At 61.3% G+C, this 103,438-nt stretch carries 95 protein-coding genes, 2 tRNA genes and 1 pseudogene; 53 read left to right on the top strand and 45 right to left on the bottom strand.

Features of this window, described 5'->3' with window-relative positions; all coding sequences use genetic code 11:
* From BT179_RS22905 to yjiA, 3 genes are all read left to right on the top strand, one after another.
* A partial coding sequence (locus tag BT179_RS22905) for a carbon starvation CstA family protein (protein WP_072431146.1) occupies positions 1-1,965 on the top strand: 1,965 nt, incomplete at its 5' end.
* A 16-nt stretch (positions 1,966-1,981) separates the two neighbouring features.
* Complete coding sequence (locus tag BT179_RS22910) at positions 1,982-2,179, top strand: YbdD/YjiX family protein (protein WP_072390895.1); 198 nt, start codon at positions 1,982-1,984, stop codon at positions 2,177-2,179.
* A gap of 269 nt (positions 2,180-2,448) precedes the next feature.
* A complete protein-coding gene (gene yjiA / locus BT179_RS22915; protein WP_072432007.1) occupies positions 2,449-3,417 on the top strand; it encodes a GTPase in 969 nt (322 codons plus the stop codon).
* Positions 3,418-3,571: 154 nt separating this feature from the next.
* Here yjiA and BT179_RS22920 read toward each other — a convergent pair whose 3' ends face one another.
* From BT179_RS22920 to BT179_RS22930, 3 genes are all read right to left on the bottom strand, one after another.
* Positions 3,572-4,117 (bottom strand): hypothetical protein, encoded by a 546-nt coding sequence (locus BT179_RS22920; RefSeq protein WP_072432006.1) that lies wholly within the window; start codon positions 4,115-4,117, stop codon positions 3,572-3,574.
* 228 nt (positions 4,118-4,345) lie between these two features.
* A complete protein-coding gene (gene glyA, locus BT179_RS22925; RefSeq protein ID WP_053153674.1) occupies positions 4,346-5,599 on the bottom strand; it encodes a serine hydroxymethyltransferase in 1,254 nt (417 codons plus the stop codon).
* Positions 5,600-5,829: 230 nt separating this feature from the next.
* The gene (locus tag BT179_RS22930; RefSeq protein ID WP_072432005.1) at positions 5,830-9,678 is read right to left on the bottom strand and encodes a bifunctional diguanylate cyclase/phosphodiesterase; all 3,849 of its coding nucleotides are present in this window, start codon (positions 9,676-9,678) and stop codon (positions 5,830-5,832) included.
* A 334-nt stretch (positions 9,679-10,012) separates the two neighbouring features.
* Here BT179_RS22930 and ettA point away from each other — a divergent pair, with 334 nt between their 5' ends.
* Positions 10,013-11,677 (top strand): energy-dependent translational throttle protein EttA, encoded by a 1,665-nt coding sequence (gene ettA / locus BT179_RS22935; protein WP_072398583.1) that lies wholly within the window; start codon positions 10,013-10,015, stop codon positions 11,675-11,677.
* A 160-nt stretch (positions 11,678-11,837) separates the two neighbouring features.
* Here ettA and BT179_RS22940 read toward each other — a convergent pair whose 3' ends face one another.
* The 4 genes from BT179_RS22940 to BT179_RS22955 all read right to left on the bottom strand — a co-directional run bounded on the left by BT179_RS22940 (position 11,838) and on the right by BT179_RS22955 (position 15,303).
* On the bottom strand, positions 11,838-12,329 hold the full coding sequence (locus BT179_RS22940; RefSeq protein ID WP_072398584.1) for a GreA/GreB family elongation factor: 492 nt from the start codon (positions 12,327-12,329) through the stop codon (positions 11,838-11,840).
* 71 nt (positions 12,330-12,400) lie between these two features.
* Complete coding sequence (locus BT179_RS22945) at positions 12,401-12,757, bottom strand: hypothetical protein (RefSeq protein ID WP_072432004.1); 357 nt, start codon at positions 12,755-12,757, stop codon at positions 12,401-12,403.
* A 110-nt stretch (positions 12,758-12,867) separates the two neighbouring features.
* Positions 12,868-14,721 carry an Lnb N-terminal periplasmic domain-containing protein gene (locus BT179_RS22950; RefSeq protein ID WP_072432003.1) on the bottom strand — a complete coding sequence of 618 codons (1,854 nt, stop codon included), beginning with the start codon at positions 14,719-14,721 and terminating at the stop codon, positions 12,868-12,870.
* A 93-nt stretch (positions 14,722-14,814) separates the two neighbouring features.
* Positions 14,815-15,303, bottom strand: coding sequence for a DUF3015 domain-containing protein (locus tag BT179_RS22955; protein ID WP_024780764.1), 489 nt, complete (start codon positions 15,301-15,303; stop codon positions 14,815-14,817).
* 281 nt (positions 15,304-15,584) lie between these two features.
* Between BT179_RS22955 and BT179_RS22960 the strand changes: the two genes are divergently transcribed.
* From BT179_RS22960 to BT179_RS22975, 4 genes are all read left to right on the top strand, one after another.
* A complete protein-coding gene (locus BT179_RS22960; RefSeq protein ID WP_072398587.1) occupies positions 15,585-18,023 on the top strand; it encodes a Lon protease family protein in 2,439 nt (812 codons plus the stop codon).
* A gap of 306 nt (positions 18,024-18,329) precedes the next feature.
* On the top strand, positions 18,330-18,668 hold the full coding sequence (locus BT179_RS22965; RefSeq protein WP_072398660.1) for a PA4575 family protein: 339 nt from the start codon (positions 18,330-18,332) through the stop codon (positions 18,666-18,668).
* Between the two features lie 131 nt (positions 18,669-18,799).
* On the top strand, positions 18,800-19,288 hold the full coding sequence (locus BT179_RS22970; protein ID WP_042731944.1) for a TIGR00645 family protein: 489 nt from the start codon (positions 18,800-18,802) through the stop codon (positions 19,286-19,288).
* A gap of 206 nt (positions 19,289-19,494) precedes the next feature.
* Positions 19,495-20,112 (top strand): BamJ family beta-barrel-assembly machinery protein, encoded by a 618-nt coding sequence (locus BT179_RS22975; protein WP_072398588.1) that lies wholly within the window; start codon positions 19,495-19,497, stop codon positions 20,110-20,112.
* A 148-nt stretch (positions 20,113-20,260) separates the two neighbouring features.
* Here BT179_RS22975 and BT179_RS22980 read toward each other — a convergent pair whose 3' ends face one another.
* The 3 genes from BT179_RS22980 to BT179_RS22990 all read right to left on the bottom strand — a co-directional run bounded on the left by BT179_RS22980 (position 20,261) and on the right by BT179_RS22990 (position 22,269).
* Complete coding sequence (locus BT179_RS22980; RefSeq protein WP_072398589.1) at positions 20,261-20,518, bottom strand: PA4570 family protein; 258 nt, start codon at positions 20,516-20,518, stop codon at positions 20,261-20,263.
* 202 nt (positions 20,519-20,720) lie between these two features.
* Positions 20,721-21,062: a zinc ribbon domain-containing protein YjdM gene (locus BT179_RS22985; protein ID WP_072398590.1), complete on the bottom strand. Its 342-nt coding sequence runs from the start codon at positions 21,060-21,062 to the stop codon at positions 20,721-20,723.
* Positions 21,063-21,300: 238 nt separating this feature from the next.
* Positions 21,301-22,269: a polyprenyl synthetase family protein gene (locus BT179_RS22990; RefSeq protein WP_072432002.1), complete on the bottom strand. Its 969-nt coding sequence runs from the start codon at positions 22,267-22,269 to the stop codon at positions 21,301-21,303.
* A gap of 253 nt (positions 22,270-22,522) precedes the next feature.
* Between BT179_RS22990 and rplU the strand changes: the two genes are divergently transcribed.
* The 5 genes from rplU to BT179_RS23015 all read left to right on the top strand — a co-directional run bounded on the left by rplU (position 22,523) and on the right by BT179_RS23015 (position 26,347).
* Complete coding sequence (gene rplU, locus BT179_RS22995) at positions 22,523-22,837, top strand: 50S ribosomal protein L21 (RefSeq protein ID WP_007950961.1); 315 nt, start codon at positions 22,523-22,525, stop codon at positions 22,835-22,837.
* Positions 22,838-22,872: 35 nt separating this feature from the next.
* The gene (gene rpmA, locus BT179_RS23000) at positions 22,873-23,130 is read left to right on the top strand and encodes a 50S ribosomal protein L27 (protein ID WP_053153633.1); all 258 of its coding nucleotides are present in this window, start codon (positions 22,873-22,875) and stop codon (positions 23,128-23,130) included.
* A 189-nt stretch (positions 23,131-23,319) separates the two neighbouring features.
* Complete coding sequence (gene cgtA, locus BT179_RS23005; protein ID WP_072432001.1) at positions 23,320-24,543, top strand: Obg family GTPase CgtA; 1,224 nt, start codon at positions 23,320-23,322, stop codon at positions 24,541-24,543.
* Between the two features lie 211 nt (positions 24,544-24,754).
* Positions 24,755-25,873: a glutamate 5-kinase gene (proB, locus tag BT179_RS23010; RefSeq protein ID WP_072398593.1), complete on the top strand. Its 1,119-nt coding sequence runs from the start codon at positions 24,755-24,757 to the stop codon at positions 25,871-25,873.
* 9 nt (positions 25,874-25,882) lie between these two features.
* Positions 25,883-26,347, top strand: a complete 465-nt coding sequence (locus tag BT179_RS23015) for a CreA family protein (RefSeq protein ID WP_072398594.1) — start codon at positions 25,883-25,885, stop codon at positions 26,345-26,347.
* Positions 26,348-26,464: 117 nt separating this feature from the next.
* Here BT179_RS23015 and rpsT read toward each other — a convergent pair whose 3' ends face one another.
* Entirely contained in the window at positions 26,465-26,743 is a 279-nt protein-coding gene (gene rpsT, locus BT179_RS23020; protein WP_020798646.1) for a 30S ribosomal protein S20, read from the bottom strand.
* A 253-nt stretch (positions 26,744-26,996) separates the two neighbouring features.
* Here rpsT and murJ point away from each other — a divergent pair, with 253 nt between their 5' ends.
* From murJ to ispH, 6 genes are all read left to right on the top strand, one after another.
* On the top strand, positions 26,997-28,535 hold the full coding sequence (gene murJ, locus BT179_RS23025) for a murein biosynthesis integral membrane protein MurJ (protein WP_072432000.1): 1,539 nt from the start codon (positions 26,997-26,999) through the stop codon (positions 28,533-28,535).
* A gap of 108 nt (positions 28,536-28,643) precedes the next feature.
* Positions 28,644-29,582 (top strand): bifunctional riboflavin kinase/FAD synthetase, encoded by a 939-nt coding sequence (gene ribF / locus BT179_RS23030; RefSeq protein WP_072398596.1) that lies wholly within the window; start codon positions 28,644-28,646, stop codon positions 29,580-29,582.
* A gap of 13 nt (positions 29,583-29,595) precedes the next feature.
* Positions 29,596-32,427, top strand: coding sequence for an isoleucine--tRNA ligase (ileS, locus tag BT179_RS23035; RefSeq protein WP_072398597.1), 2,832 nt, complete (start codon positions 29,596-29,598; stop codon positions 32,425-32,427).
* Positions 32,420-32,944: a signal peptidase II gene (gene lspA, locus BT179_RS23040; RefSeq protein ID WP_072398598.1), complete on the top strand. Its 525-nt coding sequence runs from the start codon at positions 32,420-32,422 to the stop codon at positions 32,942-32,944. Before ileS ends, lspA begins: the two co-directional genes overlap by 8 nt.
* On the top strand, positions 32,937-33,374 hold the full coding sequence (fkpB, locus tag BT179_RS23045; RefSeq protein ID WP_072398599.1) for an FKBP-type peptidyl-prolyl cis-trans isomerase: 438 nt from the start codon (positions 32,937-32,939) through the stop codon (positions 33,372-33,374). Before lspA ends, fkpB begins: the two co-directional genes overlap by 8 nt.
* A 144-nt stretch (positions 33,375-33,518) precedes the next feature.
* Positions 33,519-34,466 carry a 4-hydroxy-3-methylbut-2-enyl diphosphate reductase gene (gene ispH, locus BT179_RS23050; RefSeq protein WP_072398600.1) on the top strand — a complete coding sequence of 316 codons (948 nt, stop codon included), beginning with the start codon at positions 33,519-33,521 and terminating at the stop codon, positions 34,464-34,466.
* Here the strand turns inward: ispH and BT179_RS23055 are convergent.
* The gene (locus BT179_RS23055; RefSeq protein WP_072398601.1) at positions 34,443-34,958 is read right to left on the bottom strand and encodes a GspH/FimT family pseudopilin; all 516 of its coding nucleotides are present in this window, start codon (positions 34,956-34,958) and stop codon (positions 34,443-34,445) included. The two genes, ispH and BT179_RS23055, sit on opposite strands and share 24 nt — an antisense overlap.
* Positions 34,959-35,112: 154 nt before the next feature.
* Here BT179_RS23055 and BT179_RS23060 point away from each other — a divergent pair, with 154 nt between their 5' ends.
* From BT179_RS23060 to BT179_RS23095, 8 genes are all read left to right on the top strand, one after another.
* The gene (locus BT179_RS23060; protein WP_072398602.1) at positions 35,113-35,586 is read left to right on the top strand and encodes a GspH/FimT family pseudopilin; all 474 of its coding nucleotides are present in this window, start codon (positions 35,113-35,115) and stop codon (positions 35,584-35,586) included.
* The gene (gene pilV, locus BT179_RS23065) at positions 35,583-36,041 is read left to right on the top strand and encodes a type IV pilus modification protein PilV (RefSeq protein WP_072398603.1); all 459 of its coding nucleotides are present in this window, start codon (positions 35,583-35,585) and stop codon (positions 36,039-36,041) included. The genes BT179_RS23060 and pilV overlap by 4 nt, the downstream gene beginning before the upstream one ends.
* Positions 36,038-36,751, top strand: coding sequence for a PilW family protein (locus tag BT179_RS23070; RefSeq protein WP_072398604.1), 714 nt, complete (start codon positions 36,038-36,040; stop codon positions 36,749-36,751). Before pilV ends, BT179_RS23070 begins: the two co-directional genes overlap by 4 nt.
* An 11-nt stretch (positions 36,752-36,762) precedes the next feature.
* The gene (locus tag BT179_RS23075; protein ID WP_072398605.1) at positions 36,763-37,242 is read left to right on the top strand and encodes a pilus assembly PilX family protein; all 480 of its coding nucleotides are present in this window, start codon (positions 36,763-36,765) and stop codon (positions 37,240-37,242) included.
* Positions 37,229-40,333: a pilus assembly protein gene (locus tag BT179_RS23080; protein ID WP_072431999.1), complete on the top strand. Its 3,105-nt coding sequence runs from the start codon at positions 37,229-37,231 to the stop codon at positions 40,331-40,333. The genes BT179_RS23075 and BT179_RS23080 overlap by 14 nt, the downstream gene beginning before the upstream one ends.
* Before the next feature lie 9 nt (positions 40,334-40,342).
* Complete coding sequence (locus BT179_RS23085; protein WP_072398607.1) at positions 40,343-40,744, top strand: type IV pilin protein; 402 nt, start codon at positions 40,343-40,345, stop codon at positions 40,742-40,744.
* A gap of 53 nt (positions 40,745-40,797) precedes the next feature.
* Positions 40,798-41,898 (top strand): glycine oxidase ThiO, encoded by a 1,101-nt coding sequence (gene thiO / locus BT179_RS23090; protein WP_072431998.1) that lies wholly within the window; start codon positions 40,798-40,800, stop codon positions 41,896-41,898.
* A gap of 770 nt (positions 41,899-42,668) precedes the next feature.
* Entirely contained in the window at positions 42,669-43,034 is a 366-nt protein-coding gene (locus tag BT179_RS23095) for a DUF6124 family protein (protein WP_072431997.1), read from the top strand.
* 98 nt (positions 43,035-43,132) lie between these two features.
* On the opposite strand, the gene BT179_RS23100 is transcribed toward BT179_RS23095, so the two are convergent.
* The 4 genes from BT179_RS23100 to BT179_RS23115 all read right to left on the bottom strand — a co-directional run bounded on the left by BT179_RS23100 (position 43,133) and on the right by BT179_RS23115 (position 47,431).
* Positions 43,133-44,479 carry a sigma-54-dependent transcriptional regulator gene (locus BT179_RS23100; RefSeq protein WP_072431996.1) on the bottom strand — a complete coding sequence of 449 codons (1,347 nt, stop codon included), beginning with the start codon at positions 44,477-44,479 and terminating at the stop codon, positions 43,133-43,135.
* Positions 44,476-46,065 carry a sensor histidine kinase gene (locus BT179_RS23105; protein WP_072431995.1) on the bottom strand — a complete coding sequence of 530 codons (1,590 nt, stop codon included), beginning with the start codon at positions 46,063-46,065 and terminating at the stop codon, positions 44,476-44,478. Before BT179_RS23105 ends, BT179_RS23100 begins: the two co-directional genes overlap by 4 nt.
* Positions 46,055-46,288 carry a PP0621 family protein gene (locus BT179_RS23110; RefSeq protein ID WP_072431994.1) on the bottom strand — a complete coding sequence of 78 codons (234 nt, stop codon included), beginning with the start codon at positions 46,286-46,288 and terminating at the stop codon, positions 46,055-46,057. The genes BT179_RS23105 and BT179_RS23110 overlap by 11 nt, the downstream gene beginning before the upstream one ends.
* A gap of 126 nt (positions 46,289-46,414) precedes the next feature.
* Entirely contained in the window at positions 46,415-47,431 is a 1,017-nt protein-coding gene (locus BT179_RS23115; RefSeq protein ID WP_072398613.1) for an outer membrane protein assembly factor BamD, read from the bottom strand.
* 150 nt (positions 47,432-47,581) lie between these two features.
* Here BT179_RS23115 and rluD point away from each other — a divergent pair, with 150 nt between their 5' ends.
* From rluD to BT179_RS27330, 7 genes and pseudogenes are all read left to right on the top strand, one after another.
* Positions 47,582-48,544, top strand: a complete 963-nt coding sequence (rluD, locus tag BT179_RS23120; RefSeq protein WP_072398614.1) for a 23S rRNA pseudouridine(1911/1915/1917) synthase RluD — start codon at positions 47,582-47,584, stop codon at positions 48,542-48,544.
* Entirely contained in the window at positions 48,541-49,266 is a 726-nt protein-coding gene (gene pgeF / locus BT179_RS23125; protein ID WP_072431993.1) for a peptidoglycan editing factor PgeF, read from the top strand. The genes rluD and pgeF overlap by 4 nt, the downstream gene beginning before the upstream one ends.
* 130 nt (positions 49,267-49,396) lie before the next feature.
* The gene (gene clpB, locus BT179_RS23130; RefSeq protein WP_072398616.1) at positions 49,397-51,961 is read left to right on the top strand and encodes an ATP-dependent chaperone ClpB; all 2,565 of its coding nucleotides are present in this window, start codon (positions 49,397-49,399) and stop codon (positions 51,959-51,961) included.
* Positions 51,962-52,269: 308 nt separating this feature from the next.
* Positions 52,270-52,345: transfer RNA gene (locus BT179_RS23135), tRNA-Asn, on the top strand.
* Positions 52,346-52,352: 7 nt separating this feature from the next.
* Positions 52,353-52,429 (top strand) — tRNA-Pro (locus tag BT179_RS23140).
* Positions 52,430-52,584: 155 nt separating this feature from the next.
* Positions 52,585-53,355, top strand: a pseudogene (locus BT179_RS27325) (MCP four helix bundle domain-containing protein); the annotation flags it as partial.
* On the top strand, positions 53,347-54,210 hold the full coding sequence (locus BT179_RS27330) for a methyl-accepting chemotaxis protein (RefSeq protein WP_371264420.1): 864 nt from the start codon (positions 53,347-53,349) through the stop codon (positions 54,208-54,210). The pseudogene BT179_RS27325 and the gene BT179_RS27330, both read left to right, overlap by 9 nt.
* A gap of 125 nt (positions 54,211-54,335) precedes the next feature.
* Here BT179_RS27330 and BT179_RS23150 read toward each other — a convergent pair whose 3' ends face one another.
* The 3 genes from BT179_RS23150 to BT179_RS23160 all read right to left on the bottom strand — a co-directional run bounded on the left by BT179_RS23150 (position 54,336) and on the right by BT179_RS23160 (position 56,645).
* Positions 54,336-55,634: an NAD(P)/FAD-dependent oxidoreductase gene (locus tag BT179_RS23150; protein ID WP_072431991.1), complete on the bottom strand. Its 1,299-nt coding sequence runs from the start codon at positions 55,632-55,634 to the stop codon at positions 54,336-54,338.
* 81 nt (positions 55,635-55,715) lie between these two features.
* The gene (locus tag BT179_RS23155) at positions 55,716-55,889 is read right to left on the bottom strand and encodes a DUF3094 domain-containing protein (protein ID WP_003205686.1); all 174 of its coding nucleotides are present in this window, start codon (positions 55,887-55,889) and stop codon (positions 55,716-55,718) included.
* Positions 55,890-56,018: 129 nt separating this feature from the next.
* Positions 56,019-56,645, bottom strand: coding sequence for a DUF1780 domain-containing protein (locus BT179_RS23160; protein ID WP_047229866.1), 627 nt, complete (start codon positions 56,643-56,645; stop codon positions 56,019-56,021).
* Between the two features lie 142 nt (positions 56,646-56,787).
* Here BT179_RS23160 and BT179_RS23165 point away from each other — a divergent pair, with 142 nt between their 5' ends.
* Together BT179_RS23165 and BT179_RS23170 are read left to right on the top strand one after the other, a co-directional pair.
* Positions 56,788-57,474: an energy-coupling factor ABC transporter permease gene (locus BT179_RS23165; RefSeq protein ID WP_072398619.1), complete on the top strand. Its 687-nt coding sequence runs from the start codon at positions 56,788-56,790 to the stop codon at positions 57,472-57,474.
* A gap of 63 nt (positions 57,475-57,537) precedes the next feature.
* A complete protein-coding gene (locus BT179_RS23170) occupies positions 57,538-57,753 on the top strand; it encodes a hypothetical protein (protein ID WP_072398620.1) in 216 nt (71 codons plus the stop codon).
* Here BT179_RS23170 and yacG read toward each other — a convergent pair.
* From yacG to pilB, 5 genes are read right to left on the bottom strand one after another with little or no spacing between them, the layout of a single operon-like run.
* Entirely contained in the window at positions 57,750-57,956 is a 207-nt protein-coding gene (yacG, locus tag BT179_RS23175; protein ID WP_072398621.1) for a DNA gyrase inhibitor YacG, read from the bottom strand. The two genes, BT179_RS23170 and yacG, sit on opposite strands and share 4 nt — an antisense overlap.
* Entirely contained in the window at positions 57,953-58,576 is a 624-nt protein-coding gene (gene coaE / locus BT179_RS23180) for a dephospho-CoA kinase (protein WP_072398622.1), read from the bottom strand. Before coaE ends, yacG begins: the two co-directional genes overlap by 4 nt.
* Positions 58,576-59,445, bottom strand: a complete 870-nt coding sequence (locus tag BT179_RS23185) for a prepilin peptidase (protein WP_072398623.1) — start codon at positions 59,443-59,445, stop codon at positions 58,576-58,578. Before BT179_RS23185 ends, coaE begins: the two co-directional genes overlap by 1 nt.
* Position 59,446: 1 nt before the next feature.
* Positions 59,447-60,664 (bottom strand): type II secretion system F family protein, encoded by a 1,218-nt coding sequence (locus tag BT179_RS23190; protein WP_072398624.1) that lies wholly within the window; start codon positions 60,662-60,664, stop codon positions 59,447-59,449.
* Between the two features lie 2 nt (positions 60,665-60,666).
* On the bottom strand, positions 60,667-62,367 hold the full coding sequence (gene pilB / locus BT179_RS23195) for a type IV-A pilus assembly ATPase PilB (protein WP_072398625.1): 1,701 nt from the start codon (positions 62,365-62,367) through the stop codon (positions 60,667-60,669).
* A gap of 222 nt (positions 62,368-62,589) precedes the next feature.
* Here pilB and BT179_RS23200 point away from each other — a divergent pair, with 222 nt between their 5' ends.
* Complete coding sequence (locus BT179_RS23200) at positions 62,590-63,015, top strand: pilin (protein WP_072398626.1); 426 nt, start codon at positions 62,590-62,592, stop codon at positions 63,013-63,015.
* Between the two features lie 288 nt (positions 63,016-63,303).
* Positions 63,304-63,657 carry a BON domain-containing protein gene (locus BT179_RS23205; RefSeq protein ID WP_072398627.1) on the top strand — a complete coding sequence of 118 codons (354 nt, stop codon included), beginning with the start codon at positions 63,304-63,306 and terminating at the stop codon, positions 63,655-63,657.
* A gap of 171 nt (positions 63,658-63,828) precedes the next feature.
* Here the strand turns inward: BT179_RS23205 and BT179_RS23210 are convergent, their stop codons facing one another.
* The 15 genes from BT179_RS23210 to dksA all read right to left on the bottom strand — a co-directional run bounded on the left by BT179_RS23210 (position 63,829) and on the right by dksA (position 83,810).
* Positions 63,829-64,125 carry a DUF2845 domain-containing protein gene (locus BT179_RS23210; protein WP_072398628.1) on the bottom strand — a complete coding sequence of 99 codons (297 nt, stop codon included), beginning with the start codon at positions 64,123-64,125 and terminating at the stop codon, positions 63,829-63,831.
* 1 nt (position 64,126) lies between these two features.
* Positions 64,127-67,060, bottom strand: coding sequence for a DUF748 domain-containing protein (locus tag BT179_RS23215; RefSeq protein ID WP_072431990.1), 2,934 nt, complete (start codon positions 67,058-67,060; stop codon positions 64,127-64,129).
* A 118-nt stretch (positions 67,061-67,178) separates the two neighbouring features.
* Positions 67,179-68,195 (bottom strand): class I SAM-dependent rRNA methyltransferase, encoded by a 1,017-nt coding sequence (locus tag BT179_RS23220; RefSeq protein WP_072398630.1) that lies wholly within the window; start codon positions 68,193-68,195, stop codon positions 67,179-67,181.
* 198 nt (positions 68,196-68,393) lie between these two features.
* Positions 68,394-70,331, bottom strand: coding sequence for an acetate--CoA ligase (acs, locus tag BT179_RS23225; RefSeq protein ID WP_072431989.1), 1,938 nt, complete (start codon positions 70,329-70,331; stop codon positions 68,394-68,396).
* A 188-nt stretch (positions 70,332-70,519) separates the two neighbouring features.
* The gene (pgi, locus tag BT179_RS23230) at positions 70,520-72,184 is read right to left on the bottom strand and encodes a glucose-6-phosphate isomerase (protein WP_072398632.1); all 1,665 of its coding nucleotides are present in this window, start codon (positions 72,182-72,184) and stop codon (positions 70,520-70,522) included.
* Positions 72,185-72,484: 300 nt separating this feature from the next.
* A complete protein-coding gene (gene panD, locus BT179_RS23235) occupies positions 72,485-72,865 on the bottom strand; it encodes an aspartate 1-decarboxylase (RefSeq protein ID WP_072398633.1) in 381 nt (126 codons plus the stop codon).
* 176 nt (positions 72,866-73,041) lie between these two features.
* A complete protein-coding gene (gene panC / locus BT179_RS23240; RefSeq protein ID WP_072431988.1) occupies positions 73,042-73,902 on the bottom strand; it encodes a pantoate--beta-alanine ligase in 861 nt (286 codons plus the stop codon).
* The gene (panB, locus tag BT179_RS23245; protein WP_072398635.1) at positions 73,899-74,699 is read right to left on the bottom strand and encodes a 3-methyl-2-oxobutanoate hydroxymethyltransferase; all 801 of its coding nucleotides are present in this window, start codon (positions 74,697-74,699) and stop codon (positions 73,899-73,901) included. Before panB ends, panC begins: the two co-directional genes overlap by 4 nt.
* A gap of 267 nt (positions 74,700-74,966) precedes the next feature.
* The gene (gene folK / locus BT179_RS23250) at positions 74,967-75,452 is read right to left on the bottom strand and encodes a 2-amino-4-hydroxy-6-hydroxymethyldihydropteridine diphosphokinase (RefSeq protein ID WP_072398636.1); all 486 of its coding nucleotides are present in this window, start codon (positions 75,450-75,452) and stop codon (positions 74,967-74,969) included.
* 3 nt (positions 75,453-75,455) lie between these two features.
* Complete coding sequence (locus BT179_RS23255; protein ID WP_072431987.1) at positions 75,456-76,853, bottom strand: polynucleotide adenylyltransferase PcnB; 1,398 nt, start codon at positions 76,851-76,853, stop codon at positions 75,456-75,458.
* Positions 76,854-77,580: 727 nt separating this feature from the next.
* Positions 77,581-79,017 (bottom strand): sigma-54-dependent transcriptional regulator, encoded by a 1,437-nt coding sequence (locus tag BT179_RS23260; RefSeq protein WP_072398638.1) that lies wholly within the window; start codon positions 79,015-79,017, stop codon positions 77,581-77,583.
* Positions 79,018-79,039: 22 nt separating this feature from the next.
* Entirely contained in the window at positions 79,040-81,994 is a 2,955-nt protein-coding gene (locus tag BT179_RS23265; protein WP_165887275.1) for a sensor histidine kinase, read from the bottom strand.
* Positions 81,978-82,154: a hypothetical protein gene (locus tag BT179_RS26625; protein WP_003176118.1), complete on the bottom strand. Its 177-nt coding sequence runs from the start codon at positions 82,152-82,154 to the stop codon at positions 81,978-81,980. Before BT179_RS26625 ends, BT179_RS23265 begins: the two co-directional genes overlap by 17 nt.
* A 77-nt stretch (positions 82,155-82,231) precedes the next feature.
* Positions 82,232-83,122: a tRNA glutamyl-Q(34) synthetase GluQRS gene (gene gluQRS, locus BT179_RS23270; protein ID WP_072431986.1), complete on the bottom strand. Its 891-nt coding sequence runs from the start codon at positions 83,120-83,122 to the stop codon at positions 82,232-82,234.
* Between the two features lie 244 nt (positions 83,123-83,366).
* Positions 83,367-83,810: an RNA polymerase-binding protein DksA gene (gene dksA, locus BT179_RS23275; protein ID WP_072398641.1), complete on the bottom strand. Its 444-nt coding sequence runs from the start codon at positions 83,808-83,810 to the stop codon at positions 83,367-83,369.
* Between the two features lie 324 nt (positions 83,811-84,134).
* Here dksA and BT179_RS23280 point away from each other — a divergent pair, with 324 nt between their 5' ends.
* Both BT179_RS23280 and sfsA read left to right on the top strand, forming a co-directional pair.
* The gene (locus BT179_RS23280) at positions 84,135-85,307 is read left to right on the top strand and encodes a pyridoxal phosphate-dependent aminotransferase (RefSeq protein WP_072431985.1); all 1,173 of its coding nucleotides are present in this window, start codon (positions 84,135-84,137) and stop codon (positions 85,305-85,307) included.
* Positions 85,307-86,062, top strand: coding sequence for a DNA/RNA nuclease SfsA (sfsA, locus tag BT179_RS23285; RefSeq protein ID WP_072431984.1), 756 nt, complete (start codon positions 85,307-85,309; stop codon positions 86,060-86,062). The genes BT179_RS23280 and sfsA overlap by 1 nt, the downstream gene beginning before the upstream one ends.
* Here the strand turns inward: sfsA and BT179_RS23290 are convergent.
* On the bottom strand, positions 86,018-86,335 hold the full coding sequence (locus BT179_RS23290) for a Rieske (2Fe-2S) protein (RefSeq protein ID WP_072398644.1): 318 nt from the start codon (positions 86,333-86,335) through the stop codon (positions 86,018-86,020). The two genes, sfsA and BT179_RS23290, sit on opposite strands and share 45 nt — an antisense overlap.
* Positions 86,336-86,508: 173 nt before the next feature.
* Here BT179_RS23290 and BT179_RS23295 point away from each other — a divergent pair, with 173 nt between their 5' ends.
* From BT179_RS23295 to BT179_RS23310, 4 genes are read left to right on the top strand one after another with little or no spacing between them, the layout of a single operon-like run.
* Positions 86,509-87,384 (top strand): heme/hemin ABC transporter substrate-binding protein, encoded by an 876-nt coding sequence (locus BT179_RS23295; protein WP_072431983.1) that lies wholly within the window; start codon positions 86,509-86,511, stop codon positions 87,382-87,384.
* Positions 87,381-88,418 (top strand): FecCD family ABC transporter permease, encoded by a 1,038-nt coding sequence (locus tag BT179_RS23300; protein WP_072398646.1) that lies wholly within the window; start codon positions 87,381-87,383, stop codon positions 88,416-88,418. The genes BT179_RS23295 and BT179_RS23300 overlap by 4 nt, the downstream gene beginning before the upstream one ends.
* The gene (locus tag BT179_RS23305; protein WP_072431982.1) at positions 88,418-89,185 is read left to right on the top strand and encodes a heme ABC transporter ATP-binding protein; all 768 of its coding nucleotides are present in this window, start codon (positions 88,418-88,420) and stop codon (positions 89,183-89,185) included. Before BT179_RS23300 ends, BT179_RS23305 begins: the two co-directional genes overlap by 1 nt.
* A gap of 14 nt (positions 89,186-89,199) precedes the next feature.
* Positions 89,200-90,051 carry a ChaN family lipoprotein gene (locus BT179_RS23310; protein ID WP_072431981.1) on the top strand — a complete coding sequence of 284 codons (852 nt, stop codon included), beginning with the start codon at positions 89,200-89,202 and terminating at the stop codon, positions 90,049-90,051.
* 239 nt (positions 90,052-90,290) lie between these two features.
* Here BT179_RS23310 and BT179_RS23315 read toward each other — a convergent pair whose 3' ends face one another.
* From BT179_RS23315 to BT179_RS23325, 3 genes are all read right to left on the bottom strand, one after another.
* The gene (locus tag BT179_RS23315; RefSeq protein WP_072398649.1) at positions 90,291-90,563 is read right to left on the bottom strand and encodes a TfoX/Sxy family protein; all 273 of its coding nucleotides are present in this window, start codon (positions 90,561-90,563) and stop codon (positions 90,291-90,293) included.
* A 203-nt stretch (positions 90,564-90,766) separates the two neighbouring features.
* Positions 90,767-91,108 (bottom strand): pentapeptide repeat-containing protein, encoded by a 342-nt coding sequence (locus BT179_RS23320; protein WP_072398650.1) that lies wholly within the window; start codon positions 91,106-91,108, stop codon positions 90,767-90,769.
* A 91-nt stretch (positions 91,109-91,199) separates the two neighbouring features.
* Complete coding sequence (locus tag BT179_RS23325; RefSeq protein WP_072431980.1) at positions 91,200-92,753, bottom strand: bifunctional aminoglycoside phosphotransferase/ATP-binding protein; 1,554 nt, start codon at positions 92,751-92,753, stop codon at positions 91,200-91,202.
* A gap of 139 nt (positions 92,754-92,892) precedes the next feature.
* On the opposite strand from BT179_RS23325, the gene mrcB reads away from it, so the two are divergent.
* Genes mrcB through BT179_RS23340 form a run of 3 tightly spaced genes read left to right on the top strand, consistent with a single transcriptional unit; the run spans position 92,893 to position 96,291 of the window.
* Positions 92,893-95,211 (top strand): penicillin-binding protein 1B, encoded by a 2,319-nt coding sequence (gene mrcB, locus BT179_RS23330; RefSeq protein WP_072398652.1) that lies wholly within the window; start codon positions 92,893-92,895, stop codon positions 95,209-95,211.
* Positions 95,212-95,227: 16 nt separating this feature from the next.
* A complete protein-coding gene (locus BT179_RS23335; RefSeq protein WP_072398653.1) occupies positions 95,228-95,962 on the top strand; it encodes a tetratricopeptide repeat protein in 735 nt (244 codons plus the stop codon).
* The gene (locus BT179_RS23340; protein ID WP_072398654.1) at positions 95,962-96,291 is read left to right on the top strand and encodes a YqcC family protein; all 330 of its coding nucleotides are present in this window, start codon (positions 95,962-95,964) and stop codon (positions 96,289-96,291) included. The genes BT179_RS23335 and BT179_RS23340 overlap by 1 nt, the downstream gene beginning before the upstream one ends.
* Before the next feature lie 6 nt (positions 96,292-96,297).
* Here BT179_RS23340 and BT179_RS23345 read toward each other — a convergent pair whose 3' ends face one another.
* Positions 96,298-96,723: a DUF4124 domain-containing protein gene (locus BT179_RS23345; protein ID WP_072398655.1), complete on the bottom strand. Its 426-nt coding sequence runs from the start codon at positions 96,721-96,723 to the stop codon at positions 96,298-96,300.
* A gap of 400 nt (positions 96,724-97,123) precedes the next feature.
* On the opposite strand from BT179_RS23345, the gene BT179_RS23350 reads away from it, so the two are divergent.
* The 6 genes from BT179_RS23350 to msrQ all read left to right on the top strand — a co-directional run bounded on the left by BT179_RS23350 (position 97,124) and on the right by msrQ (position 103,106).
* Positions 97,124-98,848 carry an acetolactate synthase 3 large subunit gene (locus tag BT179_RS23350; protein WP_072398661.1) on the top strand — a complete coding sequence of 575 codons (1,725 nt, stop codon included), beginning with the start codon at positions 97,124-97,126 and terminating at the stop codon, positions 98,846-98,848.
* 2 nt (positions 98,849-98,850) lie between these two features.
* Positions 98,851-99,342, top strand: coding sequence for an acetolactate synthase small subunit (ilvN, locus tag BT179_RS23355; protein ID WP_003205610.1), 492 nt, complete (start codon positions 98,851-98,853; stop codon positions 99,340-99,342).
* A 45-nt stretch (positions 99,343-99,387) separates the two neighbouring features.
* A complete protein-coding gene (gene ilvC, locus BT179_RS23360; protein WP_072398656.1) occupies positions 99,388-100,404 on the top strand; it encodes a ketol-acid reductoisomerase in 1,017 nt (338 codons plus the stop codon).
* A 144-nt stretch (positions 100,405-100,548) separates the two neighbouring features.
* Positions 100,549-101,394: a CDP-diacylglycerol--serine O-phosphatidyltransferase gene (pssA, locus tag BT179_RS23365; protein ID WP_072398657.1), complete on the top strand. Its 846-nt coding sequence runs from the start codon at positions 100,549-100,551 to the stop codon at positions 101,392-101,394.
* Between the two features lie 75 nt (positions 101,395-101,469).
* Complete coding sequence (gene msrP, locus BT179_RS23370) at positions 101,470-102,486, top strand: protein-methionine-sulfoxide reductase catalytic subunit MsrP (RefSeq protein ID WP_072398658.1); 1,017 nt, start codon at positions 101,470-101,472, stop codon at positions 102,484-102,486.
* Positions 102,486-103,106, top strand: coding sequence for a protein-methionine-sulfoxide reductase heme-binding subunit MsrQ (gene msrQ, locus BT179_RS23375; RefSeq protein WP_072431979.1), 621 nt, complete (start codon positions 102,486-102,488; stop codon positions 103,104-103,106). Before msrP ends, msrQ begins: the two co-directional genes overlap by 1 nt.
* A 114-nt stretch (positions 103,107-103,220) precedes the next feature.
* Here the strand turns inward: msrQ and BT179_RS26880 are convergent.
* On the bottom strand, positions 103,221-103,438 hold a 218-nt coding region (locus BT179_RS26880), incomplete at its 5' end, for a hypothetical protein (protein ID WP_218163111.1).

Here is a 103,438-nt window from a genome sequence, read left to right on the forward strand (position 1 = left end):
ATCAACGCCCTCTGGATCGTCGTCGCAGCCGTGGCCATCTACCTGGTCGCCTACCGCTACTACAGCCTTTTCATCGCCAACAACGTGATGCAACTCGACGCGCGCCGGGCCACTCCCGCCGTGCTCAATAACGATGGCCTGGACTATGTCCCGACCAACAAGCACATCCTCTTCGGCCACCACTTCGCGGCGATTGCCGGCGCGGGGCCGCTGGTCGGGCCGGTGCTGGCGGCGCAGATGGGCTACCTGCCCGGCACGCTCTGGCTGATCGCCGGCGTGGTGCTGGCCGGTGCGGTGCAGGATTTCATGGTCCTGTTCCTGTCCACCCGCCGCAACGGTCGCTCCCTGGGCGACATGGTGCGCGAGGAAATGGGCCGTATCCCCGGCACCATCGCGCTGTTCGGCTGCTTTTTGATCATGATCATCATCCTCGCGGTGCTGGCGCTGATCGTCGTCAAGGCCCTGGCCGAGAGCCCGTGGGGGATCTTCACGGTGATGGCGACCATCCCGATCGCGATGTTCATGGGCATCTACATGCGCTACATCCGTCCGGGCCGCATCGGTGAGATTTCCCTCATCGGCGTGCTGTTGCTGCTGGGTTCGATCTGGCTGGGCGGGCAGGTGGCCGCCGATCCGGTCTGGGCCAAGGCCTTCACCTTTACCGGCGTGCAGATCACCTGGATGCTGATCGGCTACGGCTTTGTCGCGGCGGTGCTGCCGGTGTGGCTGATCCTGGCGCCGCGGGACTACCTGTCCACGTTCCTCAAGATCGGTACCATCGTCGCCCTGGCGATCGGCATCCTGATCACCATGCCCGAGCTGAAGATGCCGGCGCTGACCCAGTTCACCGACGGCACCGGCCCGGTGTGGAAGGGAGGGCTGTTCCCGTTCCTGTTCATCACCATCGCCTGTGGCGCGGTGTCGGGCTTCCATGCGCTGATTTCATCGGGCACCACGCCCAAGCTGCTGGATAACGAAGTCAATGCCCGTTACATCGGCTACGGCGGCATGCTCATGGAGTCCTTCGTGGCGATCATGGCCATGGTCGCCGCTTCGGTGATCGAGCCGGGCGTGTACTTTGCCATGAACAGCCCGGCGGCCATCGTCGGGACCGACGTGGTGGCCGTGGCGCAGACCGTCAGCAACTGGGGCTTTGCCATCACGCCGGACGCGTTGCAGGCGGTGGCCAAGGACATCGGCGAAACCACCATCCTGGCCCGCGCCGGCGGTGCGCCGACCCTGGCGGTGGGTATCGCGCAGATCCTGCACTCGGTGCTGCCGGGTGAGAACACCATGGCGTTCTGGTACCACTTCGCGATCCTGTTCGAAGCGCTGTTCATCCTCACCGCGGTGGACGCCGGCACCCGTGCCGGGCGGTTCATGCTGCAGGACCTGCTGGGCTCGTTCGTGCCGGCCCTCAAGCGCACCGAATCCTGGCCCGCCAACCTGATCGCCACCGCCGGTTGCGTGGCACTGTGGGGCTACCTGCTGTACCAGGGCGTGATCGACCCGCTGGGTGGCATCAACACCCTGTGGCCGCTGTTCGGCATCTCCAACCAGATGCTGGCGGGGATCGCCCTGATGCTCGGTACCGTGGTGCTGATCAAGATGAAGCGCCAGCGCTACGTCTGGGTCACGCTGCTGCCGGCGACGTGGCTGCTGATCTGCACCACCACCGCGGGCCTGATCAAGCTGTTCGACGCCAACCCGGCGATCGGCTTCCTGGCCCTGGCGCGCAAGTACAACGATGCCCTGGCCGCCGGCCAGGTCCTGGCCCCGGCCAAGAGCGTGGAGCAGATGCAGCACGTGGTGTTCAACGCCTACACCAACGCCACGCTGACGGTGCTGTTCCTGTTCGTGGTCTTCAGCATCCTGTTCTACGCGCTCAAGGTCGGCATCGCCGCCTGGGGCACGAAAGAGCGCACGGACAAAGAAGCGCCATTCCAGGCCCTGCCGGACGCGTAACCAGAGGATTGCAACGATGTTCAATGACTTGAGTCGCCTCGGTAAATACCTCGGTCAGGCCGCCCGCCTGATGGTCGGCATGCCCGACTACGACAACTACGTCGAGCACATGCAAACCAAGCACCCGGACAAGCCGCTGATGGACTACGAGGCGTTCTTCCGCGAACGCCAGGAAGCCCGCTACGGCGGCAAGGCCGGGCCCAAGTGCTGTTGAACCGCTGATTGCCGGCGGATGATGCAACCCTTGTGGGAGCGAGCTTGCTCGCTCCCACAGTTGTTTCTGGGGGCTCAAGAAGTGCATACACCACAGACCCCTTTTGTGAGGTGACCTCAGGATTTGCTTACGCCACGGATCCCTTGTGGGAGCGCGCTTGCTCGCGATGGCGGAGTGTCAGTTAATGATAATGTCCACTGACCCGATGCCTTCGCGAGCAGGCTCATCCCCAAAAATTGCTTTCCTTTCAGCTATCAAGGAGATTCAGTTTGTCCTCTCCCATCCCGGTCACCATCCTCAGCGGCTTTCTCGGCGCCGGCAAGACCACGCTGTTGCGTCATCTGCTCAAGGCCGAGCACGGCCTGAAAATCGCTGTGATCGAGAACGAATTCAGTGATGCCGGCATTGATACCCAATTGCTGGGCGATGAGCCGGTGCAGGTCATGACCCTGGCCAACGGTTGCGTGTGCTGCACCATCCACACCGACCTGACCAAGGCCCTGTACCTGTTGCTCGAACGGCTGGACAGCGGCGAGATCGCGTTTGACCGGTTGGTGATCGAGTGCACCGGCCTGGCCGATCCGGCGCCGGTGGCCCAGACGTTTTTCATCGATGAGGAACTGCGTGAGCGCTACATTCTCGACGGCATCCTGACCCTGGTGGACGCGGCCCATGCCGACCTGCACCTGGCCCAGGCCATCGCCCAGGCCCAGGTCGGGTTCGCTGACTGTCTGCTGCTCAGCAAGACCGATCTGGTGGACGCTGCGCAAGTGCAAGCGCTTGGTGAACGCCTGACCCGTATCAACCGGCGGGCGCCCATCCGGGTCGTGGAGCACGGCAGGATCGATCTGGCCGAGCTGCTTGATATCCGCGGCTTCAATCTCAATGCCGACCTGGGCGCGGGATTCAGCCTGCGACCGGTCCTCAAGCCGGCCACGGCAGATCGCATCAGCAGCCTGGTATTGCGCACTGACAAACCACTGGACATCGACAGGCTCAGCACCTTCATGAACCAGTTGCTGGAAGACCATGGCAAGCAATTGCTGCGTTACAAGGGTGTGCTGAACATTGCCGGAGAATCCCGGCGCCTGGTGTTCCAGGGCGTGCTCAAGTTATACGGTTTCGATTGGGACACCGAATGGGCACCGGACGAGGCCAGGGAAAGCGTGATCGTTTTCATTGCCGATGAGCTGCCGGAGGAAAAAATCCGCGCAGGTTTCGAAGCCGTCCTGCTTTGATGTTCCCCAGACTGCGGGCGTTGTCCATTCAGGTTTGCTCCGTGCAACGTCCGGCCCGCCTTGCCCGGCCAAGGGGCAAACCCCATGGCGAGGAGACGAATCCCTCGCCATCAGGATCCGCCAGCGTTGACCGTTCGTCATTCTCGTTGCGGGCTCAGGAGCGTTTTTTATCGACGACGCTCAGGATGAAGGTTATCCGGGATTTCTCTTCCGTTTCAGCGAGGTATATATAAGGCGAACCGCGTACTTTCATGCCGCCTATATACTTCTTATTGGCTGTCATCAGTGAAACAGGCAAATGACGCGCGTTGATATCGGCCCGCGTGATGACTGTGTCCTGATGGTCGATCAGCGTGAATGCCGTGGGCGTGTCAATGTTCGGGTCATTTACCCCCAGTACTTCGAGCCAACGGATGCCAATCAACTTATTGTAATGCTCGCCTCGGTTTCTGATGTGCAGCCTGTAGCCATCTGCCGTGGCGCTGAAATGCAGTCTCAGCGGTCGTGGTGCCGCGCCTTCTGCATTGGCTCGCAAGCCCAGCAAACTCGAGTGGTCCAGGGTCTGTGGCCTGCCGGTGAAGAACCCGCCGCTGAAGGAACTGACGGAGGCCAGTGCAGGCTTGCCATGGAGTACTTCCAGCAGGTTTACGTGGTTATCGGGCAGGCGGAGGGTTGCATCAAAAGAAAGATTACTGTCCATGTAATATTCGAATCCTTTGTGAAGTTCACGAGTTGTAGCGTTGTTCGGGGTCGATATTAATGGAATTTCCCAAGGCTATTGCCGGTCGGTGTATTGCAAGGCGTAAAGTGTTAAGGAGTGGAAGTTTCTGAATGGTTTGGAGTTATTTGCCCACTCCAGGGCGGCATTGAATGAAAAAGGCCCGCATCTTTCGATGCGGGCCTTTTTAATGACGGTTGAACGGGCTGATCAGGCGCCGTATACCGGCAGTTTCTTGCAGATGGCCTTGACCTTCTCACGTACGGCGTCGATGACCGCTTCGTTGTTCAGGTCGGCCAGGATGTCGCAGATCCAGCCAGCCAGTTCCTTGCACTCGGCTTCCTTGAAGCCACGAGTGGTCACGGCCGGAGTACCGAAGCGCAGGCCGGAAGTGACGAACGGGGAGCGTGGGTCGTTTGGCACCGAGTTCTTGTTCACGGTGATGAACGCCTTGCCCAGCGCGGCGTCGGCGTCTTTGCCGGAGATGTCCTGCTTGATCAGGGACAACAGGAACAGGTGGTTCTCGGTCCCGCCGGACACCACGTCGAAGCCGCGCTCGATGAACACGCCGGCCATGGCCTTGGCATTCTTCACCACCTGCTGCTGGTAGGCCTTGAACTCAGGCTGCAGCGCTTCCTTGAAGCAGATCGCCTTGGCAGCGATGACGTGTTCCAGGGGGCCGCCCTGGGCGCCCGGGAATACGGCGGAGTTCAGCTTCTTCTCGATGTCGGCGTTGGCGCGCGCCAGGATCAGGCCACCACGTGGACCGCGCAGGGTCTTGTGGGTAGTGGTGGTGACCACGTCGGCGAAAGGCACCGGGTTGGGGTAGACACCAGCGGCGACCAGGCCGGCCACGTGGGCCATGTCCACGAACAGGTAGGCACCGACCTTGTCGGCGATTTCGCGGAAACGGGCGAAATCCAGAACCTGCGAATAGGCGGAGAAGCCGGCCACGATCATTTTCGGCTTGTGTTCGAGGGCCAGACGCTCGACTTCGTCGTAGTCGATCAGGCCGTTGCCGTCGATGCCGTACTGGATGGCGTTGTACAGCTTGCCGGAGGACGAAACGCTGGCGCCGTGGGTCAGGTGACCGCCGTGGGCGAGGCTCATGCCCAGGATGGTGTCACCGGCCGACAGCAGGGCCAGGTAGACGGCTGCGTTGGCCTGGGAGCCGGCGTGGGGCTGGACGTTGGCATAGTCGGCGCCGAACAGTTGCTTGGCGCGGTCGATGGCCAGTTGCTCAACTACGTCTACGTACTCGCAACCACCGTAGTAGCGCTTGCCCGGGTAGCCCTCGGCGTACTTGTTGGTCAGAACCGAGCCTTGAGCTTCCATCACCGCGGGGCTGGTGTAGTTTTCCGAAGCGATCAGCTCAATGTGCTCTTCCTGGCGCTGAGCTTCTTGCTCCATGGCGGCAAAGAGATCGGCGTCGTACTTGGCAATAGTCAAATCACGGCTGAACATGGCGGTCCTCAAGGATCGGGGGCAGAAAAGGGGGGCATTCTAACCCAACCGGTTTTGGAAGGCATATGAAAGGACGTCATGTCGCGGACGAATGGGATTCAAGCGCCATGCTGCGTGGCCTTGGCGGGCCCTATCGCGAACAAGCTCGCTCCCACAGGGTGATAGGCACGCAGGTCAACATGTGGGAGCGAGCTTGCTCGCGATGAGGCCACCACAGGCACCGAAGAACCTCAGTCGAGCATGAACAACGCATCATTGCTGAACTGTGCTTCGAACCGATTGGCCGGCATCGGGCGGCCGAACAGGTAACCCTGGACCTCATCACAGCCATGTTCGCGCAGGAAATCGAGTTGTTCGTGGGTCTCGACCCCTTCGGCGATCACCGCCAGGTTGAGGCTGTGGGCCATGGCGATGATCGCCCGGGCGATCTGGGCGTCCTGTTCGCCGGAGGGCAGGCCATCGACGAAGGTCCGGTCGATCTTCAGCACGTCGATGGGGAATTGCTTGAGGTAGTTGAGCGACGAATAGCCGGTGCCGAAGTCATCCACGGCGATGCTCAGGCCGAGGTTCTTCAATCCGGCCAGGATCTGCATGGCCTCGCTGACCTCACGCATCAGGATACTTTCCGTCAGTTCCAGCTCCAGGCAGGCCGGCGGCAGGCCGGTGCTGCGCAGGATGTTGGCGATGCGCGTGCCGAGCTGGCCGTCGGAGAACTGCCGGGCCGAGATGTTGACCGAGACCTTCGGCACCCGGACCTTGGCCTGGTGCCAGGTCTTGAGCTGCCGGCAGGCCTCGCTGATGACCCAGTCGCCGACATCCACCACCAACCCGAGCTCCTCCAGCACCGGGATGAAGTCCCCTGGCGGCACCAGCCCGCGGCGCGGATGACGCCAGCGCAGCAGGGCCTCGGCGCCGGTCAGGCGTTTGCCGTCGCCGCTGAACTGCGGTTGGTAATACAGCACGAATTCGTTCTGTTCCAGGGCGTGGCGCAAGTCGCTTTCCAGTTCCAGGCGCTCCAGGGCGCTGGCGTTCATATCGGCCTGGTAGAACTGGAAGTTGTTCTTGCCGCGTTCCTTGGCGTGGTACATGGCCGTGTCGGCGTTTTTCATCAATTGGCTCAGTTCGTTGCCGTCCTGTGGGCTCAGGGCGATACCGATACTGGCGGTGACGAAGAATTCCCGGCCTTCGAGGACAAATGGCCGGACCAGGCTGGCAAGGATCTGTTCGGCGACGTTGATCGCCCGGTTCAGCGCCATTTCCCGGCTGGCCCGTGGTTGCAGCAGCAGGGTGAACTCGTCGCCGCCCATGCGGGCCACGGTGTCGTCGTCGGCGACGCAGCCCAGCAGCCGGGTTGCCATCTCCTTGAGCATCCGGTCGCCAGCGGCATGGCCCAGGGAGTCGTTGATCGGCTTGAAACGGTCCAGGTCGAGGAACATTAGCACCACCCAGGTCTTCTGCCGTTCGGCCGATTGCAGCGCGGTATGCAGGCGGTCCTGGAACAGCGTGCGGTTGGGCAGGTGGGTGAGGGCGTCGTAATAGGCCAGGCGATGAATGCGCTGCTCGCTGGCCTTGCGCTCGCTGATGTCGCTGAAGAAACACACGTAGCTGGCCAGGTCGCCTTCGTCGTCCAGCACCGCCGTGATGCCGACCCAGGCCGGATAATGCTCGCCGTTGCGGCGCTTTAGCCAGACTTCGCCTTCCCAGGTGCTGTGCTGTTGCAACTGTTTGAGTACGTAGCGCAGGTGGGCTTCCTGCTGGTCGTCCACGGTCAGCATGTTGGGCAACTGGTCGAGCACCTGCGACACCGCGTAGCCGCTGACACGGCTGAAGGCTTCGTTGGCCTGGACGATATAGCCGGCCGGGTCGGTGATCAGGATCGCCGACGTGGAGTGCTCGAACACCGTGGCGGCCATGCGCAGGTCCTTCTCGGCGCGCCGTTGCTGGCTGATATCGCGGCCGACGCCGAGTACGCCTTCGAATGCGCCCAGATCGTCCCACACCAGCACCAGTCGCAACTCGATAGGGATTTTGCGGCCGTCGGCCCGCAGACAGTCGAACAGGAACAACTGGGTCTGCATCTGGTTGCGCAGCTCGGCCAGTTGCTCGGGCTTGTCGAGGGCCTTGCTCAGGCGGTCCATCAGGGTGTAGATGCCGGTCAGCTGTTGCGGATTGGCGATGGTCGATTGCCAGCCGTTCTGGAAGATCCAGTCAGCGTTATAGCCCAGCACGGCTTGCACTGACGGGCTGACGTAGTTGAGCGAAAGCTTGTTGTCGGTGGAGAAAATCACGTCGCTGATGCTTTCGGCGAGCATCCGGTAGCGCTGCTCGCTGTCGCGCAGCGACTCACTGGCTTCGATCTGTTCGGTGATGTCCTTGGCCACGCCGATGATCCGCGTCACCTGGTCGTGACGGTCCCGGGCCAGGGCCTGTTCGCGGATCTCGAAACGGCGCCACTTGCCATTGCGATGGCGAAAGCGCAACTGGCACTGGAGCAATTGGCTGTAGCCGCCTCGTCGTTGCTCCTGGCGCAGGTCCTGATAATGGTCGGCGTCGTCGCTGTGCAGCAGGATTTCCCAGAAGTACTCGCCCATCTGGTGCAGTTCGGTACGGTCGTACCCCAGGGTCTGGCCCAGGTGGTGGTTGCTGAAGATCATCCGCTGGCTGATGACGTCCTGCACATAGAGGTGGTCCGGCACGGTGCGCACCACGTCGGACCAGAAGCCTTCGCGTTCGAGCAGGGAGAGTTCGATCAGCTTGCGGCTGGTGATGTCGTTGATGCTCAGGATGACGGCGTTGTAGTCCTCCTGTTTTTCCGGCAGGCGCAAAACCAGCCACAGGTGTTGATCGCGCCCATGGGCGTCCTGGAGCTTGATTTCCAATTCCAGTTGCTTGTGGGGATCGAGCAGGGCTTCCAGGAGTTTCGAACCGACGGGGCTGCTGTCCTGGGGGCCGTTGCCCACCAGCAGTTGCCAGGCCTGCCCGCAGGAATCGACATTGAGCAACCGCAACGCCATCTGATTGACTTCGGTGATGCGCACTTCCTGCTGCAACTGCTCGAGTTGGTGCGGGACTTTCATCCAGGTGCGCAGTTGATCGCCGTTATGCAGGCCGGCCTTGGCGAAGAATGACTTGAGCCCCGACAGATCGAGTACGCACAAGGCCACGCCGGTGCCTTCGAAGATGTCTTGATAGCGCCGGCGACCTTCGTGCAACTGCCGTTGACGGCGGCGCATGTTGAGCAGCGCGATCACCGGCAGCATCGAGAAAGCCAGCCCCAGCAGGCACTTGCCGATGAAGGCCGGCAACAGTTGCTCGAGCACCTGCCGGCGGTCGAACAGCCCGCGCAATTGCCAGTCGCTGCTGCTCAGGGGCACGGTCAATACGGTATTGTCCAGATCCTCGGGCGACAGGTGTACCGGGGTGACCGAAGGGTGGCTCTCGTCGCGGCTGATGATCTGCCGGTTGAGGCGGTTCTCCACCAGCCACAATGGACGCAGGCCTGTATCGGCCTGCTTGGTCAACGTGGCGAAGAAGCTTGGGGTCAGGCGCAGGGCCCAGTAGCCGCGAGTACTGCCGGAAGCCTGGTGCAACAACAGGTGCACCACGGAGCCGTCGTCGGCATTGCTGAAATAGTGCGCCTGGGCGTGGCTGCGGCGCACCAGCTCGGTCAGGTAGCTGGCGTCGTGGCTGTCGGCGTCGCTGTCGCTGAGCACCCGGCCGGAGGGGCTGAGCAACGCCAGGCTGCGCAGTTCAGGCAGCGATTGCTGGAGTTTGCGCAACAGGGCCTGCTGTTCGTCGGCCGTTTGCGGTTGTTCGACGATCGGTAGCAGGTTGAGGGCGATCTGCGCATTCAGGGCCATGTTCAGGCTGACTTGCGCGGCCAGGTCGGCGGTGTAGTCGATGGTGTACTGGCGTTGTTGCTGCTGGGTAACACGCAATTGGTCGAGCAACTGCCAGAAGAGCAATCCGAGCAGCAGCAATACCAGCGTGGCCAGGGCGCCCTTCAATGTCCCGCGCAGGGGCGAGCCAGGCACAGCATCCGGTGCACGTGGGGACAGAGTCGGTGTGACGTTGGACAAGCTGTAATCCTGCAGTTTGCTGGACTGGCGCGACGTGCACTATAAGCTGGACGCCCGAAGGGCGGCTAGCATGCCTTGAGTTGTGGCAAAGTGCCAGTCCCTGGCGGCTGGACCTTGACGGACGGTTGAGGTAGCTTTGCCGGTCAAACCAGGCTTTGTAAGAAAGTTCGCCGAACGGCGGTCAGGCAAGCCGCAGGCACCTTTCCTACAAACCCAGGAGCGCACGCTCAGACTCCCAGGCTTTATCTGCCCGCAGGCATTGATGACCGTCAACTGCCGGCGCCGCGCATGGCCCGGCTCGTTCTTTTCACCTGTCACAGACGCTAGGTTCACCATGGCTCAATACGTCTTCACCATGCATCGGCTGAGCAAAGTTGTTCCGCCGAAGCGGGAAATCCTGAAAAACATTTCATTGTCATTTTTCCCCGGCGCCAAGATCGGCGTGCTGGGCCTCAACGGTTCGGGTAAATCCACGCTGCTGAAAATCATGGCCGGCGTCGATAAGGAATTCGATGGCGAAGCCCGCCCGATGCCGGACCTGAACATTGGTTACCTGCCTCAGGAACCGCAACTGGATCCGACCAAGACCGTTCGTGAAGTGGTCGAGGAGGCCGTCAGCGCGATCAAGGACGCCCAGGCACGCCTGGATGAGGTCTATGCCGCCTACGCCGACCCGGACGCCGATTTCGACAAGCTGGCCGCCGAACAGGCCAAGCTGGAGGCGATCCTGCAGGCCAGCGACGGCCACAACCTGGAGCGCCAGCTGGAAGTCGCCGCCGATGCGCTGCGCCTGCCGGCCTGGGACGCGAAGGTCGAACACCTGTCCGGCGGTGAAAAGCGCCGTGTGGCCCTGTGCCGCCTGCTGCTGTCCGCTCCGGACATGCTGCTGCTCGACGAACCGACCAACCACCTGGACGCCGATTCCGTCGCCTGGCTCGAACATTTCCTGCACGACTTCCCGGGCACCGTGGTGGCGATCACCCACGACCGTTACTTCCTGGACAACGTCGCCGGCTGGATCCTGGAACTCGACCGCGGCGCGGGCATTCCTTACGAGGGCAACTATTCGGGCTGGCTGGAAGCCAAGTCCGAGCGTCTGGCCCAGGAATCCAAGCAGCAGTCGGCCCATGAAAAAGCCATGAAGGAAGAGCTGGAGTGGGTGCGCAAAGGCGCCAAGGCCCGCCAGTCCAAATCCAAGGCTCGTCTGCAACGCTTCGAGGAAATGCAGTCCCAGGAATTCCAGAAGCGCAGCGAAACCAACGAGATCTACATCCCGGCCGGTCCGCGCCTGGGTGACAAGGTCATCGAATTCAAGAACGTCACCAAGGGCTACGGCGATCGCGTGCTGATCGACAACCTGTCGTTCTCCATGCCCAAGGGCGCCATTGTCGGCGTGATCGGTGGTAACGGTGCGGGTAAGTCCACGCTGTTCCGCATGCTGATGGGCAAGGAGACGCCGGATTCGGGCACCATCGAAATCGGTGAAACCGTACAACTGGCCTGCGTCGACCAGAGCCGCGAAGACCTGGATGGCAGCAAGACTGTGTTCCAGCAGATCTCCGACGGTTCCGACCAGATCCGCATCGGCAGCTATGAAATTCCGTCGCGCACCTATGTGGGGCGCTTCAACTTCAAGGGTGGCGACCAGCAGAAGTTCGTCAAGGACCTGTCCGGCGGTGAGCGTGGGCGTCTGCACCTGGCGCTGACCCTGAAGGAGGGTGGCAACGTCCTGCTGCTCGACGAACCGTCCAACGACCTCGACGTCGAAACCCTGCGTTCCCTGGAAGAAGCCCTGCTGGACTTCCCGGGCGCCGCCATTGTGATCTCCCACGACCGGTGGTTCCTTGACCGCGTGGCGACTCACATCCTGGCGTACGAAGATGACTCCCAGGCGGTGTTCTTCGAGGGCAACTACACCGAGTACGAAGCCGATCGCAAGAAACGCCTCGGCGAAGCCGCTGCCCAGCCGCATCGTGTACGGCACAAGAAACTGGCCTGATCAGCCTGTGGAACTGTTGTAGGCGTGGCTTGCCTGTGCAGGCGTCGGTTCATTCAACCTCCGTGTTGCCTGTTCCGCCGCCTTCGCGGGCAAGCCCGCCACGATGCTTGCGCTAGCTCATAATGCCGTGTTCGAAAGGGCCTGGCGGAGGCCATGAGGGTTACCCCGGCTCTATTGCCAGCACTTCGATCGCCAGATCCCCCACCGGTCGTTTCCAGACCACTTCTTCTCCGACCCTGGCTCCCAGCAATGCCCGTCCCAGGGGCGAGCCCCAATTGATCAGCCCACTGGCCGCATCGGCCTGGTCTTCGCCCACCAATTGCACCCGCTGCTCGTGATCATGCTCGTCGACAAAGGTCACCCAATGTCCGATCCGCACCTGGTCCGATGACGTTGGCGTCACCACCTGTGCACTTTTCAAGCGCTGGTTGAAATAGCGCAGATCCCGTTCGATATCCGCGATGCGCTGCTTGTCCGCCTGCTCCTGCCTGGCCGTCTGTTGGCTGTGCAGAGCCTGCAACTGGGCGACCCGGGCCTGCAGTTGGGCAAGCCCGGCGGGGGTGACGTAGTTGATCTGCGCGCTGACCTGGCGTTCGACCGGCTGATCGGCCTGGGCCGCGGCGTTGTCTTCGTTGACGAAGGCACGACTCATGGTTTTTCTCCTTTCCTGGAGTTTGGGCCATGCTGGCAGGCTTTTGGTTTCCCCGAATGCCTGTATGCGACTCACTGCGAGCGATAAGCCCGGGCGGCGTCCCGATCCTTTTCCTGCTGCCAGGCCCGCTCGCGCTCGTCCCAGTGCCGTTCGCGGTAGGCATCGCGCTCTTCGCTTTCGCGCATGGCCAGGCATTGGCGCGAGCCATCCTGCCAGCCTTCGGCGTAATAGGCGTCCTTGAGGTAGCGTGGAACGTCCTTCCTGAACTGGCCGGTGATCACGCCGGCTGCCTGACGGCCACTGCTGCAACCATCATCGAAGCCGTCGGCGAACGCTGGAGGAAAGCCCCGTGCGATCAGGTCCTGGTGGGTGGTTTCACAGCCACCGAGCAGCATCAGCACAGCCATTACCGTCACTACGCGCCTCATCGATCGCCCTGCCTTGCCCATTCATGGGAGAAAGTCTAGAAGTCGATTTGTCGGGCCGACGTGAAAGCGTTGTGATGAATCCGTTCACCGAGCGAGCGGTCGTGGGCCGATCAATAGTGGTACCACTTGACCTCCAGCATCACCTCGTTCTCCGGCGAGGCCAGGTGGCTGAACTCGCGCTGTGCACTCAGACGCAGACCAAGGTTGCGGGACAGTTCCCATTGTTGATTCAGGCTCACGCTGCGGCGTACCTCTCCATTGGTGAAGTAGTCGCCCTTGGCTTCCAGGCTCAGGTTGCCCAATGGGTTTTTCCACAGCACGCCGCTGTTGAAGCCGGCGGCCGGGGCGATGAACTGAGCGAAGTCATTGTTGTGTTCCACCCGCACCGTGCCCAGGGCAAACCCGAGCACGTCCTCGCCCAGCGCCCAGGTGCCACCGGCACCGCCATTGACGTGGCTGACCAGGGTTTCATCGTCATGCTTGCCCGGCACTCGCTCCAGGCCTCCCGTGACCTGCCAGGACCACGGCTGTAGCAGCTCGTTGCGCGGGGTCAGGGAGCGAATGGTCGCCAGGTCCAGTTGCTGGACCTGCCAATCGTTGCCTTCGTACTGGCGCAGTTTCAACTGCAGGATCTCGATCTGCGCCCCCAGCGGGAAACTCTCGGCATTGTCATTGAGGTCGTGGTAGGCCATGCGCAAGCCATATTCACCGAACGCCCGATCGCCCCGGGTACCAAGGCCGGCTTGCCAAGTGCGCGATTGATGACCGTCCTCGGGCAGACCCGGCTGCGGGATATCGAGCTCCGGGGCAGGATTGCGGTTGATGGCCCTCAACAGCTCGAAGCTGCGCTGGGCTCGCTGTGGGTCGCGCTCCTGACCATTGGCTCGGTACCGTTCCAGACGATAGGCCGCGTCGACCACCAGGGCCTGGCGCTCGCGAGGCAGTGCCCTGAACCCGGGCGTTTGCAGGTTCTGCTGGTCGGCGCTGACCTTCAGGACCCATTGCTGTTCGTCGTCATCGAGCGGCTCGGCACGGCTGAGCAGTTCCCGCTCGCGGGACGGCCGATACTGGATGCTCTCCACCAGGCCAGCGTCCTTCACGGCCTTGACGGTGTCGGTGGGAATCGCGGTCAGCGGGAACTGTTCGGTCAGGCGCAGGCCGGGGCGAGCCACTTGCAGCAGTTCCAGCAGGCGATAGGAGCAATTTTCGTCGAAGAAAAAGTAGTCAAACCGGATCTGCTTGAGCTCCCAGACATGCTCGACCATCCGCTCGGTTTCCGCCTGGCTCAGGTTGAGGCGGTATTCCCACAGGTCGCGGTTCTCCAGGCTGCGGTATTCAGAGAGCTTTTCCTGGTAGGGCACCAGGGCGAACAGGCCGGGATAGCCTCCCATCAGGCCTTTCCAGGCGTAGAGCAGGCTGTTGTCGGAGCCCTCGATGTAGGCGCCGAAGTTGATCGCGTAGCTGAGCAGGGCGGTCTTGTCGCTCTGCACGTCGGCCTGGTCGATACGCAACAGGGTGTGGCCGAACATCGACGAGGGGCTGTTCAGGTACGCCGCGGGAAAGATCATCACTGCGCTATGAGGAGAGACGTCCTTGAACCATTGGGTGAATTCGCTGCAGTTGACCACCGGCAGGTCCGTCAGGTTGAGCTGCGCCTTGAGCCATCGCGTGCGTGCCGGGTACACGCATTGGGCGTGCTGCTGGCCGGCGTCGGCCGGGCCGTACAGGGCTTGCAGCGTGGCGCTCAACTCGTGGTCGGGGTGTTCGTTGCCGTCAGGGGCAAGGAAGAATTTCTCGTCGTTGATATAGCTGCGCCAGCCGCCCAGCTTGGCGGTTTCGTAGTGGCCCAGGGAAATCCAGAAGGGGTCATTGGCCAGTTGCTGCAAACGTTGGGTGTCGACATGAGGCGCGGCGGACAACGGGGCGCACACACAGAGCGCCAGCCAGGCAAGGCGTTTGAGCATAGTCGGCTACTTGGAAAGTCAAAAAATAAAAAGACCGGAAGGGGGGCCTCGAAAAGAAAACCCGCTCCCCGAAAGGAGCGAGTGGGGTCGAGCTTAAGCTTGAGTAGCGTACTTGGCCAGGCGAGGATCGTTTTTCAGCACGGCCAGAGTGTTGGTATGCACATCTTCTGCGGTCACGTCAGCCTTGCTGAAGATCTGCTGGAAGTGCTCGTGGGTAACGGCGGAGAAGTGGGCACGGTCTTCCGGTGCCACACCCAGTACCACGGCATAGGTGGTCAGCGCTTCGCCCTGCCCCTTGGCCATGTCTTCGGACAGCTCGTTCATCATGCCATTCATGGCCAGCCAGGACTTGCCACCGTAGGTCAGTGCTGCGTTGGTGGAGCAACCATTGGTGCCGGAGGTCATGCCGAAGGTGGCGTTGCCGGAAGTGCCGTTGGTGGTGGATGCCAGGAAGTGAGCCGGGGTGCCACGCTGACCTTCGAACAGCATGTTGCCCCAACCGCAATCCGGACCGCCTGGCGCCTGAGCCATGGCGTTGAGGGATACAGCGGTGAAGAGAGTACCGAGAAGAATCCGTTTCATAGCTATGTTCTCTTTTATGTGCATACCAATCGGACAGGGTCTGGCCCGAAGGGCCAGGCGCCAGTGGGCCGGTTATTCATCCAGCCGCGCAAGTTGGAGTTTAGGCACGATCCGAGGGTTCCGTGACATTTTGCAAAAAACTATCCATAAACCCATGTATTTTCTGGCCCGCGCCCCGGGTGAACGTCTTGACTATGCTTTGGCCTGAGGCGCTCCTTGCCAGTGCGGTGCGGGGGGCGCCAGAATGCCGCTATCTGCCCCGCCTGATGTAAGGAAGCCCGATGCCTGATCCTGTTGCTGCCAGCCTGCGTCTAGCGCCCGAAGCGCTGACTCGTCCGTTTTCCGCTGAACAGTTCAGCTTCTCTACCACCAATGATCTGGAGCCCTTCCGCGGTGTGCTTGGCCAGGAACGTGCGGTCGAAGCCTTGCAGTTCGGCGTGGCCATGCCGCGCCCCGGTTACAACGTCTTTGTCATGGGCGAACCCGGTACCGGCCGGTTTTCGTTCGTCAAGCGCTACCTCAAGGCCGAAGGCAAGCGCATGCAGACCCCGGCCGACTGGGTCTACGTCAACAACTTCGACGAGCCTCGTGAACCCCGGGCCCTGGAGCTGCCTTCGGGAACCGCTGGCGCTTTCATCGCCGATATCAACGGCCTGATCGACAACCTGCTGGCGACTTTTCCTGCGGTCTTCGAACACCCGTCCTACCAGCAGAAAAAAAGTGCCATCGACCGCGCGTTCAACCAGCGCTACGACCGTGCCCTCGATGTGATCGAACGCCTGGCGCTGGAGAAGGATGTCGCGCTGTACCGCGACAGCAGCAACATCGCCTTCACCCCGATGAGCGAAGGCAAGGCCCTGGACGAAGCGGAATTCGCCCAGTTGCCGGAGGCCGAGCGCGAGCGTTTCCATGAAGACATTTCCAGCCTGGAAGAGCGCCTGAACGAGGAACTTGCCAGCCTGCCGCAATGGAAGCGCGAGTCCAACAACCAGTTGCGCCAGCTCAACGAAGAGACCATCACCCTGGCCCTGCAACCCCTGCTGGCGCCGCTTTCGGAGAAATACGCCGAGAACGCGGCCGTCTGCGGTTACCTGCAGGCGATGCAGGTCAACCTGCTCAGGACCGTGGTCGAGCAACTGGTGGACGACAGCAAGACCGACGCCATCGCCCGCAAGTTGCTGGAGGAGCAATACGCCCCGAGCCTGGTCGTAGGGCATCCGGCGAGCGGTGGCGCACCCGTGGTGTTCGAGCCGCACCCGACGTACGACAACCTGTTCGGACGCATCGAGTACAGCACGGACCAGGGCGCGCTCTACACCACCTACCGGCAGTTGCGTCCCGGCGCCTTGCACCGGGCCAATGGCGGCTTCCTGATCCTCGAAGCGGAAAAAATGCTTGGCGAGCCATTCGTGTGGGACGCCCTCAAGCGCGCCCTGCAATCGCGCAAGCTTAAGATGGAATCACCGCTGGGTGAGCTGGGCCGGGTGGCCACGGTGAGCCTGACGCCGCAACACATTCCGTTGCAGGTCAAGGTCGTGATCATCGGCGCTCGTCAGCTGTACTACGCCTTGCAGGACCTGGATTCGGATTTCCAGGAAATGTTTCGCGTGCTGGTGGACTTCGACGAAGACATCCCCATGGGCGACGAGAGCCTGGAGCAGTTCGCCCAGTTGCTCAAGACCCGCACCTCGGAAGAGGGCATGGCGCCTCTGACCGCCGATGCGGTGGCGCGCCTGGCCACCTACAGTGCGCGCCTGGCCGAACACCAGGGGCGCCTGTCGGCGCGCATCGGCGATCTGTTCCAGTTGGTCAGCGAGGCGGACTTCATCCGTCAGTTGGCCGGGGACGAAATGACCGATGCGGGCCACATCGAGCGTGCGCTCAAGGCCAAGGCCACCCGGACCGGGCGCGTTTCGGCGCGGATCCTCGACGATATGCTGGCGGGAATCATCCTGATCGACACCGACGGTGCCGCCGTGGGCAAGTGCAACGGCTTGACGGTGCTGGAGGTAGGCGATTCGGCATTCGGCGTACCGGCGCGGATTTCCGCCACGGTGTACCCGGGCGGCAGCGGCATCGTCGACATCGAGCGGGAGGTCAACCTGGGCCAGCCGATCCACTCCAAGGGTGTGATGATCCTCACCGGTTACCTGGGCAGTCGCTACGCCCAGGAATTTCCCCTGGCGATTTCCGCCAGTATCGCCCTGGAGCAATCCTACGGTTACGTCGACGGCGACAGCGCTTCCCTGGGGGAGGCCTGCACGCTGATCTCGGCCTTGTCGAAGACGCCGCTGAAGCAGTGTTTCGCCATCACCGGGTCGATCAACCAGTTCGGCGAAGTACAGGCGGTGGGCGGGGTCAACGAGAAGATCGAAGGTTTCTTCCGTCTCTGTGAAGCTCGCGGGCTGACCGGCGAGCAGGGGGCGATCATTCCCCAGGCCAACGTCGCCACCCTGATGCTCGATGAAAAAGTGCTGGCGGCCGTGCGGGCAGGGCAGTTCCACGTCTATGCGGTGCGCCAGGCCGACGAAGCGCTGAGCCTGTTGGTCGGCGAACCTGCCGGTGAGCCGGATGAAAACGGCGAGTTTCCCGAGGGCAGCGTCAACGCCCGGGTGGTAGAGCGACTGCGGGTGATTGCGGAAATGGTCAGTGAGGAGGACATCAAGGAGGCGGAGAAAGAGCAGGCGCAACAAGCGCTGGCAGAGACCAAGCCGGCCTGATCGACTGCCGTTCACCTGGGGCTGATCGGGAGTGGGCTGGCTGGCCAAGGTGGTCGTTCGGTGAACATGCCGTTGACTGAAACACCGCCATTGCGAGCCAGCCCGCTCCCGCAATGATTGGGTCAACTCAAGAAAAGCCATCGCTTTGGCGTCAATATTCACACTATGACCATTCGGCGCATTCTGGTCTTGGTGGGCTTGCTGGCGGAACTTTTCTTCTATCCTCAGTTCAAGGATAGCGAGAGATCATCATCGGATCGAAACAGCCTCTCGGGGCTGAACACCGTATCACTGAGGGGCGCCGCCATGTCGCGCAACCTTTGCCTTACCCGTCAATGCCTGGGCCTGGTCACCCGGATCGAATGCGCCATCCGTCCGCTGGCGGGCGACAACGGCATGTGGACCTTGCTCTTTGCCGCCGGAATGGCCGGCGAACAACCTTCCGCTCTCAAGGCCCAAGGGCCTTTCCCAGGCCCGAATGCGGCCGAGTCCATCCTCGATACCATCGTCCAGAGCCTGACATTGCATGGCTACGAACTGGCCGACGACCCTCAGATCTGGTGCCTGCACATGCAAGCCCAGCTGCGTGAAATCAATGGCGGGCGCAGTCGCAACGGCGGCTTCGAGTTCCGTCCACCCCGTTGAGCGCCGGTGCCGGACCGTTTCATTAAGTAAGAATTTGATACAAGGGCAGGGCCCAGGGACGGGCCCGGCGTTTGTGGGGCAGATGGTGGCTGGTATACTCGCCGCCATTTTCAGCCCTGGTGTGAGAATCAATGGAACGCTTTATCGAAAACGCAATGTACGCCTCCCGCTGGCTGCTGGCGCCGATCTACTTCGGGCTGTCCCTGGGTTTGCTGGCGTTGGCGCTGAAATTTTTCCAGGAAGTCTTTCACGTCATCCCCAATGTGTTCTCCATGGCCGAGTCCGACCTGATCCTGGTGCTGCTGTCGCTGATCGACATGGCGCTGGTGGGTGGCCTGCTGGTGATGGTGATGATTTCCGGCTACGAGAACTTCGTCTCGCAACTGGACATCGATTCCGACAAGGAAAAGCTCAACTGGCTCGGCACCATGGACTCCTCGTCGCTGAAGATGAAGGTCGCGGCCTCCATCGTGGCGATCTCGTCCATCCACCTGCTGCGCATCTTCATGGACGCCAAGAACGTCGATCCCGAGCACCTGATGTGGTACGTGATCATTCACATGACCTTCGTGGTGTCGGCCTTTGCCATGGGGTATCTGGACAAGCTGACCAAGCACTGAGGCCAGCCCATCGTCCTGGCGCAGCGCCCGTCTGTCTAAAAAACAGGCGGGCGTTGTCGTTTCTGGCGGGGTATCTTTGATGCAAGGGCACGTCACCCGCCGCGGCATCTGTGCTAGTCTGCTCGCCCTTTTGGTTCCGGGCGCTTCGGGAGGCGCTGTGTCACGCACGGCGATTTCCCGAGCCGTCCGCATAGCGGAGCAGCACCATGTCCGAAGTTAACCTGTCCACCGACGAAACCCGCGTCAGCTACGGCATCGGCCGTCAGCTGGGTGACCAGCTGCGCGACAACCCACCGCCGGGCGTCAGCCTGGACGCGATCCTGGCTGGCCTGACCGACGCTTTCGCCGGCAAGCCGAGCCGTGTGGGCCAGGAAGAAATGTCTGCCAGCTTCAAGGTCATCCGCGAAATCATGCAGGCCGAAGCCGCCGCCAAGGCTGAAGCCGCTGCTGGTGCAGGTCGCGCTTTCCTGGCTGAAAACGCCAAGCGCGATGGCGTCACCACCCTGGCGTCGGGGCTGCAATTCGAAGTGCTGACCCAGGGCGAAGGCGCCAAGCCGACCCGTGAAGACCAGGTGCGCACCCACTATCACGGCACCCTGATCGACGGCACTGTGTTCGACAGCTCCTACGATCGTGGCCAGCCTGCCGAATTCCCGGTGGGTGGTGTGATTCCGGGCTGGACCGAAGCGTTGCAACTGATGAACGCTGGCAGCAAATGGCGCCTGTACGTGCCGAGCGAACTGGCTTACGGCGCTCAAGGCGTTGGCAGCATCCCGCCGCACAGCGTATTGGTGTTCGACGTCGAGCTGCTGGACGTCCTGTAAGACCCTGCCCGGTCTTGCACTGGGCAAATGCATGTGGGAGCCGGCTTGCTCCGGGCCGCGGTCCGATGAAGATGGACTGCCAGGCGACGTTGTCGTTAACGGCCACACGGCCTTCGCGAGCAAACCCGCTCCCCCATGAGCTGCGCATTCATCCGTGCAGCCTGCCATTGAAATCGCCAGTGGGGCGCAACGCCCGGGCGTAGCAGAACAGGAACAGATTGCGCACCAGCTCCTTGAGCACCAGCGGCTCGCTGGAGTTCAGGCTGTTGAGGTCCAGGTCACCCTGGTCCTGCAGTTCGCTCAGGGCTTCTTCCTCAAGTACCGCACAGACTTCCCCGGTTTCCCGATGCAGGATCCTGAGGTAGGGGTGTGGGCGGTCCAGCCAGGCATCGATCAAATAAGTCATGGTTCTCATCTCCTTGATGGGTCTGATGAGAATAATTCCTATTCGCTAAATAGCAAGCGTCTATTTGTATTCCGATTTTTTTTCGGACGATGGGTTGTGGTGGTTCGGATGGCTGGCGTTTGGCCAAGGTGCTAGTAACGGGGCTAAAGCGGGGAGGGGTAGGCACCATCCCACGCAGGGCGCGGGATGGAATACAGAAGGCTCAGACTTTTCTGACGAACTCGGATTTGAGCTTCATCGGGCCGATGCCGTCGATCTTGCAGTCGATGTCGTGGTCGCCGTCGCACAGGCGGATGTTCTTCACCTTGGTGCCTACCTTGACCACCAGGGAAGTGCCCTTGACCTTGAGGTCCTTGATCACGGTGATGGTGTCGCCGTCCTGCAGGACGTTGCCGACCGAATCTTTTTTCACGGTGTCGTCGGCTGCCGCTTCAGCTTCGCCGCTGGCGGACCATTCGTGGGCACACTCCGGGCAGACCAGTTGGGTGCCGTCTTCGTAAGTGTATTCGGAATTGCATTTCGGGCAGGGTGGCAACGTGCTCACTAAGGTTCCTTGGGTATCAGGAGGGCAAAAGGGCGCACATTATATAGGGTTTTGTTGTGGGAGGGTGACGTCGCTGCGTTTGGAGGCCTTTGGCAAGGGGATTTGTCCTCGCTGGGCTGCGTAGCAGCCCCAAGAGCGGTGCTCAACTCCATCTGCCTGGGACACGGGGAATGACTTTTAGGGCTGCTTCGCAGCCCGGCGGGGGAAAACCCCCACGCCAGAAAAAATCCCAGGGATGTTAGTGGGTGCGGGCGACCGCGAACTCGCTCAGTTCCACCAGTGCGTCGCGATATTCGCTGGCCGGCAGGGCATCGAGGCATTTGATGGCGCGGGCGACATAGTCACGGGCCAGTTGCGCGGTGTAATCCAGCGAGCCGGATGCCTCGACGGCCTCGCGGATGCTTTCCAGATCCTCGATGCCGCCTTTCTGGATCGCCTGGCGTACCAGCGCTGCCTGCTCGGGGGTGCCTTCGCGCATGGTATAGATCAGCGGCAGGGTCGGCTTGCCTTCGGCCAGGTCGTCGCCGACGTTCTTGCCCAGGGTCTCGGCGTCGCCCCTGTAGTCCAGCAGGTCGTCCACCAGTTGGAAGGCTACGCCCAAGTGGTCGCCGAAGGTGCGCAGGGCTTCGCTCTGTTCGGCGTTGGCGCCGGCCAGGGCGGCGGCGCTGTGGGTCGAGGCTTCGAAAAGCATAGCGGTCTTGCCGCGGATGACTTCCATGTAGGTTTCTTCCGTGGTGCTGGCGTCGCGTACCTTGGACAGCTGCAGCACTTCGCCTTCGGCGATGATGCGAGTGGCCTGGGACAGGATCTTCATGACCGGCATCGAGCCCAGCTCGACCATCATTTCGAACGAGCGCGAGTACAGGAAGTCGCCCACCAGCACGCTTGGGGCATTGCCCCACATGGCATTGGCGGTGGAGCGGCCGCGGCGCATGCCGGACATGTCCACCACGTCGTCATGCAGCAGGGTAGCGGTGTGCAGGAACTCGATGGTGGCGGCCAGCAGGCGCAGGTCGTCGCCCTCCCGGCCCAGGGCCTTGCCGCACAGGAGCACCAATAAAGGACGCAGGCGCTTGCCTCCGGCCGAGGTGATGTAGTCGCCGATTTTCGATACCAGCGGCACTCGGGAAGTCAGCTGCTTCTTGATGATGCCGTCGACGGCACTAAAATCGTCCGCCACTGCGCGGTAGAAAGCTTGGGGTTGCATCAGCGACAGGCGCTCCAGAAGGGTTGCGCGGCATGCTAGGACCCACACCCAGGCCTGTCAAGGCGTGAAGCTTTGGCGGGATTGGCGGCCACTTGCAAGGCTTCGTCGGCTTGCGTACAATCGCGCACCCTGAACTTCCTGGGCAGCACCTGCCTTACGCAATTGCATCCCGGGCCTTCCAGCCCATGCAGCCATGCCAGCCAATACCTTTTCCTATAAAGCGCTGGGTGAGCAGGATTATCGGAGAAATACCATGTCGTATGCAGTAATCGTTACTGGTGGCAAGCAATACAAGGTCGCCCCAGGTGAATACCTGAAGATCGAAAAACTGGAAGTCGCCACTGGCGAATCCGTGACTTTTGATCGCGTTCTGTTGGTCGCCAATGGCGACGACGTGAATATCGGCGCTCCAGTCGTTGCTGGCGCTACCGTTGTGGCTGAAGTGATCTCCCAAGGTCGTCACGATAAAGTCCGCATCATCAAGTTCCGTCGTCGTAAGCACCACATGAAGCGTATGGGCCACCGCCAGTGGTACACCGAGATCAAAATCACCGGTATTCAGGCTTAATTTCAGCCTAATTCCTCACTAGGAGAATTGAACTCATGGCACACAAAAAAGCTGGTGGTAGTACCCGTAACGGTCGCGACTCAGAAGCCAAACGCCTTGGCGTGAAGATGTATGGCGGCCAGGCTATCAAGGCAGGCAACATCATCGTGCGTCAGCGCGGCACCCAATTCCACGCTGGCTACGGCGTAGGCATGGGCAAGGATCACACTCTCTTCGCTAAAATCGAAGGCGTGATCAAGTTCGAAGTAAAGGGCGCCTTCGGTCGTCGTTACGTAAGCGTTATCGCAGCTTAATAGCGAGATCGCTGGAAAAGCCCTGTCTTGCGACGGGGCTTTTTCGTTTGTGGGGTGAGTCTCTTGCAAAGCTGTTTGTATGGGCTGTCGGCGCTGCAGTTGGGCGTGAATCAGGCCGCTGCGCTCATTTTTGCAAGAGTCTTATGTCTTGTTTTTTTCGGCTCGTCCATATGACGAGAGGCGTGTGTCATGAAGTTTGTTGATGAAGTATCGATTCGAGTGAAGGCTGGTGACGGCGGCAATGGTTGCATGAGTTTCCGTCGGGAAAAGTTCATTGAAAACGGCGGTCCGAACGGCGGTGATGGTGGTGATGGCGGCTCGATCTTCATGGTCGCCGATGAAAACCTCAACACCCTGGTGGATTATCGCTACACCCGGCATTTCGATGCCGAGCGCGGCTCCAACGGCGGCAGCACCGACTGCACTGGCAAGAAAGGCGAGGATCTGGTCCTGCGCGTGCCGGTTGGTACCACGGTGATCGACTCCGCCACTCAGGAAGTGATTGGCGACCTGACCAAGCCGGGCCAGCGCCTGCTGGTGGCTCATGGTGGCTGGCATGGGTTGGGAAACACTCGTTTCAAGTCCAGTACCAACCGTGCGCCGCGCCAGACCACGCCAGGCAAGCCCGGCGAGCAGCGTGATCTGAAGCTGGAAATGAAAGTGCTGGCTGACGTGGGGCTGCTGGGTCTGCCGAACGCGGGCAAGAGTACCTTCATTCGTTCGGTCTCGGCCGCCAAGCCAAAGGTCGCCGATTATCCGTTCACCACCCTGGTGCCTAACCTCGGGGTGGTCAGCGTCGATCGTTGGAAGAGCTTCGTGATTGCGGATATCCCGGGTCTGATCGAAGGTGCTTCCGAGGGTGCCGGCCTGGGGATTCGTTTCCTCAAGCACTTGTCTCGTACCCGTCTGTTGCTGCACCTCGTCGATATGGCGCCGCTGGACGAAAGCTCCCCCGCCGATGCCGCCGAAGTCATCGTCAACGAGCTGGCCAAGTTCAGTCCGGCCCTGGTCGAGCGCGATCGTTGGCTGGTATTGAACAAGTGCGACCAGATCCTTGAGGAAGAGCATGAGGAGCGGGTCAAGGAAATCGTCGATCGCCTGGAGTGGGAAGGTCCGGTCTATGTGATCTCGGCCATTGCCAAAGAGGGCACCGAGCGCTTGTGCCACGACATCATGCGTTACCTGGAAGATCGCGCCGATCGCCTGGCCAATGACCCGGCCTACAAGGAAGAGCTGGCCGAGCTTGATCAGCGTATCGAAGACGAGGCGCGTGCGCAGTTGCAGGCACTGGATGACCAGCGTGCCTTGCGTCGCAGTGGCGTGAAGTCGGTCCATGACATCGGTGACGACGATTGGGACGAAGAAGATGTGGATGATGAAGATGGTCCGGAAATCATCTACGTGCGCGATTGATCTTCTTCCGGTGTCGGTCGTTTGAGGCGGCACTGATGAAATGGCTGGCACGCAGGCGGGTTTAACTGCTTCGGCCGGTGGTATCATCGCTGTCAGCCGGTTTCCAGGGCGCCGCTCATTCGAGCGGCGTTTTGGTGTCTGTAGAACGCAAATACGAATAATCCCATGGGTGGCGCTGGGTCGCGTCGTCCGCTGGCAAAGGTTGAAGATGATGCGGAGCAAGGTGACGGGTGCGCAGCGTTGGGTCGTGAAGATCGGCAGCGCACTGCTGACGGCGGATGGCAAGGGCCTGGATCGCAAGGCGATGGCGGTGTGGGTCGAGCAGATGGTGGCCTTGCATGAGGCTGGCGTCGAGCTGGTATTGGTCTCCTCGGGGGCTGTGGCGGCTGGCATGAGTCGTCTGGGCTGGACATCGCGACCCAGCGCGATGCACGAATTGCAGGCCGCCGCCGCCATCGGCCAGATGGGGCTGGTGCAGGCCTGGGAGTCCAGTTTTGCCGAGCATGACCGCCATACGGCGCAGATCCTGCTCACTCACGACGACCTGTCCGACCGCAAGCGTTACCTCAATGCGCGCAGTACCCTGCGGGCGCTGGTGGAGCTGAAGGTGATTCCGGTGATCAACGAAAACGACACGGTGGTCACCGACGAGATCCGCTTTGGCGATAACGATACCCTGGCGGCCTTGGTGGCGAACCTGGTCGAGGCCGATCTGCTGGTGATCCTCACGGACCGCGACGGCATGTTCGATGCGGATCCGCGCAACAATCCCGATGCCAGATTGATCTACGAGGCTCGTGCCGACGATCCTGCACTGGATGCGGTTGCCGGTGGTACCGGTGGTGCATTGGGGCGCGGTGGCATGCAGACCAAGCTGCGCGCCGCACGCCTTGCGGCGCGTTCCGGAGCGCACACCATCATTGTTGGTGGGCGCCTGGAGCGGGTGCTGGATCGTCTGAAGGCGGGAGAACGCATCGGCACCCTGCTTTCGCCTGAGCGCGGCATGCTGGCCGCTCGCAAGCAGTGGCTGGCGGGCCATCTGCAGACCCGTGGCACACTGGTGTTGGATGCGGGGGCCGTGGCGGCGCTGTCCCAGGGTAATAAAAGTCTGTTGCCGGTGGGCGTAAAGCTGGTCCAGGGCAGTTTCCGTCGTGGCGAAATGGTTGTGTGCGTGGCGCCGGACGGTCGTGAGATCGCCCGCGGCCTGGCCAATTACAGTGCGCTGGAAGCCCAGAAAATCATCGGCCAATCGTCTGATGCGATTGTTGGCCTGCTGGGTTACATGGCTGAGCCCGAGCTGGTTCATCGTGACAACCTGATTCTCGTCTAAGGAAAAATCATGGGTTTGGCTAAAGGATTGATCGGCTTGCTGTTGGCATTGCCGCTGCTGGCTTCGGCCGAGGAAATCGGTCAGGTCTCGACGGTGTTCAAGTTCGTCGGGCCGAACGACCGGATCGTGGTCGAGGCGTTCGATGATCCCAAGGTGGATGGGGTGACCTGCTACCTGTCTCGGGCCAAGACTGGGGGTGTCAAGGGTGGCCTGGGCTTGGCCGAGGACCGTGCCGAGGCGTCCATCGCCTGCCGTCAGGTCGGGCCGATCAGCTTCAAGGGCGAGCTCAAGGATGGGGAAGAGGTGTTCAGGGAGCGCACTTCGCTGGTCTTCAAGACCATGCAGGTGGTGCGATTCCTCGACAAGAAACGCAATACGCTGGTGTATCTGGTCTACAGCGATCGGATCATCGAGGGTAGTCCCCAGAACGCGGTGACGGCAATTCCGATCTTGCCGTGGGCTCACGCTCAATAACCCTGCCCGTCGATCACTCGTGCGGGAGCAAGCCTGCTCCCGCATTTTTGATGTGCCTGTCAAATTGCAGGCAATAAAAAACCGACCCTGGGGTCGGTTTTTTAACGAGCGCGTCGCTTAGGCAGCAGCGGCAACGTTCAAGGCCTTTACGTGGCCATTCAGGCGGCTCTTATGGCGAGCAGCCTTGTTCTTGTGGATGATGCCTTTATCGGCCATACGGTCGATAACAGGCACAGCCAGAACGTAAGCAGCTTGGGCTTTTTCAGCGTCTTTTGCGTCGATGGCCTTAACTACGTTTTTGATGTAGGTACGAACCATGGAACGCAGGCTGGCGTTGTGGCTGCGACGCTTCTCAGCCTGTTTTGCACGTTTTTTGGCGGAAGGTGAGTTGGCCACCGTCGAGCTCCTCGAAAGACTTTTTGGGAAATAGCAAACAAAATAGGCCGCGAATCATGCCGATGAGTTGGGGTCTTGTCAAGGGCGGGTGACGCGTTCCGCTGAATGGCAGGTACATCGCACCGGATGATTTCTTTCCGGCGTGCGACCTGTAAACTCGCGGGCTTTGGCGCAGTGCTGTTGGCGGCGCGGAGTATCGCACAAGTGGGCGCGTTGTTCGCCTGCTGTTTATCGACAGGCAAAAACTCTTTTCATGAATCTGCTCAAATCGTTGGCTGCCGTCAGCTCTATCACGATGCTTTCCCGTGTCCTGGGGTTCGTTCGCGATACGCTGATCGCACGGATATTCGGCGCCGGTATGGCCACCGACGCCTTCTTCATCGCCTTCAAGTTGCCCAACCTGCTGCGGCGGATCTTCGCCGAAGGTGCGTTTTCCCAGGCGTTCGTGCCCATCCTGGCGGAATACAAGAACCAGAAGGGCGATGAAGCGACCCGTACGTTCATTGCCTATGTCAGCGGTTTGCTGACCCTGGTGCTGGCCCTGGTGACTGCGGCCGGCATGCTGGCCGCGCCCTGGATCATCTGGGCCACGGCGCCGGGCTTTACCGATACCCCGGAGAAGTTCCAGCTCACCACCGACCTGCTGCGGGTGACCTTTCCTTATATATTGCTGATTTCCCTGTCATCCCTGGCCGGGGCCATTCTCAATACATGGAACCGTTTCTCGGTGCCGGCCTTCGTGCCGACCCTGCTCAACGTCAGCATGATCGTGTTTGCGGTCTTCCTGACGCCGTATTTCGATCCGCCGGTGATGGCGCTCGGCTGGGCGGTGCTGGTGGGAGGGCTGGCGCAGCTGCTGTATCAACTGCCTTACCTCAAGAAGATCGGCATGCTGGTACTGCCCCGCCTGAACCTGCGCGACAGCGGCGTCTGGCGGGTGCTCAAGCAGATGCTGCCGGCAATCCTGGGGGTTTCGGTGAGTCAGATTTCCCTGATCATCAACACCATCTTCGCCTCGTTCCTGGTGGCCGGTTCGGTGTCCTGGATGTATTACGCCGACCGACTGATGGAGTTACCGTCCGGTGTACTGGGCGTGGCCCTGGGCACGATCCTGTTGCCAACCCTGGCCAAGACCTACGCCAGCCAGGATCGCCAGGAGTACTCGCGGATTCTCGACTGGGGCCTGCGCCTGTGTTTCGTGCTGGTGCTGCCCTGCGCTCTGGCACTGGGGATCCTGGCCGAGCCACTGACCGTTTCGCTGTTCCAGTATGGCCAGTTCAAGGCGTTCGATGCCGCCATGACCCAGCGCGCCCTGGTCGCCTATTCGGTCGGGCTGCTTGGCATCATCCTGATCAAGGTCCTGGCGCCAGGTTTCTATGCTCAGCAGAACATCCGCACGCCGGTGAAGATTGCCATCTTCACCCTGGTGATGACCCAATTGTTCAACCTTCTGCTGATCGGCCCCCTGGCCCATGCCGGCCTGGCCCTGGCGATCAGCATCGGCGCCTGCCTCAACGCCGGGCTGCTGTTCTATCAGCTACGCAAGCAGAAAATGTATCAGCCGCAGCCGGGCTGGGGAAAATTCGGCCTCAAGCTGCTGATCGCCGTGGCGGTGATGTCGGCGGTCCTGCTGGGGGGGATGCATTTCATGCCGGCCTGGGGCGAAGGGCAGATGCCCGAGCGTTTCCTGCGCCTGGGTGTGCTGGTTGTCGCCGGCGTGGTGGCGTATTTCGGCATGTTGCTGCTGCTGGGCTTCCGTCTGCGGGACTTCAATCGCAAGGCCTTGAGCTGAGGCTTGGGCAGCGGTTTTGTCGGTTCGATCACTTTGGGTTACGGTGCTGCCTGTCGTTGACCGCCGGGTGTGGTTATAATCGGCCACTTTATGAGCAAGAAGCGCGTTATGCAGCTGGTTCGAGGCCTTCACAACCTGCGTCCCCGGCATCGGGGCTGTGTCGCCACCATTGGCAACTTCGACGGTGTTCACCGTGGCCACCAGGCTATCCTGGCGCGGCTGCGCGAGCGTGCGCTGGAGCTGGGCGTGCCCAGTTGCGTGGTGATCTTCGAGCCTCAGCCCCGGGAGTTTTTCGCCCCGGACACCGCCCCGGCCCGCCTGGCCAGGCTGCGAGACAAACTGCAGCTGCTGGCGGCCGAAGGCGTCGACCGGGTCCTGTGCCTGGCGTTCAACCAACGCTTGAGCCAGCTCAGCGCAGCCGAGTTCGTCGAGACCATCCTGGTGGATGGCCTGGATGTGAAGCATCTGGAAGTGGGCGACGATTTCCGTTTCGGTTGTGACCGGGCAGGTGATTTCGATTACCTGCAGCGGGCTGGCGCCGTCCATGGTTTTACTGTCGAAGCGGCGCAGACCGTCGAGATGGATGGCCTGCGTGTCAGCAGTACTCAGGTCCGCAATGCCCTGGCGGCCGCCGACTTCGAACTGGCCGAGCGCCTGCTGGGCCGGCCATACCGGATTGCCGGGCGGATCCTGCATGGGCAGAAGCTGGCGCGCCAGTTGGGCACGCCAACGGCCAACGTGCAGCTCAAGCGTCGTCGCGTACCGCTGACCGGGGTGTTCCTGGTGAGTATCGAGATCGACGGCAAGGCCTGGCCCGGCGTCGCCAACATTGGCGTACGACCCACGGTCCAGGGAGATGGCAAGGCCCATCTCGAAGTACATGTTCTGGATTTTGCCGGCGATCTGTATGACCGGCGTTTGACGGTGGTTTTCCACCATAAGCTGCGTGAAGAGCAGCGTTTTGCCTCTCTGGAGGCGCTCAAGGCGGCGATCCATGCCGATATCGCCGCCGCCCGTGCCCTTGTCGCAACCAGCGCCAATCGCTAATGAAGAGCCTTAAATGACCGACTATAAAGCCACGCTAAACCTTCCGGACACCGCCTTCCCTATGAAGGCCGGCCTGCCTCAGCGCGAACCACAGATTCTGCAGCGTTGGGACAGCATTGGCCTGTACGGAAAGTTGCGCGAGATTGGCAAGGACCGCCCGAAGTTCGTCCTGCACGACGGTCCTCCGTACGCCAACGGCACCATTCATATCGGTCACGCGCTGAACAAGATCCTCAAGGACATGATCGTCCGTTCCAAGACCCTGTCGGGTTTTGACGCACCTTATGTCCCAGGCTGGGATTGCCACGGCCTGCCGATCGAGCACAAGGTGGAAGTGACCCACGGCAAGAACCTGGGCGCGGACAAGACCCGCGAACTGTGCCGTGCCTACGCCACCGAGCAGATCGAGGGGCAGAAGTCCGAATTCATCCGCCTCGGCGTGCTGGGCGACTTCGCCAATCCGTACAAGACCATGGACTTCAAGAACGAAGCCGGCGAAATCCGTGCCCTGGCGAAAATCGTCGAGGGTGGTTTCGTGTTCAAGGGCCTCAAGCCCGTGAACTGGTGCTTCGATTGCGGTTCGGCCCTGGCCGAGGCGGAAGTCGAGTACGAAAACAAGAAATCGTCGACCATCGACGTAGCCTTCCCGATCGCCGATGAAGACAAGCTCGCCGCCGCATTCGGCCTGGGCAAGCTGGCCAAGCCGGCCGCCATCGTGATCTGGACCACCACCCCGTGGACCATCCCGGCCAACCAGGCGCTGAACGTCCATCCGGAATTCAACTATGCCTTGGTGGACGTCGGCGACCGGCTGCTGGTTCTGGCCGAAGAGCTGGTCGAGTCCTGCCTGGCCCGCTACAGCCTCGAAGGCTCGGTGATCGCCACCGCGCCAGGCTCGTCACTGGAGCTGATCAACTTCCGCCACCCGTTCTATGACCGCCTGTCGCCGGTATACCTGGCCGACTACGTGGAACTGGGCGCTGGCACCGGCGTCGTTCACTCCGCGCCAGCCTATGGCGTCGACGACTTCGTGACCTGCAAGAAATACGGCATGGTCAACGACGACATCCTCAACCCGGTGCAGAGCAACGGCGTCTATGTGCCGTCCCTGGAGTTCTTTGGCGGCCAGTTCATCTTCAAGGCCAACCCGGCCATCATCGACAAGTTGACCGAAGTCGGCTCTCTGCTGCACACCACCGTCATCGAACACAGCTACATGCACTGCTGGCGGCACAAGACACCGTTGATCTACCGTGCCACCGCGCAGTGGTTCATCGGCATGGACAAGCAGCCCGTCAGTGGCGATACCCTGCGCCAGCGTTCGCTCAAGGCCATCGAAGAGACCAAGTTCGTACCGGCCTGGGGCCAGGCGCGCCTGCACTCGATGATCGCCAACCGGCCGGACTGGTGCATCTCCCGCCAGCGCAACTGGGGCGTGCCGATCCCGTTTTTCCTGAACAAGGAAAGCGGCGAGCTGCACCCGCGCACCGTCGAGCTGATGGAAGAGGTTGCCAAGCGCGTCGAAGTCGAAGGCATCGAAGCCTGGTTCAAGCTGGACGCCGCCGAACTGCTGGGCGACGAGGCGCCGCTGTACGACAAGATCAGCGATACCCTGGACGTGTGGTTCGACTCCGGCACCACCCATTGGCACGTGCTGCGCGGTTCGCACCCGGTGGGCCATGAAAACGGCCCGCGTGCCGACCTGTACCTGGAAGGTTCCGACCAGCATCGCGGCTGGTTCCACTCCTCGCTGCTGACCGGCTGCGCCATCGATAACCACGCACCGTACCGCGAGCTGCTGACCCATGGTTTCACCGTGGACGAGGCCGGGCGCAAGATGTCCAAGTCCCTGGGCAACGTGATCGCGCCGCAGAAGGTCAACGATACCCTGGGCGCCGACATCATGCGCCTGTGGGTGGCCTCCACCGATTATTCCGGCGAGATGGCCGTTTCCGAGCAGATCCTGCAGCGCAGCGCGGACGCCTACCGGCGCATCCGTAACACCGCGCGCTTCCTGCTGTCGAACCTGACCGGTTTCAACCCGGCCACCGACCTGTTGCCGGCCGAGGACATGCTTGCCCTGGACCGTTGGGCCGTGGACCGTACCCTGTTGCTGCAACGCGAGCTGCAGGAGCATTACGGCGAATACCGTTTCTGGAACGTCTACTCCAAGATCCACAACTTCTGCGTGCAGGAGCTGGGCGGTTTCTATCTCGACATCATCAAGGATCGCCAGTACACCACCGGCGCCAACAGCAAGGCACGTCGTTCGTGCCAGACCGCGCTGTTCCACATCAGCGAGGCGCTGGTGCGCTGGATCGCGCCGATCCTGGCATTCACCGCCGACGAGCTGTGGCAGTACCTGCCGGGCGAGCGCAACGAATCGGTGATGCTCAATACCTGGTACGAGGGCCTGACCGAGCTGCCGCAAGGCTTCGAGCTGGACCGTGCCTACTGGGACCGCGTCATGGCGGTCAAGGCGGCGGTGAACAAGGAAATGGAGATCCAGCGTGCGGCCAAGGCCGTCGGTGGCAACCTGCAGGCCGAAGTCACCCTCTACGCCGAGCAAGCCCTGGGCGCCGACCTGGCGAAGCTGGGCAACGAGCTGCGCTTCGTGCTGATCACCTCCACCGCCAGTGTCGCTCCATTGGTGCAGGCGCCGGCCGATGCGGTGGTCACTGAAGTGGCTGGCCTGAAGCTCAAGGTGGTCAAGTCGAGCTTCGTCAAGTGCGCCCGTTGCTGGCACTGCCGCGAAGACGTTGGCGTGAACCCGGAGCATCCGGAGATCTGCGGGCGTTGTGTCGACAACATCAGCGGCACCGGCGAGGTTCGCCACTATGCCTGATGTGGCGCCTAACGCAGCGGGTCGTTTCGGACGGCTGGGCTGGCTCTGGTTGAGCGTGCTGGTACTGGTCATCGACCAGGTCAGCAAGTTCCACTTCGAAAGCTCGTTGACCATGTACCAGCAGATCGTGGTCATCCCCGACTACTTCAGCTGGACCCTGGCCTATAACACCGGCGCGGCGTTCAGCTTCCTGGCCGACAGCTCGGGCTGGCAGCGCTGGCTCTTCGCGCTGATCGCCATCGTGGTCAGCGGCGTGCTGGTGGTCTGGCTCAAGCGCCTGGGCCGCGACGAAACCTGGCTGGCCGTGGCGCTGGCGCTGGTGCTCGGTGGCGCGCTGGGCAATCTGTATGACCGCATTGCCTTGGGCCATGTGATCGATTTCATCCTGGTGCACTGGCAGAACCGTTGGTACTTCCCGGCGTTCAATTTTGCCGACAGCGCCATTACCGTGGGCGCGGTGATGCTCGCCCTGGACATGTTCAAGAGCAAGAAAACCGGAGAAGCCGTCCATGACTGAGCAGCGTATCGCTCAAAATACAGAAGTGAAGCTTCACTTCGCCCTGCATCTGGAAAACGGCGACACCGTTGACAGTACCTTCGACAAGGCCCCTGCCGTGTTCAAGGTCGGCGACGGCAACCTGCTGCCAGGCTTCGAAGCGGCGATCTTCGGTTTCAAGGCCGGCGACAAGCGCACGGTGGTGGTGACGCCAGAGAATGCCTTTGGTCAGCCCAACCCGCAAAACGTGCAGACCATGCCACGCTCCCAGTTCCAGGACATGGAACTGTCGGAGGGGTTGCTGGTGATCTTCAACGACGCGGCCAATACTGAACTGCCGGGCGTGGTGAAGGCCTTCGACGACACCCAGGTGACGGTTGACTTCAATCACCCGCTGGCGGGCAAGACCTTGAATTTCGAAGTGGAAATCATCGACGTCAAGGCGGTTTAGGATTTAACAGGCAGTTCCTGCTGCCACTGATTCTCTGTGGGAGCGAGCTTGCTCGCTTCCACATGGGGTCTCCTTGTTTTCGGGCCTTTCGCTCGATTAACAGGCAAGCATTCAATTCCTTGCGCGCAAGACACGAGGCACAGCATGCAAATCAAACTCGCCAATCCCCGTGGCTTCTGCGCCGGCGTGGACCGGGCGATCGAAATCGTCAACCGCGCCCTGGAGGTCTTCGGGCCGCCGATCTATGTGCGCCATGAAGTGGTCCACAACAAATTCGTCGTCGAGGACCTGCGCAGCCGCGGTGCCATTTTCGTCGAAGAGCTGGACCAAGTGCCGGACGACGTCATCGTGATCTTCAGCGCCCATGGGGTTTCCCAGGCGGTGCGTACTGAAGCCGCCGGTCGCGGCCTGAAAGTATTCGATGCCACCTGTCCCCTGGTGACCAAGGTGCACATCGAAGTGGCGCGCTACAGCCGCGACGGTCGTGAATGCATCCTGATCGGCCATGAAGGACATCCGGAAGTCGAAGGCACCATGGGGCAATACGATGCCAGCAATGGTGGCGCGATCTACCTGGTGGAGGATGAGGACGACGTGGCGGCCTTGCAGGTGCGCAACCCGGAAAAGCTCGCCTTTGTCACCCAGACCACCCTGTCCATGGACGATACCAGTCGTGTGATCGACGCCCTGCGCTCCCGCTTCCCGGCCATCGGTGGGCCACGCAAGGACGACATCTGCTACGCCACCCAGAACCGTCAGGACGCGGTCAAGCAACTGGCCGACGAATGCGATGTGGTGCTGGTGGTTGGCAGCCCGAACAGTTCCAACTCCAACCGCTTGCGTGAGCTGGCCGAACGCATGGGAACGCCGGCCTATCTGATCGACGGTGCCGAGGACATGCAACACAGCTGGTTCGATGGCATCGAGCGCATTGGCATCACCGCCGGCGCTTCGGCTCCCGAAGTCCTGGTGCGTGGCGTGATCCAGCAATTGCAGGCCTGGGGCGCCACCGGTGCCGATGAGCTGGCCGGTCGTGAAGAGAACATTACTTTCTCGATGCCCAAGGAACTACGCGTTCGCTCCCTGCTTTGAGTCTTTTTCGCACAATGCCTGTTCAGTTTTCTCGCTGCGCAGGCTGATGCGTCCGGTGCGCGCCAGCACCACCTGATGGTGGCTGATCGGCTCGCGTTTGCCGCAGACATGCAATGTACCGGCTTGGAAGGCGTCGCTGGGCAGTAACGCTTGCCCTTGGCTGCCAAACCTCACCGAACGCTTCACCGGCCAGTTGCCGACCACTCGCGCGCGGCCGCTGCGCTCCATCACCAATGTCTTCGCCTTGTCGTCCAGCGTGATCCGCCAGCCTCGGCCCCAATCGTCGTCTATTCCTCTGATCACGACGGTCCGGCTGCGCGTGATGGCTTCGCTGCGGGCGTTACGCAAACCACTGGCCAGCAGTTGCGCGGCGTCCTTGCGTTCGGTGGCTTCGACCAGGGCTGTGTAGCTGGCGCTGGCCCACGGTAGAACAATTGCCGCAATCGCCAGTCCCATGAGCAGTTCAATGAGGCTGAAGCCCTGTTGGTGCATGACATCTCCTCCCTGGAGAATGGAAGCGGATTCAAGATCAATGGCCCATTGTGGCGAGGGATAAAACCCCTCGCCACAGGTCGGTATTGGGCACAGGCGGTGGTTTGTTCTAGCGTGTACAAGCAGGTATAGCCGACGGCAACGGAGGGCATCAATGGATCTTCGTACAAAAGGTTTCACGCTGGTGGAGGTGCTGGTGGCCCTCGGTGTGCTGCTGATCCTGATCACCCTGGCGGTGCCTGCCTTCACTGGCTCGATGCAGGGCACCAAGGCCGATACCGAGATCGGCGATCTGCGTCGGGCGCTGAACTTTGCCCGCATGACCGCGATCGACCGTGGCACCACGATACGTATCCGCCCCACGGTGCAGGGCAGCGTCTGGAGCGGCGAGCTGGCGGTGTATGACAGTACTGGCACGCCGGCCAATGTATTGCGGGTTGTTCCAGCGATGAGCAGCGGCGCGACTCTGACGCTAACCTCAGAAGTGACCGGCATCGATTTCAACAACCTGGGCGGCTTGGCGGCACCGACCACGCCGGTGAGTTTCAATTACGTACGAGGGGCGCAGAGCAGGACGCTGAGTGTTTGCCTCAATGGACGAATCGTATTGGGTGGAAGTTGCGGATGAAGGGTTGCAGTAAAAGGACACAGGAGGGCATGACGCTGATCGAGGTGTTGGTGGCGATGCTGATCCTCGGCATAGGCTTGCTGGGCGCGGCGATGATCCAGCTCAATGCACTCAAATACACCGACAGCTCGCGCATGACCAGCCAGGCCAGTTTCATCGCCTACGACATGCTGGATCGTATCCGCGCCAACGCCGGCGCCGACTACACCGTCACGCCACCCACCTCGCCCAATCTCAACGTCGCCCGGGACCAGGATCTCTACGACTTCAAGACCAATATCACCAGTTTCGGCGGCGCCACGGCCACCGGCACCATCGCCCTGAACCAGCGGGTCTACACCATCACCATTTCCTGGGACGATGCCCGGGCCGCCAACACCAGCAACGCTGCCGAGGCACGGCGCAGCTTCGTGCTGACCAGCCGCGTCGCCGTCGACCCGGTGGCGACGCCATGAACAACCGTTGCCGGGGCTTCGGCCTGATCGAACTGATGATCGCGCTGGTGCTCAGCCTGATCATCGTGCTGGGTGTGGTGCAGATTTTCATTGCCGCGAAAAACACCTATGTCAGCCAGAACGCAGCAGCAGTCATGCAGGAAGATGCACGGTTCGCCCTGAGCAAGATGCTCCAGGAGCTGCGCATGGTCGGCATGTTCGGCTGCCTGGGAAGCATTACCGACGCCTCGTCCGCGGGGGATTTCAACGCCAGCCAGGTCACGCCGATCCGTTGGGACAACGCCAATCTCAGGATGACCCTGGTCACGGCGGATGTGGGCAGCAACGCAGGGGTGCCGACCTGGACGGTCGTTTCCGATTGCCGCACCAGCGCGACCGCCTACACCGGAGCCCGGGCGCCTGCGGCCGGGCAACTGGCCTTTCCCATACGCCGGCTGGTCTACAGCTTCAGCAATAACCAGTTGTTGATGGGCACGGGCGCCGGCAACCCGACCCTGGCGGTGCTGGTGGACAACGTGCGGGCGTTCAACGTGACCTTCGGCGTCGCGGGCAGTTCGACCGACATCGCGGCATCGAGCTACACCGGCAACCCGGCGGATCCGGCCCTGATCCGCAGCGTGCGCCTGACCCTGACGCTGTACGACCCGAAGAACAACGTGCGCGACCAGACCTTCAACGTGGTTGCCGCTTTGCGCAATCGGCTTTTGTGAGGGCGGCGAGAATGAATCCGAGATCCAATGGGCACCGTCAGCGTGGCATGGCCCTGCTGGTCAGTCTGGTTTTCCTGCTGCTGCTCACGCTGATCGGCTTGTCGTCGATGCAGAGCGCCACGCTTCAGGAAAAAATGACCAACAGCGTCATGCTGCGCAATCAGTCATTCCAGACGGCCGAGGCGGCGTTGAGGATGGGGGAGAGCGCGGTACAGGCCGAGACGTATTCGCTTGCGGTCTGTACCACTGCCACCCAATGCGCGCCTCCGGCCGAGTCGGCGACGCTCACGGCAGCCGGGCGCAACTCCTCGTCGGGAGTGACCTGGGTCGCCGCCGCTGGTGGGTTCTACGGTGTACAGAACATCGGCACCACCCTCACGGCGGTCAACGTACCGAGCAACACGTCGGCGACGCTGTACCGGATCACGGCGGTGGCCGTGGCGGGAAATAACCAGCGCAGCGTGGTGGAGAGCATCTATGCGAAATATTGAGGCGCTCCGGGGCTGGATGCAGTTGATAGGGGGGGCGCTGCTCAGCCTTTACCTGGCGGCGCCGGCCTATGCGTTCACGCCCTCGGAGTCGCCGCTGTTGAGTGCGGCTGCGGTTACGCCGAACGTGATGCTGCTGATCGACGATTCGGGAAGTATGAACAACATCATCTGGGCGTCGGGGTTCGATCCAACGGCGGCGCAACCGCGCACGTTTGCATGCAACTCCAGCAGCAGTTGCAATGACAGGTACGAGCTGGACCTGGACGATTCGAACATCCTGCTAGTGAGCCTGTTGCGCGGTGGCTGCTCCTCCGGTTGGTACGGCTTCTATCGTTCCACCATCGGCCGGGTCTGTCTCCGGCTCCCGGATCCGGTAGGCGGTGGCAATACCCGCTATACCGCCAGATACCTGGCCTATCTCGTGACCCTGGCCAACGGTTCGAGCCGGGACTTCACCACAGGCTCGATTCCCACCGACTATCGGATAAACGTGGCGCGCGACGTTTCCAATGATCTGGTCGCCGGCAACCGGGCCTTGCGCATCGGCCTTGCCACGTTCAATCCTCCCAACAGCGGCAACTCAGGTCCGGGCGGTTACATCGCCCGGGCCATCAGCGACCTTTCACCCGTCAGCGGCAGCGTCACCCAGACCCAGGCCAATGCCAACTACAGTGCCCTGGTCACCGCCATCAATGCCCTGGGAGCCGTCGCGAATACGCCGTTGGCCGAGAGTTATTACGAGGTCACCCGTTACTTCAGGGGCATGGCGCCGTATTACAACGGCACGCCCAGTACCTATACCAGCCCGATCCAGTACCGCTGCCAGAAAAACTTCGGCGTGGTGATCACCGACGGCTTGCCCACCTATGACCGGACGTTTCCCACCAACGATCCCCTGGGCGGCTCACGCTTGCCGAACTGGGATGGCATCGGCACCAACGATGGCGACAATCCCAGTGGCGACGCCGAGGGCGACACGCTCTACCTGGACGACATCGCCAAGTTCGCCTTCGATATCGACATGCGTGCCACCGGTACCGACGCCACCGGCAAGAGCTGGAACTCGACGGACTTTCCCCGGCAGTACCTCAACACCTATACCGTCGGTTTTGCCGTCAATAACCAGATGCTGTCCGACGCGGCCCGTTATGGCGCGGGCCGGTATTACCCGGCGTCCGATAGCGAGGGTCTGAACTCGGCCCTGTCATCGGCCCTGAGCGATATCACTTCAAAGGCCGGCTCGGGAGGGGGCGGCGCCGCCAACAGCGCCACGTTGTCCAGCACTTCCAGTTTCTACCAGACCACCTACGACCCCAAGGACTGGCGCGGCACCATCCGGGCGTTCGGCTTCACTTCGGCAGGTACCGTCAACACGGCAGCGGTGCAATGGACCACCGATACCGCCATCGTGCCCGGCGCCACCGCCCCGGTCTATCAGTCCTGGAACAGTGCGACCAACACGCCGGTGACCCTGGCCTATGGCAACTTCTCACCGGCCCAGCAGACCAGTCTCAGCCAGAACCTGCCCACGGGCATCACCGGCAACGACCTGGTGGAGTGGAGCAAGGGGGTCAACAAGACCGGCCTGAAGGTGCGCAGCGCGTTGCTGGGGGACATCATCAATTCGCCCCTGGTGCTGGCATCGCCCAATGACCAGACCGCCGCGGACCTGCTGAACGACACCAGCTACAGCAATTACCTGACAACCAAGGCGACGAACATGAACGCCAGCCTGGCGGTGAATGCCAACGACGGCTTCTTCAGTGTCATCAACAGCACCAACGGGACTCGGCGCTACGCCTATATGCCTTCGAGCGTATTGCCGTCCCTGCAATTGATCGCCAATACCGGCTACGTCAACGGTGTCAGCCACAAATTCCTGGTGGACGGGCAGATCGGGGTATTCGATACGCAACTGGGCAGTGCCTGGAAGACCGTCGCCGTGGGAGGGACGGGGGCCGGGGGCAAGGCGTTCTTCGCCGTGCAACTGTTCGACGCGACGGCCGGCAACACGATCCGGGCGTTGTGGGAAATCAGCGCACCGGCCGTCGCCAATACGGCCAACGTCTTCAACGACCTGGGCTATGCCTACGCGCGCCCGGAGGTCGCCCGATTGGCGGATGGTCGCTGGGCCGCGTTCATCTCCAATGGCTACGGCAGCCATTCCGGCGTGGCCGCGCTGTATGTGGTGGATATTCGCGACGGCTCGTTGATCAGGAAGATCGTCATCAACAGCAGCGAGACCGATAACGGCCTGTCTTCGGTCAAGCTCCGGGTCAACTCCCAGAATGTGGTTCAGGCCGCCTACGGCGGCGACCTGAAAGGGCGCATGTGGAAGTTCGACCTCAGCGGCACCTCCCCGACCACCTGGGGCCTGGCGTTCGCCGGCCAGCCGTTGTTCACCGCACCGGGTGGCGCGACCCAGCCGATCACGGTTCAACCCTTGCTGGCGGACAACCCCCAAGGCGGCGTCCAGGTCTTTTTCGGTACCGGCAAGTTCAACGAGGCAGTGGACAAGCTCAACAAGGACCTGCAGGGCTTCTACTCGATCTGGGACGCTCCCGGAGGCTCCGGGCAGGTCACCGTGTCGAACCTGCAGGCCCAATCGATCACCGGGGTTTTTTCAGGCAGCACAGGGGGGCAATTCGTGACCACCAGCCAGACCAACGTGGCTTACCCGGTGCGCAAGGGCTGGTACCTGCCCTTGGTGTACAACAATGCGTTGACGGGGGAGCGAGTGATCAATCCGGCTAACCTGGTACTCGGACGCGTTGTGTTCACCACCGCCGCAGTGGACACCACCGACCCCTGTGCCAGCTTCGGTACTGGCAAATTGATCGAAGTGGATGCTTTCAACGGTAAGATGCTCAACTATGCGGTGCTCGACACCAACGGTGACGGCATGCTCAACAGCCTCGACACGATTTCCGCCGGGGTGGTCTTCACCGGTGGTATCCCGACCTTGAGTGCCGTCGTCAGTGCCAACGGCGCCACCAACATGGTCGTGAACGACTCCGGCGGCGGTATCACCGACCTGCTGGGGAAAGCCGTTGGCGGCAGCCGCCGCATCATGTGGCGGCAAATACAATGAGGGATAGACATGCGCAGAGCCAACCGGGGTTTCACCTTGATCGAAATCATGATCGTGATCGCCATCATCGGTATCGTGATCACCGTCGGTTATCCGAGCCTGACCGAGTACATGAAAAAAGGCCGTCGCGCCGAAATCGCCGGCCTGCTGTCGGAACAGGCGCAGATCCTCGAACGCTACTATTCGAAGAACAATGTGTACACCAATGCCACCGGGCTGAGCAGTGGCAATGATTTCTACACCATCACCCAGACATTGGCGGACCAGAGCTTCACCCTGACCGCCGTACGCAAAAGCGGTTCGTCCATGGCCACGGACAAGTGCGGTGATTTCACGATCAACAACACGGGCGCCAGGGGCATGCTCAACGCCGCTGCCGGGTTGACCGCCAAGGATTGCTGGGGCCGCTGAGTTTTTTATCCGGGCGCTCTGCGGCGCTCCTGTCTTATGAGTCGAATCGGAACATGATCAGGCAACAACAAGTGGTGGTTGTCGGCGGCGGAGTCATTGGCCTGCTGACGGCGTTCAATCTGGCTTCGGAAGGCCAGCGCGTGGTCCTGCTGGACCGTTCCAGTGTCGGCCAGGAGTCGTCCTGGGCTGGTGGCGGTATCGTGTCGCCGCTGTACCCCTGGCGCTACAGCCCGGCGGTTACGGCGCTGGCGCATTGGTCGCAGGATTTTTATCCACAGCTGGGGCAACGCTTGTTCGCGACTACCGGAATCGACCCCCAGGTGCATGTCACTGGCCTGTATTGGCTGGACCTGGACGATCAGGACGAAGCGTTGGCCTGGGCCGGGCGGCAAGGACGTCCGTTGCGGGCTGTGGACATCTGCGCCGTCCATGATGCGGTTCCGGTACTGGGGGCGGGTTTCTCCCGGGCGATCCATATGGCCGACGTAGCCAATGTGCGCAATCCACGGCTGGTTAAATCCCTCAAGGCCGCCTTGCTGGCGTTGCCCAACGTCACCCTGCATGAACAGTGCGAAGTCAGCGGCTTCATTCGTGACGGCGGGCGTGTCGTCGGGGTGGACTGCTCGGCGGGGCAAGTGCGTGGCGACCAAGTGGTGCTGGCCGCCGGTGCCTGGAGCGGTGAGTTGTTGCAGACGCTGGGATTGAAGTTGCCCGTCGAGCCGGTCAAGGGCCAGATGATTCTGTACAAATGTGCGTCGGACTTCCTGTCCAGCATGGTTCTGGCCAGGGGCCGTTATGCAATCCCACGTCGCGACGGGCATATCCTGGTGGGCAGTACGCTGGAGCATGCAGGTTTCGACAAGACTCCCACCGATGTCGCGTTGCAGAGCCTCAAGGCTTCGGCAGAGCAATTGATTCCGGGGCTGGCAGATGCCGAAGTGGTCGGCCACTGGGCCGGGCTGCGGCCTGGGTCGCCGGAGGGGATTCCCTATATCGGTGAAGTCCCGGGGGTTGCCGGCTTGTGGTTGAATTGTGGGCATTACCGCAACGGGTTGGTATTGGCGCCAGCATCGTGTCAGCTGCTGGCGGATGTGATGCTGGGGCGTGAGCCGGTGATTGATCCTGCGCCGTATGCGCCGGCGGGGCGGATGTAGGGGCTTGCGGTTGTACTCCGATCCAATGTGGCAGCGAGCCTGTTCGCGATGGCGTCCTTGCAGTTGGTCAGTTTTTTGACCGAGTACATATCCATTGCTGCGGTAACGGCCACCTATGGTTTCGCCCTTACGGCGACCTACTTTCTTTCAAACGCCAAAGAAAGTAGGCAAAGAACGCTCCGCCCCAGCGTACGGCCCCTCGCCAAGGCTCGGGGTTCCTTCGCTCCGGCATTCATCAGGGGGGCATCGGCTCCGGTCCGCTGCGCTTGACCTCCACTCGATGGGTTCGACTGCGTCGAACGGCGCTGCGCGCCATCCCCCTGATGAACGCCTGCGCTCAGCCTGCCGAAGGGGCGGAAGATCAAAAGCCGCGGCGCCGCTTATAGCTCGACACGGCTCTCGAAAGCGTACACAGACCCATTGTGGGAGCGAGCCCTGCTCGCGATGGCGGTGGATCAGTCGATGCAAATGCTGAATGACAGACCGCTATCGTCGGATCGCCGCCCGGAGCAGGCTCGCTCCCACGAGGATTGACGTTGGCTGAGAAATAACCGGCCGCCGCAGAGTTGTTGTGAACCAGCTGACAGCTGTTCGAGATTTGTGGGAATGGTCGGACAACGTCCAAGCTGAAGCTGATTTTTCCGACGAGCTTTGGCGATTGCCGGGTGGGAAGGCTTATCGCTAACCTTTTTCGGTCGCTGCCAATTCAGCGTCCGGGCGTCGCGGTCTGTCTAAAACTTGGTAATCCATTTTCTTGTTGGAGTACCGCAATGAGTGACAAATCTCAATCACGTTCAGAAACCAACAACGCTTCTCCCTGTTCCAGCCTTAATCCAGAAAAGCTCGATGAAGCCGCCAAGCGCGCCCTCGACTATTACCTGACCCCTGCACCTGAAGTCAAAAAGAAGCCAGCCTCAAACCAATTGTTCACCGTCGTGGAGGGCGTAGACGCCGAATGTCTCCTCGCCAACCTGAGCGAAACCCTGGCATCCGCCAACGCAACGCTAAGCGACCTGGCTTTCGAGCTTGATGGTTCGCGCCGGCATGTTGCCCTGGGTGTGCAGCAACTGATCGAGCTGAGCGAATTGCTGGCTAATCGAGTGTTGGATGAGCGGATGCCGGTGGCAGTGGATTAGAGGAGATGTTGCAGCTCAGTGGAGCTGCAAGGCAACACAAGATCTGTGGCGAGGGGATTCATCCCCTCGCCACAGGGGGCAGCATGGCTCTTGGTTGATCAATCCAACCCCAACTTCTTCAACCGGTACCGCATCGACCGAAACGACAACTTCAACCGCTGCGCCGCCGCCGTGCGATTCCAGCGGGTTTCCTCCAGGGCCTGGAGGATGACTTTGCGTTCGACGTCCTCCAGATAGTCTTCCAGGTTGTCGACCCGCATCAGATCGGGGTTGGTGGTGTCGGTGATTCCATTGCCTTCGGCCAGGCGTAGGTCGCCGGCTTCGATCTGTTGGTGCTCGCAGAGCGTATAGGCCCGTTCGAGCATGTTTTCCAGCTCTCGCACGTTACCGGGGAAGCGGTAGTTTCGAAGGGCCTCGAGGGCTTGGGGATGGAGCCTGGCGGCTGGGTTGCCGGTGGTGGCAGCCAGGCGCTGGAGCATGTGGTTGGCCAGCGGTTCGATGTCTTCGCGGCGTTCGCGTAGGGGCGGGACGCGCAGTTCGATGACGTTCAGTCGATAGTACAGGTCCTGGCGAAAGCGTCCGGCGGCGACTTCGGCGTCCAGGTCCTTATGGGTGGCGCAGAGGATGCGGACATCCACCACTTCCTCCTGCTGTCCGCCAACGGCGCGCACGGCTTTTTCCTGGATCGCCCGCAGCAGTTTGACCTGCATCGCCAGAGGCAGGTCGGCCACTTCATCGAGAAACAGGGTGCCACCATTGGCGGCTTGGAACAGGCCGGGCTTGTCCTCGATGGCGCCGCTGAAGCTGCCTTTTCGATGGCCGAAAAACTCGCTTTCCATCAGTTCTGTCGGAATGGCCCCACAGTTGACTGGTACGAAAGCCTGGCTGGAGCGTGGCCCTTGCTCATGGATCAGGCGCGCCACCAGTTCCTTGCCGCAACCCGATTCCCCGCTGATGTAGACCGGTGCCTGGCTGCGGGCGAGTTTCTCGATCTGTTTGCGCACATTGCGCATTGGCGGAGAGTCCCCCAGCAGGCAGCGTTCGATGGTGGCGGTCGGGGCGGCGACTGTCGGCAGGCGCAGGGCGGTGGCGACCAGTTCCCGCAGCCGGCCCAGGTCCACCGGCTTGGTAAGAAAATCAAAAGCCCCTGCCTTCAAGGCGTCGATGGCTATTTCCAGGCTGCCATAGGCAGTGATCATCGCCACTGGCAATTGGGGATAGCGCTGCTGGATGTGCTGTACCAGCTCCAGGCCCGTGCCGTCGGGCAGGCGCATGTCGGTCAGGCACAAGTCGAAGGCATCGCTCGCCAGCAGGGCACGGGCCTCGGCAAGGTCCCTGGCGCTGCGGGTGTCGAGTTTCATCCGTCCCAGGGTGATGTCCAGGAGTTCGCGGATGTCCGGCTCGTCATCGACGATCAGGATTCGTTGCCGTGAGCGTGTATTCAAATCTGTTTCCGTCCATGAGCAAAAGTGATGCGAAAGCAGCCGCCGCCTTGGCGTGGTTTGAAGTCTAGGCGGGCCTGGTTGCTTTCGCACAGCTCACGGGACAGGTAGAGCCCAAGGCCGGTGCCCTGGCTGCTGGTGGTAAAGAAGGGTTCGAACAGGTGCGCCTGCTGGTCCGGCGTCACGCCGGCGCCGTTATCGATGATGTCCAGGGTGGGCAGGTGGCTGTGAGGGTCGATGAACAGATTCAGCCAGGCCTCGGCCTGTTCATGAAGCTGCGCGCTGTGGCGCCAGGCGTTGCGCAGCAGATTGTCGACCACTTGGGTCAGCTGATCCGGATCCATGAGCGTGGTGTAGTCGCCCGGCTCTATGCTCAGGTGCAATTGCTGGTATGCGGCCGCGCTTTGGCGCGCCTGCTGGACAAACTGGTCGAGCCAGGCGCGAAGATCCAGCCGTTGGGGCGTGGTCTGCTGGCGGCGGGAAAGCTGCAGGACGTTTTCGATGACGCGGTTCATTCGCTGGGAGTGATCTTGAATAATCTGCGTCAGACGCCGGTCTGCGTCGTTCAGTTCCTCGGATTCGCGCAGCAATTGCGCCGCGTGGCTGATGGCCCCCAGGGGATTGCGGATCTCATGGGCAATACCGGCGGTGAGGCGCCCGAGGGAGGCGAGTTTCAGTTGCTGGGCCTGCTGGGCCACCTGGGCCAGGTCTTCGAGGAATACCAGAATCTGATGCTGTTCGTTGTGCCCCAGGGCGATGAAGCTCGGTTGCAGGGTCAGGCCCGTGCCGGCGATGGTCAGGCTTGGCGGACGCAGGCTGGGGTTGTTCTGCCACAGCAGCAGACGCTCGACCAGGGCCGTGGAGTAGTCGTCGATGGGCTGGCCGATCAGGTCGTGCATGCCCAGCAGGTTCAGCGCGCTTTCGTTGGCCAATTGCACCCGCCGCTCACGGTCCAGGACCAGGATGCCGGTGCGCATGCGTTGCAGGATCAGCGCGTTGAGCGCTTCGAGGCCGATGACTTCACTGGCGCGCTGCTCGGCCAGGGTTTCACTGGCTTCCAGGCGCCGGGTCAGGCCCTGCACCAGCAGTGCTGCGGCAAAGCACAGCGCTCCCAGGGTGCCGGCCTGTAGATAACTGCTGGGACGGTTCGAATCGCTCAGGCCGAGAAAAAACGTCGAACTGACGATGCCGAGGGTGGCGACGGCCGCGATCAACAGGCCGATGCGGCCTCGCAGCAGCGTATTGCCGATGGCCACGGAAACGATGAGCAGGTTGCCGACGGCGCTGGGGGCGCCGCCTGCGGCGAAGAACAGCCATGAAAGCAGCAAGACGTCGGTCAGTGCCAGGCCGAACAGCCGGGCAGGGCGCCGAGTGTTTTCAAGAAACACCACCAGCAGGATGTTCAGGACCAGATACAACCAGCTGCCGCTGCGCAGCAGGTCGTCGCTGGCGAACTCCAGCAGGCGGTTATCCATGTTGCTGGTAATCAGTAGCACCAGCGTGATGCCGATGCTCAATCGGTACAGGTGATACAGGCGCAGCAGGCGTTGCGTCTGCTTGACGCGAGGGCTCGCTGTCTCAGTGGTCACGAGGACCTGGGCCTTGCTCGAGATGAGCCTGGCTGCAATACCACTGTTGTTCGAGGGCCAGCGCCCGGTCCCGGGGCAGGTGTACGCCGCAATGGGCGCAACGAACCATGGGGGAAGGGTCCCGATCCTGGGTGGAACGCGACGAGCGGGAGCCGGACTTCATCCCGCGAAAGATCCATATGGCGGCGGCGACAACGGCGAACAAGATCAATAAACGAAGCATGATGGGGAGCTTTCTGGCAAGTGATCCGGCAGTTTAGCCAAAGGACTGGAGCGGCGCACAGCGCAATAAAGTCCAGGCACAAAAAAAGGAGACCCGAGGGTCTCCTTTTTTGCCGGCGCGTTAGCGTCAGTCGAACAGGCCGAAGGTCATGTAGCTGAACCAAGATCGGTCGCTGGACTCGCTTTCGGGCTCTTCTTCCTCGATCACGTCGCCATTTTCGTCCTTGGGCTTGAGCTCGTTCGGGATGGCTTCCTTGGCGTCCTGGAACTGGCGCTGTACGTCCTGGTTGGCGCGGGTTTCGCCCGGCGGCAGGGGCGGACGGGACTCGATCAGGCCCAGTGTCGCCTTGCTCAGCCACGAGCGGTTGTCGGCTTCGTCGACCCGCGGGGTGAACTGGCCGTCGACCAGGGAGGGGTGATCCGGATAGTTGAGCTTGAGGGTTTCCAGGCTGGTGGCTGCCAGTTCGTCCAGGTGCAGGCGCTGGTAGGCTTCGGTCATCACCGCCAGGCCGTCGCCTACCGAGGGGGTTTCCTGGAAGTTTTCCACCACGTAGCGGCCACGGTTGGCGGCGGCGACGTAGGCCTGGCGGGTCAGGTAGTAATCCGCCACATGGATTTCGTAGGCGGCCAGCAGGTTGCGCAGGTAGATCATGCGCTGCTTGGCATCGGGCGAATAACGGCTGTTGGGGAAGCGGCTGGTCAGCTGGGCGAACTCATTGTAGGAGTCGCGCGCGGCGCCCGGGTCACGCTTGGTCATGTCCAGCGGCAGGAAGCGCGCCAGCAGGCCAACGTCCTGGTCGAAGGAGGTCAGGCCCTTGAGGTAGTAGGCGTAGTCGACGTTCGGGTGCTGCGGGTGCAGACGAATGAAACGCTCGGCGGCGGATTTCGCAGCTTCGGGCTCGGCGTTCTTGTAGTTGGCGTAGATCAGCTCCAGCTGGGCCTGGTCGGCGTAGCGGCCGAACGGATACCGCGATTCCAGCGCCTTGAGCTTGGCGGTGGCGCTGGTGTAGCTGTTGTTGTCCAGGTCGTTCTGTGCCTGTTGGTACAGTTCGACTTCGCTCAGGTTTTCGTCTACGACTTCCTTCGATGAGCAAGCGGCGGTCAATGCGAGGATGGCGATCAGCAGCAGGTGTTTCACTTGCATGGCGGCTTGCGTCCCTATGACGGCCGCTGTCTTGGGCGGGGCCGTCCTGTTATGATGAGCGCCCCGTTGAAAGCCTCGGGGCAAAAGACGCCGTATTTAACCACAAGCGCGCAGCCGAAACCAAAGGCTGTGCCGACGCCCAGTCCGAGCATGTCCGATAAAATAGAACTTCGCGCAGAGGTGCCGTCCGAAATGGGCGGTCAACGCCTCGATCAAGTCGCCGCCCAACTCTTCGCCGAGCATTCGCGCTCGCGCCTTTCCGCCTGGATCAAGGACGGCCGCCTGACGGTGGACGGCGCGGTGATCCGCCCGCGCGACATCGTCCATGGTGGCGCCATCCTCGAGCTGACGGCCGAACAGGAAGCCCAGGGAGAATGGGTCGCCCAGGACATCGCCCTGGACATCGTCTACGAAGACGATGACATCCTGGTGATCAACAAGCCTGCGGGCCTGGTGGTACATCCGGCGGCCGGCCACGCCGATGGCACCCTGCTCAACGCCTTGCTGCACCACGTGCCGGATATCATCAACGTACCTCGCGCCGGCATCGTGCACCGTCTCGACAAGGACACCACCGGCCTGATGGTGGTGGCCAAGACCATCCAGGCACAGACACAGCTGGTTGCACAATTGCAAAGCCGCAGCGTCAGCCGTATCTATGAATGCATCGTGATCGGCGTGGTCACTGCCGGTGGCAAGATCAATGCGCCCATCGGTCGTCACGGCCAGCAGCGCCAGCGCATGGCGGTGATGGAAGGTGGCAAGCCCGCAGTCAGCCATTATCGCGTGCTGGAACGCTTCCGCTCCCACACCCATGTACGGGTCAAGCTGGAAACCGGCCGCACCCACCAGATCCGCGTGCATATGGCCCACATCAACTTCCCGTTGGTGGGTGACCCGGCCTATGGCGGTCGTTTCCGCATTCCCCCAGCCGCCAGCATGACGATGGTCGAGTCTTTGAAGAACTTTCCGCGCCAGGCGTTGCACGCGCGTTTCCTGGAGCTGGATCATCCGACCACCGGCAAGCGCATGAGCTGGGAGTCGCCGTTGCCGGATGACTTTGTCTGGCTGCTGACCTTGCTCAAGCAGGACCGCGAGGCGTTCGTCGGATGACCGACTGGCTGATACCCGACTGGCCTGCACCGGCCGGGGTAAAGGCCTGTGTGACCACCCGAGCGGGCGGGGTCAGCCTGGCGCCGTTCGACAGCCTCAACCTGGGCGATCATGTCGGCGACGATCCCGGGGCCGTTGCCGAAAACCGTCGTCGCCTGACCCAGCGCTTCGCCATCGAGCCGGCCTGGTTGCAACAGGTCCATGGCATTGCCGTGGTTGAGGCCGACCCGGCCCAGGTGGCGACCGCCGACGCCAGTTGGACCGCTACGCCGGGTATCGCCTGCGCAGCGATGACTGCGGACTGCCTGCCGGTGCTGTTCTGCGACCGCGCCGGTAGCCGCGTCGCGGCGGCCCATGCCGGTTGGCGCGGGTTGGCGAGCGGCGTGCTGGAAGCCACCCTCGACCGCTTCCAGGAGCCATCCGAGGAAATACTCGCCTGGCTCGGCCCGGCCATCGGTCCACAAGCCTTCGAAGTCGGGCCGGAAGTGCGCGAAGCCTTCGTCGCGCAACTGCCCCAGGCGACGCAGGCTTTCGTGCCCAGCCATAACGCCGGCAAGTTCCTGGCCGACATTTATGAGCTGGCGCGCCTGCGCCTGGCGGCGCGCGGTGTCACGGCGGTCTACGGTGGCGGCCTGTGCACCGTGGGCGATCCACGCTTCTTCTCCTACCGCCGAAATCCGCGCACCGGTCGTTTCGCCTCCCTGGTCTGGCTCGAACGCTAGAATTCTCTGATCTGCATCAACAGCGCACTGCTTGAATCTTCCAGAATCGTCCACATCTATAACGGTATCTGGCAGGTTTCTTCATTCAGGATGTTTTTCGGTCCGGCCTGCTCAAAAGGAAGGTGACCTTATGCGTATTGACCGTTTAACCAGCAAATTACAACTGGCCCTGTCCGATGCCCAATCGTTGGCTGTCGGCATGGACCATCCGGGTATCGAGCCGGCGCACCTGATGCAGGCCATGCTTGAGCAGCAGGGCGGATCCATCAAGCCGCTGTTGATGCAAGTAGGCTTCGACGTCAACAGCCTGCGCAAAGAGCTGGCCAAGGAACTCGACCATCTACCCAAGATCCAGAACCCCACCGGGGACGTGAACATGTCCCAGGACCTGGCACGGCTGCTCAACCAGGCCGACCGCCTGGCGCAGCAGAAGGGTGACCAGTTCATTTCCAGTGAACTGGTGCTGCTCGCCGCCATGGACGAGAACAGCAAGCTGGGTAAATTGTTGCTTGGCCAGGGCGTGAGCAAGAAAGCCCTGGAAAATGCCATCAACAACCTGCGTGGCGGCGAAGCGGTGAACGACGCCAACCACGAGGAATCCCGCCAGGCTCTGGACAAGTACACCGTTGACCTGACCAAGCGTGCCGAGGAAGGCAAGCTCGATCCGGTGATCGGTCGCGACGACGAAATTCGACGCACGATCCAGGTGCTGCAGCGCCGCACCAAGAACAATCCGGTACTGATCGGTGAGCCAGGCGTGGGCAAGACCGCCATCGCCGAGGGCCTGGCCCAGCGCATCATCAACGGTGAAGTGCCCGATGGCCTCCGGGGCAAGCGATTGCTGTCCCTGGACATGGGGGCGTTGATCGCCGGGGCCAAGTACCGGGGCGAGTTCGAGGAGCGGCTCAAGGCTCTGCTCAACGAATTGTCCAAGCAGGAAGGGCAGATCATCCTGTTCATCGACGAATTGCACACCATGGTCGGTGCGGGCAAGGGTGAGGGCTCCATGGATGCCGGCAACATGCTCAAGCCTGCGCTGGCCCGTGGCGAGTTGCACTGCGTCGGTGCGACCACGCTCAACGAGTACCGCCAATATATAGAGAAGGATGCGGCGCTTGAGCGGCGCTTCCAGAAAGTACTGGTGGACGAGCCGAGCGAAGAAGACACCATCGCCATCCTGCGTGGCCTGAAAGAGCGCTATGAGGTCCACCACAAGGTGGCGATTACCGATGGTGCGATCATCGCGGCGGCCAAACTCAGCCACCGCTATATCACCGACCGGCAATTGCCCGACAAGGCCATCGACCTCATCGACGAGGCCGCCAGCCGTATCCGCATGGAGATCGACTCCAAGCCTGAGGTACTGGATCGTCTGGAGCGACGCCTGATCCAGCTCAAGGTCGAATCCCAGGCCCTGAAGAAGGAAAGCGACGAAGCGGCGAAGAAACGCCTGGAAAAGCTGCAGGAAGAAATCGTGCGTCACGAGCGCGAGTATTCCGATCTGGAGGAAATCTGGAACTCGGAAAAAGCCGAGGTCCAGGGTTCTGCGCAGATCCAGCAGAAGATCGAACAATCGCGCCAGGAGCTGGAAGCAGCCCGTCGTAAAGGCGACCTCAACCGCATGGCCGAGCTGCAATACGGGGTGATCCCGGATCTGGAGCGCAGCCTGCAGATGGTCGACCAGCACGGCAAGAGTGAGAACCAGTTGTTGCGCAGCAAGGTCACCGAGGAAGAGATTGCCGAAGTGGTTTCCAAGTGGACCGGCATCCCCGTGTCGAAAATGCTCGAAGGCGAGCGCGACAAACTGCTGAAGATGGAAAGCCTGCTGCACCAGCGCGTGATTGGTCAGGAAGAGGCCGTGGTGGCGGTGTCCAACGCGGTGCGCCGGTCTCGTGCGGGGCTTTCGGACCCCAATCGTCCCAGTGGTTCGTTCATGTTCCTCGGCCCGACCGGTGTCGGTAAGACCGAGTTGTGCAAGGCGCTGGCCGAGTTTCTCTTCGATACCGAAGAGGCGATGGTGCGCATCGACATGTCCGAGTTCATGGAGAAACATTCCGTGGCGCGACTGATCGGCGCGCCGCCGGGCTATGTGGGTTACGAGGAGGGTGGCTACCTGACCGAGGCCGTGCGGCGTAAGCCGTACTCGGTGATCCTGCTCGATGAAGTCGAGAAGGCTCACCCGGATGTCTTCAACATCCTGCTGCAGGTACTGGAAGATGGCCGCCTGACCGACAGCCACGGGCGCACGGTGGATTTCCGCAATACCGTGATCGTGATGACCTCCAACCTGGGGTCGACGCAGATCCAGGAGCTGGTGGGCGACCGCGAGGCCCAGCGCGCCGCGGTGATGGACGCGATCTCCACGCACTTCCGGCCGGAGTTCATCAACCGTGTCGACGAAGTGGTGATCTTCGAGCCATTGGCCCGCGACCAGATCGCCGGTATCACCGAGATCCAGCTGGGCCGGCTGCGCAGCCGCCTCACCGAGCGCGAACTGAAGCTGCAACTGAGCGACGAGGCCTTGGACAAGCTGATCGCCGTGGGCTACGACCCGGTCTATGGCGCACGCCCACTCAAGCGTGCGATCCAGCGCTGGATCGAAAACCCGCTGGCGCAGTTGATTCTCTCCGGTCGGTTCATGCCCGGCGAAACCGTCACCGGCACGGTGGAAAACGACGAAATCGTCTTCAACTGAAAGCCAGCAAGTCCCTGTGATCGAATGGCCTCGCATTGCGAGGCCATTTTTTTCATCAGGCCGTTGAACTCAAAGGAAAAGGCTTGTAAAGTGCGCCCCGCAGTCAGTCACCCACGGGTTACTTCTCCCTGAGAAGCAATCCAAAATAAGTTGCAAATCATTGTCTTGAAAGCAATTTAGGGGGTTGACAGCGGTTTTGAAGATTGTAGAATAGCGCGCCTCAGACACACGAACGCAGAGATGCAGACGAGTAGAAGAGGTTGAAGCTGGATACAATCGGTTTCAATGCAGTAACTTGAAATATCAGTTCCGTGATAGCTCAGTCGGTAGAGCAAATGACTGTTAATCATTGGGTCCCAGGTTCGAGTCCTGGTCACGGAGCCATTTCAATCGGGGTATAGCGCAGTCCGGTAGCGCGCCTGCTTTGGGAGCAGGATGTCAGGAGTTCGAATCCCCTTACCCCGACCATATTGAAAATCCTCGTATCGAAAGATACGGGGATTTTTTTCGCCTGCGGAAAAGTAAATCACTTCAAGTCATCATACAACTTGCCGATAACCCGCCGACGGGGCCATGGGATGATCGCCCCCTTTTCAGGCCGATAACAAAAAAAGGCAACCGCTATGTTTCTTCGCCAATTGAATATCGCCCCTCGTGCGGCGCTGGGTTTTGCCCTGATCGCTGTGCTGGTGGCATTGCTCGGAGTGTTTGCGCTGGGGCAGATGTCGAGCATCCGCGACAGTGAGGTCGCGGTGGAAACCCAATGGTTGCCCAGTATTCGCGGCGGTGACGAGATCCGCGAACTGATGTTGCGCATCCGCACCATTTCCCTGCGCATGGCCCTGGACGAGGATCCGAAGAACATTGCGGTGTACCGGGGACAGATGGACACCCGTGACAAGGAACTGAGCGAAAAAATCGCCAGTTACGACAGGCTGGTCGTCACGCCTGAAGGCAAGGCCCTCTATGAGCAATTCAAGCAGACCTTCGCCGCCTATCGCTCGGGGATCGCTCAATCGTTCACCCTGGCGGAACAGGGGCGGCGCGATGAACTGATCAAGCTGTTGCTGGTGGACATGAAAACTGTCGTGGACGGCTCGGGCAAGCAACTCAACGACCTGGCGGAGCTGTTTTCCAAGCAGGTCTCCATCGAAAGCCAGAAATCCCAGGAGCACTACGCCAATTCCCGGATGATCGTCAGCCTGTTCATCGTGCTGGCGGCATTGGCTACGGTCGCCTTGGCCATGCTGCTTACCCGCAGCATCGTCAAACCCCTTGGCGAGGCATTGAGCGCCGCACAGAGCGTGGCTCGTGGCGACCTCACCCGTCCCATCGAAACCCATGGCAACGACGAGGTGAGTCGCCTGCTGGAAGCATTGGCGACCATGCAGCGGAACCTGCGCGAGACATTGCAGGGTATCAGCGGTTCGGCCACGCAGCTGGCGACCGCCGCCGACGAGCTGAATGCGGTAACCCTCGACAGCACCTACAGCCTGCAACAGCAGAACGACGAAATCGAACAGGCCGCCACCGCTGTCACCGAGATGACCACGGCGGTGGAGGAAGTAGCACGTAATGCTGTCTCCACCTCAGATGCCACCCGCCAGTCCAGTGAGTCGGCGGTGCTCGGGCAGGAGCGGGTCAGCGATACCGTGGACGCCATTGGCGCGCTTGCCAGCGATGTGCAGATCACCGGCGGCCTGGTGCAATCCCTGGCGAATCAGTCACAAGACATCGGCAAGGTCCTGGACGTGATCCGGGCCATTGCCGAGCAGACCAACCTGCTGGCCCTCAACGCCGCTATCGAAGCGGCGAGAGCGGGGGAAAGCGGGCGCGGATTTGCCGTAGTGGCCGATGAAGTGCGGGCACTGGCCTATCGTACCCAGCAATCGACCCTGGAAATCGAACAAATGGTCCAGGGCATGCGCAACGGCGCCGCCCAGGCACTGGACTCCATGCAGACCAGCTCCAGTCGCGCGGCCAGTACCCTGGCATTGGCGGAGCGGGCGGGGGAAGCGCTGCAGACCATCACGAGTTCGGTGAACGAGATCCACGAACGTAACCTGGTGATTGCCAGTGCCGCAGAGGAACAGGCGCAGGTGGCCCGTGAGGTGGATCGCAACCTGGTGAACATCCGGGATTTGTCCGCTCGGTCGGCGAGCGGAGCGGACCAGACCAGCGCCTCCAGCCATGAGTTGTCGCAACTGGCCAATTCGTTGCGCACGATGGTTCAGCGGTTCCAGGTGTGATGCAGGGACAGTGTCGCCTGTGTTGCCGTCATCGAGAGCAGGGCTCGTTTGCACAGGGACCGTATCCACTTGAGGACACTTGGCCACTGTGAAGACGAGCCTGCTTGCGACAGTGGTGTATCGGCTCAGTGCAACTTGAGCCTGGGCTCGGTTCCGCGTCCGATCTTGCTGCCCAGCATCAGCATCGCTGTACGGAACATCCCGTACAGCGCCATCTGGTGCATGCGGTACAGCGACACGTAGAACATCCGTGCCAGCCAGCCTTCGAGCATTACGCTGCCGGTGAGGTTGCCCATCAGGTTACCTACCGCCGAAAAACGCGACAGGGAAATCAGCGAGCCGTAATCCGTGTATTTATAGTGCGGCAGCGCTTTGCCTTCGATCCGCAGTTTCAGGGATTTGGCCAGCAGTGAAGCCTGCTGGTGCGCAGCCTGGGCGCGAGGCGGCACGTTGCGATCCGAGCCCGGTTGCGGACAGGCGGCGCAATCGCCGAAGGCGAAAATGTTCTCGTCACGGGTGGTCTGCAGGGTCGGCAGAACCAGCAATTGATTGATCCGGTTGGTTTCCAGTCCGTCGATTTCCTTGAGGAACTCCGGGGCGCGGATCCCGGCGGCCCAGACCTTCAGGCTCGCATTGATCACTTTGCCGTCGACGGTGACCAGGCTGTCGGCCGTGACCTGGCCGACGGCGGCGTTGGTCATGACATTGACGCCGAGTTTCTCCAGGGTCTTGTGCACGGGCCCGCCGATGCGCTCGGGCAGTGCTGGCAACACCCTTGGCCCGGCCTCGATCAGGGTGATATGCATGTTTTCCGGCTTGATCCTATCCAGGCCATAGGCCGCGAGTTCATGGGCCGCATTGTGCAGCTCGGCGGCCAGTTCGACGCCGGTGGCCCCGGCTCCGACGATGGCGACGCTGATTCGCTCTTCCGTGTCGGTCTGGCCGGCGTGGGCGCGCAGGTAATGATTGAGCAACTGCTGGTGGAAGCGCTCGGCCTGTTTGCGGGTGTCGAGGAACAGGCAATGTTGCGCCGCACCCTCGGTGCCGAAGTCATTGGTAGTGCTGCCGACCGCAATCACCAGGGTGTCATAGCTCAGTTCGCGGGCCGGCAGCAGTTCCAGGCCGGCCTCGTCGTAGGTGGCGGCCAGTTGGATACGCTTGCGTTCGCGGTCCAGGGCACTCATGCGCCCTAGCTGGAACTGGAAGTGGTTCCATTTCGCCTGGGCGACGTAGTTGAGTTCGTCTTCGGAAGAGTTCAGAGAGCCGGCCGCCACTTCGTGCAGCAGCGGCTTCCAGATGTGGGTCAGGTTCGCGTCGACCAGCATTACACTGGCCGTGCCACGCTTGCCCAGAGTCTTACCCAGGCGGGTAGCCAACTCCAGACCGCCGGCTCCGCCGCCAACGATGACAATACGATGGGTCATGGGGATATCTCGCAAGGCTAAAGGAAATCGGTGCCGTTACCCGAGCGAGCGCCGGTGTCGTATCCCTCGATACCAGGCTGCTCATAGCGTCAGGTAACTGATCAATCGGCTCAACAGGCCCAGGCCGATGGTCACGGCCAGTACCACCACCAGGAGCATCCACGGCCGGAAGGGCCGGCGCTCGACTCGGTGCTGGGACAGTTGCAGGTACTCTTCGACATGCTTCTGGTCTTCGGGGTTCAGGCGGCTGGTCATAAAGGCCTCGTCAGGTAGACGTTGCAGAACGGGTAGACGTTACAGGAGCGCCGGTCGTCCAGGCGAATGGACGGGTTGTAACATCCCTGTGGTGCCGACACCACGGTTGTGTGCGGCGCCGGCGTGTTTTCACAGGCTGATCCCGACATCGAAGACGATGCTGCGTCCCAGGTTGCTGCGCAGGAAGTCCGGTGCGTCGGGATGGGCGAACAGCACCCGGGCGAAGGTCGGCCCCACCAGCGATAACGAGCGCCAGCCCTGGCGCAGATATTCGGTGGGTGGCGGGAAATGGCTGTTGAGGTCCAGCACTTCGCGCTTGAGGCTGGCGAAGGCGATGATGTCCAGCTCCCCCAGGTCCATGCCTCGTTCGGTGTAGTTGTGGGCTTTCTTGCGCAGGGTGGGCGCCAGTCGCAGCAGGAATTCGTTGGCCGGGATCCGCCGGGGCTTGGCCTCGCGGCGCACCAGTTGGCTGAGGGAAAAAGCGCTGCGGCGGCGTTGCAGCTCATCGCGCCATTCGTCATTGAGGCGACGGCCTTCGTCGAGGACAAAAAACACCTCGAAGTTCGCATCGCGAAACAAGACGTCCGGTGGTTCCCCGGCGGGGGCGAACTCATCGGCGCGATAGGGCACGTTCAACCCTTGCAGCAGCCGTTGGCAGACCCAACGCTCACGCTCCCATTTGCGGGCATTGGAGAGAAAGGCGTTGGCTTGCTCGGCCGCGATGGTGAGCAGGCGTAAATAATCGGAGTCATCCATGAGCCCAAGCTTAGCGTTCAATTGCGACAAGCTGGAAGCCTTGCGTTGATTAATACGCGTCGGCCGGGGTGTAGACTGCCGGCTTGAATTCGAAGGCGATGACGGAGTCTGTGATGCCAGGGCAAGCGAAAGGAGGAGTCCCATGATCGGTGCCGAGCTGCTCTCTTCGCAGACCCTCACGGCGGGTTGGCTGATCTATGTGCCGGTGCTCGCCTGGGCGGTCTGGCGCGCGCCCTGGGTCGAGCTGTTCACCGACAGTCGACGCCAGCATCTGCTGTTCGGGACGGTGCTCGCGTTGTTCATGTTGTGGCTGGTGCGCCGGGATTTCGAGACCGGCGTGTCGTATCACTTCATCGGCATGACCGCCGTGACGCTGCTGCTGGACTGGCCCCTGGCGATCCTCGGCGGCTTTCTGGCCCAGCTGGCGCTGGTCCTGCTCGGGCGCCAGGACATGGTGGCGGTGGGCGTCAACGGTATGCTGCTGGTCCTGCTGCCGGTGTGGGTCACCGAATGCTGCGCGATTCTGGTGGAGCGAGCCCAGCCACGCAACCTGTTCGTATACATATTCTGTTCGGGGTTCCTGGCCGCTGCGCTGTCGGCGCTGCTGTGCCTGCTGCTGGGGCTCGGTCTGCTGTGGTATGACGGTGTATTCGCCATGCCTTACTGGCTGAGCGACTTTGTCGGCTATCTCTGGCTGGTCATTTTCCCCGAGGCCTTCATCAACGGCATGGTGATCAGTGCGCTGGTGGTGTTCAGCCCCGAATGGCTGGAGACATTCAACCGCACGCGGTATCTGTCGGCTCCCTGGAAGGACAACGACAAGCCTTGATTCACATCAAGGCTGCGCGGGCGAGCGCCCGGCATGCTCTGCAAAAATTTCGGGAGCACAACCATGAGTGTTTATGAGTGGGCGAGACAGGAGATCAGGCGCAGCCAGGACGCGGCCATGGAAATAGGCTTCGATCCGGGACTGAGCCTGCGGGCCTTGCTCAGTGCGGTGGTGCAGCAGAGCAAGGCCGTGCGCAGTGTCGAGGACCTGGCCGACGAATTGGGTTTCCTGGCGGAAAACCTCGACGACAGCCAGGACTACGGTTTCATGCGCCCTTAATGATGTGAGCGGGGGTTGAAGTCTTCGCTGAACAACTCGTCCTCGGCCTCAGGGCTGACCGGAATCTTGTGTTCCTCCGACGCCCAGGCGCCCAGGTCGATCAGTTTGCAGCGATCGGAGCAGAAGGGCCGGAATTTGCTCTCCGGGCTCCATTCGACGGGGGCGCCACAGGTCGGGCAATCAACGGTTGGGTTCTGGCTCATGACTGGCCTCCACGCAAGGTAAGGTAAAAATGATGCAGGCGTTCGACCTCGCTGTGCAGCCAGGCGAGGTCGCGGTCGTTGACCACCACGTCGTCCGCATGGCTCAGGCGATCCTGACGGCTTGACTGTGCCTTGAGGATGGCCTGGACCTGTTGTTCGCTGGTCTGGTCGCGCTGCAAGGTACGTTCGATCTGCATTCGTTCCGGAGCATCGATCACCAGGATGCGCTGGGTCATGGCGTACTGTCCCGACTCGATCAGCAGTGGCGAGACCAGGATCGCATAGGGCGATTGTGCCAGTGCCAGATGATGGGCGATTTCGTCGGCGATCAACGGATGCAGCAATGCCTCGAGCCAGCGACGCTCCTCGGCATTTTCAAAGATGAGTTTTCGCAGCGCCCCTCGATCGAGGCTGCCGTCGGCCTGCACCACGCCAGGGCCGAAATGCCTGGCGATTTGCGCCAGGGCCGGGCGTCCGGGTTCGACGACCCAGCGTGCGGCGTGATCGGCGTCGACCACGTGCACGCCCAGGTCGATGAAGTGCTGGGCCGCCGCGCTTTTACCGCTGCCGATACCGCCGGTCAGGCCGAGAATCCAGGGTTTTTCCACAGGGGTATTCATTAGAAACCGACAGACTGCCAATAGAAGTCGGTTATTTGACCACCCCAGAGCAGCGCAATCCAGCCGGCAATGGCCAGATAAGGCCCAAAGGGGATTTGCGTCGACGCCGGAGCGTCACGCATGCGCAGTACAACCACGCCGACGACTGCGCCTACCAGGGACGACAGCAGCAGCGTCAACGGCAGGATCTGCCAGCCGCCCCAGGCGCCCAGCATCGCCAATAGCTTGAAATCCCCATAGCCCATGCCTTCCTTGCCGGTGATCAGCTTGAACGCCCAGAACACCGACCACAGCGCCAGATAGCCGGCCACAGCGCCCCACATGGCCTCGTTCAGCGAAGCGAACAATCCAAAGCTGTTGACGATCAGGCCCAGCCACAACAAAGGCAGTACCAGCGTATCGGGCAGCAATTGGTGCTCGGCATCGATCAGGCTCATGCCCAGCAGGCCCCAGCTCAGGACCATCACCATTGCCGCCTGCCAGCCGAAGCCGAAATGCCAGGCGACGAACGCCGATAACACCCCACAGGCCAGTTCAGTCAGGGGGTAGCGCCTGCCGATGGGAGTGGCGCAACTGGAACAGCGGCCGCGCAGCGCCAGGTAGCTCAACACCGGGATATTTTCCCAGGCCCGGATGCGGTGGCCGCAATGGGGGCACTGGGAATGGGGCAGTATCAGGTTATAGGCCGGGCCGGGCGTTTCGGCGGGCAGGCCCAGCAAGTCATGGGCCTGCAGTCGCCATTCCCGGCTCAGCATCCTGGGCAGGCGCCACACCAGGACATTGAGAAAGCTGCCGACGATCAGCCCGAGCAATAACGCCGTCAGCACGAAGGCCAGGGGATAAAGCGCGAAGAATTCGGTCAGGGGCATGTCAGATCGCAGAGCCGAGTTGAAAGATGGGCAGGTACATGGCAACCACCAGGCCGCCGACGACCACCCCCAGTACCACCATGATGAACGGCTCCATCAGGCTGGTGAGATTGTCCACCAGATTGTCCACTTCGGCCTCATAAAAACTCGCCACCTTGTCCAGCATATCGTCCAGCGCGCCGGACTCCTCGCCGATGGCGGTCATCTGGATCGCCAGGTTCGGAAAGATGCCTGACGCGCGCATGGAGAAATTCAGCTGCATGCCCGTCGAGACATCCTGTCGGATGCGTTGCACCGCTCGTTTGAATACCACGTTGCCGGTAGCGCCGGACACCGAATCCAGCGCTTCCACCAGCGGCACGCCGGCGGCGAAGGTGGTGGAAAGCGTGCGGGCGAAGCGGGCCACGGCGGATTTGTACATCAGGGCACCGATCAGCGGCAGCTTGAGCAGCCACTTGTCGCGCCAGTCACGAAAGCCCTGGGAGCGCTTGAGGGCATATCTCACCCCGAAAAAACCGCCGACCAGCGCACCCAGCAGCAGCCACCACCATTGCTGCATGAACTCCGACAGGCCAATGACCATCACCGTGAACCCCGGCAGCTCCGCGCCGAACCCGGCGAACACCGATTCGAACTGCGGCACCACCTTGACCAGCAGGATGCCCGTGACCACCGCCGCAACCAGTATCACGGCTGTCGGGTAGGTCATGGCCTTCTTGATCTTGGCCTTGAGGGCCTCGCTCTTTTCCTTGTAGGTGGCGACCCGGTCCAGCAAGGTATCCAGGGCGCCAGCCTGTTCCCCGGCGTCCACCAGGTTGCAATACAGCTCGTCGAAGTACTGCGGGCATTTGCGCAACGACGCGGCGAAGCTGTTACCGGCTGCGACTTCCTGCTTTACCTCGTCGATCAGCTTGCGCATGTTGGCGTTGTCGAAGCCTTCGCCGATGATGTCGAAGGCCTGGAGCAGGGGCACGCCGGCCTTGAGCATCGTTGCCATCTGACGTGTGAAGAGGGCGATATCCAGGGGCTTGATGCGCTTGCCCTTGCTGAATATCGAGGTGGACTTCTTGCGCACCCTGTCCGGGTTGATCCCTTGCTTGCGCAACTGTGCCTTGACCAGCGCCGGGCTCTGGCCGGTCAGCTCGCCGGACATTTTCGTGCCCTTGCGGTCCTTGCCTTCCCAAGTGTAGGTATCGGTTTTTACTGCCTTGACCGCCATGCTCAGTCCTTGGTGACCCGGTTGATTTCTTCGAGGCTGGTCACGCCTTGCATCACTTTGAGCAGCCCGGAGGCGCGCAGGTCGTTGAAGCCGTCCTTGCGCATCTGCAGGTCGATTTCCAGCGAGTTGCCCTCGGCCATGATCAGGCGTTGCAGCTCGGGAGTGTTCTTGACCACTTCGTAAATCCCCACGCGGCCCTTGTAGCCGTTGTTGCACTGTTCGCAACCGACCGGCTCATAGATCGTGAACGAGCCGATGCGTTCCCGAGGGAAACCTTCCTTGAGCAGGGTTTCCTCTGGAATCTCGATGGCCTTCTTGCAATGAGTGCACAACTTGCGCGCCAGTCGCTGGGCGATGATCAGGTGCACGGCCGTGGCGATGTTGAAGCCGGGAATGCCCATGTTCTGCAGGCGGATGAGGGTTTCGGCGGCGCTGTTGGTGTGCAGTGTGGACAGCACCATGTGCCCGGTCTGCGCAGCCTTGATGGCGATCTCGGCCGTTTCCAGGTCGCGGATCTCGCCAACCATGATCACGTCCGGGTCCTGGCGCAGGAATGAGCGCAGGGCTTGTGCGAAGTCCAGCCCCTGGCGCGGGTTCACGTTGACCTGGTTGATCCCCTCCATGTTGATTTCAACCGGGTCTTCGGCGGTGGAAATATTGATGTCCACCGTATTGAGGATGTTCAACCCCGTATACAGCGAGACGGTCTTGCCCGAGCCGGTCGGCCCGGTCACCAGGATCAGCCCTTGGGGTTGCTTGAGCGCCGCCAGGTACAGTTCTTTCTGGTCCGGCTCATAGCCCAGGGCGTCGATGCCCATTTGCGCGCTGGAGGGGTCGAGGATCCGGATCACCACCTTTTCGCCCCAGAGGGTTGGCAGGGTGTTGACCCTGAAATCGATGGACTTGGTCTTCGACAGTCGCATTTTCAGCCGCCCGTCCTGGGGTTTGCGCCGTTCGGAAATATCCAGGTTCGCCATGACCTTCAGGCGCGCCGCGATGCGGGTCGCCAACTGGATAGGCGGCTTGGCCACTTCCCGCAACATGCCATCGGTGCGCACCCGTACCCGGTAGGATTTTTCATAGGGCTCGAAATGCAGGTCGGATGAGCCGCCCTTGATCGCATCCAGCAGCATCTTGTTGACGAAGCGCACCACCGGCGCATCGTCGGCGTCCAGCCCGGCGATAGTGTCCTGCTTGCGGTCGTCGCCTGATTCGATGTCGAGGCCGTCGAGGTCGACATCGCCCATGCCCTCCAGCCCCGTGGTACTGGACTCGAAGAATTTCTCGATGGCATCGCTGAGCTTGTCGTCCTCCACCAGGATGGCTTCAGTGGTCAGGCCTGTGCTGAACTGGATGTCGTTGATGGCCTGGTGATTGGTGGGGTCGGAAATGCCCACGAACAGCTTGTTGCCGCGTCGCCACAATGGCAGCGCGTGATGCTGGCGTACCAGCTTTTCGCTGACCAGCCCCGTGGGCTGGATGTCCTTGTCGAGGCTGTTGAGGTCCAGCAGGGCGACACCGAAATGTTCCGAGGCGATCTCGGCAACACGGCGGCTCTGGACCAGTTTGTTCTGCACCAGATAACTGACCAGGGGGATGCGATTGCGCTGGGCCTGCTGGTGCGCCTGTTGGGCATTTTGCTCGGTGATCAGTTCGGCCAGTACCAGTTGCTTGGTCAGTCCACTGAGGGCGATGTCAGTCATGGGGATCCCGGATACGGCAATTCATGACCTATAGCCTAGTCAAGCCTCGACGCCCTACCAGCGGGGCGGGGTGACAAAAAATGTCAGATAGTGCGGTTGTTGGGGTAGGCCGTAGTGCTTTGACGGGCTGCAAGGCCTTGCCCGCGCGGCTCGGGGCGGTTGGCATGTGCCGTGCAATGACTGCTCCAACCATGAGATTTCGCCTCATGTATGGAGATGTCTATGAACAAGCAGAATGGCTTTACGCTGATCGAGCTGCTGATCGTCGTGGCGATCATCGGCATTCTGGCGACCTTTGCGTTGCCGCAATATTCCAAATACCAGGCGCGAGCCAAGGTGACCGCGGGCCTGGCGGAGATCACCGCATTGAAAGTGCCGTTCGAAGACACGATCAACTCGGGTACCAACCCGACCCTCGAGCTTATCGGCGGGACGGCAACCACCAGTAACTGCACCACCACTGCCTCGGGTGTTGCCTCTACAGGGGTCGGCACCATCGGCTGCACGATCCTCAATGCACCGGGCCCGGTGGTGGGCAAGACGATCACGCTGAGTCGTTCGGGAACCGGCGTATGGACCTGTGCCACCACGGCTGAACAGGAATACGCTCCCAAGGGCTGCACCGGTGCTGCCGCTGCAGGTAGTTGAGGCATACAGGTTGATCTGACCGGCCCCGCTTTTAGCGGGGTTTTTTGCGTGTAGGAAATGCCCGGCAATTCAGTGGCTTAAGTCGTCGTAAAAAAACCGCAACTTGCATGTACAAAATCGGAGGGTCATGCATTTTGCATGATTCTGCAAATCGCCGTTTCGCTTAACTCATTGATTTAAAAGAAATTATTTGAATTTCTAAAACTGGCACAGCCTTCGCACTACTCCTGACAACCCTGCCGGAATGCATTACCCCGGCAGTTTCTGAGAAAAACAGGAGTTACTCGTATGAAGAAGTTCGCTATCACTGCCGCTGCAGCCACCGCACTGACCCTGACCATGGCTAGCGCTTTCGCCGAGACCACTCAAGCAACTCAGGCTCCAATGATGCTGGCTGCGGGCGAAGTGACAGAGGCCAAGGAAGCCACCTCCGATACCTGGATCACCACCAAGGTCAAGGCTGACCTGGTCACCGAAAAAGGTATTCCAGGCACCGATATCAAAGTAGAAACCAACAAAGGCGTCGTGTCCCTGTCTTCCACTGTTGCCGTGACCGAGGCTCAGAAAGACACAGCAGTAGCAATCGCCAAGAAAATCAAAGGCGTCAAGGCTGTATCGGCTGATGGCCTGAAGGCCGAATAAGGCCAAGACTTCTCCGCCTGAACCGGGAGAAGGCACGGCAAGCGGGCCTAGTCATACGTTTGCCGTTGCTTAGGGTTCATGCGAAAGGCCACATGGATGTGGCCGTCCCAGGCCCTCGGCGTTTGCCGGGGGCCTGTCTATTTTGGGCAGGGTGTTGATCGATCAGATGGGCTAGCGCCCGCGTTTGCTGGTGATCTGCACCAGGCGATTGCCTTCGAAGCGCAGGTACTGATACATGCCGCTGTTGGGGCCGTAAGTCCATTCCTCTACCGGATATTCTTCGCGGCGATTGACACTGCGCTTGTAGCCCAGGTCGTCTCGAGCCGTGGGTTGTCCGCATTTGTGCAGCACTTCACTGGAACGATCGCCAACGCTGATCAGCTGGCTGCCGCAGCGCAACGTGTCGGCCGCCAACGCCGGGCCGGCAACCAGCAGCAATCCCAGGGAGAGCCATTGGAAGCGGTTCATGTTATTCGGCATCCAGGTGCATGGGGGTGATCACGCGTCCATCGCTTTCGGCTTGGCCGAGGGTCGCGTCGATGAAATACACCCGTTCGTCAGCCAGTTGGCCCTTGTCCACCAGGAAGTCCTTGATGCTGCTGGCTCTCTCCTGCCCCAGTTCACGCAGCAGAACGTCACTGCCGCTCCAGAACTTGATGACCCCTTCACGCAGCTTCTCGATACGAGCCTTTTTATCCAGTTGCGACCATTCGGCCGGTGGCTGGGTCTTGAGGCGGGTGCGGTAGATGCCTTCCAGCAGCGGGGCCTTCTCGTCCTCCGGTACCTGCAGCAACAAAGCCTTGGCCGGGACCTTGTCGCCCCTGCGTTGCAGCATCTTGTAGTAGTTGTACTGGTATTCGCGTTCCAGGCGCTGGGCGGCGAGTAACGGGCCGTCGCTACTTTCGGCGGCGGTGCCTTCGATTTCCAGGCGCAGTTCGGGACGTTTGCCCAGGGCTTCGGACAGCTTGAGCAGTACGCCCTGGTTCTCCTGGCTCAGCTCGCTGGAGCCCGGTGCGAACGACACGCTGCCCAGGTCTTGCGAGCCGCCTCCGGCCACTAGCCCACCGATGAGCTTGAACGGTGCCTGGGCCGCTCGTACCACCAGGTTGCGCAAGGTTTGCCAGACAATCGGCATGACGCTGAATTGCGGGTCGTTGAGATTGCCGGACACCGGCAGTTCGATGGAAATCCTGCCTTCGGAGTCCTTCAGCAACGCGACGGCCAGCTTGAGCGGCAGGCTGACGGCGTCCGGGCTGTCGACTTTTTCCCCCAGTTGCAGTTGCTCCACCACCACCTTGTTGTCGGCCTGGAGCTGGCCTTGGGTGATGCGGTAATGCAGGTCCAGGTTGAGCCGGCCCTTGCGGATGCGGTAGCCGGCGAATTTACCGGAGTAGGGTGTCAGGGTCGTCAGTTCGACACGCTTGAAGCTGGTGGCGATATCAAGGCTGGCCATCGGATCGAACGGGTTGAGTGCTCCCTTGATCGTGACAGGTGCGTAGCGGTCGACCTTGCCCTTGATGTCGACGCTGGCCGGTTTGGCCTGGCGACTGTCGATGGTGCCGATCTGGCCGTTGAGCTGCTGGATGGCGGTGGCGAAGTTCGGTGTCAGGCTGAAGTCGGCGAAATTGGCCGAGCCGTCATTGATGGCAATCGCGCCGATGTGGATGCCCAGGGGTTTTTCCTTGGAAGCCGGTATTGCCGCAGTGTTCTTCGGGCCGCTGTCGGCCGGTTGCGGAATGAGCAGGTCATCGACGTTGGTGGTGCGATCGTCGTTGATCATGAAGCGCGCATAAGGCTGGAGCAGGTTGACCTTGTCGATGGACAGGCTGTCGCCGTGCTGATAACTGAGGCCTTCTAGCACCAGGCGCTGCCATTTGACGAAGTCGCGGGTCTTGAGGGTATCCAGGGTGTGCAACTGATCGACCTGGGCGCGACCGGTGATTGCGAAAGCCAGCGGCTCGGTGCTCTTGAGATCCACTGCCAGGTCGCTGCCGAGCATGCCTGAACGCAGCTCCAGGCGAATGAACGGGTTGATATAGGCCTGGGCCACACGCAGGTCGATGTCCTGGGTCTTGACCTTGAGCCTGGCCGTGACGGGGCTCAGGTTGACCTCGCCGTCGGCGAGGATCTTGCCCTGTTTACCCAATCCGGTGTCCAGTTTGAGGGTAAAGGGTGAGCCGTTGAGGGTGTCGAAGTTCTGCAGGTCGAGATTCAGCGGGCCGACCTCCAGTGCCACGGCAGGCTGTGCCTGGCGGTCGGCCAGGTGCACCCGGTAATCGCGCAATTGAACGTCCTTCAACAGCATCTGCCAAGGCTTGCCGGGGGCTTGCGGGGCTGGCTTGGGCGAATCGGCCGCCGCCGGGGCCGATGCAGGCTCTACCTTCACCTGGGGTTTTGCCGGCTGGCTGGCGAAGAGCTTCTGCCAGTCCAGTTGTCCGTCCGCCTCGCGGGCGGCCCAGGTCTCCAGCTTCTGGCTACGGACTTTGCCTACCAACACTTGCTGCTTGGCCAGGTCCACCGTCGTTTCGCTGACATCCAGGCGCTCGAGCTTCGCCAGCGGTCGACCGTCGGGCGCCTTGATGGCGAAGGGCGCGACGCTGACGGCCGCGTTGCTGAGCAACAGTTCGGTGCCCTTGGCCAGGTTGAGCTTGTAGTCGGTGCTCAGGTTGAGCACGCCATTTTCCAGCACCAGGGGCACCGCGTCGCGTACGTAGGGCCACCAGGCTTTCATCTGGCCGTCAGTGATCTTGAGTTTGCCTTGCGAAGCGATGGGCGAAAGGCTGAAATTGCCGGTCCAGTCGACCTGTCCACCTTCAGGGCCGACGGCGACCAGGGTCATGTCGGCGCTGTCGTCAGGCAGGGTACTCAGGTTCTTCAGTTCGAAATCAAGCGTGTCGTAGAGGAACTCGATGGGTTCGCTGGGCCGGAGATCCTGGAAATGCACATAGCCGGTGGCCAGTTTGATCCGGTCGACGCGCAGGGGGAACGGCTTGGCGTCCGGATCGGCCGGGGTCGGTTCGCTGGGCGGCAGCTTGAACAGGCCCAGCAGGTTCAACTGCCCGTCCTTGGCGAACACGATCTCGGTCTTGGGCTTGTCCAGCTCGATATCGGCCAGGTGCAGGGCACCTGACCAGAGACTGTCGACCTGCAGGTTGGCGTACAGGCGTTCGAAGCCGACCTGTTCCTTGCCCGGTTCGCCCACATTCAGTCCCCACAGGGTGACTTCGAGGCTGAAAGGATTGAGTTCGATACGCTGCAACTGAGCCGGAACCGTGGCAAGGCTGGCCAGTTGCTGGTTGGCGATCCGCAAGGCGATGCCCGGCAATATCAGAAACCCCAGCAGGCTATAGAGGGCCAGTGCGATAAGCAGTGCGGCGAAAGCGCGTTTCAATCCTTTGGACATGTGTGGCTTCGTCTGGTGTGAATCGGAGTGCCTTGGAGTATGGCATGCGTTTACGGTTCCGAAACCACTGAGATTTATCGGATTTGTCCGTTTTTTGCGTAGGTGTGCGGAGGTTGGCTCAGAAGTGCAGGACCAGTGTCTTGAGCGGTGGATTGCCATCCTTGGAGGGAAAGTCATCGCCGGGCATCAGCACGCTCCATTCCCGCACCGGTCGACCGGCTTTGCTTGCGCAGCGCAACACCTGTTCGCGCCAGTCGTCCATGGAGACTTTCGCCAGGTTGTTGCAGCAGATCAGCACTCCGTCGTCGGCTGTGCTGAGCAACGCAGGCTTGAGCAGGCTCTGGTAATCGCGCAACAGGTCGACGGTGCCGAAGGCGCTCTTCGCCCACGCCGGTGGATCGAGCAACACCAGGTCGTACTGGCGTTGTTCCAGGCGCACATAGCCGGGCAGTTTCTGCCCGCGTCGCTGGCTGACGGGCAGGCCGGCCAGTTGCCGGATCGCCGGGAAATAATCCGATTGCACGAATTCCATGGCCGGCAGGCCGGGGTTGAGCAGGCCGTTCTCCTGTCCCACCGCGAGGTTGCCTTCGGCAAAGTCCAGGTTACACACCTCCCGCGCGCCGCCGGCCGCGGCGCTCAGGCCGACACCGCAGGTATAGGCGAACAGGTTCAGCACGCTTTTGTTGCGGCTGTTTGCCTTGACCCAGCCACGGGCATTGCGCAGGTCCAGGAACAGAAGAGGGTCTTGTCCGGCGTGGCGCCCGCGAACGCGATAGTTCAGCCCCCATTCGTGGCCGACGAGATCCTGCAGGGCGGCCTCTTCGGCCTGATAGACGCTGTCCTGGCGGTCGATCCGCGAATTGCCCCGCGCACGGTCGTTGTAGACCAGCAGGGTGTCCAGGCCCAGGCGTTCGTTGACGATGCCGTGCAGTTGCAACAAGGCTTCGCGCTCCAGTGACTGGTGAAAGCTCTGCACCATCAGTTGCGGGCCGTAGCGATCGACGGTGAGTCCGGGAGCGCCTTCCTGGCTGCCATGGAACAGGCGATAGCAATCGGTGCCTTGCTGCTCCAGGTCGTCAAGCAGGTCCCGACGCTGATCGAGGGCGGCGCGCAGCGCCTGATTCAAGGAAGACATGCCAAGCGCGCCTTAAGGAAATGAGGCGCGAGAGTTTAACAGTTATGCAAACCCGGGTTGGGGATTGCATACGGATTCGAGGTCGGGCACCGACCTGTGGCGAGGGTGGCATTTGTGGCGAGGAGATTTATCCCCTCGCCACAGAAGATGCTCCTGCCACAGACGGGGCCGGGCTTCTGGGTGGCCAGGCCGGCTGACTCAGCGATTCAGGCGCTTGTCGATCAGCCCCTCCACCACGCTTGGGTCAGCCAGGGTCGAGGTATCGCCGAGGCTGTCCAGTTCGTTGCAGGCGATCTTGCGCAGGATGCGTCGCATGATCTTGCCCGACCGGGTCTTGGGCAGCGCCGGCGCCCATTGGATCAGTTCGGGCTTGGCGAAGCTGCCGATTTCCTTGCTGACATGGGCCAGCAGTTCCTTCTTCAGATCGTCGTTGGCTTCGACGCCGTTCATTGGCGTGACAAAGGCATAGATGCCCTGGCCCTTGAGGTCGTGGGGATAACCGACGACGGCCGCTTCGGCGATGCTGTCGTGCAGCACCAGGGCGCTTTCCACTTCGGCGGTGCCGATGCGGTGCCCGGAAACGTTGATGACGTCATCGATGCGTCCGGTGATCCAGTAATCGCCGTCTTCGTCGCGACGGGCGCCATCGCCGGTGAAGTAATAGCCGGGGTAGGGCTTGAAGTAGGTGTCGACCATGCGCTGATGGTCCCTGTAGACGCTGCGGATCTGGCCAGGCCAGCTGGACTTGATGGCCAGCACGCCACTGCCCGGGCCATTGATCTCCTTGCCCGCTTCATCCAGCAGCACCGGTTGGACCCCGAACAGTGGCCGGGTCGCGCAGCCTGGCTTGAGTTTCTGTTGGCTCACCAGCGGGCTGAGCATGATGCCGCCGGTTTCGGTCTGCCACCAGGTATCGACAATCGGGCAACGTTGCTCGCCGACCTTGTTGAAATACCATTCCCACGCTTCCGGGTTGATCGGCTCACCGACGCTGCCGAGCAATCGCAAACTCTTGCGGGAAGTTTTCTGTAAGGGTTCGGCACCTTCGCGCATTAACGCGCGCAGAGCGGTGGGGGCGGTGTAGAAGATATTGACCTGATGCTTGTCGATCACCTGCCAGAAGCGCGAGCTGTCGGGGTAGCTCGGCACGCCTTCGAAGATCAGGGTGGTCGCGCCATTGGCCAGGGGGCCGTAGACGATATAACTGTGGCCGGTGACCCAGCCGACATCGGCGGTGCACCAGAACACCTCGTTGTCGCGGTAGTCCAGCACGTACCTGAAGGTCATGGCTGCTTGCAGCAGATAACCACCAGTGGTGTGCAGCACGCCCTTGGGTTTGCCGGTGCTGCCGGAGGTGTAGAGGATGAACAGCGGGTCTTCGGCATCCATCGGTTCGGGCGGGCAATCGTCGCTGGCATCGTGCATGGCCTGGTGGTACCAGATGTCGCGGCCATCGACCCAGCTTATCTCGGCCTGGGTGCGTTCGATCACCAGGACCGCGCTGACGTCGGGGCAGCTTTCCAGGGCTTTGTCGACATTGCGCTTGAGCGGTATGGCACGTCCTCCGCGCACGCCCTCGTCGGCGGTGATCACCGTGCGGCAATCGGCATCGAGTATCCGGTCGCGCAGCGAGTCCGGCGAAAAACCACCGAACACCACCGAGTGCACCGCGCCAATACGGGTGCAGGCGAGCATGGCATAGGCGGCCTCCGGGATCATCGGCATGTAAATGCACACCCTATCGCCTTTCTTCACGCCTCGGCTTTTCAACACATTGGCCAGGCGGCACACGTGATGATGGAGTTTTCGGTAGCTGATCTGCGCTGATTCGGCGGGGTTGTCGCCCTCCCAGATGATTGCAGTCTGGTCGGCACGGTGTTCAAGGTGACGGTCGATGCAGTTGGCGCTGACGTTCAGCTTGCCGCCAGCGAACCAGGTGGCGTCGCCGGCCTTGAGGTCGTAGCGCTGGACAGTCTGCCAAGGAGCCATCCAATCGAGGAAGCGGGTGGCCTGTTCAGCCCAGAAAGTGCTGGGGTGTTCGATGGATTCCTTGTAGAGCCGCTTGTATTGGTCCTGACTCAGTTGCGCAGCCTGGCGGACGGCATCGGCTTGAGGGAACTGGCTGATATCGAGCATGGCGGTTCCTTATTCTTGTTTTGCGACAAGTCATAAAGATGCGCCCAGTAGCCGGAGGGTTCAAGTCATGCACAAATGACTGTGGGAGCGAGTCTGCTCGCGATGGTAGATCAATCAACCTTCCATTGACTGACACACCGCCATCGCGAACAGGCTCGCTCCCACAGAGGGTAATGCAGGTCAACGACTCAGCCGCGGTGACGTCCGCGGAAGTAGCTGATCAGGCCTTGGGTCGAGGCATCCTCGGCCGGGCTTTCTTCGCTGCCCACCAAGCGGTTGTAGACGCCTTTGCCCAGTTCCTTGCCCAGTTCCACGCCCCACTGGTCGAAGGCATTGATGCCCCAGACCACGCTTTGCACGAACACCTTGTGTTCATACAGCGCCACCAGCGCGCCAAGGCGACGGGGGCTGATGCGTTCGACCACCAGGGTGTTGCTCGGACGGTTGCCCGGGATGACCTTGTGGGAGGCCAGTTTCTGCACTTCCTCTTCACTCGCACCCTTGTCCCGCAATTCGGCTTCTGCCTCGGCGCGGGTCTTGCCCAGCATCAGCGCCTGGCTCTGGGACAGGCAGTTGGCGTACAGCCACTGGTGATGGTCGGCCACCGGGTTGAAGCTGACCACCGGCACGATGAAGTCGGCCGGGATCAACTGGGTGCCCTGGTGCAGCAACTGGTGATAGGCGTGCTGGCCGTTGCAACCGACGCCACCCCAGATGACCGGGCCAGTGTCGGTGGACGCCGGCGTGCCGTCCTGGCGTACGCTCTTGCCGTTGGACTCCATGTCCAGTTGCTGCAGGTGTTTGGTGATGTTGCGCAAGTAGTGGTCGTACGGCAGGATCGCGTGGCTTTGCGCGCCCCAGAAATTGCCGTACCACACGCCGAGCAACGCCAGCAGGACCGGCATGTTCTGCTCGAACGGGGCGCTCTGGAAGTGCTGGTCCATGGAGTAGGCACCGGACAGCAGTTCCTTGAAGTTCGACATGCCGATGGCCAGGGCGATGGGCAAGCCGATGGCCGACCACAGCGAGTAGCGCCCGCCGACCCAGTCCCACATCGGGAAGATATTCTCTTCACGGATACCGAAGGCCACGGCGGCCGCGTTGTTGCTCGATACCGCGATAAAGTGCCGATACAGCTCGGCTTCGGAGCCTCCCTGGGCCAGGTACCAGGCACGGGCGGCCTGGGCGTTCTTCAGGGTCTCGAGGGTGTTGAAGGACTTCGACGAGACGATGAACAGGGTGGTCTCGGCGCGCAGCTTCATGGTCAGCTCATGGAATTCGCTGCCATCGATGTTCGCCAGGTAGTGGCAGCGAACGCCCTTCTGCGCGTAGGACAACAGCGCTTCGGATACCAGTTCCGGGCCGAGGAACGAACCGCCGATGCCAATGTTCACCACGTCGGTGATCGGTTTTTCGGTGTAGCCACGCCACAGCCCGTCGTGAATGCGGCCCACCAGGTCGGTGATCTGGTTGAGCACCTTGTGCACGTCAGGCATCACGTTGACGCCGTTCACCAGCAGTTTATCGCCCACCGGCCGGCGCAGGGCCGTGTGCAGGGCCGGGCGGTTTTCGGAGGCATTGACGATTTCGCCTTCGAACAGCGCCTTGATCGCGCCCTTGAGGTCGACTTCGTTGGCCAGGTTCACCAGCAGGTCGCGGGTCTGGGCGTTGATCAGGTTCTTCGAATAATCGAGAAACAGGCCGCAGCTCGACAGGGTGAATTGATTGAAACGCTGCGGATCGGCGTTGAACGCTTCGCGCATGCTGAAATCCTGCATGGCTTTGCGGTGGTCATTCAGCGCTTGCCAGGCGGGCAGAGCGGTCACGTCATGAGGGTTTCGGTAATACGCCATCGCTGCGGGTTTCCTTTTACTTGAACGACCTTTTGTACACTAAAAACTCCGGCAAGGCCCGAGGCGGGCGTCCGGACAACTGCGTCGACACGATCTCTGGGCGCAGGGCGACTACAGTAAACCTCGCGTTGCGATCTGTCTTGACTTTGTCTGACAGGATCCCGGTACTTTTTTATACAGCCAGGGTGGGAATTGGCCGACAGACGGAAGCGCGATGGGCGCTTCCTGGTGCTCTGGCTATCGAGGGGGCGGGATTGACGCTATCGCGAGCGAGCCCGTTCCCACAGGCAAGTCCATCGGTCAGGCGACCTGGACCGGGATGGCGTTGCTGGTGTGGCTCAGTTCGTTGCCCGGCGCCATATACAACATGCGCGGTTTGAAATTGACCAGTTCGGCTTCGCTGTAGTGAGCATAGGCGCAGATGATGACGCGGTCACCGACCTTGGCCTTGTGCGCCGCGGCGCCGTTGACCGAAATCATCCGCGAGCCTTCCTCGCCACGAATGGCGTAGGTGGTGAAGCGCTCGCCATTGTCGACGTTGTAGATCTGGATCTGTTCGTATTCGCGGATTCCCGACAGGTCCAGCCATTCACCATCGATGGCGCAGGAGCCTTCGTAATCGAGCACGGCGTGAGTGACTTCGGCGCGGTGCAGCTTGGCCTTGAGCATGATGGTGTGCATGGAGTTTCCTAGAGTCCGAACGGCGGGCAGTTTGCCCGAAGGCCACCGAGGCGGCAATAACGCTGGAAGGCCCCGTGGGAGCGGGTTTGCTCGCGGCAAGGCCGGCATCCTTCACGTTGATGTGACAGACATCGCATTGGCGGACAAGCTCGTTCCCACAGGGCGTGCGTTAGGGGTCAGATGGGGGCATCGAGGTCCAGGTGCAGGTTATCGATCAACCGTGTGCTGCCCAGGAATGCCGCTACCAGGATCACCAGGTCGCGATCCTCCCTCGACGCCGGGCGCAACGTCTTGGCGTGGCGCACTTCCAGGTAGTCGGGGCGCAGGCCGGCGGCTTCGAGTTGCTTGAGCTGCTCGGCGATCAACGCCGGGAAATCCCGCTGCCCCTGGCGGATCGCCTCGGCAATGTGGCTCAGGCTGCGGTAGACCACTGGCGCCACGACGCGTTGCTCGGGGCTGAGGAAGCCGTTGCGCGATGAAAGCGCCAGGCCGTCTTCGGCCCGGACGGTCGGCTCGCCGATGATCTGGATCGGCATGTTCAGGTCGTGGACCAGCGCCCGGATCACCGCCAACTGCTGGAAGTCCTTCTGGCCGAATACCGCCAGGTCAGGCTGGACCATGTTGAACAGCTTGCTGACCACTGTCGCCACACCTTCGAAATGCCCGGGACGGCTGGCACCGCACAGGCCTTCGGACAATTGCGGAACGCTGACCCGGGTCTGTCCGGCCATGCCGTCGGGATACATCTCTTCCACGCTGGGAGCAAACAGCAAATGGCAGCCGGCCTGCAGCAGCTTCTCCTGGTCTGCCGCCAGGGTGCGGGGATATTTGTCCAGGTCTTCGCCGGCACCGAATTGCAGCGGGTTGACGAAAATGCTCGCCACCACGAAATCGGCCCGCTGCGCCGCCTTGGTCACCAGTGCCATGTGGCCACTGTGCAGGTTGCCCATGGTGGGCACGAAGGCGATGCGTTTGCCTTCGCCGCGGGCACGGGCCACGGCGGCCCGCAGTTCACGTACGGTCTTGACGGTGTTCATGCGGAGAATCCGTGTTCGGCCCCAGGGAAGGTCGCGGCCTTGACTTGCGCCACGTAGTCAGCCAAGGCGGCCTGCACGCTGGTTTGCCCGACCATGAAGTTCTTCACGAACTTGGGCACGCGACCGGTGATCGACAGCCCGAGCATGTCGTGCAGCACCAGCACCTGGCCATCGGTGGCATTGCCGGCGCCGATGCCGATCACCGGGATCTTCACTGCCTGGGTAATCTCTTCGGCCAGCTCGCTGGGCACGCATTCGAGCAGCAACATCGCGGCGCCGGCCTGCTCCAGCGCAATGGCATCGGCACGCATCTGCCGCGCCTGGTTCTCGTTGCGACCCTGGACCTTGTAGCCACCGAGCACATTCACCGACTGCGGTGTCAGCCCCAGGTGTGCGCAGACCGGAATGCCTCGTTCGGCCAGCAGCCGGATCGACTCGGCCAGCCACAATGCACCTTCGACTTTCACCATGTGGGCGCCGGCCTGCATCAGCTGGGCGCTGTTGGTCATGGTCTGTTCCAGGGTGGCATAGGCCATGAACGGCAGGTCGGCGAGGATCAGCGCATCGGTGTTACCGCGTTTGACGCAAGCGACATGATAAGCCATGTCGGCGGTGGTGGCCGGCAGTGTGCTGTCGTGGCCTTGCAACACCATGCCGAGGGAATCGCCCACCAGTAGCACTTCGACACCGGCCTCGTTACAGGCGTGGGCGAACGTTGCGTCATAGCAGGTCAGCATGGCGATCTTTTCACCTTTTTGCTTGAGACCTTGCAGCGTGGTCAGGGTAATAGCTGGCATGAAAAAGTCCTCATTAGGCGCTCGATACAGGCGCACCCTCTATGCGTGGTGCTTGTAAGGCCTGGATTGCGCCCCTCAACGCCGCATTGGCGGCAACGGGACGCCTATAGTCGTGAGGAGCACCGGGGAAGTCAATTGGATGTGTTACCGCCAGGTGTTACCGGGGTTACTGATGCGTTTCAGCGTAGAGGTGTGTTTCGAATCTGACCGCCTGGTCCCGATCTTGTGGGGTAGCGAGCAGTCTCGCTCCCACTTGCAAGGTCTTCGTCAGGCAGGTGGCAGGCGCTCCAGGCCAACGAATGGGCACGCTGCGAGCAGGTCCGCGAGCAGGCGTCCATCGGCCAGCCGCAGATCGGCGGGAGCCAGTTCCGCCAGCGGATACAGGACGAAGGCCCGGGCATGCATATGGTAATGGGGGACCTTGAGACGCGGCTGGTCGATCAACTGGTCGCCATACAAGAGAATGTCCAGGTCCAGGGTCCGCGGGCCCCAGCGTTCCAGGCGCTCGCGGCCCTGGCCGGTTTCGATGGCTTGCAGCGCGTCGAGCAGCTCCAGCGGCGCGAGCGGGCTGTCCAGCGCCGCTACGGCGTTGGTGTAGCGCGGTTGGCCGGGTAGCAGGGAATCGCTCTGATAGAACGCCGAAACGCCCGCCAGTCGGGTGCCGGGCAATTGCGCCAGCGCCTGGACGGCACTGCGCAGTTGTTCGGCGGGTTCGGCCAGGTTGCTACCCATGCCGATATAGATGCGTTCCATCGATCAATCGCCCGATGCGCTCGGCACACCGGCGCGCTTGCGCTTGGCGCCGCTGCTGCGACGACGTTTGCGTGGGCCGCTGGCGCCGTCATCCTTGCCGCTGAGCTCACGAATCATATCGCGGCGCTCGCTGTCGTTGGCGTCCTGGTAGTCGGTCCACCATTCGCCCAGGCCATCGGTTTGCTCGCCCGCGCTTTCACGCAGCAGCAGGAAATCGTAGCCGGCGCGGAAGCGCGGGTTGTCCAGCAACAGGTCGGCGCGTTTGCCGCTGCGCCGTGGCAGGCGTTCCTGCATGTCCCAGATTTCGCGGATCGGCATTGTGAAACGCTTGGGAATCGCGATGCGCTGGCACTGTTCGCTGATGAGCTCGTGGGCGGCCTCCTGCATGGCCGGGATCGGTGGCATGCCCCGCTCCTGCAGACGCAGCACCCGGGCCGGGAGGGCCGGCCAGAGCAGCGCGGCGAACAGGAAGGCCGGGGTCACCGGTTTGTTCTGCTTGATGCGCAGGTCGGTGTTGATCAGTGCTTCGCTGATCAAGGTGTGGGTGTAGGTCGGATTGTGCTCCAGCGCCTCGGCACTGGCCGGGAACAGCGGATCGAACAGTTGCAGGTCCACCAGCATCTCGAAGGTGTCCGCCGCGTTGCCCGACAGAAACAGCTTGAGCACTTCCTCGAACAGGCGCGCCGAAGGAATTTCCCGCAGCATCGGCGCCAGGTCGCGAATCGGCACGGCACTGTGTTTTTCGATACCGAAATCCAGCTTGGCCGCGAAACGCACTGCCCGCAACATCCGCACCGGATCTTCCTGGTAACGCTGCCGAGGATCGCCAATCAGGCGGATCAGGCGATTGCGGATGTCGTGTACGCCATTGGCGTAGTCGAGGATGCGCTCGCTGACCGGGTCGTAATACAAGGCGTTGATGGTGAAGTCGCGACGTTGCGCGTCTTCTTCCAGCGTGCCGTAGACGTTATCGCGCAGGATGCGCCCGCTCTCGTTGCGGGAAGACTGGTTGCTGTCCTCTTCCTCTTCGTTTTGCGGGTGATTGGCGCGAAAAGTCGCGACTTCGATGATTTCACGACCGAAATGGATATGGACCAGCTTGAAGCGCCGGCCAATGATGCGCGCGTTACGAAACTCGGCCCGGATCTGTTCCGGCGTGGCGCTGGTCGCCACGTCGAAATCCTTCGGGGTGATGTTGAGCAGCATGTCGCGCACGCACCCGCCAACCAGGTAAGCCTGGTAGCCGGCGCCCTGCAGGCGTTCGACGATGTTCACCGCATAACGGCTGAACTGGGCCTTTTGCAGCGAGTGCTGGCTGCTGTTGAGCACTTCAGGCGTGCTGCGAATGTGTTGCGTACGACGCAAGGGAGAACGGAATGACTGGAACAGCTTCTTCAGCATGGGATGCACTGTTTGAAGGAATATTCGACCAAAAACGAAGAATGGCCGCATGATGGGCGGGGATTCTAGCATTTAGTCGGAGGATGGTGTAGGACACAGCAGTTTTGAGCTGCAAGCTGCAAGTGGCAAGCCCTGTAGGCTTCATGGAAGGGGAATGTCAGAAACCACAAGGGGAGCCGAAGCTCCCCCAGAATTAGTTGCGTGCTCTGTTTTTATTATGGTTTTCGGGCTTCTTGTTTTTGTGAGTGCCCTCGCCACGAGGTTTCCCTTCGTGACCCTCCCAATCGGGAGCCAAGAGCAAACGGATTGCTTTGGTCGCTGAGTTGCAGTGATCGATCGATCCAACCAGTTCAGGCAGCTGTCTTGAGACAGTTTTTATTGTTCTCGGCCTGGTTGTGGGGCAAGCCCCAAATACAACGCCTCTCCAAAAGAATCAGTTAGCTGCGCCTCTCGCCGTCTTGTTTTTATTGTGCGTGAGTCGATTCGTCTTATTTTTATTGTCTTGTGCATTGCTTGTTATTGTTCTTGTACCAAAGCTATAGCAGGGTGCGTGCCAACTTTTGTGAGGCCCAGGAAAACCGGGAGGTTGAAGGGCTAGGCCATTTTTTCAAGACGAAAAAAAGCCGGGATTTCGTTACCGTAAACCCCGGCTTCTGTTACGTGAAAAAGCTGAGGTAACAGTTTTTTCACATAGGTATACCTTTCAGCTTCCGCTGTGGGAGCTGGCTCAGCTCTCGCTGGCCACGCCGGTCTTGCGCCGTGGAATGCCCAGGCGCTGGCGCCGTTCCCACAGGCACTTGCGGCTCACACCCAGCTTGCGAGCCAGTTCGGTCTCGGTCATATGGTCCTGGTGCTCCAGGACGAAATGCTGGAAATAGTCTTCCAGGGAAAGGTCCTCGGTGGGCTCATGGCTGGTATTGTTGGCAGCGTTACCCTGTTGCGGGGCCAGGCCGATGAATTCTTCGTCGTCCATATCGCTGAGCTCGATGTCGATGCCCAGCAGGTCGGCGGAGATTTCCGGGCTTTCGCACAGGATCACCGCCCGCTCCACTGCGTTTTCCAATTCTCGAACGTTACCCGGCCAGGCGTAATGACGAATGGCCTGTTCGGCGTCCGGGGCGAACTTCAAGTCGGTGCGGTTGACTCGCGCACTTTGGCGGGCGAGGAAGGCATTGGCGATTTCGTTGACGTCCGCGCCCCGTTCGCGCAGAGCCGGCAGTTTCAGCGCGATGACATGCAAGCGGTAATACAGGTCTTCACGGAACTGGCCGATCTTTGCCAGGCTCTTGAGGTCCCGGTGGGTCGCTGCGATCAGGCGTACATCGACTTTCTGCGACTGCACCGACCCGACCCGACGGATCTCGCCTTCCTGAAGCACCCGCAGCAAACGTGCCTGGGCTTCCAAAGGCAGTTCGCCGATTTCATCGAGGAACAGTGTGCCGCCATCCGCGGCTTCCACCAGGCCGGCGCGTCCGGCGCTGGCGCCAGTGAATGCACCTTTCTCGTGCCCGAACAACTCGGACTCGATCAGGCTTTCCGGGATTGCCGCGCAGTTCACCGAGATCATCGGTGCCTTGGCCCGGCGAGACAGGTTGTGCAGGGCGCGGGCCACCAACTCCTTGCCGGTACCGGATTCGCCCTGGATCAGGACGTTGGAGTCGGTCGGCGCCACTTTGCGGATCTTGACGTATAGGTCCTGCATTGGAGGGCAGGAGCCGATGATGCCGATTTCACCGTTGGCATTGCCGGCGACCGTTTTCGCAGAAGTCGCGGCTTTACCGTTCGTCGGCTCTGCCGGATTGTTGGCCGCCGTCTGTCGGTCACGCAGGATCCGGGCCACGGCCTGGAGCATTTCATCGTGGTCGAACGGCTTGGCGATGTAGTCCACCGCACCCATTTTCATGGAATCGACCGCCGAGCGCAGGCTGGCGTAGCTGGTCATGATCAGCACCGGAGTGCCCTGGCCGAGCTTGATCAGTTCGGTGCCGGGGGCGCCGGGCAGGCGCAGGTCGCTGACGATCAGGTCAAACGTGGGAATGCTGAAACGCTCTTGTGCTTCCTGCACGGAACCGGCTTCGCTGACCTGGTACTGGTTGCGTTCCAGCAGGCGGCGCAAGGCGGAGCGGATAATTGTTTCGTCTTCGACGATCAAAATGTGCGGCATTGATTCGATTCTCTCGACGGTCTCAGTTCACAGCGGACGTCGCTTCGACATGACGCGGCAAGGTTACCCGAATACGGGTGCCGCGCTGGCTTTGAACATCGGCCGGGCTGTCGATGGTGATTTGTCCATAATGCTCTTCAACGATGGAATAGACCAGTGCGAGGCCCAGTCCGGTGCCTTCGCCAGGATCCTTGGTGGTGAAGAAGGGTTCGAACAATCGATCCATGATGTTCTGTGGGATACCGCTGCCTTCGTCTTCGACGATCAGATCGATCGTGTGTTCGCTGGCTTCGCTCTTGACTCGCACGGCGCTGCCGGCAGGCGAGGCGTCGCGCGCGTTGGACAACAGGTTGATCAGCACCTGGGCGAGCCGCTGGGGATCGCCGTCGACCCAGTGGTCCGGGTCGCACAGGTTGAAGAACTGCACTTCGAAATTGCGCCGGTTGAGGGCCAGCAGACCAATCGCATCCTGGGCCACTTCGGCCAGGCAGACGGGCTCATCGTTGTGCTGGTGGCCGCCGGCATGGGCGAAGCTCATCAGCGATTGGACGATACGCGACACGCGTCGGGTCTGTTCGAGGATCTGGCTGCTGATTTCCGTGAGTTCGGCATCGTCCTCGCGCTCTTCGCGCAGGTTCTGCGCCAGGCAGGCGATGCCGGTGATCGGGTTGCCGATTTCGTGCGCCACGCCGGCGGCGAGCCGGCCGATGCTTGCCAGTCGCTCGGAGTGGACCAGCTTGTCTTCGAGCATCTGGGTATCGGTCAGGTCTTCGACCAGTAACACCAGGCCGCTGTTGCCGGGCGCCAGCGGCTCATCGATGGCGGCTTTGTGAAGGTTCAACCAGCGGGTCTGGCCATCGAGGGCCAGGTGCTGCTTGTGCAAGTGTTCGTCCGGAAGGTCGATGAAACCCTGCAACAGGCCTTTCCAGGGTTCGCCCAGGGTGCTCAGCCGCGAACCGACCACGCGCTGGGCGGCGATCCCGGTCAGTTCTTCCATGGCCTTGTTCCACATCAGGATTTCCTGGTCCTTGGCCAGGGAACACACGCCCATCGGCAGTTCCTGCAGGGTCTGGCGGTGATAACGACGCAGGGCGTCCAGTTCGGCGGCAAGGCCCGTCAGGCGCGAGTGGTAGTCTTCGAGGCGGCTTTCAATGAAGTGGATGTCCTCGGTGACATAGTTTTCCCCGCCCGCCTTGTAGGGCAGGAAGGTCTCGACCATGTCCTGGGCCACGCTGGGGCCCATCAGGCCGGACAGGTTGGCTTCGATGCGGTCGCGCAGGCGGCGCAGGGCATAGGGGCGGCGTTCGTCGAAGGGCAGGTACAGGTCGCGCAGGGCTTGTTCGACTTCCTTCTGAGCAGCCTTGGCACCCAGGGGCTTGGCCAGTTGCGTGGCGAACTCCTGGGGCGAGGCGGCGTGCAGTTCGCGGCGCTGTGGGCGGCGGACGTTATCCACGGCGCAGGCTTCGGCGGCGCTGGCCTCTTCGCTGCTGGCGTTGGTGAACAGGGAGATCAAGGTGAACATCAGTACGTTCGCCGCCAGCGAGGCGATGGCCGCCATGTGCCAGCTGGTGTCGTCGAGCACGTAGATCATGTTCAGCAGGGGGATGTAGAAACCCTGCAAATTGCCCAGCAACGGCAGCAGCATGGCGACCAGCCAGACCAGGATGCCCGCCAGCAGGCCGGCGATGAAGCCGCGACGGTTGGCGGTGGGCCAATACAGCACCGACAGCACACCCGGCAGGAACTGCAGGGTGGCGACGAAGGCGACGATGCCCAGGTTGGCCAGGTCCTGTCCGTCCCCCAGCATCAGGTAGAACCCGTAGCCGGCCATGATGATCGCCACGATCAGTGCCCGCCGGGTCCATTTCAGCCAGCGATAGATATTGCCTTCGGCCGGCGGCTGGTAAAGCGGCAGCACCAGATGGTTGAGGGCCATCCCCGACAGTGCCAGGGTGGTCACGATGATCAGCCCGCTGGCCGCCGACAACCCGCCGATATACGCCAGCAAGGCCAGGGCCGGGCTGTTGGCGGCGATGCCGATGCCCAGGGTGAAGTACTCGGGATTGGTGCTGGCTCCCAGTTTCAATCCGGCCCAGAGAATCAGCGGCACTGCCAGGCTCATCAACAGCAGGAACAGTGGCAGGCCCCAGCTTGCGCTTACCAGTGAGCGCGGGTTGAGGTTCTCGGTGAAGGTCATGTGGTACATGTGCGGCATCACGATCGCCGAGGCGAAGAACACCAGCAGCAGCGTGCGCCATGGACCTTCCTGCAAGGGCGTGTGCAGCGCGGCGAGGGCAGTCTGGTTCTGCAGCAGCCAGAGTTCGAGCTGTTGCGGGCCATCGAACACGCCGTACAGGGCATAGAGGCCGACCCCGCCGATGGCGATCAGCTTGATCACCGACTCGAAGGCGATGGCGAACACCAGGCCTTCGTGCTTTTCCCGGGTGGCGATATGCCGGGAGCCGAAGAAAATGGTGAACAGGATGATCAGGACACAGAAGCTCAACGCTACCCGGTGCTGCACCGGCTCGTGGGTAAGGATGCTGATGGAATCGGCCACGGCCTGCATCTGCAGGGCCAGCAAGGGCAGCACGCCCACCAGCATGAAGATCGTGGTGAGCGCGCCGGCCCAGGTACTGCGGAATCGAAAGGCGAACAGGTCGGCCAGGGACGACAGTTGGTAGGTGCGGGTGATCTTCAGGATCGGATAAAGCAGCACCGGCGCCAGCAGGAACGCGCCCGACACACCAAGGTAGCTCGACAGGAAGCCGTAGCCGTACTGGTAGGCCAGCCCGACCGTGCCATAGAACGCCCATGCACTGGCGTAGACGCCCAGCGACAGGGTGTAGGTCAGCGGGTGGCGGATGATCGCCCGGGGAATCATGCCCCGTTCACTGATCCAGGCCACGCCGAACAGCACCGCCAGGTAGGCTGCGCTGATCAGGATCATCTGGGTCAGGCTAAAGCTCATCGGCATCTTTTTGGCTCTGCAGGATGAAGGTCACGACGATCAGGATCAGCCAGAGCAGATAAGGCCGATACCAGGCGCCCGTGGCATCGATCCACCAATCCATGATGGCCGGGGAGAAAAGGTAGATCCCCACTACCAGGAGCAGGACCAAGCGATAGATGTACATCCCGGCCTCTCTTTTTTAAGCGCGTGCCCGAAAACGTGCGGCGATGGTAACGGATGGGTGCCAGGCTGCAAGAGCCGTCAGCGTATTTGCGCTTCGGGCAGGGTCAGTGTGCGCGGGATCTTGCCTGCGTCCCAGTGGCCAATGCCCCAATCCAGCAGTTCCCGGGGCCTGGCGTCGACCAGTTCCGCGGGCGGTTGTTGACCTAGCGCCCGCAACGCCCGCAGCAGCAGCGGCGCGGCCTGGTCCGCCGCCAGCGGTGGCGAACGATAGGATTTGCCGAGCTTGTGCCCGTCCGGCTGAGTGATCAACGGCACGTGCAGGTAACGCGGCTGCGGCAGTCCGAGCAATTCCTGCAGGTATAGCTGGCGTGGCGTGGAATCCAGCAGGTCGGCGCCACGCACGATGTCGGTCACCCCTTGCCAGGCATCGTCCAGGACCACCGCCAATTGATAAGCGTGGAGCCCGTCGCGACGACGGATCACGAAATCCCCCACCTCGCGGCCCAGGTGCTGGCGGAACGGACCTTGTACCCGGTCGGTGAAATGATATTCGAGCTCCGGCACCCGCAAGCGGATCGCGGCATCGGCGGTGTCGTGCCCGGCGTTGCGGCACAACCCCGGATAAACACCCTGATAAGCCTCCAGTTTTTTGCGCGAGCAGGTGCAGGCATAGGCGAGGCCCTGGCTGAACAGGCGATTGATGACCTGATCGTAGGCTTCATGGCGTTCGCTCTGGCGAACCATCTCGCCGTCCCATTCGAAACCGTAGGCCTCCAGGGCCTTGAGAATTGCTGCCTGTGCGCCAGGCTCTTCCCTGGGCGGGTCGAGGTCTTCCATGCGCAACAGCCAGCGCCCACCCACGGACCGGGCGTCCAGGTAAGAAGCCAGCGCAGCGACCAGCGAACCGAAATGCAGATGGCCACTCGGGGTAGGGGCGAAGCGGCCAATGTAGGCAGAGGTGGCGGTCATGGGAATGGTTACTGTTGTTTAAGTCAGGCATGGCGTTGTTGCGAGGGGATTTTATCCCCGTTGGGTCGCGAAGCGGCCCCATCCAGACGGCACGGCCTTCTCGGTTTCGGGTTTCAGGGCTGTTTCGCAGCCCAACGGGGATAAAATCCCTCGCCACAAAATGCCAGGCCTCGTTATCCCGTATTCAAGCCAGAAACAAAAAACGGAGCGTGTGGACGCTCCGTTTTCATGACAGCCCGGGCAATTACTTGCCGACCTGTTTTTCCTTGATTTCCGCCAGGGTCTTGCAGTCGATGCACAGGTCGGCGGTCGGGCGGGCTTCCAGTCGGCGGATGCCGATTTCGATGCCGCAGGACTCGCACCAGCCGTATTCTTCGTCCTCGATCAGTTGCAGCGTCTTGTCGATCTTCTTGATCAACTTGCGTTCACGATCACGGGCGCGCAGTTCGAGGCTGAATTCTTCTTCCTGGCTGGCACGGTCGGCCGGGTCGGGGAAGTTGGCCGCTTCGTCTTTCATATGGTCCACGGTGCGGTCGACTTCCTGCATCAGGTCCTGTTTCCACTTGTTCAGGATCCTGGTGAAGTGCGCGCGCATGGGAGCGCCCATGTACTCTTCGCCCTCTTTAGGGACATAAGGCTCAAACCCGCTGAGCGACTGGTTCTGATTTTGCTTTGCTTGGGTGGGCATGAATGGACCGCCTCTACTCTTGTAATCCACTACGCAGGATTGCTCCATCACCGACACCTGCCGGCCCTGCGGCTGCAAGCGGGCGAACTTACCAGATCGAATCGGGCCGCGCTACTCCCGGTTGTCGAGCCTGCGGTGCGTGGGGCTTGCAGGAACTGGCCGGGGGCGGTGCGGTGAAGTGGTAATCCTGCTCAATGCTTGATTCTAGTCAAGCCTGGGTCAATCGCCGGACTCATTTCTTGCGACAGGGCTCTGACAGCTTTGGGTTCGCGCTCGTTCCCGGCTTGGGTAGAATCGGTTCTTTTTCCTTTGCAAGGAAGGCCAATGGCTCAGCCCTACAGTGCGCGTAGCCGCGCCATCGAACCGTTCCACGTCATGGCACTGCTGGCCCGGGCCAACGAACTGCAGGCCAGCGGCCACGATGTCATCCACCTGGAGATTGGCGAGCCGGATTTCACCACCGCCGAGCCGATCATCCAGGCTGGCCAGGCCGCGCTGGCGGCGGGCAAGACCCGCTACACCGCGGCCCGTGGGATCCCCGAGCTGCGCGAAGCCATCGCCGGTTTCTATGGGCAGCGCTATGGCGTACAGATCGATCCCCGGCGCATCCTGGTCACCCCGGGCGGCTCCGGCGCATTGTTGCTGGCCAGTGCCTTGCTGGTGGATCCGGGCAAGCATTGGCTGCTGGCCGATCCCGGCTATCCCTGCAATCGTCATTTCCTGCGGTTGGTGGAGGGGGCGGCGCAGTTGGTTCCGGTGGGGCCGGAGGTGCGGTACCAGCTGACGCCTGACCTGGTGAACCGTCACTGGGACCAGGACAGTGTCGGCGCACTGGTGGCCTCGCCGGCCAACCCTACCGGGACGATCCTCACCCGGGACGAGCTGGCCGGACTGTCCAGGGCCATCAAGGGGCACAATGGTCATTTGGTGGTGGACGAGATCTACCACGGCCTGACCTACGGCACCGATGCCGCCAGCGTGCTGGAAGTCGACGACGAGGCCTTTGTCCTGAACAGTTTTTCCAAGTATTTCGGCATGACCGGCTGGCGACTTGGCTGGCTGGTGGCTCCTCTGGCCGCTATCGGGGAGCTGGAAAAGCTCGCGCAGAATCTCTACATCAGCGCACCAAGCATGGCCCAGCACGCCGCCCTGGCCTGTTTCGAGCCGGCCACCATCGAGATTTTCGAGCAGCGCCGGGCCGAGTTCGCACTGCGTCGCGACTTTCTGCTGCCGGCCTTGCGTGAGCTGGGCTTCGGCATCGCGGTCGAGCCGCAGGGCGCGTTCTACCTCTACGCCGATATCAGCGCATTCGGTGGCGATGCCTTTGCTTTCTGCCAGCATTTCCTGGAAACCGAACACGTGGCGTTTACGCCGGGGCTGGATTTCGGCCGCCATCAGGCCGGGCACCATGTGCGTTTCGCCTACACCCAGAGCTTGCCGCGCTTGCAGGAAGCGGTGGAGCGTATCGCGCGCGGGCTTCGGAGCTGGCAAGGCTGATGCGTTTTTCTCCTGCACTCGAAGAAGGCCGGTTGATCCGACGTTACAAGCGTTTTCTCGCTGATATCGAAACCGCCGACGGCGAGCAATTGACCATTCACTGTCCCAACACCGGTTCGATGCTCAACTGCATGGCACCAGGCGCGCGCGTCTGGTTCAGCCGTTCCAGCGACCCCAAGCGCAAGTTGCCCGGCACCTGGGAAATCGGCGAAACCCCTCAGGGCAGGCTGGCCTGCATCAATACGGCACGGGCCAATGCCTTGGTCGAAGAAGCGCTGCGCGCCGGCGTGATCAGTGAGCTGAACGGCTTTGTCGGGTTGAAACGTGAAGTGGCTTACGGTGTGGAGAACAGCCGCATCGATTTTCGCCTGGACTATGAGCTCGGCTCGGCCTGGGTCGAAGTCAAGAGTGTCACCTTGGGGTTCGATGGAACGGATGTCGCCGCGTTTCCCGATGCGGTGACCCAGCGCGGGGCACGACACCTGCGAGAACTGGCGGGCCTGGCCCGGCAGGGCGTGCGTGCGGTGCAGCTGTATTGTGTGAACCTGAGTGGCATCCAGGCCGTGCGTCCTGCGGGGGAGATCGACCCGCTATACGCGGCCGCGCTGCGCGAGGCCGTGGCGGCGGGAGTGGAGGTGTTGGCTTATGGGGTCACGTTGACGCCCGAGCAGATGTGGGTGGATCGTCCGCTGCCGGTGCTGCTCGAGCCGCTACAGCTTGACCCAGATGCCTTGCTCGTCCTCCCGGCACTCTAGAGCGACCAGGAACTGGCCGGCACAAGGGCCGGCCACGCACTCGCCGCTTTCGATCAGAAACAGGGCGCCATGGGTGGCGCATTGGATCAGGCTGGCGCTGGGGTCGAGGAACTGGTCGGGTTGCCATTCCAGTGGCACGCCGCGATGCGGGCAGCGGTTGAAATACGCATGGACCTGGCCCGCGCGACGTACCGCTAGCACCTTTCGCCCATCAATGTCGAAACCGCGACTACTGTTGTCAGGTAATTCGACGGCGCTGCAAAGAAACTTCATAGGTGTCCTGATATTTCATGGCGAATAGAACCTGTCTTGAACGCGAGTCTCGGAGCGCTTGACGGTCAAATGAAAACAATTATCAAATGGCGCTTCCTTCGCAGCAGTGAGGATACTTGGCCTGACGGGTCTGTGCCCGCACCTGCGAACAACTTCTTTGAGGAAGCTGCCTGATGCGCCTGAATATCCGCGTTGCCGTACTGTTTGCTGCGTTACTGGCCAGCCAGTGGGCCAGTGCGGCGCAGGCGCCACAGCGCTGGGTCAGTGCCGGTGGCGCATTGTCTGAGTGGGTGAGTGCGCTGGGAGGGGAGTCGAAGCTGGTTGGCGTGGACACCACCAGCCAGCACCCCGAATCCCTGCGCGCGCTGCCCAGCATCGGCTACCAGCGGCAGTTATCGGCAGAGGGTGTGCTGAGCCTGCGGCCACAGATCCTGGTGGGCACCGAGGAAATGGGCCCGCCGCCTGTATTGGCACAGATTCGCAGCGCCGGGGTGCAGGTCGAACTGTTCTCGGCAACCCCTGACGTCCCGACCCTCAAGGAAAACCTGTCACATCTGGGCCGTTTGCTGGGCGCCGAGGCCAAGGCTGAGCAGCTGTTCCAGCATTATCAAGAACAGCTTGCGGCGCAAAAAGAGCGAGTGTCCCAGGCTCAACTCAAGCAAAAGGCGCCCGGCGTGCTGCTGTTGGTGGGGCACTCGGGAGGCAAGCCATTGGTCGCTGGCAAAGACACTGCTGCCGATTGGCTGTTGCAACAGGCCGGAGGCCAGAACCTGGCGACCCACAGCGGTTACAAGCCGTTTTCGGTGGAGACCCTGGCCAGTCTGAATCCTGAAGTATTGGTGTTCGCCGATCGAGTGCTCAGTGGCGAAGAAGCCCGTGTGGCGCTGTTCAAGGAAAATCCGATTCTCGCCTCGACCCGTGCCGCCAGGGACGGGCGTGTGATCGAGCTCGACCCGACCTTGCTGGTCGGCGGGTTGGGCCCACGCTTGCCGCAAAGCCTGGCAGCCCTGGCCGCCAGGTTCTATCCCGGGCTGGTCGAGACACAATGAGGCCGCAGGTCCAGCCGCGCGTCCTGTTCATCGGCCTGAGTCTGTTGTGTCTATTGGCGATCTGGCTGTCACTGGCCCTGGGGCCGGTAAGCCTGCCGTTGCTCGATACCGGGCGTGCCGCCTTGCATCTGATGGGGTTGCCGGTGGCTGCCGACAACCTGGAGCAGGCTGAACTGATCCTTGGCCAGATCCGTTTGCCGCGCACGTTGCTGGGCCTGGCGACAGGGGGTGTACTGGCCTTGTCCGGCGTGGCGATGCAGGGGTTGTTCCGCAACCCGCTGGCGGACCCGGGACTGGTCGGAGTGTCCAGCGGCGCGGCGCTGGGCGCTGCATTCGCCATTGTCGGCGGGGCCGTGATGGGCGGGCTGCCCGAAGCGTTCGGCCCCTATGTATTGTCGCTGTGTGCGTTTCTCGGTGGGCTTGGTGTCACAGCACTGGTCTATCGCCTGGGCCGACGCAACGGCCAGACTCACGTCGCTACGATGCTGCTGGCCGGCATTGCCCTGACCGCGCTATCGGCTTCGGCCGTCGGCCTGTTCACCTACCTGGCGGATGACGCGACCCTGCGCACCCTGACCTTCTGGAACCTGGGCAGCCTCAATGGTGCCAGTTATGCGCGGTTATGGCCGTTGTTGCTGGTCTGCGCTGGCGTTGTGGCCTGGCTGCCACGTCGGGCCCGGGCCCTCAATGCCCTGTTGCTGGGAGAGTCCGAGGCTGCTCACCTGGGGATCGACGTCGAGCGACTCAAGCGCGAACTGGTGTTCTGCACCGCCCTGGGCGTTGGCGCGGCAGTGGCGGCAGCGGGCATGATCGGTTTTGTCGGGCTCGTGGTACCGCACCTGGTGCGCCTGATAGCCGGCCCTGATCATCGCATCCTGCTGCCGGCCTCAGTGCTGGCGGGTGGCAGCCTGCTGCTGTTGGCCGATCTGGTGGCGCGCCTGGCACTGGCTCCGGCGGAATTGCCGATCGGCATTGTCACGGCGTTCATCGGCGCGCCGTTCTTCCTTTATCTATTGGTGCGAGGGCGTGCCTGATGCTGCGCGCGCAGAACCTGCACATTCATCGTGGCCGGAAAACCGTATTGGCCGGCGTTGACCTGGCGCTTGAGCGCGGCGAGGTGCTTGGGGTACTCGGCCCCAATGGCGCGGGCAAAAGCACGTTGCTGGCGGGCCTGTGTGGCGAATTGCGTCCCAGCCAGGGGCAGGTCTGGCTCGATGAAAGGCCCCTGTCCCAGTGGGACGGCTCCGAACGTGCCCGTCGCCTGGCGGTATTGCCGCAGTCGTCGACCCTGGATTTCGCGTTCCGGGTGGAAGAGGTGGTCGGCATGGGCCGCTTGCCGCATCGCAGCGGTCGGGTGCGCGATGGACAAATCGTGGCCTCGGCGCTGCAAGCCGCCGACGCCGCGCATCTGCATGGCCGCAGTTACCTGGCATTGTCCGGGGGCGAGCGCCAGCGGGTGCATCTGGCGCGGGTGCTTGCGCAGTTGTGGCCCGGAGAGGCGGGGCAAACCTTGCTGCTGGACGAACCGACCTCGATGCTCGATCCGCTGCACCAGCATACGATCCTGCAGGCGGTGCGTGAATTCGCCGATCGCGGCGCTGCCGTGCTGGTGATTCTGCATGACCTGAATCTGGCGGCGCGTTACTGTGATCGCCTGTTGTTGCTTGCGTCCGGCCGTCCGGTGGCGCTGGATACACCGCAACATGTGCTGCGCCCGGAAACGCTCAAGGCGGTATTCGGCCTGGAAGTGCTGGTACAACCCCATCCGGAGCGCGGGCACCCATTGATCATCGCCCGCTGAAGGGCTCAATGAGGATGCAGCTTGTGCGCCTGATCCTGATTCTATTGCTGAGTGTATTGTCAGCCTGCCAAAGCATCTCGCCACCCCCGGTCGCCGGGCGTATTCGCGATCTGCACACAGGCCAGGCCGTCACGCCCCAGGCGTTGGTCGAACAGTTGGCGATGGCACCGCGGTTGATCGTGGGGGAGCGACACGACAATCAGGATCACCACGCCTTGCAAGAATGGTTGCTCCAGGCCCTCGGCGCACAACGGCCTCAAGGCAGCCTGTTGCTGGAAATGCTGACACCGGAACAACAGCCGCGGGTCAATGCGGTGCGCAAGTCATCGGTATTGCCTGAGGATTTGCCAGCCGCGCTGGGTTGGTCGCCCGGCTGGGACTGGAATCTGTATGGACCGGTAGTGACGTTTGCGCTGGCTCAACCCTATCCACTGCTGGCCGCCAACCTGGACACCGTCGAAATCCAGCGCTTTTACAAGCAGGCACCGGGCCTCACTGGGCCTCGCTCCAACGCGGCGGTTGTGAAAGACGAACTGCTGGGACAGATCAGGGAATCCCATTGTGGCTTGTTGCCGGAGTCGCAGATGCCGGCGATGCTGGCTGTCCAGCAGCAACGTGACAGGCGCATGGCCGAGCGATTGCTGCAGGCGCCGACGCCTGCATTATTGCTGGCTGGCGCCTGGCATGGCCGCAAGGACGTCGGCGTGCCGCTGCACACGCTGGATCTCGGCGCGGCAGAGGCGCCGCGGGTGCTGATGCTGGCCGAGGAGGGCAGCGAGGTGACGTCGGCCATGGCGGATTACGTTTGGTACACACCCGCCACGCCACCGGTGGACTATTGCGCGCAGATGCGCGGAGAGTCGTAGGCGCGAGCGCCTGTTTCCGGCAGGCAAAAAAAGACCCGGCAAGAGCCGGGTCGAATAACCGTGATTAGCCTGATGAGGAGATATCTGAGAGTCCGAACCAAGGGCTGTTCAAATATCGACCAGTCTCGCGACCGGATGTGGTAATCATAGCGATTCTCATTACCAAGTCAAACTTTCTTTTCCTGAACCTTCGAAATAATCCGAGCGACATGCCGGGTGCCGTCAGCCAAGTGGTTCGATCAGGCTTTGTGACGTGTCGAAATAGCATCCAGCTGTTGGTTCAGGGCCTCCTTGCGTTCGGCGGGGATGTCGTTCCAGTGCACATCCATCAAGGCCCCCTCGATGGCGTACAGCAATACCTTCGAGGCTCGGAATCCACGAGTGCGCACGGCGCGGTAGGCATCGACCGCGCCGAGCCGACGCAGATCGGAAGCACTGTGGATACCCACGGCGTGCAGCCACTGGGCCGATGTCTTGCCCAGATTTTTCAGATGTTGCAGTTCATCATTCATCGAGCCTCCTTGCGACGGCCGACTGGTGCAGTGGGCAAGTTTCTCAGGAGTGTAGCGCTCAGTAGGAAAAGCGTAATTCTTTGGTCGGAATCGGCGCAAAAGCTTCTAATGCATAACGCACGATGCAGCAGGGCACGCGACGACGTGCCTGCCTCCAGCGCGAGCAGGGGCTCTGGAGGCGATGGCGCTTGAGTGTCACATCCTCAGCGAGTGCGATAACGCAGTCGGGTACCGAAATTCATCGACATGAGGATCTCGTCGGCGGACAGCTCCGGCGGAAAATAGGCACCGGAGATCTGGGCGTGGGCCAGGCTTGCGCCCTCCAGTTTCGATTTGCGGAAATCGACGCCGCGCAAATCGGCGGAACGGAAATACGCATCGGTAAAATCGACGTCGTCCACGTTCAATTCCCGCAGATCGAGACCACGGAAGTCGCCGCCACGCATGTCGACCGGACCTTGAGGGCGCTCGCTGTTGAAGCCTGCGATGTCATCCTTGCGCAGCAAGTCATAAAGCGGAGTGTTGAGAAGCTTGGGATGGCTCATGTCATCGCACCTGTTGGTTTTATGACGCCAGTATAGTGCCACCAGTTGACGGTCGTGAAGCCGAGCGTCGCTTCACGACCGAAATAGTTGTTTACAGATTTGGCAGGCGCTGGCGAATTTGCGCGACGACCTCATCGAGCGAGGCGCTTTCATTGGTCTGGACCGGCTTGCTGCACAGGATTTCCTCCGGCGTCAGGGGCTCGCGGCTGGCCTGCTGGGCAGCGATCACGGCGAGGTTCGCGTCGGACGGATCCTTGTGGTCGGCCTGACGCTGCGCCAGGCGGCTTTCGATGACTGCCTGCGGCGCATCGCAGTCCAGGATCAGGAACGGCGCGCCCGTTGCTTCGGCGATCTTCGCGGCTGCGTTGCGTTGATCATGTTTGAGATAGGTCGCGTCGATGATCACCGGGAGCCCGGCGTGCAGTATGGCCCCTGCGACGTCATGCAGGCGGGCATAGGTGGTAGCGCTGGCGTCACTGCTGTAAATGCCGGCTTGTGGATCGTTCTGAACCTGTTGCTCGCCGAACAGGCGCTTGCGTTCCACATCCGAACGCAGGCGAATCGCGCCCAGTGCTTCCACCAGGCGCATCGCGACATGGCTTTTGCCCACTGCCGAAACACCGTGGGTTATGGCCAGGAAAGGAGATGGGATGGTGCTGTAGCTTTCAGCCAGGTTGGCGTAGTTGCGGTATTGGCGCAGGGTAGTGGCACGCTGTACGGGGTCTTCGGCCGACATGCTGAACAGCGCGACCTTGGCCCGTACCAGCGCACGGTAGGCCTTGTAGAAGTTCAGCAGTTCCAGGCCCTGGTAATCGCCGGTCAGCTCCAGGTACTGGCTGACGAAGCGCCGGGCCAGCGACTTGAGGCCGCGGTCTTCCAGGTCCATGGCCAGGAATCCGGTGTCGGCATAGACGTCGGTGAAGCGGAATGGCTCGTTGAACTCGATGCAATCGAAAATCATCACCTTGCCGTCGATCACGGTGGCGTTACCCAGGTGGATGTCGCCGTGGCATTCACGGATGAAGCCTTCGGTCTTGCGTTGGGTAAACAGAGGCTTGAGGCGTTCGAAGCTGCTTTCGGCCCAGGCCTGCAGGGCCTCGAGCTGCGCCAGGTCGACCTTGTCACTGAGGAAGGGGCGGATCTGTTCGAAGTTCTGCCGCACCGGAGCCATCACGCTGTCGGGAGTGCCCGCCTGGTTTTCGGCAGGGACCTTGGGCGTGGAAAGGTGGAACCTGGCGATCTGTTCAGCCATTTCATCGATGTGTGCGGTCGTCAGTTCGCCATTGGCCTGCAATGTACTGAGCAGTTGGCTCTGGGGAAATTGACGCATCTTCAAGGCATATTCGATGGCTGGGCCGTCGCCTCCCAGCTGTGGTGCTTCGACGCTGCCGGTAATCGGGAGCACCTCCAGGTAGAGATCCTGGGTCAATCGCTGGTTCAGGCGCAGCTCTTCGCCGCAGAAATGCTTGCGGGACTCGAGGTCGGTGAAATCGAGGAAGCCGAAATTGACCGGCTTCTTGAACTTGTAGGCGTACGGGCCGGTAAGCAAGACCCAGGAAATATGGGTTTCGATGACCTGGAACCCTTCGACGGGATGCGGGTAGAGGGCCGGGTTTTGCAGGGCAGCGATCAGGGACTGGCTCACAGGCGATCCTTCAGAGTCTGGAAATCAAGGTCGTCATTATGGCGGCAAGCCGCGCTAACGCAAACCGGATGGTCCCGTTCTGTCAGGCGGGTTTGCGGGCTCATGTTGAACCGCCGCAAAGTGCGTATAATCCGCCGCCATGACTCGTACCCGATCCCCCCGTACCCCCAAGAAACCACCCGCCAGCCGCCTGCGGCCCTGGTTGGGCTGGGCCCTTAAACTCAGCCTGGTGGGCCTCGTCGTGCTCGCCGGTTTTGCCGTCTACCTCGATGCCGTGGTCCAGGAGAAGTTCTCCGGCAAGCGCTGGATGATTCCGGCCAAGGTCTACGCGCGTCCGCTGGAGTTGTTCGTCGGCCAGAAACTGAGCCGCGATGATTTCCTCACCGAACTCGATGCCCTGGGCTACCGCCGTGAGAGCGTGGCCAACGGGCCGGGGGCGGCTTCCGTCAATGGCAATACCGTTGAACTCAATACCCGGGGGTTCCAGTTCTATGAAGGCATGGAGCAGGCGCAACCGGTGCGGGTGCGGTTTTCGGGCGACTATGTGGCCGCGCTGACCGGTGCCAAGAATGCGAATCTATCGGTGGTGCGCCTCGAGCCCCTGTTGATCGGTGGGCTATATCCCAAGAACCTGGAAGACCGGATCCTGATCAAGATCGACCAGGTACCGCCGTTCCTGATCGACACGCTGATCGCCGTCGAGGACCGGGACTTCTATCATCACTTCGGCGTTTCACCCAAGTCGATAGCCCGCGCTGTCTGGGTCAACACGTCCTCGGGCCACATGCGCCAGGGCGGCAGTACCCTGACCCAACAGTTGGTCAAGAACTTCTACCTGACCAACGAGCGCAGCCTCTCTCGCAAGCTCACCGAAGCCATGATGGCCTTGCTGTTGGAGCTGCATTACGACAAGCAGGAAATCCTCGAGGCTTACCTCAACGAGGTCTTCATCGGCCAGGATGGCCAGCGGGCGGTGCACGGTTTCGGCCTTGCCAGCCAGTTCTTCTTCAGCCAGCCACTGTCCGAGCTCAAGCTGCACCAGGTGGCGTTGCTGGTGGGCATGGTCAAGGGGCCGTCTTCCTATAATCCGCGTCGCAATCCCGAACGCGCCCTCGAACGACGCAACCTGGTGCTGGATCTGTTGCAGCAACAGGGCGTGGCGACGGCCGAGCAGGTCGAGGCGGCGAAAAAAATGCCACTGGGCGTGACCAAGCGCGGCAGTCTGGCGGACAGTTCGTTCCCCGGTTTTCTTGACCTGGTCAAGCGTCAACTGCGTGAGGACTACCGCGACGAAGACTTGACCGAAGAAGGCCTGCGCATCTTTACCAGTTTTGATCCGATCCTGCAGATGAAGGCCGAGGCCTCGGTCGAAGACACGTTCAAGCGACTGGGCGGGCGCAAGGGCGCCGATGAAGTCGAGGCTGCCATGGTGGTGACCAATCCGGAAACCGGTGAAGTCCAGGCCATGATCGGCAGTCGCCAGGCCAGTTTTGCCGGATTCAACCGGGCCTTGGATGCGGTGCGTCCGATCGGCTCGCTGATCAAGCCGGCGGTGTACCTCACGGCCTTGGAGAAACCGAGCCAGTACACCTTGACCAGTTGGTTGTCCGACGAGGCCTTCTCGGTCAAGGGGGCGGATGGCCAGGTCTGGAAGCCGCAGAACTATGATCGCCGCACCCACGGTACGGTGTTCCTGTACCAGGGGCTGGCGCATTCCTACAACCTGTCCACGGCGCGCCTTGGCATGGAAGTCGGTGTGCCGAACGTGCTCAAGACCCTGGCGCGCCTGGGGGTCAACCGTGAACTCCCGGCGTTCCCATCGATGTTGCTGGGCGCCGGTGGTCTCACGCCGATCGAAGTAGCGGCCATGTACCAGACGCTGGCCAACGGTGGCTTCAATACACCGATGCGCGGGATCCGCAGCGTGCTCACCGCCGACGGCGAGCCTCTCAAGCGCTACCCGTTCCAGATCCAGCAGCGTTTCGATCCGGCCTCCATCTATCTGATCCAGAGCGCCATGCAGCGGGTCATGCGTGAAGGTACCGGCAGTTCGGTTTATAACGTGCTGCCCCGGACCCTGACTCTGGCGGGCAAGACCGGTACCAGTAACGATTCGCGCGATAGCTGGTTCGCCGGTTTCAGCCAGGATCTGTTGGCAGTGGTCTGGCTTGGTCGTGATGACAACGGCAAGACGCCATTCACCGGTGCCACTGGCGCGCTGCAAGTCTGGACCAGTTTCATGCGCAAGGCTGATCCGTTGCCGCTGGATATGCCGCAACCGGACAACATCGTCCAGGCCTGGGTCGATTCCCGTACCGGACAGGGCTCCGACGCCAATTGTCCGGGGGCGGTACAGATGCCGTATATTCGCGGCAGCGAACCGCCACCCGGTGCCGCCTGTGGCGGTACGAATCCCGCCGAATCGGTGATGGACTGGGTCAAGGACTGGATGAATTAAGCAAAGAGGGTTTCAAGTGAACAAGTGGTTGATTCCAGCGGTGACTGCCGTGGCTTTGCTCAGTGGTTGCTCCACCGTACAACGTGGTTCTATTCCGGTGGTCGATGCCGGCACGGCGGTTTCCAACAGCGAGCGGGTCTCGGCCAGCGGCGGTTTCCGTCAGACGACAGTGAAGCGCCCGGTGCAAGGGCAGGCCCAGGCTATTCCCCAGGGTGACTCCGGTGTCGTGGTCATGGTACCGGGCGGTGGTGCGGCCACTTCGGCTCCGATCAGCAGCCAGCCGATCACGCCGGGTCCGGTCACGTCTGGCCCGATCACGCCAGGGCCTGTCAACGGTTCGCCGATCGACCAGGGCAGCTACAGCATGCCGTCGACGTCGGGTAGCATTGCGCCGTCCAACAGCGGTGGCTTGTCCGCCGATGAACAGCTGGACGGGCCGGTACTGGCCCTGTTGACCACGGCCCAGCAGCAACAGGCCGGCGGTGACTTGAATGGTGCTTCCTCCAGCCTGGAGCGCGCTCAACGCGTTGCGCCACGTGAACCCCAGGTTCTTTATCGCCTGGCCCAGGTGCGTCTGGCCCAAGGCGATGCGCCGCAAGCCGAGCAACTGGCTCGTCGTGGCCTGACATTTACTAGTGGTCGTCCGGCACTTCAGGCCAGCCTGTGGGAATTGATCGCCCAGGCCCGTGAGAAGCAGGGCGATTCTGCTGGCGCGGCGCTGGCCCGCCAGAAGGCCAAGGTTTCGCTCTGATGGACGGTCGCTTCCCTCGGATCGCCGACCAGTTGCTGCTGATCGAGCGAGAGCTGCGGGTTCAGGGTTGGTGGAGCAGCGTTTCGCCTTCGGCCGAAGCGCTGGCCAGTGTCGAGCCATTCGCGGTCGATACCCTGGACTTTGAACAATGGCTGCAGTGGATCTTCCTGCCTCGCATGAAAGCCATCCTGGAAAACGACCTGCCATTGCCCAATGCCTCGGGCATCCTGGCCATGGCCGAAATGGTCTATGCCCAGCGCCCGGGACAGGGCGTCGAGCTGCAACGGTTGCTGGCGCAGTTCGACCAGTTGATCAGCGAGGCCAGCTGACCGTCGTCACTGGCAGTGCTCTTCGATCTGCTGGCGCGTTTCGTCGATACGCTGACGCCGCTCTTCATCCGTGAGGCGGCGTATTTCCCCTTCCACTTCCTCGCGCAGCCTCGGGTTGTTCTGCAGTTGCGCCAGGTTGGTCCGGGCCTGTTCGCAGAAAGCCTTGAGCTGGGCCTCCTGCTCGGCGACCTGTTTCTTCACCTCCTGATCGATGACCTTCTGGTCACCAATGGCACCGCCGGTGGGGGGCGCTGGCGGCTTGCCGGCAGGCGATGGAGCGGATTTGATCACGGTGGTGGCTTCTGCGCCTTGTGGCGGCTGGGAACCGAAATGGGTAACGCCCTGGGCGTCCACCCACTTGTAGACCTGGCCGGCCATGCACATTGGGCTCAGGCCAGCCAGCAGGCTGGCGGTCAGGAGGATCATTCGCATGCTGTTTCCTTGTCATGGGTTGCGCAATTGAAGCTAACACAGTAGCCGTTTAAAGGTTTTTTCTTGCGTTCTCATGCGCTTACTTCAATAAAGCACATAGACGACTTGACTTGCAGAAGGCGAAACAGAAGAATCCAAAGTCCGCTGTAGAGGGACTGCCAGAAGCAGACCCACTCGGCAGATCATGAGGCGCATATCCGCGTCGACCTGTTACACCCGCAACGCGTTACCTCGCGCTGGGTGGGAAAGGCCCGCAACACTTGGGACGATCCCAATACTTGCTCAGTCAGTGCTGACGTAGTCGGCGACCACCGTCGCTCATGCTCTGCCGAGAAGTAAACCTATTAAGACCCGTCCCCTTGTCGAGGGTCGGTATTCTGGCGTTTTAGAGGTGAACAACGTGGAGCTTTTATCTGGCGGTGAGATGCTCGTCCGCTTCTTGCGTGACGAAGGCGTCAAATATATCTACGGGTACCCGGGTGGTGCTCTTCTTCATGTCTATGATGCCCTGTTCAAAGAGCCGGAAGTGACCCACATCCTGGTTCGTCACGAGCAGGCGGCGACCCACATGGCTGACGGCTATGCCCGCGCCACCGGCAAGGCCGGCGTGGTACTTGTAACTTCCGGCCCTGGCGCCACGAACGCCATCACCGGTATCGCCACCGCCTACATGGACTCCATTCCGATGGTGATCATCTCCGGCCAGGTGCCTAGCACCATGGTCGGCACCGATGCGTTCCAGGAAACCGACATGATCGGTATCTCCCGGCCGATCGTGAAGCACAGCTTCATGATCAAGCACGCCTCGGAAATCCCGGAGGTCATGAAGAAGGCCTTCTACCTGGCCGAATCCGGCCGTCCCGGCCCGGTGGTGGTCGATGTCCCGAAAGACATGACCAACCCGGCCGAGAAATTCGAATACGTCTTTCCGAAAAAAGCCAAGCTGCGCTCCTACAGTCCAGCTGTACGCGGTCACTCAGGGCAAATCCGCAAGGCGGCAGAAATGCTGCTGGCGGCCAAGCGTCCCGTGCTGTATTCCGGCGGCGGCGTGATCCTGGGGGGCGGCTCCGCGCCGCTGACTGAACTGGCGAAGATGCTTAACCTGCCGGTAACCAATACGCTGATGGGCCTGGGCGCGTTTCCGGGTACCGACCGTCAGTTCATCGGCATGCTCGGCATGCACGGCAGCTACACCGCCAACCTGGCGATGCACCATGCGGACGTGATCCTGGCCGTCGGTGCGCGTTTCGATGATCGGGTCATCAACGGCCCGGCGAAATTCTGCCCGAACGCCAAGATCATCCATATCGACATCGACCCTGCGTCCATTTCCAAGACCATCAAGGCAGACGTGCCGATTGTCGGGCCGGTGGAAAGCGTATTGACCGAGATGGTCGCTATCCTCAAGGAGATCGGCGAGACGCCGAACAAGGACGCTGTCGCCAGCTGGTGGAAGCAGGTGGATGAATGGCGTGGCGACCGTGGCCTGTTCCCTTATGACAAGGGCGACGGCAGCGTGATCAAGCCGCAGACAGTGATCGAAACCCTGTGCGAAGTGACCAAGGGCGATGCCTTCATCACCTCGGACGTGGGCCAGCACCAGATGTTTGCCGCGCAATACTACAAGTTCAACAAACCCAACCGCTGGATCAACTCCGGTGGCCTGGGCACCATGGGCTTCGGTTTCCCCGCGGCCATGGGCGTCAAGCTGAGCTTTCCGGATAACGATGTCGCCTGCGTCACGGGCGAAGGCAGTATCCAGATGAACATCCAGGAGCTGTCCACCTGCCTGCAGTACGGTTTGCCGGTGAAGATCGTCAATCTGAACAACGGCGTGCTGGGTATGGTTCGCCAATGGCAGGACATGAGCTATGGCAGCCGTCATTCGCATTCCTACATGGAATCGCTGCCGGACTTCGTCAAGCTGGTCGAAGCCTATGGTCACGTGGGGATTCGCATCACCGAGCTTAAAGACCTGAAGTCCGGGCTCGAGGAGGCTTTCGCCATGAAGGATCGCCTGGTATTCCTCGATATCCAGGTCGATACCAGCGAACACGTCTATCCGATGCAGATCAAAGACGGTTCCATGCGCGATATGTGGCTGAGCAAGACGGAGCGTACCTAATCATGCGGCATATTATTTCCCTGCTTCTGGAAAACGAACCGGGTGCTCTGTCTCGTGTAGTAGGCCTGTTCTCGCAGCGCAACTACAACATCGAAAGCCTGACCGTGGCGCCTACCGAGGACCCGACCCTGTCGCGTCTGACGCTGACTACGGTGGGGCATGATGAAATCATCGAGCAGATCACCAAAAACCTGAACAAGCTGATCGAGGTGGTCAAGCTCGTGGACCTGTCGGAGAGCGCTCACATCGAGCGCGAACTGATGCTGGTCAAGGTCAAGGCCACCGGCGCCCAGCGCGCCGAGATCAAGCGCACCACCGATATTTATCGTGGGCAGATCGTTGATGTCAGCGCCAGCGTCTATACCGTTCAGTTGACCGGTACCAGCGACAAGCTCGACAGCTTCATTCAATCGATCGGCACCGCCTCGATTCTGGAAACCGTACGCAGTGGCGTTACCGGCATTGCCCGTGGCGACAAAGTACTGAGCATCTAAACCAAATTAGCGAATGGCCTGAACGGCCGGATATAGGGGAAATTCATGAAAGTTTTCTACGATAAAGATTGCGACCTGTCGATCATCCAGAGCAAGAAAGTCGCCATTATCGGTTACGGTTCCCAAGGCCACGCCCAGGCGTGCAACCTGAAAGATTCCGGTGTCGACGTGACCGTCGGCCTGCGTAAAGGCTCGGCCACCGTTGCCAAGGCGGAAGCCCACGGTCTGAAAGTGGCTGATGTGGCTTCCGCCGTTGCCGCTGCCGATCTGGTCATGATCCTGACTCCGGACGAGTTCCAGGGCGCTCTGTATCGCGACGAAATCGAACCGAACATCAAGAAGGGCGCGACCCTGGCTTTCTCCCACGGTTTTTCGATCCATTACAACCAGGTCGTGCCGCGTGCTGACCTCGACGTGATCATGATCGCACCGAAGGCCCCGGGCCACACCGTGCGTTCCGAATTCGTCAAGGGTGGCGGTATCCCTGACCTGATCGCTATCTACCAGGATGCCTCGGGCAACGCCAAGAATGTGGCACTGTCCTACGCCGCCGGTGTGGGCGGTGGCCGTACCGGCATCATCGAAACCACTTTCAAGGACGAGACCGAAACCGACCTGTTTGGTGAACAGGCTGTTCTGTGCGGTGGTACCGTGGAGCTGGTCAAGGCTGGTTTCGAAACCCTGGTTGAAGCCGGCTATGCGCCAGAAATGGCTTACTTCGAATGCCTGCACGAGCTGAAGCTGATCGTTGACCTCATGTACGAAGGCGGTATCGCCAACATGAACTACTCGATCTCCAACAACGCCGAATACGGCGAGTACGTGACTGGCCCGGAAGTGATCAACGCCGAGTCCCGCCAGGCCATGCGCAACGCCCTGAAACGCATTCAGGACGGCGAGTACGCCAAGATGTTCATCAGTGAAGGCGCCACCGGCTACCCTTCGATGACTGCCAAGCGTCGCAACAACGCTGCCCACGGTATCGAGATCATTGGTGAGCAACTGCGCTCGATGATGCCTTGGATCAGCGCCAACAAGATCGTCGACAAAGCCAAGAACTGAGTCGCGAGCTTGATCGAAAAACGCGGCCATGGCCGCGTTTTTTCGTTTGGACGGCTGCTTCTGGTATAAAGCTGCATCGTTTGCGGCCGAACCGTCGTCCCAGACACCTGTCGAATTTTTTCACACCGTTGCAAGGTACTGTCCATGAGCGAACGTCCCGACGAGCCAAACCAGGCTCCTGACGCCGAAAGCATGCTGCCCATCGATGAGCACGTCGAAGAAGGTCATGACGCTGAAGGCCGCAAGGTCCGGCATCGTGGCATCTATCTGCTGCCGAATCTGTTCACCACCGCCAACCTGTTCGCCGGTTTCTATTCCATCATCAGCTCCATGAGTGCCCAGGCTGCGTTGAGCGCTGGCGATGCTGCCGGGGCGAGCCGTTATTTCGCGTTCGCGGCCATCGCGATCTTTGTCGCCATGGTGCTCGATGGCCTGGACGGGCGCGTGGCTCGCATGACCAATACCCAGAGCGCTTTCGGCGCCGAGTACGACTCCCTGTCAGACATGGTCGCCTTTGGTGTGGCCCCGGCCTTGCTGGCATTCGGTTGGGCGCTGGGGGATATGGGCAAGGTCGGCTGGATGGTCGCTTTCATCTATGTGGCGGGCGCGGCCTTGCGGCTGGCGCGTTTCAATACGCAGGTGGGCAAGGCTGACAAGCGTTACTTCATCGGCCTGGCGAGTCCGGCTGCGGCAGGCGTCGTGGCGGGGGTTGTGTGGGCGTTCAGCGACTATGGCATCCAGGGGTCGAAAATGTCCTTCCTGGTGGCGCTGCTGGTAGCGGCGGCCGGTATGCTGATGGTCAGTAACATCAAGTACAACAGCTTCAAGGAACTGGATCTGAAGGGGCGCGTGCCGTTCGTTGCGATCCTGGCGGTGGTATTGGTATTCGCGGTTGTCTTCAGCGATCCGCCGCGTATCCTGCTGCTGGTATTCCTCGCCTATGCCGCTTCCGGGCCAGCGCAGTATCTGTTGCGTCTTCGCCGAGGCTAAACGTTGCCTTAATGTAATTTCCCCCATACTCCGCAGTCTATTGGTGCATCTGCCCTCCAATGCTGCGGAGTTGTCATGTTGATCAAAGTCTCCAAGTCGTCCGACTGCCGTGAATCGGATGTCACGCCTGAATCCCTCTATCTTTCTCGTCGCCAGATACTGGCGGCTACCGTGGTGGCTGGCGTTGCCATGAGTGGCGTTTCCCGTTGGGCGAGTGCTGCTGATGCCGCACGTTATCCCGATGTGGAGCCTGGCATGGCGCCTGCCTGGTTCACCGAGAAACTGCCATCCGCCCAGTGGGGCGCCGTCACGGTCAAGAATGAGTCAATCACGCCATTCAAGGACGCGACCCATTACAACAACTTCTATGAGTTCGGAACCGACAAGGGGGACCCGGCGGCCAATGCCGGCGCCTTGAAAACCGAGCCTTGGAGCGTGGTAGTGGATGGCGAGGTGGGCAAGCCGGGGCGCTATGCGCTGGAAGATTTCATGAAGCCTTATCAATTGGAGGAGCGCATCTATCGCTTGCGCTGCGTTGAGGCCTGGTCGATGGTCATTCCATGGATCGGCTTTCCCCTTTCCGCGTTGCTCAAGCAGGTCGAGCCGACCTCAAAGGCCCGATACATCCGCTTCGAAACGTTGCAGGATCCAAAGATGATGCCCGGGCAGCGCTCTGGGTTTGCCTTGATCGATTGGCCTTATGTGGAGGGTTTGCGGCTGGATGAGGCGATGAACCCGTTGGCGATCCTGGCTGTCGGCATGTATGGGCGAGAGCTGCCAAACCAGAATGGCGCACCTTTGCGGCTGGTTGTTCCATGGAAGTACGGTTTCAAGAGCGTGAAGTCCATTGTGCGCATCAGCCTGGTCAGCGAGCAGCCTAAAACCACCTGGCAAAGCATTGCCTCGGACGAGTACGGTTTCTATGCCAACGTCAACCCGACGGTAGACCATCCGCGCTGGACCCAGGCGCGCGAGCGTCGCTTGCCGAGCGGGTTATTCAGTCCAAACGTCCGCGATACATTGATGTTCAATGGTTACCAGGATGAAGTGGCCTCTCTTTATGCAGGGATGGACCTGAGGAAGGATTACTGATGCATTTTCCAGTGTGGCGGATCGGCGTCTTCATGGCGGTGGCAGTCTGGCCGCTGCTCTGGCTTTATGAGGCGTTGATGAGTGCGTTGGGGCCTGATCCGGGCAAGGTACTGGTGGATAGGCTTGGGCTGGGAGCACTGATTCTGCTGCTACTGACCTTGAGCATGACGCCAATGCAGAAATTGACGGGATGGGCGGGGTGGATTGCGGTAAGGCGCCAGCTCGGGTTGTGGTGCTTTGCTTATGTGGTGTTGCACTTGAGCAGCTACCTGGTATTCATTCTGGGCTTCGACTGGTCGCAGTTAGGTGTCGAGTTGAGCAAGCGGCCATACATTATTGTCGGGGTTATGGGGTTTCTCGGTTTATTGCCTTTGGCAATCACTTCCAATCGGTATAGCCAGCGTCGATTGGGCTCGCGCTGGAAGAAACTGCATCGTCTGGTTTATCCGATCCTTGGCCTTGGATTGCTGCATATGTTGTGGATCGTGAGGGCTGATCTCAAGGAGTGGTCGATCTATGCGGCCATAGGCCTTTTTTTGTTGATGTTGAGGATTCCACCGGTGTTGCGCCGTATCCCGCGATTAATGGGGCGCAAGGTTCCTTTTTCAACAAAAGCGTAATCAGGGGTTGACGGCAGATTCTGAGTCTCTATAATTCGCCCCACTTCCGGCGCAGTCGAAACGGAAAACTTCTTGAGATTCAATAAGTTATGAAGTTTTCGGGTGTGCAGGGCTTCAAATCATCGAAGTCCGGAAGGGGTCGACAGGGTTGCAGTCAAGTCCCGTCGGCACTTCGATCTTCACGATCGAAGACGCTGGAAAAGAGGTGTTGACAGCAGCGGCTAACGCTGTAGAATTCGCCTCCCGCTGACGAGAGATCGAAAGCGCAAGTGGTTGAAGTTGCAAAGGAAACTTTGAAAGCTTCTGAAAATAACCACTTGACAGATGTACGG

Source organism: Pseudomonas sp. NFACC43, assembly GCF_900119645.1.
In the GTDB taxonomy this organism is placed as follows: domain Bacteria; phylum Pseudomonadota; class Gammaproteobacteria; order Pseudomonadales; family Pseudomonadaceae; genus Aquipseudomonas.

What these genes read in the sequence shown, in the direction of transcription:
- BT179_RS22910 (WP_072390895.1), top strand. Translation starts at nt 1,982, where the DNA reads ATGTTCAATGACTTGAGTCGCCTCGGTAAATACCTCGGTCAGGCCGCC.
- BT179_RS22920 (WP_072432006.1), bottom strand. Translation starts at nt 4,117, where the DNA reads ATGGACAGTAATCTTTCTTTTGATGCAACCCTCCGCCTGCCCGATAAC.
- glyA (WP_053153674.1), bottom strand. Translation starts at nt 5,599, where the DNA reads ATGTTCAGCCGTGATTTGACTATTGCCAAGTACGACGCCGATCTCTTT.
- ettA (WP_072398583.1), top strand. Translation starts at nt 10,013, where the DNA reads ATGGCTCAATACGTCTTCACCATGCATCGGCTGAGCAAAGTTGTTCCG.
- BT179_RS22940 (WP_072398584.1), bottom strand. Translation starts at nt 12,329, where the DNA reads ATGAGTCGTGCCTTCGTCAACGAAGACAACGCCGCGGCCCAGGCCGAT.
- BT179_RS22945 (WP_072432004.1), bottom strand. Translation starts at nt 12,757, where the DNA reads ATGAGGCGCGTAGTGACGGTAATGGCTGTGCTGATGCTGCTCGGTGGC.
- BT179_RS22950 (WP_072432003.1), bottom strand. Translation starts at nt 14,721, where the DNA reads ATGCTCAAACGCCTTGCCTGGCTGGCGCTCTGTGTGTGCGCCCCGTTG.
- BT179_RS22955 (WP_024780764.1), bottom strand. Translation starts at nt 15,303, where the DNA reads ATGAAACGGATTCTTCTCGGTACTCTCTTCACCGCTGTATCCCTCAAC.
- BT179_RS22960 (WP_072398587.1), top strand. Translation starts at nt 15,585, where the DNA reads ATGCCTGATCCTGTTGCTGCCAGCCTGCGTCTAGCGCCCGAAGCGCTG.
- BT179_RS22965 (WP_072398660.1), top strand. Translation starts at nt 18,330, where the DNA reads ATGTCGCGCAACCTTTGCCTTACCCGTCAATGCCTGGGCCTGGTCACC.
- BT179_RS22970 (WP_042731944.1), top strand. Translation starts at nt 18,800, where the DNA reads ATGGAACGCTTTATCGAAAACGCAATGTACGCCTCCCGCTGGCTGCTG.
- BT179_RS22975 (WP_072398588.1), top strand. Translation starts at nt 19,495, where the DNA reads ATGTCCGAAGTTAACCTGTCCACCGACGAAACCCGCGTCAGCTACGGC.
- BT179_RS22980 (WP_072398589.1), bottom strand. Translation starts at nt 20,518, where the DNA reads ATGACTTATTTGATCGATGCCTGGCTGGACCGCCCACACCCCTACCTC.
- BT179_RS22990 (WP_072432002.1), bottom strand. Translation starts at nt 22,269, where the DNA reads ATGCAACCCCAAGCTTTCTACCGCGCAGTGGCGGACGATTTTAGTGCC.
- rplU (WP_007950961.1), top strand. Translation starts at nt 22,523, where the DNA reads ATGTCGTATGCAGTAATCGTTACTGGTGGCAAGCAATACAAGGTCGCC.
- rpmA (WP_053153633.1), top strand. Translation starts at nt 22,873, where the DNA reads ATGGCACACAAAAAAGCTGGTGGTAGTACCCGTAACGGTCGCGACTCA.
- cgtA (WP_072432001.1), top strand. Translation starts at nt 23,320, where the DNA reads ATGAAGTTTGTTGATGAAGTATCGATTCGAGTGAAGGCTGGTGACGGC.
- proB (WP_072398593.1), top strand. Translation starts at nt 24,755, where the DNA reads ATGCGGAGCAAGGTGACGGGTGCGCAGCGTTGGGTCGTGAAGATCGGC.
- BT179_RS23015 (WP_072398594.1), top strand. Translation starts at nt 25,883, where the DNA reads ATGGGTTTGGCTAAAGGATTGATCGGCTTGCTGTTGGCATTGCCGCTG.
- murJ (WP_072432000.1), top strand. Translation starts at nt 26,997, where the DNA reads ATGAATCTGCTCAAATCGTTGGCTGCCGTCAGCTCTATCACGATGCTT.
- ribF (WP_072398596.1), top strand. Translation starts at nt 28,644, where the DNA reads ATGCAGCTGGTTCGAGGCCTTCACAACCTGCGTCCCCGGCATCGGGGC.
- ileS (WP_072398597.1), top strand. Translation starts at nt 29,596, where the DNA reads ATGACCGACTATAAAGCCACGCTAAACCTTCCGGACACCGCCTTCCCT.
- lspA (WP_072398598.1), top strand. Translation starts at nt 32,420, where the DNA reads ATGCCTGATGTGGCGCCTAACGCAGCGGGTCGTTTCGGACGGCTGGGC.
- fkpB (WP_072398599.1), top strand. Translation starts at nt 32,937, where the DNA reads ATGACTGAGCAGCGTATCGCTCAAAATACAGAAGTGAAGCTTCACTTC.
- ispH (WP_072398600.1), top strand. Translation starts at nt 33,519, where the DNA reads ATGCAAATCAAACTCGCCAATCCCCGTGGCTTCTGCGCCGGCGTGGAC.
- BT179_RS23055 (WP_072398601.1), bottom strand. Translation starts at nt 34,958, where the DNA reads ATGCACCAACAGGGCTTCAGCCTCATTGAACTGCTCATGGGACTGGCG.
- BT179_RS23060 (WP_072398602.1), top strand. Translation starts at nt 35,113, where the DNA reads ATGGATCTTCGTACAAAAGGTTTCACGCTGGTGGAGGTGCTGGTGGCC.
- pilV (WP_072398603.1), top strand. Translation starts at nt 35,583, where the DNA reads ATGAAGGGTTGCAGTAAAAGGACACAGGAGGGCATGACGCTGATCGAG.
- BT179_RS23070 (WP_072398604.1), top strand. Translation starts at nt 36,038, where the DNA reads ATGAACAACCGTTGCCGGGGCTTCGGCCTGATCGAACTGATGATCGCG.
- BT179_RS23075 (WP_072398605.1), top strand. Translation starts at nt 36,763, where the DNA reads ATGAATCCGAGATCCAATGGGCACCGTCAGCGTGGCATGGCCCTGCTG.
- BT179_RS23080 (WP_072431999.1), top strand. Translation starts at nt 37,229, where the DNA reads ATGCGAAATATTGAGGCGCTCCGGGGCTGGATGCAGTTGATAGGGGGG.
- BT179_RS23085 (WP_072398607.1), top strand. Translation starts at nt 40,343, where the DNA reads ATGCGCAGAGCCAACCGGGGTTTCACCTTGATCGAAATCATGATCGTG.
- thiO (WP_072431998.1), top strand. Translation starts at nt 40,798, where the DNA reads ATGATCAGGCAACAACAAGTGGTGGTTGTCGGCGGCGGAGTCATTGGC.
- BT179_RS23095 (WP_072431997.1), top strand. Translation starts at nt 42,669, where the DNA reads ATGAGTGACAAATCTCAATCACGTTCAGAAACCAACAACGCTTCTCCC.
- BT179_RS23110 (WP_072431994.1), bottom strand. Translation starts at nt 46,288, where the DNA reads ATGCTTCGTTTATTGATCTTGTTCGCCGTTGTCGCCGCCGCCATATGG.
- BT179_RS23115 (WP_072398613.1), bottom strand. Translation starts at nt 47,431, where the DNA reads ATGCAAGTGAAACACCTGCTGCTGATCGCCATCCTCGCATTGACCGCC.
- rluD (WP_072398614.1), top strand. Translation starts at nt 47,582, where the DNA reads ATGTCCGATAAAATAGAACTTCGCGCAGAGGTGCCGTCCGAAATGGGC.
- pgeF (WP_072431993.1), top strand. Translation starts at nt 48,541, where the DNA reads ATGACCGACTGGCTGATACCCGACTGGCCTGCACCGGCCGGGGTAAAG.
- clpB (WP_072398616.1), top strand. Translation starts at nt 49,397, where the DNA reads ATGCGTATTGACCGTTTAACCAGCAAATTACAACTGGCCCTGTCCGAT.
- BT179_RS27330 (WP_371264420.1), top strand. Translation starts at nt 53,347, where the DNA reads ATGCAGCGGAACCTGCGCGAGACATTGCAGGGTATCAGCGGTTCGGCC.
- BT179_RS23150 (WP_072431991.1), bottom strand. Translation starts at nt 55,634, where the DNA reads ATGACCCATCGTATTGTCATCGTTGGCGGCGGAGCCGGCGGTCTGGAG.
- BT179_RS23155 (WP_003205686.1), bottom strand. Translation starts at nt 55,889, where the DNA reads ATGACCAGCCGCCTGAACCCCGAAGACCAGAAGCATGTCGAAGAGTAC.
- BT179_RS23160 (WP_047229866.1), bottom strand. Translation starts at nt 56,645, where the DNA reads ATGGATGACTCCGATTATTTACGCCTGCTCACCATCGCGGCCGAGCAA.
- BT179_RS23165 (WP_072398619.1), top strand. Translation starts at nt 56,788, where the DNA reads ATGATCGGTGCCGAGCTGCTCTCTTCGCAGACCCTCACGGCGGGTTGG.
- BT179_RS23170 (WP_072398620.1), top strand. Translation starts at nt 57,538, where the DNA reads ATGAGTGTTTATGAGTGGGCGAGACAGGAGATCAGGCGCAGCCAGGAC.
- yacG (WP_072398621.1), bottom strand. Translation starts at nt 57,956, where the DNA reads ATGAGCCAGAACCCAACCGTTGATTGCCCGACCTGTGGCGCCCCCGTC.
- coaE (WP_072398622.1), bottom strand. Translation starts at nt 58,576, where the DNA reads ATGAATACCCCTGTGGAAAAACCCTGGATTCTCGGCCTGACCGGCGGT.
- BT179_RS23185 (WP_072398623.1), bottom strand. Translation starts at nt 59,445, where the DNA reads ATGCCCCTGACCGAATTCTTCGCGCTTTATCCCCTGGCCTTCGTGCTG.
- BT179_RS23190 (WP_072398624.1), bottom strand. Translation starts at nt 60,664, where the DNA reads ATGGCGGTCAAGGCAGTAAAAACCGATACCTACACTTGGGAAGGCAAG.
- pilB (WP_072398625.1), bottom strand. Translation starts at nt 62,367, where the DNA reads ATGACTGACATCGCCCTCAGTGGACTGACCAAGCAACTGGTACTGGCC.
- BT179_RS23200 (WP_072398626.1), top strand. Translation starts at nt 62,590, where the DNA reads ATGAACAAGCAGAATGGCTTTACGCTGATCGAGCTGCTGATCGTCGTG.
- BT179_RS23205 (WP_072398627.1), top strand. Translation starts at nt 63,304, where the DNA reads ATGAAGAAGTTCGCTATCACTGCCGCTGCAGCCACCGCACTGACCCTG.
- BT179_RS23210 (WP_072398628.1), bottom strand. Translation starts at nt 64,125, where the DNA reads ATGAACCGCTTCCAATGGCTCTCCCTGGGATTGCTGCTGGTTGCCGGC.
- BT179_RS23215 (WP_072431990.1), bottom strand. Translation starts at nt 67,060, where the DNA reads ATGTCCAAAGGATTGAAACGCGCTTTCGCCGCACTGCTTATCGCACTG.
- BT179_RS23220 (WP_072398630.1), bottom strand. Translation starts at nt 68,195, where the DNA reads ATGTCTTCCTTGAATCAGGCGCTGCGCGCCGCCCTCGATCAGCGTCGG.
- acs (WP_072431989.1), bottom strand. Translation starts at nt 70,331, where the DNA reads ATGCTCGATATCAGCCAGTTCCCTCAAGCCGATGCCGTCCGCCAGGCT.
- pgi (WP_072398632.1), bottom strand. Translation starts at nt 72,184, where the DNA reads ATGGCGTATTACCGAAACCCTCATGACGTGACCGCTCTGCCCGCCTGG.
- panD (WP_072398633.1), bottom strand. Translation starts at nt 72,865, where the DNA reads ATGCACACCATCATGCTCAAGGCCAAGCTGCACCGCGCCGAAGTCACT.
- panC (WP_072431988.1), bottom strand. Translation starts at nt 73,902, where the DNA reads ATGAACACCGTCAAGACCGTACGTGAACTGCGGGCCGCCGTGGCCCGT.
- panB (WP_072398635.1), bottom strand. Translation starts at nt 74,699, where the DNA reads ATGCCAGCTATTACCCTGACCACGCTGCAAGGTCTCAAGCAAAAAGGT.
- folK (WP_072398636.1), bottom strand. Translation starts at nt 75,452, where the DNA reads ATGGAACGCATCTATATCGGCATGGGTAGCAACCTGGCCGAACCCGCC.
- BT179_RS23255 (WP_072431987.1), bottom strand. Translation starts at nt 76,853, where the DNA reads ATGCTGAAGAAGCTGTTCCAGTCATTCCGTTCTCCCTTGCGTCGTACG.
- BT179_RS23260 (WP_072398638.1), bottom strand. Translation starts at nt 79,017, where the DNA reads ATGCCGCACATTTTGATCGTCGAAGACGAAACAATTATCCGCTCCGCC.
- BT179_RS23265 (WP_165887275.1), bottom strand. Translation starts at nt 81,994, where the DNA reads ATGCCGATGAGCTTTAGCCTGACCCAGATGATCCTGATCAGCGCAGCC.
- BT179_RS26625 (WP_003176118.1), bottom strand. Translation starts at nt 82,154, where the DNA reads ATGTACATCTATCGCTTGGTCCTGCTCCTGGTAGTGGGGATCTACCTT.
- gluQRS (WP_072431986.1), bottom strand. Translation starts at nt 83,122, where the DNA reads ATGACCGCCACCTCTGCCTACATTGGCCGCTTCGCCCCTACCCCGAGT.
- dksA (WP_072398641.1), bottom strand. Translation starts at nt 83,810, where the DNA reads ATGCCCACCCAAGCAAAGCAAAATCAGAACCAGTCGCTCAGCGGGTTT.
- BT179_RS23280 (WP_072431985.1), top strand. Translation starts at nt 84,135, where the DNA reads ATGGCTCAGCCCTACAGTGCGCGTAGCCGCGCCATCGAACCGTTCCAC.
- sfsA (WP_072431984.1), top strand. Translation starts at nt 85,307, where the DNA reads ATGCGTTTTTCTCCTGCACTCGAAGAAGGCCGGTTGATCCGACGTTAC.
- BT179_RS23290 (WP_072398644.1), bottom strand. Translation starts at nt 86,335, where the DNA reads ATGAAGTTTCTTTGCAGCGCCGTCGAATTACCTGACAACAGTAGTCGC.
- BT179_RS23295 (WP_072431983.1), top strand. Translation starts at nt 86,509, where the DNA reads ATGCGCCTGAATATCCGCGTTGCCGTACTGTTTGCTGCGTTACTGGCC.
- BT179_RS23300 (WP_072398646.1), top strand. Translation starts at nt 87,381, where the DNA reads ATGAGGCCGCAGGTCCAGCCGCGCGTCCTGTTCATCGGCCTGAGTCTG.
- BT179_RS23305 (WP_072431982.1), top strand. Translation starts at nt 88,418, where the DNA reads ATGCTGCGCGCGCAGAACCTGCACATTCATCGTGGCCGGAAAACCGTA.
- BT179_RS23310 (WP_072431981.1), top strand. Translation starts at nt 89,200, where the DNA reads ATGCAGCTTGTGCGCCTGATCCTGATTCTATTGCTGAGTGTATTGTCA.
- BT179_RS23315 (WP_072398649.1), bottom strand. Translation starts at nt 90,563, where the DNA reads ATGAATGATGAACTGCAACATCTGAAAAATCTGGGCAAGACATCGGCC.
- BT179_RS23320 (WP_072398650.1), bottom strand. Translation starts at nt 91,108, where the DNA reads ATGAGCCATCCCAAGCTTCTCAACACTCCGCTTTATGACTTGCTGCGC.
- mrcB (WP_072398652.1), top strand. Translation starts at nt 92,893, where the DNA reads ATGACTCGTACCCGATCCCCCCGTACCCCCAAGAAACCACCCGCCAGC.
- BT179_RS23340 (WP_072398654.1), top strand. Translation starts at nt 95,962, where the DNA reads ATGGACGGTCGCTTCCCTCGGATCGCCGACCAGTTGCTGCTGATCGAG.
- BT179_RS23345 (WP_072398655.1), bottom strand. Translation starts at nt 96,723, where the DNA reads ATGCGAATGATCCTCCTGACCGCCAGCCTGCTGGCTGGCCTGAGCCCA.
- ilvN (WP_003205610.1), top strand. Translation starts at nt 98,851, where the DNA reads ATGCGGCATATTATTTCCCTGCTTCTGGAAAACGAACCGGGTGCTCTG.
- ilvC (WP_072398656.1), top strand. Translation starts at nt 99,388, where the DNA reads ATGAAAGTTTTCTACGATAAAGATTGCGACCTGTCGATCATCCAGAGC.
- pssA (WP_072398657.1), top strand. Translation starts at nt 100,549, where the DNA reads ATGAGCGAACGTCCCGACGAGCCAAACCAGGCTCCTGACGCCGAAAGC.
- msrP (WP_072398658.1), top strand. Translation starts at nt 101,470, where the DNA reads ATGTTGATCAAAGTCTCCAAGTCGTCCGACTGCCGTGAATCGGATGTC.
- msrQ (WP_072431979.1), top strand. Translation starts at nt 102,486, where the DNA reads ATGCATTTTCCAGTGTGGCGGATCGGCGTCTTCATGGCGGTGGCAGTC.